This is a genomic window from Streptomyces sp. NPDC059785 (assembly GCF_042732375.1).
Lineage (GTDB): Bacteria > Actinomycetota > Actinomycetes > Streptomycetales > Streptomycetaceae > Streptomyces.
This window is the reverse complement of sequence record NZ_JBHWHV010000020.1, coordinates 57,672-141,662: the sequence shown is the minus strand read 5'-3', so window position 1 is coordinate 141,662 and position 83,991 is coordinate 57,672. Positions and strand designations below refer to the sequence as shown.

Here is an 83,991-nt window from a genome sequence, read left to right as displayed (position 1 = left end):
CCACCGCGCGGTCGCCACCCGCTACGACAAACTCGCCGTCCGCTACGAGGCAACCGTGCTGGTCGCGGCCATCAACGAGTGGCTATGAGCGGCACATTGAAAACACTCCCTAGCTCTGCGAGCAGGGGGGACCCCCAGCCGCGTTGCCGAAACGCCCTGGTAGCTCCTCCCCCAAGGTCTTAAGGACCAGGGGGGACCCCCACCGAGGACGCTCCGGCGCCTTGCGATCGCACGCACCAGACGCCGCACGCTGCTCCGACCGGGATTTAGACACAGGCTCTCAGCCGGTCAGGTGTTGTGTGCCGATGACGGTCAGGAGGGCCAGGCGGTCGGCGTCCTCGGTGCCGGGCTGGGCCGTGTAGACCATGATGCGCAGGTCGCTGCCGGCGACGGTCAGGACGTCGCAGTCCAGGGTCAGGGCACCGACGTCAGGGTGGTCGACGGTCTTGCGGGCGGCCTTCTGCTCGCCGACGGTGTTCGACTCCCACAGCTCGTCGAAGTGGCCGCTGCGGCGGCGCAGTTCGGCGATGAGCGACCGCAACTCCGCATCGTGCGGGTAACGCCCCGCCGTGCGGCGCAGGTCGGCGACGTGGGCCGCCCGCAGCGCGCCCTGCGACTCGGGGGTGTGCCGCACTCGGCCGTGCGGGCTCAGGAAGTTGCGCCACACCGCGTTGAGGTCGGGGCCGTGCCACTCACCCATGAGCGCCGTGTAGAGGGGGTTGGCGAGCAACTGGGTCCAGGTGGCGTCGAAGACGGCGACGGGAGTGCCGGTCAGCCGGTCCAGCATGCGGTGGACGCCGGGCGTGATGTGCCGCGGGACCGAGCCCGGTCCGGGCGGGGCGAGACCGGCCAGCCGGTACAGGTGGTCCCGTTCGTCCTGGGTGAGCCGCAGGGCGCGGGCCAGGGCCTCGACGATCTGGGCCGAGGGGTTGGCGGCGCGTCCCTGTTCGAGCCGGACGATGTAGTCGGCGGAGATGCCCGCGAGCTGTGACAGCTCCTCGCGGCGCAGTCCGGCGGCGCGCCTGCGGCCGCCCGCGGGCAGGCCGACGGCCTGGGGCGCGACGCGGTCGCGCCAGCGGCGCAGGGCCGCGCCGAGTTCTGTGCCGGTCATGCCCCCGATTGTGGCAAGGGAAGCAGTTACGTGTCCTGGTACTGCGCGTCCCATGACCGCGCGTCTACTGGCTGACCTGGCGTTTCCCGCCGAACCTGGAGGCACGGCAGCCGAACCTGGAGGCAGGCAGCCGAACCCGGAGGCACGGCACAAGCACCGACGGCACATCGGCACCCCCCATTAACTTTCGCGACCCCTCATGAACCCCCGGTCACACCGGCCGGCATCCGGAAGGAACCGCACCCATGAACAAGCTCGCCCTCGTCACCGGCGCCACCTCCGGCATCGGCGAGGCCTTCGCCGAACGCCTCGCCACTGACGGCTACGACCTGATCCTCGTGGGCCGCCGCAAGGACCGCCTGGAGGAGTTCGCGGCCGCCCACCCAGGTGTCTTTGTCCGCTCCGTCGTCGCCGACCTGTCCACCGACACCGGCGTGGACACCGTCGCAGAGATCTGCGCCGCCGAGCCGCTGACCATGCTCGTCAACAACGCCGGCGTCGCCCACTACATGCCGCTGGCCGAACTGCCCGCCGACAAGGCCCGCGAACTCGTCCACGTCAAGGTCGTCGCGCCGACCCTGCTCGCCCGCGCCGCCGTCGCCGGCATGCAGGAGCGCGGCGAGGGCCAGATCGTCAACGTGGCCGGGATGATCGCCTTCAGCGGTCCCGCCGACAAGTCCGTCATGCCCCGCCGCGCCGTCTACGCCGGCACCCTGGCCCACCTCGTCGCGCTGTCCCAGACCCTCGGCGCGGAGCTGGCGGACACCGGTGTCCAGGTGCAGGTGCTGTGCCCGGGCGTCGTCGCCACCGAGTTCCACTCCCGCCAGGGCCTCGACCTGAGCGCCGTGCCCCGGATGACCCCCGAGGACGTCGTCACGGCAAGCCTGCGCGGCCTGGAACTCGGCGAGGTCGTGTGCGCCCCTGGTGTCGAGGACGCCGGCCTGCTCGACGCCGTCTTCCGCGCCGGCCTCGCCGCCTTCGGCGGACAGAGCCCCCGGCTCGCCTCCCGCTACCGGGACGCCTGAAACAGCAGCGGTACGAGCACCGCCACGCCCGTCGCGTCCGTCGGCACCGGCGGCCGGCCGGGAAGGTGACGCGAACGGGGACCGGGGGCGGCCGGTACTACCTCGGCGAATACCACGGGGGGCCGCCCACCGGCAGGACCGTCACCTACGGCGAGATCTTCGTCTTCCGTTTCGCCGGCGGGGGACCGTCACTCCGGCGGTTCCAGCGCGCTCAGGTCCAGGGGCAGGGTGCCCGTGGGCTCGAAGGGCGAGTCGACGGACTGGCGGAAGCGGAAGAAGCCGTCCGGGTCGAACCGCCGCTTGATGTCGAGCAGACGGTCGGCGTGCGCGCCGTAGTACATGGACCGCCAGTGGGTCTGCAACGGATCCAGCTGGCAGACGAACGCACCCGTGACGTACGGCCGCAGCGCCTCGCCGAAGTCGTACGCCCAGGAGACGTTGCTCCTGGTGGCGCTCTCCTCCCGCCAGATGGCCTTCATGACGTACTGAAGACGGCTGTCCCGGTGGGCGCAGGCGCCCGCCTCCACGGGGGCCCGGGAGACGGCCCCGCCGACGTGGCTCCACATCATGACGCTCTCGCGGGAGGGCGAACGGGCCATGAAGTGCAGGAGGATGTCCACGACGGCGGGGGTCAGCGAGTGCGGCGGCAGGTGCCCGGAGCGGATGTAGCCGTGCCGCCCGGCGATGGCGGTCAGGGCGCCGACCTCCCGTTCCCACGCGGGCAGGGACGTCTGGCGCCATTTGGTCCGCAGCGGGGACAGGCGCAGCAGCGGCTGGAGCAGTTCGGCGGCCTCGTCCCGGTCGCCGTTGTAGGTGTTGGTGAAGGTCAGCGTCCACTGCGGCCGGGCGGGTTCGGCGGGGTCGGGGTGGGAGCTCAGATGGCAGTAGACCGTGAGGCCGTCGGGGACGGTCTCGATCCAGTCGTCGTACAGGGCGAGGATCTCGTGGGCGCGGGCCAGGGGGTAGACGAACTGACTGCCGCAGACCGTGCCCGCGGGCAGCCGGTGCAGGCGCAGGTCCAGCGCGGTGACGATGCCGAAGTTGCCCCCGCCGCCGCCCCGGCAGGCCCAGAACAGCTCCCGGTCGCCGGGGTCGGCGGAGTGCGTGCCGACCGACCGGCGGGTGCCCTCCGGCGTGATCAGGTCGAGCCCTTCGAGGCTGTCGCTGCCCAGGCCGTAGGAGCGTGACACGAAGCTGTACGCGCCGCCGAGCAGGGCGCCCGGCACACCCACGGCGGTCGTGCTCGCGCCGACGGCGACGAGCGGGCCGGGATCGAGGGCCGGAAAGGCGTGCAGGTCGGCCCAGCGGGCCCCGGCGCCGACGCGCGCGGTCCGCCGGTCGGCGTCCAGGCGCACCTGCCTCATCAGGTGGGTGTCCAGGACGATGCCGCGGCGGTTCAGGCACTGCCCGGCCGCGCCGTGGCCGCCTCCGCGTACGGTCAGCGGCAGCTCCTGGTCGCGGGCGAAGCGGACGGCCGCGCCGATGTCGCCGGCCGTCCGGGGCCAGATCACGAGCGCGGGCTGCACTCGTACCCGGCCGTTGTCGAGCGCCAGGGTCCGGGCGCGGCGCGGGTCCTGGGGGGCGAGGACGGGGCCGGAGAGGTCGCGCCGCAGCGCGCCCAGCAGGGCGGGCGGCAGCGGCCGGTCCCCGGTCATCCGTTCTTCGTCAGGTCGAACACCTTCCGCAGCGCCTTGGCCGTCCGTACGGGATCGGCGACGGTCCAGTAGTGGCAGAAGAACAGGCGGGGTTCCTCGGCGAGGGAGTGGTTGTGCAGGGAGACCACGGTGATCCGGGCGGCGCGCAGGGCCCTGATCACCGGCTGGATCTCGTCGGCGGTCATGGCGATGTCGCCGTTGACGACCGCGCGCCGGGCGGAGACCGGCTGGATGTGCACCTCCGACAGGGCGCCGAGCCCTGCCGGGACGACGCGGCCGTGCTCGACCACGCGGTCGGTGCGCGGCGGGCGCACCCAGTAGGACCCGTACACGGGGCTGCCTCTGAGACGCAGCGCCGCGTCGACGGCGGCGGTGTCCAGGCCGGCCGGTGGCGGCCCGTAGGGGGCCGGCTCGCGGGGTGTGCCGGTGCTCTCCACGGCGGCCCTGACCGCCTTCGCCAGCGTCCCGGCGCTGCCGAGGCCGCTGAAGTGCAGCCACCACACGGGCGGTCGCGTGGAGCGCAGGTGCTTGTGCATCGTGGTCTGCGTCAGCCCGTTCGCCTGGAGGGCGTCGACGGCGGTCGTCACCTCCCGCTCGGGCACCACGAGGTCGCCCATCAGCATCACCCGGTGGTCGCGGTAGACGGAGAACGCCGCGAACGACGTCAGATCCGTCCCGGTCGCCAGGCGCATGCCCCGGGACCTCACGTCGAGGTCGGTGCGGGGGAACGCCACCAGGTAGGTCAGCCCGTCCGGGGTGAGCTGTCCCGGCCGCCCCAGGAGGTCCCCGACCGGGGCCCAGTCCTTCGGCGTGGCCTTGAGCGGCAGCATCGCGTCGGAAGGCACGTGCCCGGTGCCGCTCCCACCGGGTGCGCGGCCCCCGTGATCCCCGTGTGCCGGGGACGGATCCGGCGGACCGGCCTCGTCCCGTGCGACGGGCCGGCCGGCGGACGGTGCCCGCTGCGACCAGCCGGCCCCTTCCACGCGCTCACCGGCGCCGGCTCGGGCGACCGCCGAGCGGTCCCCCTCGAGGCCGCCGCCGGCCCACAGGGCGCAGAGCACGAGGATGACCCCGAGCGCGAGGGAGTTGCCGCGCAGCAGCCGTGAGCCGTTCACCGGGCACCGCCGGTCGCTTCACGGACGCGGGCGACGCGGATGATGCCGGCGTTGCGGTCCCGCACCGCCATCCGCAGATAGGAAAGCCAGCCGAGAGGAACCATGACCAGTCCATTGACGAGGGAATAGAGCGGATAGAGCAGCAGGGTCCAGTCCCGCTGGCGGCGTCCGGTGAGGAGCAGATAGACCGTGTAGATCACATAGCTCGACAGCAGGGGCCAGACGGGGGTGGTCAGCGTGTACCAGCGCAGGGGCGCCAGCAGGAGGGTGATGACGAGGCCGTAGAAGAAGAAGCTCGGGTGCCGGGCCAGGACGGGCGCGTTGACGGCCATCAGGCGGAACTCGCCGCCGGCCCAGGCCAGCCGCTGGCGCAGCCAGCCGCGCGGCCGGTGCGGGACGGTCGTCAGGACCTCGGTGTGCAGGTACGCCGCCTTGTAGCCGAGGGCGTCCCCGAGCAGGCCCATCTCGACGTCGTTGCCCTGGAAGAAGAGGGAGTGCCGGTCCATGATGGCGCGGTGCACCTCCGTACGGGCGATGTGGCAGGCGCCCGACACCATCCACGGGTAGGTGTGGCGCCGCTGTATGGCCAGCCGGTACTCGTGCGTCTGGAGCTTGAGCAGCAGCCCTGGTACGCCCACCGGCACCAGCCGGACGGAGGCGAAGTCGCGGCCGCTCTCCTGGAACACCCCCATCAGCCGGTCGAGCGGCTCGACGGTGACGGTGTCGGCGTCCAGACAGATCTCGTACGGGGCCCGTACGACGTGCAGCGCCTCACGGATCAGCCGGTCCCGTACGGTGCCCGAGACCCGGCGCCGTCCGCCGGCCGGCCCGGCTCCCGGGATGTGCCGGTACAGCACGCGGAAGCCGTGGGCGTCGGCCAGGGCGTGCAGGGCGGCGCGGAAGTCCTCCGTCTCGGAGTCGGTCGTGCACAGCAGCACGCGGTTCCCGTACGGGCGCAGGAACTCGGCGTTCTCCAGGTAGGCGATGTCGCCGTAGATCGGGACGAGCACTTCGAAGTCCTGGCACGGCGGCGTGCGGCTGCCCACCTCGTAGGTGTGGCGGCGGCCCGTCAGGGCCAGGGCCGTCAGGTCGACGGTGGACACGAGCAGGGGGACGAGTACCAGGGCCGTCAGCACCTGGGTGGACACGGCCCCTCACCTGCCCACGGCGCCCGAAAGCTCACCGGAGGCGATGCTCTCGTCACCCCGCGCGGGGTGGTAGCTGCCCAGCAGGCCGGCCAGCGCCCGGGGTACGAGGTCGTCCCGCCCGGCCTCGGCCAGGCCGCGCAGCTCGCGCAGCCGGTCCTGGAGATCACGGCGTACCGGTTTCAGCCCGAGGTTCCAGATCAGCGGGTGATCGGTGGGCTCGCGCCGCTCGTCCGACGCGCACAGGACCTCCTGCAGTTTCTCGCCCGGCTGGAGGCCGGTGAAGCGCAGTTCGGGCACCGGCAGGTTCAGCAGCCGGGCGTAGCGCTCGACGAGGTGCACGACGCGGACCGGGGCGCCCATCTCCAGCATGTAGACCTCGCCGTGCGCGGCCTCGGCGCAGACCCGGACGACCAGTTCGACGGCCTCGGTGACCGTCATGAAGAAGCGGGTCACCTCGGGGTGGGTCACGGTGACCGGCAGCCCGCGGCGCAGCTGGTGCGCCAGGACGCTGAGCAGGGAGCCACGGCTGCCCAGGACGTTGCCGAAGCGCACCGAGGCGAACCGGGTCAGGTCCTCGGCCGCCGCCGCCCGGACGACGTCCTCGGCCAGCCGTTTGGTCGCCCCCAGGACCGACACCGGGTCGGCGGCCTTGTCGGTGGAGACGAAGACGAACTGGCCGACCGCGGATTCGAGGGCGGCGTTGACGAGGTTCTCCGTGCCCAGGACGTTGGTCCGCACCGCGTCACCGGCGTGCCGCTCCAGCAGCGGCAGGTGTTTGAGCGCGGCGGCGTGGAAGACGATGTCCGGGCGGGTCCGCCGGAACGCCCGGTGCACCTGGGCGCTGTCCCGGATGTCCACGAGGAGCACGTGGTCGTTCCGGGTGAAGCCGTGGTCGCAGAGGCTGAGCTGCACCGCGTGCAGGGCCGACTCGTCCTGGTCGAGCAGGAAGACCGGGTCCGCGCCGAGCGCGGCGACACGGTGGGCCAGAACGCTCCCGATGGAGCCTCCCGCCCCCGTCACCAGCACCTTCCTGCCGCGCAGCGACTGCGCGCCGTCGTCCGTCAGTCGCTGCGCACGAGCGAGCAGCCGTTCGGCCCACAACGGACCGCACTGTTCCGAGCAGTCGCAGAGGGAAGTCATCCGGTCCATGGCCAGGCCTTCGCATGACGAACTTCGCCCGTCCGTCCCGAAGAGGAAAGGAACCAGCGGACGGCACCGGGGTCTGGGGCACCGACAGCTCCTTCTTAACCCCCTGATCCGCATTCCAAACGATCAATACGTTCATATGGTTGTTTCGGTGCTTCCGTGCGGTACCGGACGGTGCGACCCCGCCCCGAGCCGCCCGATGTTCTGTCCTGACCGATTGTGTTGACAACTGTCGTGGTGCGTGTGACGGTTGCGAAGCTCTGCCCTGACCTGGATGTGCAGTGTTCGTTCTGTTCGTTCCGTTCGTTCCGTGATGGACAACGAAAGCGAGAACGCGTGAGCTCAGGAATACGCCGCCGAAGCATCCTGTCCGCCGCAGCTCTGGGGGGCGCGGCCGGTTGTCTGGGCATCCCGGGGCAGGCGTCCGCCCGGTCGGAGTCCCAGTCGCAGTCCCAGCCGCGGCTCCCGTCCCAGTCGGGATCCAGTGAGCGGGCGTCGCCTTTGACATCGTTGTCGGCCGAGGATGGGTACGAGCTGTGGCTGCGCTACCGGCGGGTCGGGGACCCGGGTCTGCTCAAGCGCTACCGTTCCGCCCTCGGGACCCTGGTCCGGCAGGGCGGCGGCCCGCTCCAGCAGTCGGCGGCGGACGAACTGGTCCGCGGACTCGGCGGGCTGCTCGGCACCCGGGTGAGAGCGCGGGCGAGCGCCCCGTCGGGACCGGCCCTCGTGGTGGGCACCCGGACGAGTTCCCCGCTGATCCGCGAGCTCGTCCCGGAGTCCGACCTGGCCGGTCTCGGCGACGAGGGCTACGTCGTCCGGCGCGTCACCCACCGCGGCACGACCCGCACCGTCGTGGCGGCCCGCGCCGACCGCGGTGTGCTCTACGGCGCGTTCCACCTGCTCCGGCTCGTGCAGACCCGGCAGCCGCTGGAGCGCGTCGACCTCACCGAGCGGCCCGCCGCCTCCTTACGCGTCGCCGACCACTGGGACAACAGGGACGGCTCGATCGAGCGCGGCTACGCGGGCCGCTCCTTCTTCGACTGGGAGGAACTGCCGCGGCTCGACGACCGCTACACGGACTACGCGCGCGTCCTGGCCTCGCTCGGCATCAACGGCGCGGTGATCAACAACGTCAACACCCCCGCGGACTACCTCGCGGAGCCCTTCCTGACCAAGCTGGCCGCCCTGGCCTCGGTCCTGCGCCGCTACGGGATCACGCTCTACGTCACCGCGAACTTCGCCGCCCCCATCGACCTGGGCCGCTTGACCACGGCAGACCCCTTCGACGCGGGGGTGCGCGACTGGTGGCAGCGGAAGGCCGCGGAGATCTACGCCAGGATCGAGGACTTCGGCGGCTTCCTGGTGAAGGCCAACTCCGAGGGCCGCCCCGGTCCGCTGGACTACGGGCGCACCCACGCCGACGGGGCCAACCTGCTGGCGGGCGCCCTCGAACCGTACGGCGGGATCGTCATGTGGCGGGCGTTCGTCCACGACAGCGACGCGGGATGGGACCGGCAGGGCTACCGGGACTTCACGCCGCTGGACGGGAAGTTCGCGGACAACGCCGTCGTGCAGATCAAGAACGGGCCGATCGACTTCCAGGTCCGCGAGCCCGCCCACCCCCTCTTCGGCGCGCTGCCGAACACCAACTCGATGATCGAGCTCCAGGTGACCCAGGAGTACACCGGGCACTCCACCCACCTGTGCTATCTGGTGCCGCAGTGGAAGGAGGTCCTGGACTTCGACACGCTGAAGCCGGCCGAGGGCAGCACCGTCGCCGGTGTCGTGACCGGTCAGGTGTACTCCTACGCGCACAGCGGCTTCGCCGGCGTCATGAACTTCGGCGACGACCGCGACTGGACCGGCTCCCACCTGGCCGCCGCCAACACCCACGGTTACGGCCGCCTCGCCTGGAACCCGGAGCTGTCCGCCGAGGACCTGGCCGCCGAGTGGACCCGCATGACGTTCGGCAACGACCCCGAGGTGGTCGACACGGTCTCCGCCCTGCTGCTGGGCTCGTGGCACACGTACGAGGACTACACGGCACCTCTCGGCGTCGGCTACCTCACCCACCCGCCGGACGGCTCGGTGACGGGACACTTCGACCCCAGCCCGTTCACCACCACCCAGTTCCACAAGTCGGACCGGCAGGGCCTCGGCTTCGACCGTACGGCCGCCACCGGCGACGGCTACACCGAGCTGTACGCGCCGGCGATCCGCGACATCTACGAGTCACCGGCGGACTGCCCCGAGGAGCTGCTGCTCTTCCTGCACCACGTCCCTTACACCCACCGGCTGGCCGACGGCACGACCGTGATCCAGCACATCTACGACACCCACTTCGACGGCGCGGACCGGGTGACCGGCATGCGGGCGGACTGGGACGCGCTGCGCGGCCGTGTCGACCACCGGCGCCTCGCCGACGTGCACCGCCGGTTCGACCGGCAGGCGAGCGAGGCGGTGATCTGGCGGGACACCCTGGTCGCCTACTGGTTCGAGCTGAGCCGGATCCGCGACGAGCGGCGCGAGTGGCTCCAGGCGATCGTCGCCCCGGCCGACACGGCGCTGCTGGCCGGGGAACGCAACGAACTGCCGGTACAGGTGGTCAACGCGACCGGCTCGGGGCTGCGCACGAACGTCTCGCTGGACGTACCGGACGGCTGGCGGTCCGAGGAGACGGTCACGTACGTGGACTCCCGGGGGGACGTGACGGTGAAGCCCGCCGTCGTACCGCCGCCGGTCCCCGCGCTCGCCACCCTGCACGCCCGCCCGGTATCGGGCGCGGTGCGGGTTCTCGACGGCTCGGTGCGCAGCCTGGCCAGGACCGTCGTCGTGCCGCCCGCCGCGAGGTGCGTGCACGCCCTGGACGCCGGGCCGGGATCCGCGCCGGTGTTCAAGGATTACACCCGCCTGTCGCCCGACAGCACCTGGCACGACGGCGCCGGGTTCGGCTGGGTCGGCAACACGCCGGACGCGACCGACACCGGACTCCTCGACGTCGTGCGCCGCGACTACGTACGCGACAGCGCCGCGGCCGTACTGCGCCTGAGACTGCCCGTCGGACCCTGCACCGCGCATCTGCTCACCGGCGACCCCAACACCTTCACCAAATCGCTGATCGTCCGCGTGGACGGCGTCGAGCGGGCCCGCAGCGAGCAGCTCGACGGCCGGGAGTTCACCTGGCTCCGCGTTCCGCTCGACGGCGGTGGATCGGGGCGCGAGGTGGACCTGGAGCTGTCCGCGAAGGAGAAGGAGACCTGGCACTTGAGCGCCTGCGCGGTACTGGCCGACGGGCAGGGGTGAGCGCCGCCGGTGGCGGTCAGCCGGCCGGTGTCACCGCGCTCGCCTCCAGCGCCGGGCGCAGCGCCCTGGCCAGGGTCACTCCGTCGCCGGTGGACCAGAAGTGCAGGAAGAACAGCCGGGGGTGTTCGTCCTGGCTGTGGTTGTGCAGTTCGACGAGGTCGATGCGGCCCCGGCGCAGTGCCCGGATCACCGGCTGGGTCTCGTCGGCGGTCAGTACGAAGTCGCCGTTGACGGCGGCTCTCCCGTGGCCGAGCGGCTGGAAGGCGATCGCGGTGCTGAGCCCGAGGGTGTGGGGCAGCAGGTGCCGGCCGTCGGTGACCGGTCCGCTGCGGCCGAAGACGAAGCGGTGGACGCCGTCGGCGGTGATGCCCTCGGCGCCGAGCGCGTGGTCGATCCGGTCCGTGTCCAGAGGGAGGGGCCGCGGGGTGGCGGGGGTCCGCGGGGCCGGCGGGGTGCCGGTCGCGGCCAGGACCGCCTTCACGCCTCTGGCCAGGGCGACCGGACGGCCCATGGCGTGGAGGTGGGTCCACCAGACGTCCGGGTGCTGGGCGAGGAGGTGTTTGTGCAGTGCGGTCTGGGCGATGCCGGCCTTCTGCAACGCGTCGGTGACGCGGGGCAGTTCGCGTTCGGTGACGACCAGGTCGCCCATGAGCATGGTTCCGTCGTGGTACCGGGCGAAGTTGGCGGAGCCGCCGAGGGCCAGGGCCGGTTCGATGCCGACGCCGTGCGAGGTGACCTCGAGGTCGGTGCGGGGCAGCGGAACGCGGTAGACGCTGCCGTCGGACAGGGTGCCGGTGCGGCCGAGGGCTTCGGCCACGCCCCGCCAGTCGCCGGTGGTCGTGGTCACCGGCGGGTGCGCGGGCGGCCGTCGGTCGTCGTGCGAGCCGGTGCGGCCGGTGCCGCAGGCCACCAGTACGAGCATGCAGGCCGCGGCGGCACCGGCCAGCCGCAGGCCCACCAGGCGTGACGGACGGGACATGGTTCTCCTCGGAGCGGGGCGGGGGAGGGGCGGCCGCACGTGATCCGCGCGGCCCACTGCGAGGCAACCAGCCGACGGCACGACCGGACCGGGGACGCGCCCGGTCGGCCAGGTCTTCATACCGGACCTTCCCACCGGCCATGAGCCGACGGCCCGTTCCGCTCGCCCTGCCGCCCCAGCCGTCGCAGCGGACGCGAAGAGCGGGGCCATGGGCGCCGACCGGTCCGGCGATGGGTATGACGACGGTGGCGCTCCGTCATGCCACTTCACCGTGCGTGGCGGACGGGGTGCGATGACGCATGCGGGACGAGGCTTAGCGGCGCGTGCAGATGGAAACGACTATGGCGGAATGGTTGTCGTAATCATGAGCGACGGCCGATCGACGTGGGGAGAGAACTCCGTGAAGGACGCGCCCTTGTACCTGAGACCGCGGGTCGATCCACCGCTGGCCTCGCTGCTCGGGGACGTGCCGTTCCTGCACTCGCTGGTCGACGCGCTCGGCTCGCCGCTCAACGTGCTGCTCCCGGAGGTCGTCGCCGAGAACGCCGAGCGCTTCCGGGCCGTCTTCCGCCGTCACCATCTCGCGGGCCGGGTGTACTTCGCACACAAGGCGAATCGTTCCTGCGCGCTGCTGCGCCGACTGGCCGCCTGCGACCCTGCCGCCGTCGGCGTCGACGTGGCCTCCCTGGCGGAGTTACGGCACGCGCTGAGCTCCGGATTCACCGGGGACCGGGTGATGGCGACCGGACCGAAGGACCGGGAGTTCCTGTGGCTGGCCGCCCGGGTGGGCGCGACGGTCAACCTGGACTCGGCCGGTGAACTGGAGCGACTGGCGCGGCTCGTCCGCACGTACGGGCTGGGCAGGGTGGACGTGCTGGCGCGGCTGTCGGGGTTCGAGTCGGACACCGGGAACGGCGGCGCGGGCACCCGGGTGCTGTCCCGCCGCAGCCGCTTCGGCACCCCCGTCGCCGAACTCGGTGAACTGCTGACGGCACTGGAGCGGCACGAGGACTCCGTTCGACTCGTCGGCCTGGCCTACCACTTGGACACCACTGGGCTGGAGGAGAAGGCGCGGGCGCTGGAGCGGTGCGTGCTGGCCATGGACGAGTGCCGGGCCCGGGGCCTGGCGCCGCGCGCCGTCGACATCGGCGGCGGCTTCGGCGTCGGGTACGTCGCCGACGCGGGCGAGTGGGAGCGGTGGACCACCGCGCTGAGCGAGTCGGTGCTCGGGCTCCGGCCGCCCCTGGCCTGGCGCGGTCACGGCTACGGCCTGCGCAACGAGGGCGGCACGATCCGCGGCACCGCGGCCCTCTACCCCGCCCACCGGCCCGTCGCCGGACCGGCCTACCTGGAGGAGCTGCTCGCGCGTCCCGCCCCGGCCCTGGGCCGCCCGCCCGCGACGCTGCTGCTGGAGCACCTGAACGATCTGTACGTGGAACCGGGGCGCGCCCTGGTCGACCAGTGCGGCCTGTCGCTGGCCCGGGTGCTGGACGTACGGCTCACGGGCGACGGCATTCCTCTGGTGCGGCTCGGGATGAACGCCGGTGACGTGAGCCTGGAGGAGCACGGGGTGCTCGTCGATCCCGTGCTGATCCCCCGCGGCGACGCGGCCGGTGCGCCGGCCGCGGACGGACGGGAGGGGGGCGGACCGGACGGGTACGGGCCGAACGGGTACGGGCCGGGCGGGGACGGACCCGTCGGGGTGCATCTCGTCGGGAACCTCTGCCTGGAGGCCGATCTGATCACCCGCCGGGTGGTGCACCTGCCCCGGCTGCCGCGCGCCGGGGACCTGCTGGCCTTCGTCAACACCGCCGGATACGTCATGGACTTCCACGCCCACCACGCGCAGCGGCAGCCGGTCGCGCGGACGGTGGCGGTCACGGAGGAAGGCGGCGCCCGGCGCTGGTGCCCGGACGAGGACTACTGGCCGCTCACACACCCGCAGGGAGTGCCGTCATGAGGTACGACACCATCACCGAGGCCATCGGCAACACCCCCATGGTCCGCATCGACCCGTCCGTCCACGGACTGCGCCACATCGACCTGTACGCCAAGCTGGAGATGCTCAACCCGTTCGGATCCGTCAAGGACCGGCCCGCCTGGCACATGGCCCGCCCGCACCTCGAAGAGGCCGCCGAAGGCGACGGCACCGTCGTGGAACTCTCCAGCGGCAACACGGCCAAGGCCCTCGCCCTGCTCGCCGGGATGCACGGACTGAAGTTCAAAAGCGTGACCAACCGGATGCGCGTCCCCGAGATCAAGGAACTGCTGCTGCTCCTCGGCGCGGAGATCGAGGAGCTGCCCGGGCAGAGCGAGTGCCTCGACCCGACGGACACCGATGACCCGCTGACCCGTTTCCACCAGGCGCTCTCCGAGCCCGGCAGCACCTACCTCCACACCGACCAGTACTTCAACCCGCGCAACGTCGAGGCACACGCGGCCGGTACCGGGCCCGAGATCGTCAAGGACCTGGACGGCCGGGCACCGGACTGGTTCATCGCCTGCGTGGGCACGGCCGGGTCCTCGACCGGGGTCGCCAGAGCGCTGCGCGAGCACGATCCGCGGGTACGCGTCCTCGGCCTGGTCGCCGCCAAGGCCGACTTCGTCCCCGGCATCCGCACCATCGACGAGGTGCACCAGGTCGGCCTCTTCGACCCGGCCACCTACGACTCCATCGAGTCCGTCACCTCCCAGGAGGCCATCGACGGGATGGTCACCCTCATCCGCCGCTGCGGGCTGTTGTCGGGGCCGACCGGCGGCGCCGCCTACGAGGGCGCCGTCCGTCATCTGGCGTCCGTGGACGCCGAGTTGGCGGGCACGGGCCGCCGGGAGACCGCCGTGTTCATCGTCTGCGACCGGGCCGAGAGCTATCTGAGCTACGTACGGCAGCGCCGCCCGGAGCTGCTGGGCCGGACGCGGCGAGGCCACTCGGCGGCGTCGCTCACCGACGGCGAGATACGGGAGCGGGCCCGGGCCGTGGACGTCGCCGAGGCCCGGCGCCTGCTGGCGGACGGCGACCCGCGTCCGCTGGTGGTCGACCTGCGCGGGCCACACGCGTACGCCGCCCTGCACATCGAAGGCTCGGTCAACATCGTCGACGAGGTCTTCGAGGAACTGGTGCGGACCGGGCTGCCGTTCAGCAAGCGGACACCGGTGCTGCTGGCCTGTCCGGTGGGGGAGAAGTCGCTGCGGTACGCCGCGCTGCTGACCGGTATGGGACACCCGGACGTGCGCAGCCTGGCGGGCGGCATCGTCGCCTGGCGGGACGCGGGCGCCCCGCTGGTGAGGGAGTGACCCGCCGATGACCCATGAGACACCTGACGCGGCGCACGCTCCGGCACCTGACGCGGCGCACGCTCCGGCACCTGACGCGGCGAGCGGCCTGTCACCTGGTGCGGCTGGTGCGGCGCACGCCCCGGCGCCTGACGCGGACGCGTCCTGGCAGCGGGAGGCGAGAGCGCAGTTCCCGATCATCAGCGCGCACACCGGACTGACCTACCTGGACAGCGCGGCGACCTCGCAGAAACCGCGGGCCGTCCTGGAGGCCGTGCAGACCTACCTCACGACCTGCAACGCCAACGCGGGCCGCGGCACCTACCCTTGGGCCAACCGGACCACGGAGGTGATCGAGCGGGCGCGTGAACGGGTCAAGGAGTTCCTCGGCGACCCGGGGCCCGGCCGCTCCACCGTCCACTTCACCGGCGGCACCACCGAGGGCCTGCGCACCGTCGCCCGTGACTGGCTGGTGGAACACCTCACCGACGGCGACGAGATCCTGGTCCCGTTCGCCGACCACCGGGCCAACCTCGAACCCTGGCTGGAGGCCCGGCGGCTGCTCGCCGAACGCGGCACCGAGGTACGCGTGCGCGCCCTGCCGTACCAGGAGGTCTCCGGCGACTACGACCACCGCGCCCTCGCCGCGGCCGTCGGCCCGCGTACCCGCTTCGTCGCCGCCACGCATGTCCACCACGTCTACGGCGGCGACATGAACGTCCACCGGCTGCGCGCCGCCGTCGGCCCCGACGTGCCCATCTGCCTGGACGCCGCGCAGAGCGTCGGCCACGTGCCCGTCCGGGTCGGCGATCCGGAACTCGACGTCGACTTCGTCGTGTTCTCCGGGCACAAGGCGCTCGCGCTGCCCGGCACCGGAGCCGTGTGGGCCCGCAACACCCGCGGCCCCGCCCTGCGGCCCGGCGGGTGGCAGGGCACCCCCAACACGGTGGGCGTGGTGTCGCTGCTGGCCGCGCTCGACTGGCTGGACGCGGTCGGCGTCGACCGCATCACGGCCCACGTCACCCGGCTCGCCACCCGCCTGACCGACCGGCTGCGCCGCCTGCCCGCCTACGAGGTCATCGGCTGTCCCGCCAGCCTGGCCGCCGACTCCGAACTGCCCGCGGCCCAGCGGCGGCACGGCATCGTGACCTTCCGGCACCGCGAGATCCCGTCGGACGACCTGGGCTTCATCCTCTACAGCCACGGCTTCATGGTCCGGGCCGACAGCCTCTGCCAGGCGGGCGCGGACGACGCGGACGGATCGGTCCGGGTGAGCCTGCACGTCTACAACACCGAGGAGGAGATCGACCGCCTGCTCGCGGTTCTCGGCTCGCTGATCTGAGTCCGTTGATCCGAGTCCGCTGATCCGATGGCCTGAAAAGCAAGTGAAAACCGTTTCCACCTGTAGATTGCGCGGTAGTCGCGACAGATGAGAGACGGAAGAGGTGGCGCGGCCAGATGGGCGTGAGCATGGAGACGGCCGGCAGGTGGGTGGAGCGCTGGGAGCGGCAGCAGCAGCGCTACGCGGTGGACCGGGAGGAGCGCTTCACGGTGATGTCCGACGTGGTGGAGCACGTCTGCGCGGGCCGCGACCGGCCGCTCCTGCTCGACCTGGGCTGCGGCCCCGGCTCCCTGTCCGCCAGACTCGCCCGCCGGCTGCCGGACGCGGAGATCGTCGCGGTCGACATGGACCCCGTACTGCTGGAGCTGGGGCGGACCCACCACGCGGACGCCGCACGGTACTTGCACGCGGTGATCGGTGCGGAGGGCTGGACCGACGCCCTGGAGCTGCCGCGCAGCCTGGACGCCGCCGTCTCCACGACGGCCCTGCACTACCTTGCGGCCCCCGTCCTGCTGGAGGCCTACCGCAGTCTCGCGGCCCTGCTGCGCCCCGGCGGGGCGCTGGTCAACGGCGACCACTTCCCGCCGGACCCGGAGTCCTGCTCCGCCCTGACCGCCCTCGTGGGGCGCCGCCGTACCGAGCGGGCGGGCGGGCACGGTCAGGAGGACTGGGAGTCCTGGTGGCGGGCGGCGGCCCAGGATCCCGAACTGGCCGATCTGTTCGAGCGGCGAGAACAGGGCCGACCGGCGTCCGGCGGCGGTGACGGCAACCGGCACCTGTCCGTGCGCCGCCACGCCGAACTGCTGCGCCGGGCGGGGTTCGGGCAGGTCACGCCGGTGTGGCAGGTGGGGGACAGCCGCGTGCTCGTGGCGTTGAAGGACTGACGGGGACGGCCGGTCGCTCGCGGTCCCGCGGCGCCGGCCTCACAGTGCGAGGGCCATGAGGATCTCGTCGCGGTCGTCGCCGGGCGCCACCCGCAGCGCGCCCGGCCACCGGCCGACCTCGGTCCAGCCGGCCCCGCGGTAGAAGTCCTCGAGCCCCAGGCCCGCGCGCGCAGCGAGCTTGAGCCGTTCCAGGCCCATCTCCTCCCGCGCGACCTCGCGGACGCGGTGCATGAGCGCGAACCCGACGCCCCGGCCCCTGAGGTGTACCTGTGTCTGTACGTGGTTCACCACGCCGCAGTGCGCCTCGAACGGGTGCGCCTCGCGGCGGACGAGCAGCCAGCCCGCGAGGGCGCCGTCGAGTTCCGCGGTCAGCAGCCGGCAGTCCCCGGGTGCCAGGCCCGCCGCGATGCGGTCCACGGCGGGCGCCAGGTCCGCCGCTGTCACGGGCGGGGTCGGGCAGTCCGCCGGGACGACCGCCCCGCCGCCGTCGACCACCGCGGCCCAGCAGGCGGCGAGTTCCCGCCGGAGGCCGGCGGAGAGCTCGGACGGCCGGGTGAACTGGGCGAACACGGGCGCGGCGACTTCGGATGCTGTCACGGGGCCAGCTTGTCACGGTGACCGGCTTGTCATGAACTCGGTCCGAGACCCCGTACCCCTTAGCGTTTGCGAAGGGCGAGGAAAACTGCGCATAGATATACCGAACAGCCCCGGAAACCGTCCTGGCCGCGGGCCGCAAGGGAGGAGTCTGGCCTTCGTCCGGCGAAAGCACGGGCCGGTCACGGCCGTCCCGGCCGACCGGTTCCCGAGGGAAGACATGGCATGGGACGAAGCAGGCAGAAGGCGGAACGCATCGGAGGTGCCCTACTTCACCGACTACGTCAAACGCTTCACCGACCTGCCGTTCCCCGTCGCCCTGGACGAGCGCGGGAGCGGCACCCATGTGCCGGGGCAGTTCGTCAACGCGCGGGACCTGGACCTGGCCCGGGAGGCGGACGCGGCGGCCCGGCGCTGGATGCCGGTCCTGTACGACACGGTGACCGAGCGGCCCGCCGTACCGAACGGCACCCCGGGGCGACCGCTGGGGCAAGGCGAGCGAGGGCCGCTGGAACCTCGACCTCGGCGGCCCCGACCCGCTGCTGACGCTGTACGGCCGGCCCGGCACGACGACGGCCGAGGTGCTGCTGCCCCGCTTCGACGGGGACGGCGGCCGGGACACGGGAACAGCGCGGCGCGCGGTACCCGCCCTCCAACTCGGCGACCGCCCGGTCACCACCGTCTTCGATCTGATGCCGGCCCCAGTACGGGGTCGGGCGCGACGGCCTCGTACGACTACCGTCTCGGCGTCTCGGTGTGGTTCCGCTCCCTGCTCACCCTCGATCCGAACGTGCCCGCCATGGCCGGCGCGCCGCTCGCGTACCGAGTCCACGCCCTGCTCGGCATGGCCCTGTTCACGCTGTGGCCCTTCAGCCGCCTCGTCCACGCCTTCACCGCACCGCTCGGCTATCCGACCCGCCCGTACATCGTCCACCGCTCCCGGGGCACCCGGCGCGTACCCGGTGCCCAGGGCGCGGGCCGGTGAGGCGGCCGACGGTGCGCGAGCGACGAAGCCGGTGGCCATGACGGGAGCGAAACACGCGGGCGGCAGGTCCCGGCACCTCGGCCACTTCACCCCGGTGGCGGCGAGCGCGGTCCTGGCCACCGGACTCGGCCACGGTGCCGCCGGGCTCGTCGCCGCTGCCCTTACCGCCCTCGCGGCCGCGGCATGTACGCCACCGCCACCGGCCAACTGGCCACCGACCGGGACATCGACACCCCGACCTTCCTCCAACACCCGCCGGCCTGGACGGCGCTGACGGCGTGGCTGACCGTGGGGGCGGGTCTGGCGGGCGAGAGGTCACCGTGTCCGGCAGTCATGACCGGCAGACAACTGGCCGTCAAGACTGCTGAGTTCGGGCAATGATCCTCGGTGCGGTCAGGGACAGGATCGGTGACATCCCGTTCCGGGCGTTTCCCAGGAAGGCTCTGCCATGAGACTGACCCGTAGTGCACTGACCGTCGCGGCCACCGCCCTCACGTCGGCGGTGCTGTTCGCCGCTCCGGCGTTCGCCGCCGACACGGCCGGCACCTCGTCCACCGGCGTGACGGCGGCGGCGTCGGACACCGACGGCTCGGGCACGCCGGTGGACGAGATGTCCGACGAGGACATGCGGGTCGAGATCTTCCGCATCCTCGCCGTCGCCGAGCAGAACAACGACACGGCGGTCCACGCGGCGGCCACCGCGGCCCTCAGGGACGGTTCGACGGACGCCCTGCGCGCCTTCCTCGAGACCGGCTACCCCCGCGCCCAGGCCGAGGACGACAGCGTCTGGGTCTTCCGCGTCCTCGCCGTTGCCGCGCAGAACGACGACCAGGCGGTCCACGCGGCGGCCGTCGCGGCCCTCGAGGACGGCTCGCCGCAAGCACTGCGCGCCTTCCGGGAGACCGGCTACCGCCTCGCCCAGGCCGAGGACGACAGCGTCGCGATCTTCCGCATCCTCGCCGACCCGGACATCAGCAGCGCCCTCCGCGCGGCGGCCGAGGCCGCCCTCGACGACGGCTCGCCGGAAGCGCTGCGGTACTTCATCGAGCACGGCCAGTACGAGGTCGCCGCCTGACGGACCGGCGTCCGGACGCCCGGGCCGACGCCCGGGTGTCAGTCGGTCTCCACGGCGTCGTCCATGCTCTTCAGCGCCTCGGCCACGGTCGCGTCACCCGAGAACAGCTTCTGCACGGCGGTGAAGTGGGCCTGCTGCACCTCCGGGTTCGGCCAGCGCTGGTCCATGAACGGCACGGTCATGCCGTCCTGTTGCAGATCGGTCAGGACGTCCAGGGCCGGGTCCGCCTCAAAGGAGTCGTTGGGCAGGGCGGGCAGCGTGCCGCCCTCCTCGGCGTAGATCTTCTGGCCCTCGGGCGAGGCCAGGTACTCGATGAACTTCCTGCCCTCGGCGGTGTGCTTGCTCGCGGCGTTGAGGCCGTAGGCGGCGGAGACGGCACCAGGGATACGGGTCGCGTCCGCGTCGTCCGACGCCGGCAGCGCGAACATGCCCGGCTCGGTGTCCGCACCGGCCTCCTTCCGCACCTGCGGGATGCTGGTGGTGACCTGGACGACGCCGACGGCCTTGCCCTGCGCGACATCGGTGATCGACGTCTCGTAACTGGTGCCGTTGGAGTTCTTGGTGAAGCAGCCCGCCTTGTTCAGGTCCAGGTACTGCTGGAGGGTGTCCTTCCACGCCGAGCCGGCGAACGTGGCCCTGCCCGCGCTCAGCCGCTCGTCGAAGTCGGCGTCCCCGGTGTAGACGGTCGTGGCGGCGAGCGCGTAGTCGACGAGCTGGGTCACCCACGGGGTCCGGTTGCCGAGGGCCGGCAGGACCTTGCCGTGGTCCTTGGCCTTCTCGCACAGGCCCAGGACGTCGTCCCAGGTCTTCGGCTCGGTGCCGCCGATCTCCGTCAGCGTCGCCTTGTCGTAGATGGCGCCGATGCCGTTGAAGGTGACGGGGACGATGTACGTCTTGCCGTCGACCTGGGTGACGCTCCTGTCGCCCGCGGCGATCTTCGACACGAAGCCGTAGCCGCTCAGGTCGGCGAGACAGCCGCCCTTCTGGAGCACCTGGACCGCCGCCGGGTTGCCGTTGCCGGGCCACACGGTGCCGACAGCTATCCCGACGTCTGCTCCGTCGCCGTCGACGACGTGGCGGGCGCCGACGCGGCGATCACCCACCTCCTGGCGCGCGGACACCAGCGGATCGCCTTCGTCACCGGGCCGATGAACATGCGGCAGTCGCAGGACCGGCTCACCGGCAGCCGCCAGGCCCCGGAGCGCGCCGGACGGCCCGCCGACACCCTCCGCGCGGTCGAGACCGCCGCGTTCACCGTCGACCAGGGCCGGCGCGCCGGGGAGCAGCTGCTGACCGCGAGCGAGCGGGTCACGGCCGTGTTCTGCGCCAACGACCTCCTCGCGCTCGGCGTCATGCAGACCGCGTTCCGGGCCAAGCTGCGCGTCCCCGACGACCTCGCGATCGTCGGCTACGACGACATCCACTCGGCCGCGACCGCCGGGGTGCCGCTCACCTCGGTCCACGTCGGCGGCTACGACCTCGGCAAGGCCGCCGCGGAGATGCTCCTGGACGAGGACCGCCCCGGCCACACCCACCGGCGGCTGGTCTTCCCGCCCCGGCTGGTCGAGCGCAACTCCTCCTGACCCACGGGCACTCGACCGCCCCGCCGTCGGGCCAGCCGTCGGCGGGCGGCCCGCTGGAGCCGCGCACGGTCAGCGAGGGCGTCACGACATGGTGCTGCGGCTCGCCGCGACCGCCCTCGACGCGCTCGAGGAGCAGGGCGACCGCGCGCCGCCCCATCTCGGGGCCCTGCTGGTCCACCGAGGTCAGCGAGATGGCCGGGTGCGCGGCCCGGTCGGTGTCGTCGTAGCCCGCCAAAGAGATCTCGCGGTGGGCGTCGTGCTCCACCAGGGCGGCCGGCGCGCCCAGGGCGAGCCGGCCGTGCGCGGCGAACACGGCCGTCGGCCAGGGGCGTTCAGTCAGCAATTCCTCCATGGCGGCCCGGGCGCTGCGCTCCGTCCGCCCCTGCCACATCCTGGATCGTGACCGACCGGCGCCGGCTGCCGGCCTGCGACATGCAGCCTCCCGCGTGATCACCGTCAGCGCGCAGCGTCCCGTACCGGCCCGACCGTCCGCAAGGGATGCCGCCGCACCGTCCGGTGCGGCGAGGGCGGCGTCGGCACGGTGGCGGCGAGGGCGGCGTCGGCACGGTGAAGGCCGGCATCGACGCATGGGCCCCGAGGTCCGGCACCGTCCTGGACCGGATGCGCCAATGGGCCCCGCACACCGAGGTCTCCGTCATCGGCTGCGGCGACTACGTCCGCCCCGGCGGCTGCTTCCCGGCCCGGCCGTCCGGGCCGTCGACGCCGACTGCACCCAGGGCGCGGTGGAACCACCTCGGCGCCGCACCGGAGCAGGCCGCGCGGGCTTATGGCGCGACCTTCGTGGACACCTACCCCCTCGGCGTCGGCCACGACGCGTGCGCGGCACCCGCCGACCGGTACACCGAAGGACCGCTCCCCACCCACATCGCCATCCCGCCGCACCCGAACGCGTAGGGTTCACGGGCCATCGGCGAGGCACCGGACGACGCGGTCCGCGCCGCGACGAACGGCGGGTGACGCCCGGCCGGGTGCCTCAGTTCGCGTGGCCCGCGCGCAGCCACGCGAGGTAGTCGGCGGCGGCCCGCTCGGTGTCGTACTCGGCCCGGTAGCCGGTGTCCTCCCGCAGCCGGCCGATGTCGAGGACCAGGTGCGGGCCCCTGCCGCCGTCGGGCAGGCCGACCCGGGCGCCGGGCACCACCTTCCTGAGCGCCTCGCCGACCTCGGCGTTCGTGGTGAGCCGGCCGGAACCGACGTTGTACGTGCGGTGGTTCAGCCGGTCCGCGAGCTGTAGGAGGGCGATCGCCCGTCCGGTGTCCTTCACGTAGTTCAGGTCGAGCCCGTCCCCGGCGAAGGCCGGTGCCATGAGGTGGGAGAGGTCCGGGGCGGTGCCGCGGGCAGCGGCGTGGACGAGCGCGGGCGCGGCGAAGAAGGGATCGGCGTGGCCGAGCGGGCCCCAGGTGCCGGAGATGCGGTAGTCGACGATGTCGAGGCCCGTCGTGTCCGCGAGGAAGCCACCCAGCAGTTCGCCGACCTTCTTGAAGGTGGGGATGGTGGCGGACGCGTTCATCGACAGCGGCACGTCCTCACGCAGCGGTCCGTCGTCGCTCCGGGCGCCGAAGTAGACCCCGATCGTGCTGGCCACGCCCAGCCGCCGGACGCCCCACTCCTGAGCCGCCTGCGCGATGTTGAGCAGTCCGCCAAGGGCCTGCCGCGTCGCCTCGACCGGTGCGGCGGGGACGGGGGGCCACGGGTAGGACCCTGCCAGATGCACGATGCCCGTGATGGTGTGACGGCGGCCGATCGCGAGCAGGGCGTCGAGGTCGGTGATGTCCGCCTGCTCCACCGTCAGGCGGGCTCCGGCGAGGACGGCCGGTAGTTCACGGGCACTGCGCCGGACCACGACGCAGTCTTCGCCCAGGTCGAGCAGGGCCCGCACGGTGTGGGACCCGATAAAGCCAAAACCTCCGGTCACGAGGATCATTGCCTGGCCTTCCTGGAGTGTGTGCGGTGCGCGGCGTGCCGACGCCGGTAAGGGCGGTCCGCAAGCGTCGCCGGCGAGACGGCGAAACGGAACGCCGCTCCGATTACGATACGGAACGCTGTTCCGTATTGCAAGGCCGGTCAGGAGCAGCGCCGGAACCGCCGCGCGCTGTCCTCGTCCAGGCGCTCCAGGAAGTCGTGCAGGGTGTCGGTGACCTCTTCGAGGCTGCGGGCGCCGAACAGCACCGGCTGGTAGCCGTGGATGTCGTAGGGCGTGGTGAGCATGGCGTCGACGGTCAGCGGGCGGACGTCCGACCGGTGCAGCCGGCGGATCTCGCCGTAGGAGGACAGCAGCGCGGCCCCGTACGCCTTGGGTGTCCCGCCCTCCGCGAGGACGCCGTACTCCAGGGTGAACCAGTACACGTCGCTGATCATTTGCAGGACGTCCGCGTCGTCGACGCGCATGGCCGCCCGCCCGATCATGCGGTAGATGTCGGCGAAGGCGGGTGCCGTCAGATGGATGCCGTGGCCGAAGACGTCGTGGAGCACGTCGGGCTCGGGGGTGAACAGGGGTACCGCCGGGTGGCGGACGAACTGCACGGCGTGGAACCAGCCCTCGGCCATCGACCCCAGGAACCGCTTGTTCGCCACCACGCCTCCGGCCACGGTGAAGTCGAAGCCCGTCAGCTCCCGCAGCCGCGAACCGACCTCGGCGTGCTGCGGGATGTGGTCCGCCGGAATGGGCGCGTCCTGCCTGGCGTCGAGGGCGGCGCGGCAGGCGTGCTCGGCCTGCGCGGCCCACAGCTCCCGGTGGACGGTGCGCCAGGTCCGCTGCTCGGCCTCCGTGTACGCCACCGGTACGGACGGGTCGCCGACGCGGTGGCCGCGGGCGCGCGCGGCGATGGCGTGGCGCCGCCGCAGGTAGCCGGCGTCGCTGAGCCCGGGATGCTCGTCGGCCGGACCGAGGCGGCCGTCGGCGGCGACCGGTGTACGGATCGGCGGACCGACCGGGGTGCGCGCTCGAGAATCGTCCATGCGGCAATGGATCACCGTCGACGCGGGACGCCACACCCGCCATGAGCGTTACCCGGCCGCGGCAGCGCGGTGACCGCGAGCAGGGTGAGCGCGACGAGCAGGCCGCCGGTCAGCAGCGGCCCGCGGTTCCCGGCCGGGGTGCCCGGCCGCGGTGTCGGCGCCCGCGCCACGGTCACTGCCGCGCTGACCGGTACGAGGACCGACGTCACCGTCGAGGTCGTCGAGGCCGAGCCGCCACGGCGCATCGTCGAACGGAACGTCAGCGCGGCGGGCCGGCGCCTGGCCCACGGCACCTGTACCGTCGCACCGCTGCCGCCCGGCGGGAGTCGCGTGCCGTTCACGTACGCGTGGACGCGCGCCCCGCTCGGCGACCGTCTGCCGGGCCCCGTGGTCCGGGCCGCGATGCGCCGCGCCAACCGCACGGTCATGCGCCGCCTGACCGCCGAACCGGCCCGCCGGACAAGGGCGGACTGAGCTTGCCGGTGCGGCTCACCTGTCCATGGCGTTCAGATGGCGGCGGAGGACGTCGCGTGCCGCCGCGGTCGCCTCCTTGTGCGCCCGCCGGGCCGCCTGGTACTCCGGCGTCGGCACGGTGGCCCCGGCCGCGAGCACCTCGCGGATGGTGCGGAGCGAGGTGTACGACGCGTCTATCGCGGCCGTCACCTCGTCGTTCGCCGTCAGGATCAGCCGTTCCCGCGCCTCGTCGCAGCCCGACGCCTGGTACACCTGCCGGAGTCTGGCCGCCCTGGCCTGGGCGTTCGGATGGTCCTCGTCGGCGGCCACGCGCATCGCCTCGTGGGCCTTCCGGAAGGAGACGAGGCAGTCGGCGTACAGGTCCCGGCGGTCGCGCAGCCTGCTGTCCCTGGCGGTACGCCGCCAGCGCACCTGCTCGCCGACCAAGGTGGCCCCCACCCCCAGTACGGCTCCCAGTCCCGTCCCGACCAGACTCGACCACTCCACGCCAACGGATGGTGCCACGCGGGCCCGAGAGGCAGAACCCCGCGTCTGTGGTCCCGGGTGCGTGAGTCACGGCTCGCGGCAATGCTGAAGCGGGGGACATAGGTGCGCGTGACCGCCAAACGTACTCGATTGATCACTTGTCGTGACATACCTGTGGACCGGTCGGGGCAGGACAGGACTTGGGCCGCGGGCAGGAGCGGGCCGGGGTGACCCGCGGCGGGGAGAGGGGAGCGGGCGTATGGACGGGTATGCGCGGCGGGCGGTCGTGATCGGAGCGGGCATGGCCGGTCTCGCGGCCGCCCGGGTCCTGGCCGACGGTTTCGAGTCCGTCACCGTCGTCGAGCGCGACCGGCTCCCGGACTCGGCGGTGATCAGGGCGGGGGCGCCGCAGGGACATCATGTCCACGGTCTCCTCGCGCGCGGTGCCGAGGTGTTCGAGGGTTATTTCCCCGGGCTGCGCGCCGAGCTCGAGCGGGCGGGCGCGCCGGTGTGGGACTGGGGGGAGGGGCTGTGCGCCGTTCTGCCCAACGGCACCCCGCCGCCCGTGTCGATGGGCATGCCGATCCAGACCTTCTCCCGTCCGCTCCTGGAGCACGTGCTGCGCCGGCGGGTGGCGGCGCTGGCGGGCGTCACCCTGCGGGACGGACTGGCCGTCACGGGCCTGTGCGCGGCCGGTCCCGGCAAGGTGACCGGGGTGCGCGTGCGCGGCGCGGACGGCGAGGAACGGATCGGCGCGGACCTCGTGGTGGACGCCTCGGGCCGCTCCTCCCACCTGCCGCGGTGGCTGGCGGCGCTCGGCCTGGCGGAGCCCCGCGTGACGACCGTGGACGCCCAGGTCGGATACGCCTCGCGGATCTACACCTACGGCGAGGGGTGGCAGACCCCGCCCCCGTGGATGGGACTGCTGCAACCGCTGCGGGCCCCCGGCTTCCAGCGGGGCTGCTACGCCATCCGGATCGAGAACGACCTGCTCCACGTCACCCTGCACGGCGCGGGCGGCATCCAGCTCCCGCGCGGCGACGAGGACTTCCTCGCCTACGCGAAGACCCTGCGCGGCCCCGCCGCCGACACCATCGCCCCGCTCACCCCGGTCACCCCCGTGCGCCGGTACGCCCGTACGCTCAACCGCAAGCTCGCCTGCCACCGCCTCGCCCGCTGGCCCGACGGGCTGATCGCGATGGGGGACTCGGTGTGCGCCTTCAACCCCGCCTACGGCCAGGGAATGACGGTCGCGGCCCTCGAAGCCCGCCTCCTGGAACGGATGCTCCGGGGGCGGCGCGCCCGCGCTCCGTTCGACGGACGGGCCTTCCAGAAGGGGCTGGCGCGCCTCACCGCCTCCCCGTGGCTGATGGCCACCGTTCCCGACCGGGCCTGGGAGGGCCCGCGGTCCGCGTGGCCGGTCGCGGCCGGCAACTGGTTCATGAACCGCCTGATCGACACCGTCCCCCACGACCCGAGGGTGTACACGACGTTCTCCGGCCTCTTCCACATGACCGCGGGACCGCTGGCACTGACCGACCCGCGCCTGCTCCTGAGCGTCATGTCCGGTACTCGCCGTCCCGCGAAGCCTCACGCGTGAGAACGGCGTCGCCGACCGTCGCGGGCCGGTGGCCGGGGCGTCAGCCGCGCCGCCGGACGTAGGCGTCCAGCTCCGCGGCACCGGCCGGCAGAGCCCGGCCGCGCGCGGACAGCCGGGCGTGCCGGTCGCGCAGCGCGTCCTCCAGCGGCGCCGGTCCACCGGCGGCCCGCACCTGCTCGGCCAACGGGGCGATCCGCTCCAGCAGACAGCCGCCCCGCCGGAGTCGACGGACCGGCCGGGCGTCCCGCACATCGGCCTCGGCGTAGACGCGGTACCCGGTCAGCGCCCCGCGAGTCCCCCCAAGTTCGGCTACGTCCCGCTCGGCCCGGCCCGACTGACGGTCAGCGACGGCATCCTGTTCGTCAGGGACGTCGCGCAGGGCCAGGGCCGCCGCCCGGCCTGAGCGGTCCGCCCGGCGGACCGGAGCGGCTTGCTCCGTGAGTCTTTACATCGATGTAATCGGTGTGGTGCCATGGGCAGCCGAGTCACTGCGCAAGCGAGATCAGGTTTTTCCGACCGATGTGGGGAGCCGCCGATGCGCGCCCGGTCCTTCACCGCCTGGGTGACCGCCCTGTTCGCCCTGCTCGCCGGCCTCGTCGGGGTGCCGCAGGCCACCGCCGCGGCCTCGGCCGTGGACGCCGGCACCGCGGCGCAGGCCGCGTCGGGCACCTTCCGCAACCCGCTGAACACCGGGCCCGATCCGTATATGACGTACGCGAACGGGGCCTACCGCCTGACGACCACGCAGGGCGACAGCATCAAGATGTGGAGTTCGCCCTCCCTGAGCACCCTGCTCGACGCCGAACCGGTCACCGTGTGGAAGGACACCGACGCCTCGCGCAACCAGCACATCTGGGCGGCCGAGTTCTACCGCTTCGACAGCCGCTGGTACATGTACTACACCGCCGACGACGGCACGGACGACCACCACCGGCTGTACGTCCTGGAGTCGGACGCGGACAACCCGGCCGGGCCGTACCACTTCAAGGCGAAGCTCACCCCGCCCAACCACACGAACGACTTCGCCATCGACCCGGGCATCCTCCAGCACAACGGCAAGCTCTACCTCGCCTACAGCGGCATCAACGCCTACCAGCACAACGGCCTGAACATCGCGCCCATGTCGAACCCCTACACCGTCTCGGGCAACGCCGTCGCGCTGAACGGGGCCGGGGGCTGCTCCGAGGTCCGTGAGGGTCCCGAGTTCCTGAACCGCAACGGCCGTACCTGGATGACGTACTCGACCTGCGACACCGGCAAGCCCGACTACCAGGTGTGGATGATGTCCCTGGCCGACGGCGCCGACCCGCTGGTGCCCGGCAACTGGACCCAGCACAGCGGAGCGGTCTTCTCGCGGCAGGACGCCCGCGGCGTGTACGGACCCGGCCACCACGCGTTCTTCCGCTCGCCCGACGGAACGCAGGACTGGATCATCTACCACGCGAAGACCACCTCGGACTTCACCTACACCAACCGCACGACCCGCGCCCAGAAGATCGGCTGGAACGCCGACGGCAGCCCGGACCTCGGCACCCCGCTCGCCCTCGGCGCCACCCAGGACCTGCCCTCCGGCGACCCCGGATCGGGCAACTACTGGATCAACGACGACGGCCGTTCCAGCGGCGGCGGCACGGTGACCTACTCGGGCACGTGGAACTCGGGCACGGGCTGCGCCGCCCAGTGCTTCTGGAGCGACGACCACTGGAGCGACCGGGCGGGCAACACCGCGACGTTCACGTTCACCGGCACCCGGATCGCGCTGCTGTCCGTCAAGGACACCGGCAACGGCATCGCGGCCGTCAGCATCGACGGGGGCGCCGAACAACGCGTCGACTTCTACGGCGCCCTCCGCACCGGCGAGACGCTCCAGTACCTCAGCCCGCGCCTGTCCGACGGCGCGCACACCCTGAAGGTCCGCGTCACCGGGGAGCGCGACTCCTCCTCCGGAGCGGCGTTCGTGAGCGTGGACCGCGCCGAGGTCTACACCGACTGACCTCACCGCGGACCGGGGACCACCACCTCGGCGTCGGTGGCCGCGCGCACCTGCTCCAGGGTGACGCCGGGCGCGAGCTCGGCCACCCTGAGCCGGGGCGGGGCGATGTCGAAGACGCCGAGGTCGGTGATGACCCGGTCCACGCACGCCGCCCCGGTCAGCGGCAGCGTGCAGGACCGTACGAGCTTCGGGCTGCCGTCCTTGGCGGTGTGGTCCATCAGCACGATCACCGTACGGGCGCCGTGCACCAGGTCCATCGCCCCGCCCATGCCCTTGATCATCTTGCCGGGCACGGTCCAGTTGGCCAGATCGCCGCCGGCGGAGACCTGGAGGCCACCGAGGATCGCGGTGTCCAGATGGCCGCCGCGGATCATGCCGAAGGAGAGCGCCGAGTCGAAGAACGACGCGCCCGGAGCGAGCGTGACCGTCTCCTTCCCCGCGTTGATCAGATCCGGGTCGACCTCGTCCGGCCGGGGGTAGGGGCCGACACCGAGGACGCCGTTCTCGGAGTGCAGCACGACGTCGACGCCGGCCGGGAGGTGGTTCGGCACCAGCGTGGGCAGGCCGATACCGAGATTCACGTACGAGCCGTCGGTCAGCTCGGCCGCCGCGCGGGCGGCCATCTCGTCACGGGTCCAGGGCATCAGCGCACCGTCGCCTTCTCGATGGACTTGCCCGCGGCCTGTTCGGGGGTGAGGGCCAGCACCCGCTGCACGAAGACACCCGGCAGGTGCACCTCGTCCGGGTGCAGCGCGCCGTCCACCAACTCCTCGACCTCGGCGACGGTGACCGCGCCCGCCATGGCGGCCAGCGGGTTGAAGTTGCGGGCCGAGCGGTGGAAGACGAGATTGCCGTAGCGGTCGCCGCGCGCCGCCCTGACCAGCGCGAAGTCGGTGGTCACCGACTCCTCCAGGACGTAGGTACGACCCCGGAACGCGCGCCGCTCCCGCGCCGGTGACGCCACCTCCACCGCGCCGTCGGCGGTGTACTTCCACGGCAGCCCGCCGTCCGCGACCTGCGTGCCGACCCCGGCCGGGGTGTAGAACGCCGGTATCCCGCAGCCCCCGGCGCGCAGCCGCTCCGAGAGCGTGCCCTGCGGAATCAGCTCCACCTCCAGTTCGCCGCCCAGGTACTGCCGGGCGAACTCCTTGTTCTCCCCGACGTACGACGCCGTCACCCGGCCGATCCGCCCGGCGGCCAGCAGCACGCCCAGGCCGTGGCCGTCGGTGCCGCAGTTGTTGGACACCACCTCCAGGCCGCCGACGCCCCGCTCGTGCAGGGCCTCGATCAGCACCGTCGGGATGCCGCACAGGCCGAAGCCGCCGACCGCGAGCGAGGCGCCGTCACCGATGCCGGCCACGGCCTCCCGCGCGCTCGTGATCACCTTGTTCACGCGTCCCGCCCCCCGGCGACGATCCGGCCGCGCACCTCGCCGAAGCCGATGCGGGTGCCGTCCGGGCCGGGCGCGGTCGCCGTGATGGTGACCTCGTCGCCGTCCTCCAGGAAGGCACGGGTGGAGCCGTCGGCCAGCTTCACCGGGTGCTGTCCGTTCCAGGTGAGCTCCATCAGACAGCCGCGCTCCCGCGGGCCGGGGCCGCTGACCGTGCCGGAGGCGTAGAAGTCCCCGGTGCGCAGCGAGGCGCCGTTGACGGTCAGATGGGCCAGCATCTGGGCCGGGGTCCAGTACATCGACGTGAACGACGGGCGGGAGATCACCTCGCCGTTCAGCCGCACCTCGAGATCCAGGTCGAGGCCCCAGTCCTCGGTCTCGCGCAGGTAGTCCCGCAGTCCCTCGGTGCGCTCGGGCGGGGCGGTGCGCGCGGCGGCCAGCGCGTCCAGGGGCACGATCCACGGGGAGACGGATGTCGCGAACGACTTTGCGAGGAACGGGCCGAGCGGCACGTACTCCCACGCCTGGAGGTCGCGCGCGCTCCAGTCGTTGACCAGGCACACGCCGAAGACGTGGTCGGCGAAGTCGTCCACGCCGACCCGGGTGCCCCGCGGGGAGGGGGTGCCGACGACGAAGCCGACCTCGGCCTCGATGTCCAGCCGCCGGGACGGGCCGAACGGCGGTGCGCCGCCGTCGGAGGGCCGGGTCTGGCCCCACGGGCGGACCACGTCCGTGCCGGAGACGACCAGCGTGCCGGACCGGCCGTGGTAGCCGATCGGCAGGTGCTTCCACTGCGGGGTCAGCGGGTCCTGCCCCGGGCGCAGCATCCGGCCGATGTTCGCGGCGTGGTGCTCGGAGGCGTAGAAGTCGGCGTAGTCGGCCGGCTCGAACGGCAGCAGCAGCCGCACCCGGTCGGCACGGTGCAGCGCCGGTTCCACCGCCTCCCGGTGCGCGGGGTCGGTGAGCAGTTCCGTGACCCGGGCGCGGACCGCCTGCCAGCGGGCGCGGCCCTGCGCGAGGAACGCGTTGAGCGAGGGCCGCGCGAAGGTGTCGTCGCCGAGGACCCGGGCCAGGTCCAGGACGTGGTCGCCGATGGCGACACCGACCCGGGGCGCGCCGCCCTCGGGGACGAACACACCGTAGGGCAGCGTGTGGACGGTGAACGGGGAGCCCTCGGGCACCGGGAGCCAGCTGGGGGCAGTCATCGGGGAAGCAGTCCTTTCAGGCGGCGTCGAGGAGGGTGCGGGCCTCGGACACCGGTGTACGGGTGGAGCAGGAGCCGTAGGAGACGAGCAGGGTCCGGGCGGCGGCCACGGCCGGTCCGGACAGCGCGGCCAGTTCGCGGGCGAGAGTTTCGGCGTCGGTGGTCTCCAGCGCGCGCAGCACGGGGGCCGGATCGCCGGGGCCGGCGGCGGCGAGCGCGGCGGCCAGCAGGAGATTCAGATAGCCGTGGTGCGTGAACCCGGTGTCCGGGTCGCGGTGCCGTACGGCGTGGTGGAGCCCCGCCGTCGCCTTGAACGGCACGCCCGCCCGCGCGCACGCGGTGACGAAGTACGCGGCCTCGGCGGGGGAGGGGAACAGTTCGGCCCGTACGCCGCCGCAGCGCAGCTTGGCGCCCACGCCCAAAGTCCCCCGCACCGCCGCGAGCAGGGCGCCGATGCCGGACGGGGCGGCCGGTTCCAGGAACACCGGGGCCCCGGCTCCGGCCGTGGCGGCCAGCACGGCGGGGACGGCGGTCGCCGGGTCGCCGCCGAAAGCGGCGAGCGGCGCCTCGATCAGGGCCGTCTCCAGCCGGTCGTCGGCCGCGACCGTCGCCAGCGCCGCCCGCAGCCGCTCACCCGGGTCGCCGGGTCCGGCCGCGTCCGCGATCAGGCCCAGCGCCAGCCGGTCGTCGGGGCGCAGTTCGGCGCGGATCTCCGCCAGCCGGGCGACCGGGACGAGGAGGCGCAGGGTGTGCATCGGGTGCGCGGTGGCCCGGTCCCGGCGGTGCCGGGCCACCGCCCCGGCGGGCGGCAGCGCGGTCGGCGGGAACAGACCGGCGTCGTCGACGAGCCCGGCGAGCAGCGCGCTCACGCGGCCGGTCCCCGGCCCGCCCAGGTCCAGGCGTACCCCGGGTCCTCGGCGGCGAGCCCGCCCTCGCCCAGCTCCAGCGGCCGGAACGTGTCGACCATGACGGCGAGTTCGTCGAAGAACTCGGCGCCGACGGACCGCTCGTAAGCACCCGGCTGCGGCCCGTGCGCGTGGCCGCCCGGGTGCAGTGACACCGAGCCCTGCCCGATGCCGGAGCCCTTGCGGGCCTCGTAGTCGCCACCGCAGTAGAACATCACCTCGTCGCTGTCGACGTTGGAGTGGTAGTACGGCACCGGGATGGCCAGCGGGTGGTAGTCGACCTTGCGGGGCACGAAGTTGCAGATGACGAAGTTGTCGCCCTCGAAGACCTGGTGCGCGGGCGGCGGCTGGTGCACCCGCCCGGTGATCGGCTCGAAGTCGTGCACGCTGAACGTGTACGGGTACAGGCAGCCGTCCCAGCCGACCACGTCGAAGGGGTGGGTGGCCTGCGTGAACACGGTGCCCAGGACCTCGCCGCGCGGGCCGCGGTGCTTGACGTGCACCTCCACGTCGGTGCCGGTGGCCAGCAGCGGCTCGGCGGGTCCGTGCAGGTCGCGTTCGCAGTACGGGGCGTGCTCCAGGAGCTGCCCGTTGCGCGAGAGGTAGCGGCGGGCGGGGGAGATGTGCGAGTTGGCCTCCACGCAGTACAGGCGCAGCGGTTCGTCGCCCCCGGGGAGCCAGCGGTGGGTGGTGGCGCGGGGCAGCAGCACGTAGTCGCCGGCGCGCGCGGTCAGCGCCCCGAACACCGTCTCCACGGTGGCCGTGCCGGCCTCCACGTACACGCACTCGTCGCCGATGCTGTTGCGGTAGAACGGCGAGACGGCGCCGACGACGGCGTAGGAGATCCGCACGTCGCCGTTGCCGAGCAGCAGCCGCCGGCCGGTGACCGCGTCGGCGGTGCGCCAGCCGTCGCCGGTGAAGAGGCCGTGCGGCTTCAAGTGCCGGGGTTTGAGCGGGTGGTTGGCGACCGTCTCCTGCCCGGTCAGGTCCCAGGGGCGGGAGTCGGTGATCGCCGAGGGGATCTCGCGGTGGTAGAGCAGCGAGGAGTCGGAGGAGAAGCCCTCCTCGCCCATGAGTTCCTCGAAGCGCAGACGGCCGTCCGCGTCCCGGTGCTGGGTGTGCCGCTTGGGCGGGATGTCACCCACGCTGCGGTAGTAAGGCATGACGTAGTCCTTGAGGGGTTGTTCAGACGCCCGCGGTGGTGGGCAGGGCGGGGGCGTCGGCGGGCTGCCGGTCCCGGGGCACCTTCAGGAAGGCGAGCATCGCGGCGCACACCACGAGACAGGCGATGGGGAAGTACAGGCCGACGGTGACGTCGTCGGCGGTGGCGTTCTTGCCGATGATGTACGGGCTGAAGAAACCGCCCAGCGCGGCGATGGAGTTGATGCCGGCCAGCCCCACCGCGGTCTGCTCGCGCGGCAGGATCCGCTGCGCCAGCGCCCAGTACGGCGCCATGTAGCCGAGCACGCCGACCGCGACCAGCGACAGGCAGACCATCGCGGGCACCGGATCGTGCCGGAAGACGATGGTGCCGAGCAGCCCGGCCGCGCCGAGCAGCATCAGGCCGATGACGTGGAAGCGGCGCTCGCCGGTGCGGTCGGAGTTCCGCGCCACCAGCAGCATGCCGACCGCGCCCACCAGGTAGGGGATGGTGCCGAGCAGACCGATGTTGGTGGCCGAGTAGGACGGGTCGAGCTGCTGGACGATCTTCGGCAGGAAGAAGGAGAAGCCGTACAGGCCGCACGCGGCGAAGAAGTTGGCCACCGCGAGGTAGAGCACCCGTCGGTTCTTCATCGCCCGGAGCTGGTCGCGGACGGTCTCCTTGTGGGCGCCGCCGCCCGCGTACTCCTTGTCGATCTGCGCCTGGAGCCAGCGGCTCTCGGCGGCGGTGAGGAACCCCGCGTCGGCCGGCCGGTCGGGCAGCCAGACGAGCGTGACCAGGCCGATGAGGATCGCGGGCGCGCCCTGGAGGATGAACACCCAGCGCCAGCCGCTCAGCCCGAACCACTCGACGTGGTCGAGGATCCAGCCGCCGGTCATGGAGCCGAGGATCATCGCGACCGGCTGCGCGAGGGCCAGCATCGCGATGGCCCGGCCGCGCTCCCTGCCCCGGTACCAGAACGTCAGGTACAGCAGCAGTCCGGGGAAGAGACCGGCCTCGGCGACGCCCAGCGCGATCCGCGCGACGTAGAGGTGGGTGACGGTGCTGACGAACCCGGTGACCGCGGTCACCAGACCCCAGCTGATGGCGATCCGGGCCAGCCACAGCCGGGCCCCGACCTTCTTCAGCATCATGTTGCTGGGGATCTCCAGCACCACGTACGCCAGGAAGAAGATCGCGGCGACGGCGCCGAACGTGGCCGTCGTGATGCCCAGTTCGTCCTCCATGCCGAGCTGGGCATAGCTGATGTTGGACCGGTCCATGTAGTTGAACACATACAGCAGACCCACGATCGGGAAGATCCGGTACGAGACTTTCCGGGTGACTCTGCTGCCCAGGGCGGCGGTGTCCTCGGCGTTGAGGTGCGCTCCCATGACGGCTCCTAGAGGAGTGGGAAGAGGTACGGGAAGGGGGAAGGTCAGTGACCGCGGGCCGCGGTGCGGCCGGCGACGCGCCCCATGGTGAGGGCGTTGGCGACGGCGTTGCCGCCGCCGACGTACCGCATGCCGAGCACCCCGCCACCGGCCTCACCGGCGGCGAACAGCCCGGGTACGGCACTGCCGGTGCGGTCCAGGACGGCGGCGTCCCGGTCGATCTCCAGACCGGTGTGGGTGCACACCAGCTCGGCGGGGAGCACCCGGGCCGCGTAGAACGGCGCGGCGGCGATCGGATCCGGGGTCTCGGGCGAACCCTTCGCCGCGAGGGACTCCTCGCGCAGGAACTCCGGGTCCGCGCCGGTCGCGGCGAGCCGCGCGTTCCACCGGTCGAGGGTGGCGGTCAGCGCGTGCGCCGGTACGTCCATGGCGGCGGCCAGGGCGGTCACGGTGTCCGCGCTCAGCAGCCGGCCGGCGGCCACCTCCCCGGCGATCCGCTCGGGCGTCCAGTCCGCGTACCCGGGCTCCAGTCCAAGCCTGGCCTTCTCGTCGAACACCGCCCACACCGGCCCTTCCTGGGCGAGGATGATGCCGCCCGAGACGGCGTACGAGGCGTCCTCGTCCATGAAGCGCCGCCCGGCGCCGTTCACGTACACCCGGGACTTGGGCGGGAATCCGGCCTGCCAGTGGTGGTAGCGCTGGAAGTAGGCGGTCGGCAGCATCAGGCCCCAGCCGTGCCCGGTGAGCGCGCTCCCGGTCTGCTCGGCGAAGGCGAAGTGGTCGCCGCGGCTGCCGGGCGCCGCCACCACGAACAGCGAGTCGCCCGCCGCCTTCGCCTCCGGGTAGTACCGGTCGAGCAGATCAGGGTGCTGGGCGAAGCCGCCGCTGGCGACGACCACCGCACCGGCCCGGACCTCGATGCCGTCGGCGACCACGCCCACGACCCGGCCCTCCTCGAACAGCAGCCGTTCGACCCGGGTGTTGAGGACCGCCTCGACGCCGCGTTCGCGGCGGGCCCGGTCGAGCACCTGCACCAAACCGTAGCCCTGGTCGCGCGGGACGTGGCCGCGCCAGACGTCCTCCACCCCGGCCCGGCACAGGCCCGGCGTGTGCGCGTCGGGCGACACGGCGGCCGGGACGTCCAGGCCCAGGCCGAGCAGCCATTCCAGGGTCGGACCGGCGGCGGCGCAGAACGCCCGTATCAGACCGGGCGCGAGCCGCCACTGGTTGAGGTCCATGTAGTGCTGGAAGTGGCGCTCGGCGGTGTCCTCGACGCCGAGGCCGCGCTGCACGCTGGTGCCGGCCGCGGTGAACAGGCCCGCGGAGAGTTGCGTGGAGCCGCCCAGTTCGCGTTCGGACTCGAAGAGCAGCACCTGGGCGCCCTGTTCGGCGGCGCTGACCGCGGCGGCGAGACCGGCCCCGCCGCCGCCCACCACGATCACGTCGAGCGCGTCGAAGTCGGTCATCACAGGGCTCCTTCGGCGTCGTCGAGAATGCGGTGGTAGAGCCCGTTGGAGACCAGGCCGCCGTCGAGGGTGACCTCGCTGCCGGTCATGTACGAGCTGCGGTCGGAGAGCAGGAACAGCACGGCGTCGGTCACCTCGCGCACCTCGCCGAGCCGTCCGGCGGGGATGGAGCGCCGGGCCGACTCCACGAACGCGTCCGAACCGGCGAGCAGACCGGTGCCGACCAGGCCCGGGTGCAGGGAGTTGACCCGGATGCCCCAGGCGGCCAGCTCACCGGCCGCCGACTTGGACAGCCCGGTCAGACCCCACTTGCTCGCCGAGTAGGAGGGCGAGAAGTAGCCGATCTGCCCGCTGATGGAGGAGATGTTGACGACGGCGCCCCCGCCGCTGTCCCGCATCAGCGGCGCGCACGCCCGGATGCCGTGGAACGGGCCGTACAGATTGACCCGCAGGACCCGGTCCCACACCTCCTCGGTGGTGTCCATGAACCGCAGCCGGCGCGAGATCCCGGCGTTGTTGACCAGCCCGTCCAGGCGGCCGTCCGTCTCCCGTACGGCGTCGACGACCGTGCGCCAGCCGGCGGGGTCTGTGACGTCCAGCCTGTGCCCGGTGGCCCGGCCGCCCGCGGCGGTGATCTCCTCGACCACGGGCGCGCAGTCGGCGACGTCGGCCAGGTGGACATGGCTGCCGCGGCGGGCCATCGCACGGGCGTGCGCGGCACCCATCCCGGCGGCGGCACCGGTGACGAGGACGACCGACGGGTAGCGCACGGTCTCCTCGTGTCCGTCAGACATGGCGCGAGCCGCCGTCGACGGCGATGCTGTGCCCGGTCACGTAGCGGGCGCTGTCGGAGAGCAGGAACAGCAGCACGCCCAGGACTTCCTGCGGGGAGCCGAGGCGGTGCAGCGGCACGCTGTCCAGCGCGTGCTTCAGGGCGGCGGGGTCCTCCCGCACCCAGCGGGTCATCTCGGTGTCGATGTAGCCCGGCGCGATCGAGTTGACGCGCAGTCCCCGGTCGCCGAGCTCCACGGCCAGCGACTCGGTGAGGTGGGCGACCGACGCCTTGGAGGCGCAGTACGCGCCACGCCCCTTGCGGACCCGGACCGCGGACACCGAGGACATGTTGACGACGGCGCCGCCGGGTGCCATGTGCCGGGCGGCGGCCTGCGAACCGAACAGCACACCCTGCACATTGACCTTCAGCACCGCGTCGATCTGCTCCGGCGAGATGTCCTGCACGAAGGCGTGCGGGAATATGCCCGCGTTGTTGACCCAGTGGTCCAGGCGGCCGAACTCGCCATGCGCGAGCCGGGCCAGCTCCTCGTGCCCGGCCGGGTCCACGACGTCGACGGCGGCGGGCACGACCCGGCCCCGGGTGCCGCCCTCGGGCAGAACGTCCTGCTGGGCATTGACCGCCTCCGCGGTCGCCTTCATCGCGTCGAGGTCGATGTCGGCGGCGATCACGTTCACCCCGCGCAGCGCCAGGCCCTCGGTGAAGACGGCGCCCATGCCGCGGGCGGCGCCGGTGACGACGGCGGTGGTCCCGGCCAGTTCGGGGTGGACGGCGGTGGGGCGCCGGCCGACGACCCGGCCGGGGCCTTCGGCGCCGGGGGCCTGCGGGTATGCGGTGTCGCTCATCGGTGGTTCCGTTCCTTCGTCGTTGAAGTGCCGTTGCGCCGGGGCCCGGCTCAGCTCTCGGGGGCGTCGTCCCGGCGTACGGCGCGGGCGGCGATCCGCCAGCCGTCGCCGTCGCGGACGAGCCGGTCGGTGAGGGTGGTGAACCGCTCGGTGCGCGGTGTCCCGCCCCGTGGGGTCGCGACGATCTGGAGATACGCCACGACGCGCAGCGCCCCGTCGTCGTCCGCGCCGGTCACGGCCACGTTGGTGACCACATGCCGGCGCACCACGCCCTCGGCCGCGCAGCCCGCGGCGAACCGCTCGGCGAACGCGGTCAGGGCGGCCGTGCCGGCCACCGGCCGCGGATAGGTGGGTGAGCCGAAGGTGCCGTCCGCGGTGAAGGTCGCGGCCCACTCCGCGGCTCGGCCACCGTCGATGAGATGGCTCTGCACGTGGTAGAGCTGGTGTATTTCGGCCAACGGGGCATCGGCCGGAAACGCGGGCGCGCTGGGGTTCATTCGGGCGTCCCTTCGGCTCGTGGTCCCGCTCCGGCGGCCGTCCCGGGCGGCCTGAGCGGGGAGCTTGCTGCGCACTCAACTGCTGTGCGATAATCGCACTCACTGTGCGAATAATGGGAGCATAGGCAGCGTGGCTGAAACCCGTCAAGGGATGGATCCGTGAACCCACCGTCAACGACCCCGTCGGCCCCCGAGCTGGACGCGGGTATGTCCAAGACGCTCCACCACGGACTGCTGATCCTCAGAGTCCTCTCGGAGCACCCGCAGGGCCTGACCGTCAGCGAACTGGCGGACGCCGTCGGCGTGCACCGCACGGTCGCGCACCGCCTGGTCCGCACCCTGGAGGCGCACCAGCTCTGCCGCCGCGACCACCGGCGCCGCATCGTCCTGGGCACCGGCCTGGTCACCCTCGCCGAACCCGTCCAGCAGGACCTGCGCGCCCTGGCCCGCCCGATCCTGGACGAGCTGGCGGAGACCACCCGCGCCACCGCGCACCTGCTGGTCCGGGAGGGCGCCGCCGAGATGCGGGCGCTGATGGTGGTGGAACCGCGCGGCGCCCTCGTCCACGTCTCCTTCCGGCCGGGCCAGACCCACCCCATCGAGCAGGGCTCGGGCGGCCTCGCCCAGCTCGCCCACGGCCCGCACCGCGAGGGCGAACGCCCCGAGGTCACCGAGGCCCGCGCCAGGGGGTACGCCGTCACCATGGGCGAGGTCATCCCCGCCGTCACCGGCATCTCCGCCGCGGTGACCACGCGCGGCGGCGAGGCGACCGCCAGCATCGGCATCTCCGTCTTCGAGCGCACCGGCCTCGACGCCCTGGGCGCCACCGTCGTCCGCGCCGCGGCCGAACTGGGGGAACTGCTCGACTGACCGGAGTCCCGTTCGCGCGTCTCCCCGGCGCTGTCGGGGGTTGTTCAGCATGTGTTCGTTCAGTTCCGGCCCGCCGATCGTGAACAACGGCAGGCGGCTACAAAGGGTGCAATTCCTCACCGGCCCGCCGTAGCAGCGCGACTCCGTCCACCGGAGGAGCGCGGAAAAGGATCGGACACCATGCGCATTTCACGAAGGATCACCTCGGCCGCCGTCACACCGGTGCTGCTGGCCGCCGTACTGCTCACCGGCGGCCAGCCCGCCGCGCACGCCGCTCCGTACGACGGCAGCGACCCCGTCGGCACCGGGTGCGACGCGTCCGCCCGCACGGTCGGCCGCGCCGACATCGGCGGCGGTGACGCGCTGCTGGAGCTGCGCTACAGCTCCGGCTGCAAGACGGCCTGGGCCAGAATCACCATCACCAACGGCCGCCCCTGCGAGCCGGGCAACGACAACTGTGCCCGCGCGATCGTCCACCGCGACAGCGACGGCCTGGAGTACGGCTGCCAGACCGAGGACGACCCGGCACGTCACTCCTGCTACACGGCGCAGGTGAACGACGACGGCGTCACCTCGTACGCTCACGGCAGCATCGACGTCGGGCCCTACACCCACACTGGGGAGACCGGCCACCACTGACCGGCGCCCGCGGCGGCGCGCCGGGCGCCGCCGCGGGGCAGGTCCGTCCCTGGTACCGGCACACCGTGGAGCTTCGAGTCGCTGCGCATGCGTCCCTTCCGCCGACATGGTGCCGTTCTTCGCGGAGGCGAACCCGTACGTACGCGGCATCGTGCCGAACATCGCCCGCCTCGCCGAGGCACTGCGCACCGCGGGCGGCCCGGTCGCATGGGTGCTGCCGGCGAACGAGGCGCCCCTCGGGAGCGTCAGTGCCGAGTTCTACGGACCGGAGGTCAGCGCGACGTTCGCGGCGACCGGCGGCTCGGGGCCCCCGCGTTCGCGCCTGTGGCCCGCCTTCGACGTCGGACCGGACGACCTGGTGGTGGAGAAGAGCGCGTACAGCGCCTTCTTCCCCAACCGTTCGCCCCTGCCGGGACTGCTGGCGGAGCGCGCCGTCGACACCGTGCTCGTCACGGGCGCCCTCGCCGACGTCTGCTGCGAGTCCTCCGCGCGCGACGCGGCCACCACCGGCCTGCGCGTGCTGATGGTCGCCGACGCGAACGCGGCCCGGCGCGACCAGGACCACAACGCCGCGCTGCACACGGTCTACCGGTCGTTCGGCGACGTACGGAGCACGGACGAGGTACTGGCCCTGATCGCGGCGGCCCCGGCGGACCGAGCCCGCCGGGGCGGTCCGGCCGCTACGCGGCGATGTCCGCCTCACGTCCCCGGCGGGTGAGGGCGACCTTCGCGACCCACCACCAGTCCAGCGGCGGATCCTGCGGCGCGGCGCCCGGCCGGTCGCGGGGGACCAGGACCCGCAGGGCGCGCGGCCGGACGGTGCACACCACGGGCGTGGGCAGCGTCAGCGCCTCGCCGTCGACGGCCACCGGGATGCTCGGGGCGGCGGCGGTGACCTCGACCCTGCGGGCCGTCAGGATGGTCAGCGCCGGGGAGAACGCGCCGCGCACGGCGAGGTCGGCCGCCTGCGCGGCACCGTCCACGCGGACGCCGAGCACGCCGAGTTCGCCCCGGTCGAGGCGGGGCCTGCGCCCGACGTCGAGCGGATCGGCCCCGGCGTAGGGGTTGTTGCTGACGAGCAGGGCCTGCTGCCCGTCGACGGTCTGGCGGTCGGCGACGGCGTCCAGGCGCTCACCGGCGCCGCCCGCCAGCAGATCGGGCAGCGCGTCGAGCGCCGTACCGGCCTTGGCGTCGCGGTACTCGGGACGCTGCACGATCTCCGCGTACACCCCGAACGAGACCGTGTTGACGAACGCCCGGCCCGCCACGTCACCCAGGTCCACCCTGAGCTCCACCCCGTCGGTCAGGGCGTCCAGGCACCGGGACGGGTCGGTGCGGTCCAGGCCGAGGTCCATGGCGAAGTGGTTGCGGGTACCGGCGGAGATCACCAGGAACGGCAGGCCGTGCTCCGCGGCGACCGCGGCGACCAGCGCCTGGGTGCCGTCGCCGCCCGCCACGCCGAGCAGATCGGCGCCCTCGGCGACGGCGTCGCGGGCGAGCTGTGCGACGTCCGTGTGGCTGCCCGGCTCCAGCAGGTGCACCCGGGCACCGAGCGCCTCGGCCCGCTCCACGAGCCCGAACCGCGCCACCTTCCCGCCGCCGGAGGCCGGGTTCATGATGAGGACCGCCCGCCGGGGCGGACGGTCCGGTCCGGCGGCTGCCGGCGCCGGACCCGGCTCTGCCCGGCGCTCCGTCCGCAGGGCCGCGCGGGCGCAGGCCAGGGCCGCCGCCCACAGGGCCGTCGCGGCCAGCGCCGTGAACCACATGCCGCCGGTCAGGAACAGCACCAGGACGGCCACCGGCGCCGCCACGGCGAGCACCGCGCCCCACACCCGCAACGCGCCCCGGTGGGCCAGGAACCACCAGGCGCCGACCGCGCACAGCGCCAGCCCCGCGAGTCCGCCCAGGATGACGAGGGAACCGCCGTCGCCGAGCGACAACAGGACGACGAGGACGGCCGCCCCGGCCGCCAGCAATGCGTAACGGGCCAGTGTCCTGGCCCTGTCCGACGGATCGACCTTGCTCACCTGCGCGCTCCCGAGTTCACCGAAGACCCCCGGCGACCGGGAGCCGCCCGCAGCCTACGGCCTTCCGGCAGGCCCTCGCCGACAGCGGGCCGTCAGCCGCCCGACGCTGCCCCGGCGGCCACCCCGTCCGGACCGCCGCGGCTGCCCCTTCGGCCGACTCCTGTACGGGCACCGGGAGTTGGCGTCTTTGCGCCTGCTGTCGGCGGGCGGCGTCGTCGGCCCGGAGTCCCTGGCGCAGATGCGGCGCACCGTCCCGGTCGTCTCCCAGGAGGGCAAGGTGATCGACTACGGCCTCGGCCTGCACCCGATGGACCTGCCCGGCACGGAGGCGACCGGTCGGGGCACCTTCCGGGGACACGGCGGCACCGTCTGGGGCGGCGGAGCGCTCCTCCTCACCCCTTGACCGGGTCGGCGCCCGGCCGTTTCACGATCCGGTCGCCGACCGCGAGCGACTTCCACAGCCGGCGGCCGATACGTACCCGGACCGGTTCCCCGGTATCGGGGCGGACCTCGACGAAGTGGTACATGTTCGAGCCGTCGAGCATGCCCCGGGACTTGTCGGTGACGGTTCCTTCCCAGGAGTCGTCCTGTCCTGCTTTGTGAGACTTGAACATGGTGTGGAGTCTACGGAGAGTGACGGCCGGCCCGGCAGTGCCTCGGGGCACCTGTCGGGCATGACACCTGTCATGCCCGAGCCGGTACACATGTGGTGGGCGGAGCGGCCGCCGTGAACCTCCCGGCGCTCCCGGCCGTCCCCGCCCTTCACCCGTTCGCCCTCCGCGCCCTCCGCGCCCTTCACCCGTTCGCCGGTGGCGGGGCCCGCCACGGCCGCCGACCGGGTCACCGCGACAGGTGCGGCCGGGCGAGTGCGGTCATGATCGGGGGGCGGGGCCGTACCCGATCGCTGACTCACCCCCGCCCGCTGAGAAACCTCCACCCCCGCCCCACCCACCCCGGCTGCGACTGAGGAGACCCCTGACATGCACTGGCTCTTCGGCGACCAGCTCGGTCCCCACTTCCTCACCCCGGGCGAGGACGGCCCCGGCCGTGACACCCCGCTGCTCCTGATCGAGGCGCGCTCGGTGTTCCGGCGGCGCCGCTTCCACCGGGCCAAGGCCCACCTCGTGCTGTCCGCGATGCGCCACCGCGCGGCGGAACTCGGCGACCGTCTCACCTACGTACGCGCCGCCACCTACCGGGAGGGCCTGGACCGGGCCACCCGCGGACGTCCGGTCACCGTGCACCACCCCACCTCGCACGCGGCCCTGCGCTTCGTGTGCTCCCTGCCGCAGGTGACGGTCGGGCCCGCACGCGGGTTCCTGATGCCGATGGCGGACTTCCGGGACTGGGCGGACGGCCACCACGGCAAGCACCTGCGGCAGGAGGACTTCTACCACTGGGTCCGGCACGGGCACGGCCTGCTCATGGACGGCGACCACCCCGCGGGGGACCACTGGAACCTCGACCACGACAACCGCGAACCGCCGCCGCACGACGCGGACACCCTGCCGGTCGGCCGTCCGTACCGGCCCCGCGAGGACGAGATCGACGACGAGGTACGGCACGACCTCGACCGCTGGGAGCGCGACGGCGACGTGTCCTTCGTGGGCCGGGACGGCCCCCGCCGTTTCCCCGCCACCCGCCGCGAGGCCCGCGCGGCGCTGCGGCGCTTCGTCGAGCACCGCCTCAAGACGTTCGGGCCCTACGAGGACGCCATGCTCACCGAGGACCCGGTGATGAGCCACAGCCTGCTGTCCTCCTCGCTGAACCTGGGGCTGCTCGACCCCGCCGAGTGCGTCGAACGGGCGGAGGCGGCCTGGCGCGCCGGGAAGGCGCCGCTGAACAGCGTGGAGGGTTTCGTCCGGCAGATCGCGGGCTGGCGCGAGTACGTGTGGCAGCTCTACTGGTACTTCGGCGACGACTACCGGCGCTCCAACGAGCTGCGGCACACCGCCCCGCTGCCCGACTGGTGGAAAGACCTGGACGCGGACGCCGTCCGCGCCCACTGCCTGCACACCGTCCTGAGCCAGGTACGGGACACGGGCTGGACCCACCACATCCCGCGGCTGATGATCCTCGGCAGCTACGCGCTCCAGCGGGGCTGGGACCCCGCCGCGCTCACGGACTGGTTCCACCGCTGCTTCGTGGACGGGTACGACTGGGTCATGCTGCCCAACGTCGTCGGGATGTCCCAGTACGCCGACGGCGGCCGGATGACGACCAAGCCGTACACGTCCGGCGGCAGCTACGTGCACCGCATGAGCGATCTGTGCGGCCCCTGCGCCTACCGGCCGGGCGACCGGACCGGCGAGCACGCCTGCCCCTACACCGCGGGCTACTGGACGTTCTTCGACCGGCACCGGGGGCGCCTGGCCGGCAACCCGCGCGTCGCCCGGCCGGTACGGCAGCTCGACCGGCTGTCCGATCTCGCCGACGTCCGCAAGCAGGAGCGCGCGCGGGGCGACGCACCGCCGTAGGACGTACTCAGGGCTGGTCGCGGGCCTGCTCGGCGGCCTGTCCCGCGGCGCCGGTCTCGGTGGTCGCGCCGCGCGTGCTGAGCCGGCCGCCGCTGGACTCCAGGTGGGCCCGCACGAACCACTGGAAGAGCTCCAAACCGCGCAGCTGCTCGATCAGCATGTCCTGGGTGACGGGGTCGGACGTCTCGGTGGCCTCCATGGCCTCGCGGTGGTCCTCGATCACGGAGGTGTACACCAGGTCGAGCGCGCCGAGGTGCTCGATGGCCTCGGCGCGGCCGATCGAGTAGTCGTTCCAGGTCCGCTCGTTCACCAGCGCGCCGGGGGTGCCGTTCGGCTCGCCGCCGAGCGTGGAGATCCGCTCGGCGAGGTCGTCGGTCATGTCCCGGACCTTGTCGACCTGGGGGTCGAGCATCTCGTGCACCGCGATGAAGTGCGGTCCGACGACGTTCCAGTGGATGTGCTTGAGGGTGAGGTGGAGGTCATTGAGGGAGTGCAGGCGCATTTGCAGCATCCCGATGATCTGCCGGCTGTTCTGTGTGCTCATCCCGGGCACGGTGTAGGAGAGGTCCGAACGCTCTGACGGCACGGTGGTGCTCCTTGCGGTGTCTGCGGGGTGTGGTGCTGGCGCATGCAGACAATCAGCTTCCGGGCGTTCTCCCGTCGTCCGACGGCACCCGTCGCCCGGTTCCCACCGCTGTATCACCGGTGTGGAGCAAGCCGCGGCGGTCCCGCGGGCGGGTACCGGCACCGCACGCCACCCGTGCGCCGACCAGGAGATGCGCCGACCGCCCGCCGCCGCGATCGTGGCGGCACAGGCTCTTCTCCTTCGACCGCGGGCAGGACACATGGACAGGACCAGGCTGATCGAGGCGACCACGCAGACCTCGGCGCACCACGACGACGACCGGCGCCTCACCCCCGACGACGTCGGGCAGGTGCTCGACTCGGTCTTCGGCACCGTGGAGCACCCGGGTTCGATCGCGCAGGCGCTGGACCGCGGGGAGACCGTCCTCCTGGGCAGCTTCGGCAGCTTCCACCCGGACGGCCGGACGGCCACGTTCCGTCCGGGCAAGGCGCTCACCGAGTTCCTGCACGGCACGACCCGGTGAACGCGCCCGCGGCACCCCGCTGACGGAACCGGCGGAACCGGCGATACCGGCGGAACCGGCGGAACCGGCGGAGCCGAGTGTCGCTCGCCGCCGACGATCGAGACCGGCGACCCCGCGCCCGCGCCGGCGCGGGCCCTCGCCGGCGCACCGGCCCCGCGGGGCGGACCCGGTGACGCGCGTCACGCCGCGGCATGTCACGTCCCGGCCGCCGGCGGTGTCCTGAGGGCATGACTGAACACAACAACCCCGTCAGGGTCGTGGTCATCGGCGGCGGTTACGCCGGAACGCTCGCGGCCAACCGGCTGCGGCAGCGGGCCGACCTCGACATCACGCTGGTCAACCCCCGCCCGCACTTCGTCGAGCGCATCCGGCTGCACCAGTTCGCGGCCCGTACCGGCGACGCCACGATCGACTACGGCACACTGCTCGGCGACGGCATCCGGCTGGCCGTCGACAGTGCCACGCGCATCGACACCGCCACCCGCACCGTGCGGCTGGCGTCGGGCCGCGCCCTGGACTACGACTACGTCGTCCACGCGGTCGGCAGCACGGCGCCGCCACCGCCGTCCGTGCCAGACGCCGCCGGACTCGCTCTGCCCATAGGTGAGTTCGAGTCCGCGCGACGGCTGCGCGCCAGACTGGACGACCTGCCCGCCGACGCCCCGGTCACCGTGGTCGGCGGCGGGCTGACCGGCATCGAGACGGCCGCCGAACTGGCCGAGCGGGGACGCCGCGTCACGCTGGTGTGCGGCCGGGGCCTGGCACCCACCCTGAGCGCGCCGGGCCGCCGCTACGTCGCCAAGTGGCTGGCCCGGCACGGCGTCACCGTGCTCGGAACCGGCGTCGTGACCGAGGTCCGGCCGGACGCGGTGGTCCTCGCGGCCGGAACCGCCGACGATCCCGCCGGCGGGACGGTGCGTCCGAGCGCGCTGACCGTCTGGGCGGCGGGCTTCGGCGTACCGGACCTGGCGGCGGCGAGCGGGCTGCGTACCGACACACTCGGCCGGCTGCTCACCGACGAGACGCTGACCAGCGTGGACGACGACCGCATCGTCGGGGCCGGTGACTCCGCCGCACCGTCGGGCCGGCCGCTGCGGATGAGCGGCTACGCCGCGGGGCCGCTCGGAGCACAGGCCGCCGACACCGTGCTGAGCCGCATCGCGGGCACCGAACCCGCCCCGCTCGACCTCGCCTTCGCGGGAGTCTGCGTCAGCCTCGGCAGGCGCGCCGCCGTCCGCCAGCTCGCCCGCAAGGACGACACCCCGGTGAACGCGTACATCGGAGGCCGCCCGGGCGCGGTGATCAAGGAGATGACCTGCAAGTACGTGGTGGCCAAACGGATTCGCCGGGAGGCCCGCGAGCCGGGTTCCATGAGCTGGCTCAAGGGCGGCCCGCCCCGCGTGCGACCGGCGTCCGGCGCACGGGAGGCCACCTCCCCGTGACCACCGCCGGACAGGACGACCACGCCGACCACGCCGAGCGGTTCACCCTGCTGCGGCCGCTGCTCTTCACGATCGTCTACGAGATACTCGGCTCGGCGACCGAGTCCGACGACGTGCTCCAGGACAGCTACCTGCGCTGGGCCGGCGTCGACCTCACGACGGTACGGGACACCAGGTCGTACCTGGCGCGACTGGTGACCCGGCAGGCGCTCAACGCGCTGCGGGCCGGCGCCCGCCGCCGCGAGGACTACGTCGGTCCCTGGCTGCCGGAACCGCTGCTGCTCGACGAGCACGACGCGTCGGCCGACGTGGTGCTCGCCGAGTCGGTGTCGATGGCGATGCTCGTGCTGCTCGAAACACTGAGCCCCGACGAGCGCGCGGTGTTCGTGCTGCGCGAGGTGTTCGGCTTCGGCTACGCCGACATCGGCGCGGCGGTGGGCAAGTCCGCGGCGACGGCGCGCCAGGTGGCGCACCGCGCCCGCGAGCACGTAGGGGCCCGGCGCAGGCGTTTCGTGCCCGTGGACGCGGCGCGGACCGCGCGGATCACCGAGCGCTTCATGACCGCCGCGGCCACCGGTGACCTGCGCGGGCTGCTGTCGCTGCTCGCGCCGGACGTCACCTGGACCGCGGACAGCGGCGGCAGGACCACCGCGGCGCGCCGGCCGGTGGTGGGGGCGGAGAGGGTGGCCGCGGTCGTCATGAGGGTCTTCCGCACGGGCCGCGGAGGCCGCACGGACCGCACGGGAGGGACGGGACGGACGGCGGGGACGGGACGGACGGTGGGGACGGGACGGGCGGCGGGGCCGTGGGTCGAAGTGGTCAACTGCAACCACACGCCCGCGATCGTGGTCCACGGCGGCGACCGTGGTGACCACGGTGATCGCGGTGACCGCGGCGACCGCGGCGACCACGACCATCCTCTGGGTGTCTTCCTGGTCGAGAGCGCCGACGGGCGGATCACCGGCATCTACGCCGTCCGCAACCCCGACAAGCTCGCCGCGGTGGCGGCCCCGCGTCGGATCAGCCGGTGAGGAGACCGGGATCCGCGGGAGCCGCCCCCACGGCACATGACCGGCTCAGGGGCGTACCGCCGCCACCAGCAGGCAGCCGAACTCGTCCACGCCCAGCATGTCGGACGGGCGGAACAGGTCCGGCAGGTTGGTCTGGCCCAGGGCCTCGGGGCGGTCCTCGCCCTCGGTCGGGCGGGACAGCTCCTGGAAGGTGCGCTGCTGGGTGTGCTCGGTGATGTCGAGGAGCCCGCGCAGCCGCAGGCCCGAGCGGTGCAGCAGGGCGACGTAGTCGTCGGCGTCGGCCAGCGTCACCATGAAGTTGCGGCAGAACTTCTCGATCGACGGGTGCAGCGTCTCCTTGCGCGGCGCCCGCTCGAAGACGTCGGTCAGCACCAGCCGGCCGCCCGGCTGCAGCACCCGCGCCGCCTCGGTGAGCACCTGCTGCCGGTCCGGCATGTGGATGATCGACTCCAGGGCCATCACGGCGTCGAACGAGGCGTCCTCGAAGGGGAGCTTCATCGCGTCGGCGTGCCGGAACACGGCCCGGTCGGCGAGCCCCGCCTCCTCGGCGAGCCGGTTGGCGGTCTTCACCTGCTCCTGGCTGATGCTGACCCCGGTGACCCTGGCCCCCGTCTCCCGTGCCACCCGCAGCCCGGGACCGCCGACCCCGCAGCCCAGATCGAGGACATGGGCGGAGTCGTCCACCAGCAGCCGCTCGATGAGTACGTCGGTGAGCCGGTCGACCGCCTCCTCCAGCGTGGCCGTGGAGTCCGGGGTGTCCCAGAACCCGATGTGGATGTTCGGGTTGAACGTGCCGTCGCCCAGCGCGGTGAGCGTGAGCCGGTCGTACAGCTTGCCGACGGCCTCCGGCTCGGGCAGGGCCTGTGTGGAGTCGGTCATGTGAGGGTCCTTTCGACAGCGGAACATGGTGGACAGCCGGGCGTGGTCGGTAAGAGCGGTGGATCAGAGAGCCGCGGTGGTCGGGTGGGCCGCGAACTCCCGCAGCGGGTTGAGGGCCTTCTCGCCGATACGGGCGCGCAGTTCGGGTGCGGTGACACCGAGGCCGGGCCTGGGGGCGAGGCAGAGCACACCGACCTTGCCGATGTGCCGGTTGAGCTGTACGAGCCGGGTCGCCTCGCCGACCTCGTCCAGCGGGAACAGGGAGGACAGCGCGGGCGCGACACCGCCGAGCGTGAACAGCCGGGCGCACTCGACCTGTTCCTGGAGGTTGGCGACATGACTGCCGATGACCCGCTTGAGCCGCATCCACAGATAGCGGTTGTCGAACTGGTGGACGTAGCCCGTGCTGGACCCGCAGGTGACGACCGTGCCGCCGCGCTTGACCACGAACACCGAGATGCCGAACGTCGACCGGCCCACGTGCTCGAAGACGATGTCGGGGTCCGCGCCCGTCGCCTCCCGGACGATCCGGCCGAGCCGCCGCCCGGCCTGGAGCGTCAGCTCGGGGTCGTCGCCCGCGTCGTCGCCGACGCCGATCTCCTGCCGGTTCACGACCACATGGCAGCCCAGCTTCCGGGCGGCCTCGACCTTCTCCTCCGAGCCGACCACGCCCACCGCGGTCCCGCCGCCGTTGCGGACGAGCTGGACCGCGTACGCGCCGAGCCCGCCGGAGGCGCCCCAGATCAGCACGGTGTCGCCCTGCTTCATCCGCGCCCCGCGGTCACTGACCAGCATGCGGTACGCGGTGCCCGCGCACGCCGGGACGGTCGCGGCCTCCTCCCACGTGAGGTGCGGCGGCTTCGGGATGAGCTGACTGGCCCGCGCGACCGCGTAGTGGGCGAGGCCGCCGAAGTTCGTCTCGTAGCCCCAGGCCAACTGGTGCTCGCCCAGCATGCCGTCCGCCTGGTTGGCGGCCTCCTGGTCGTCCACTCGTGCCGCGTTCACCAGCACGTGGTCGCCGAGCTGCCAGCGCCGTACGCCGGAGCCCATTCGGACGACGACACCGGCCGCGTCCGAACCGAGGACGTGGAACGGCTGGTCGTGCCGGGCCGCCCAGCCGCCCTCACGGCCGTAGGCGCGCAGGAAGCGGAAGGTGGACAGCGGCTCGAACTTCGCCGACCAGACGGTGTTGTAGTTCACCGAGCTGGCCATCACGGCGACCAGCACCTCGTCCGGGGCGAGTTCGGGCATCGGAACCTCACCCACCCGCAGCGTGCGGCGTACGTCCTTGTCCTCGGCGTCACCGAAGACCCCCTCGTCCTCGACGCGCAGGTGCGCGGCGGTGAAGTGCGAGGGCAGTGCGGCGCGTGCGAGGTCGTCGGGGGAGGCCCCGGACAGCACGGCGTCGGTCAACGACATGGTGGTTCACCTCTGTTCGGGGGAGCGTACGGGGGAGCTTGCGGCGGCGGATCCGAGTGCGGAGCCGGGTGTGGAGGGGGGAGCCGGCGGCAGCCACCAGTGGTGGGCTCCGGCGAACGCGTAGGTCGGCAGCGGGACCGGCCGTACGCCGGGCCCGCCGAAGGCCGCCTCCCGGTCCAGACGGACACCGGAGACGAAGGCGGCACCCAACTGACGGGCGAAGGAAGGCGACTTGGCATCGGGCGCGGCCGGCAACTCGATCACCACCGGGCCTGGTCCGGCCGGGCCGGGACTCACCGGGCCCGGTCCCGCCGAACTGGGTCCTGCCGGGCCCGGTCCCGTCGAGCCGGGTCCTGCCGAGCCGGGTCCTGCCGAGCCGGGTCCCGTCGAGCCGGGTCCCGTCGAGCCGGGTCCTGCCGAGCCGGGTCCCGTCGAGCCGGGTCCTGCCGAGCCGGGTCCTGCCGGGCCCGGTCCCGTCGAGCTGGGTCCTGCCGAGCCCGCTCCCGCTGAGCCCGCTCCCGCCCTGGCGGGTTCGGGCGGCGGTTCGTCGCCGCCCGTGAGCCCGGCGAGTGCCGCCTCCAGGGTGCGGTCGCCGCGCAGATGGGCGGCGGCCCAGCGCCCGGCCCGGCCCTCGCCCACCACGGTCGTGGGCCGGACCCCGCACGCCTGCCACAGCCAGGCGTGCGCCACGACCACGGCGAACCCGGCGAGCGCCGCGTCCTCGTCCGTGGCCCGCCCGTCCGCCGGACCGAGCAACTCCGCGAGCGACCGCCCGTCCGCGTACGGGGCCAGCGCCTCGTCGAGGTCGGCGACGGCGTCCCGGAAGGGGGTCCACTCCCACGGCAGGCTGCCGTGCGAGGGCAGGGCGTCGGCGGAGGGGGCCGCGCAGACGAGTACGGTCCGGCCGGTGCGCGCGAGCCCCGACTCCACCCACGGCGAGGTCTCCCCGCCGCCCACTCCGGGCTCCCCGTCGGCCAGCGCCCGCAGCCCCGCCAGGTACTGCCCCCGGTCGGCGCCGACCACGGCGGCCCGGTGCGTGAACGCGCTCCGCGTCACGGCCAGCGAGTACGCGATCTCCGCGTCGCACCACCGCCCCGGGTGCGCGTCGAGGTGACCGAGCAGCTTGCGGGCCTGCCTCCGCAGAGCGGCCGGATCCTTCGCGGACAGCAGCCACGGCAACGGCCGTACGTCACGGGCGGGTCCGGACCGCTCCCGAGACGGGGCCCCGGACCGCTCCCGAGCCGGACTCCCGGACCGGTTCCGAGCCGGGTTCCCGGACCGGTTCCGAGCCGGGTTCCCGGACCACTGCTGTGACGGGTTCCCGGGCCGTCCCCACGACGAGTCTTCGGGCCGTCCCCACGACGAGTCTTCGGACCGCCCCCACGACGAGTCGTGGGGCCGCCCCGACGACCAGTCCTCGGACCGCTCCCGCGACGGGCTCCCGGACCGCTCCCACGGCGGATGCGCGGGCCGTTCCAGGATCACGTGCCCGTTGGTGCCGCCCGCGCCGAGCGCCGTCACGGCGGCCCGCTCGGGCCGGCCCGTCCCCGGCCACGGCACGGACGCCGGAACGGGCCGCAGCACGCCGCCGGACCGTTCCACCGTCTCCAGCGGCGGTACGCAGTTCAGGGTCGCGGGCACGGTGCCGTGGCCGAGCGCGAGCACCGCCTTCATGACGCCCGCCATCCCGGCCGCCGACTGCGGATGCCCCATGTTGGACTTGACCGAGCCGAACAGCAGCGGGCGCTCAGGGTGCCGCTCCCGGCCGTAGACCGCGAGCATCGCCTCCGCCTCCATCGAGTCGCCCAGCGGGGTGCCCGTACCGTGCGCCTCCACGTAGTCGACGTCCGCGGCGGACAGCCCGGCGTCCGCCAGCGCCCGCTTCATCACCCGCCGCTGCCCCGGACCGTTGGGCACGGCCAGCCCGTTGCTGGTGCCGTTCTGGCCCACCGCGGAGCCGCGCACCACCGCCAGGACGGGATGCCCGTGCCGCTCGGCGTCCGACAGCCGCTCCAGCAGCAGCACCCCCGCGCCCTCGGCCCAGTTGCCGCCGTCGGCCTTCGCCGAGAACGGTTTCGTACGGCCGTCCTCCGCCAGCGCGCTGAACCTGCTGTGCTCCAGGAACACATCGGGTACGGCCATCACGGTGACCCCCGCCGCCAGCGCGAGCGAGCACTCGCCCGACAGCAGCGAACGGCGGGCCAGGTGCAGCGCGGACAGCGAGGAGGAACAAGCGGTGTCGACGGTCAGCGCGGGCCCGTGCAGCCCCAGGACGTAGGCGATACGACCGGACGCCGCGCTCGGCAGCGTGCCGACGGCGAGGAAGTCCGTACCCTCCTCGGGCCGTTCCCGTCCGCCGTCCGTCCCCGCGTACCCCTGCGGGGTCAGCCCCACGAAGACGCCCGTCGGCGAACCGGCCAGCGTCGACGGATCGATGCCGGCGCTCTCCACGGCCTCCCACGCCGTCTCCAGGAGCACCCGCTGCTGCGGGTCGGTCCCGGCGGCCTCCTCGGGCGTGTAACCGAAGAACTCCGCGTCGAACGACCCCGCGCCCGCGAGGAACCCGCCCTCGCGCACACTGCACCGGCCCGCGATCCCCGGCTCCGGGTCGTACAGGCCCGCCACGTCCCAGCCCCGGTCGGCGGGGAACGGGGACAGACAGTCCCGCTCCTCCGCCAGGGCCCGCCACAGTCCGTCCGGGGTGTCGATGCCCCCGGGCCAGCGGCAGCCCATACCGATGACCGCCACCGGGTCGTCGCCGCGCGCACGCTCTGCCTCGGCGAGCCGGTCGGAGAGTTCACCCACCTTCCGCCGCTCCTCCTGGAGCGCGGCGGTGGCCTTGCGCAGGTACTCCCGCAGCTTGGCCTCGTCGCTCATCGCGCCCCCTCCGTGCCGTCGGCGTCGATCAGCGCGAACAGCTCGTCGTCCGTCGCGTCCACCAGCTCCGTACCGCCCTCGAACGCCTCGACCGCCGCAGACTCGTCCGCCGACTCCTGCGCCGCGAACAGGTCGGCGAGGTGCTGCGCCAGCAGCGCGGGCGTCGGATGGTCGAAGGCCACGCTCACCGGCAGTTCGAGACCGGTCTCCGCGACCAGCCGCCGACGCAGGCTGACCGCCGTCAGGGACTCGAAGCCCAGCTCCTGGAAGGTGCGCTCGGACACGATCGGTTCCGGCGAGTCGTGCCCGAGCGCCACGGCGGCATGGACACGGACGTGCGCCAGCAACTCGTCGAACAGATCGTCCCCGGAGAGCCCGGAAAAGCGGTCCCGCGCCTCCGGGGCCGCGTCCGGTACGGCAACCGGGGCCGCGGGGACGGAGGCGCGGGCGGACACCGGGCTCGCCTCCAGCCAGTAGCGCTGGTGCTGGAAGGGATAGGTGGGGAGGGGGACGGGGCGGTCGGGGGTGTGTGTGGTCCAGGTGGGGGTGGTGCCGGTGACGTGGGCGTGGGCGAGGGCGGCGGTGAAGTCGGCGTGGGCGCCGTGGTCGCGGCGCAGCGTGAAGAGGGCCGTGGTGATGGGACTTTCCTCGATGGCGGGGGTGAGGACGGGGTGGGGGCTCATCTCGACGGTGGTGCGGTGGCCGGTGTCGACCAGGTGGGTCAGTGCTTCGTGGAAGAGGACGGGTCGGCGGAGGTTGGCGTACCAGTAGGTGGCGTCGAGTTCCGGGCCCTGGACGGGCAGTCCGGTCACGGTCGAGACCATGGGGATCGTGGCCGGTCGCGGGCGGACGGCGGCGAGAGCGGTGGTGATCTCCTGCTCGTATGCGTCGACCTGGGCGGAGTGGGAGGCGTAGTCGACGTGGATGCGACGCACGCGGGTGCCCTGTGCGGTAAGGACGGCGGTCAGTTCGTCCAGGGCTTCCGGGGTGCCGGATATGACGGTGGTGGTGGGTGAGTTGTGGGCGGCGATGGTGGCGTCGTGGCCTTCGAGCCATTGCTGTATCTGGTGGGCGGGGGCGTTGATGGTGGCCATGCCGCCGTGGCCGGAGAGGTGGCGCATGGCGGTGGAGCGGGTGGCGACGATGCGGGCGGCGTCTTGGAGGGTGAGGATGCCGGCGAGGTGGGCGGCGGCTATTTCGCCTTGGGAGTGGCCGATGACGGCGGCGGGTTGGATGCCGTGGGTGATCCAGAGGCGGGCGAGGCTGGTCATGACGGCGAAGAGGGCGGGTTGGACCTTGTCGACCCGTTCCAGCCAGTCCGTGTCCGTCCCGGTGAGGGTGTTGATGAGGGACCAGCCGGTGAGGGGGTCGAGGGCGTCGGCGCAGGCGTCCAGGGAGTGGTGGAAGTCGGGGTCGTCGGCGTAGAGGGCTTGGGCCATGCCGGCCCATTGGGAGCCCTGGCCGGGGAAGACGAAGATGGGTCCGCGGTTGGTGGTGGCGTGTCCGGTGATGACGTGGGGGGTGGGTCGGTCCTCGGCGAGGGCGTGCAGGCCGGTGAGGGCGTGGTCGCGGTCGGCGGCGAGTACGGCCGCGCGGTGGGGGAGTGAGGCCCGGGTGGTGGCCAGGGCGTGAGCCACGGTGGGCAGCGGGAGGTCGGGTTCCGACTCCAGGTGTTCCGCGAGGCGCCCGCCCAGCGCAGCCAGTGCCTCCGGGGAGGCGGCGGAGAGGAGCAGGGGCAGCCCGTGAGGGGTGTTTTCGGCCGCGGACTGCTCGGTGCCCTCCGGCTGTTCCAGGATGACGTGCGCGTTCGTGCCGCTGATGCCGAAGGAGGAGACCCCGGCACGGCGGGGTCGGCCCGTCTCCGGCCAGGGCAGGGCGCGGTCGAGGGGGCGGACGGCGCCCTCGCTCCAGTCGACCTGGGTGGTGGGGCGGCCGAGGTGGAGACTGCGGGGGAGGCGGCCCTCGCGCATGGCCCAGATCGTCTTGAGGATGCCCGCGACGCCCGCGGCGGCCTGGGTGTGGCCGATGTTGGTCTTCACCGAGCCGAGGTGCAGGGGCGTGGTGCGGTTCTGGCCGTAGGTGGCCAGGAGGGCCTGGGCCTCGATGGGGTCGCCGAGGCGGGTGCCGGTGCCGTGTGCTTCCACGAGGTCGACGTCGGCGGGGCCGAGGTGGGCGTTGTCGAGCGCGGTGCGGATGAGGCGGGCCTGGGAGCGGCCGTTGGGTGCGGTGAGGCCGTTGGAGGCGCCGTCCTGGTTGACGGCCGAGCCGCGGACGACGGCGAGGACGGGGTGGCCGTTGCGGCGGGCATCGGACAGCCGCTCCACGAGCAGTGTGCCCACGCCTTCGCTCCACGAGGAGCCGTCCGCCGCGTCGTCGAACGCCTTGATCCGGGCGTCGGGGGCCAGACCCCGCTGACGGGAGAACTCGACGAAGGACTCGACCGTCGACATGACGGTGGCGCCGCCCGCCACGGCCAGGTCGCATTCGCCGGAGCGCAGTGCCTGGACGGCCAGGTGCAGGGCGACCAGCGACGAGGAGCACGCGGTGTCGATGGTCAGCGCCGGGCCTTCCAGGCCGAAGACGTACGACAGGCGGCCGGAGGCGATGCTGCCCGCGGTGCCGGCGCCGATCATGCCCTCGAAACCCTCGGGCGCCGGGGTGAGCCGGGCGCCGTGGTCGTGGGAGAGGATGCCGATGTAGACGCCGGTGCGGGAGCCGGCGAGGCCGCGCGGGTCGAGGCCCGCGCGTTCGAACGTCTCCCAGGTGGTTTCCAGGAGCAGTCGCTGCTGCGGGTCCATCGACAGCGCCTCGCGGGGCGGGATGCCGAAGAGGGCGGCGTCGAAACCGGCCGCGTCCTGAAGGAAGCCGCCCTCCTTGACGTACATGTGGCCGACGGCGTCCGGGTCGGGGTCGTACAGCTCGTCGATGTCCCAGCCCCGGTCGGCGGGCATCGCCGTGATCAGGTCGCGCTCCTCCACGACCGCGCGCCACAGGTCCTCGGGCGAGTCGATGCCGCCGGGGAAGCGGCAGGCCGCGGAGACGATGGCGACGGGCTCCTGCCGCCCCGACTCCAGCTCCAGGAGCCGGGCACGGGCACGGTGCAGATCGGCCGTGACCCGCTTCAAGTACTCGATGATCCGTGTGTCTTCCACGCGGAACGCGTCCCTTTCTGCCGGAGGAGCGGGCGGCTCGGCAAGCCGCCCGGACCGACGCCGTCGGAGGCTTTTAGAAGCTGCCCATGTCGTCGATGAAGTCCAGGAGTTGGTCGACCGATGCGTCCTTCAGGCCGAGGTCGTCGGCCGGGTCGGCCGCCGGGCCGGACGCCGCCGGGGGCGCGTCGGCGCCGCTCCACCGGGTCACGAGGGAGTGCAGCCGCATGGTGATCTTGGCCCGCAGGGCCGGATCGGCCGTGTCGGCGCCGAGCAGGGCCAGTTCCAGGCGGTCCAGGTCGGTCAGGACCGGCGGCACGGCCTCGACCGGGGTGCCGAACAATTTCTCGTCGAGGAAGGCGGCGATGGCGCGCGGGGTGGGATGGTCGAAGGCGAGGGTGGCCGGGAGTTTCAGGCCGCTGAGGGCGGAGAGCCGGTTGCGCAGGTCCACCGCGGTCAGTGAGTCCAGGCCCAGTTCGCGGAAGGCGCGGGTGTCGTCGACCTGTTCGGCGGAGCCGTGCCCGAGGACGACGGCGACGGTGGTGCGGACGGCGGTCAGGAGCGCGGCGGCGCGTTCGGCGGGGCCGAGCGCGGCGAGCCGGTCGCGCAGGCCCGCCTGGTCGGCGGCGCCCGCGCGGCGCCGTCCCGCCCGTACCAGGCCGCGCAGCAGTGCGGGGAGCGTTCCGTCGCCCGCCTGGGCCCGCAGCGTGGGGAAGTCGAAGCGGGCGGCGACCAGGTGGGCGTCGGCGGAGCCGAGGGCCGTGTCCAGCAGGGCCATGCCCTGCTCGGCGGTCAGGGCGCGGGTGCCGGAGCGGGCCATCCGGCGGGCCAGGTCCTGCTCGGAGAGTCCGGCGCCCATTTCGGAGCGGTCCTGCCACAGGCCCCAGGAGACGGAGAGGCCGGGCAGGCCCGCGGCCCGCCGGTGCTCGGCGAGGGCGTCGAGGAACGCGTTCGCCGCACCGTAGTTGGCCTGTCCGGCGCCGCCGAAGGTGCCGGCCATCGAGGAGTACACGACGAACGCGGCCAGGTCGGCGTCCCGGGTGAGCCGGTGCAGGTGCCAGGCGGCGTCGGCCTTCGTCCGGAGCACGGTGTCGACGTGCTCCTCGGTGAGCGAGCCGAGCGCGCCGTCGGCGAGCACGCCGGCCAGGTGGAACACCCCGGTGAGCGGATGCCGTCCGGGGATCCCGGCCAGCAGCCGGGCCAGCGCCTCGGGGTCGGCCGCGTCGCAGGCGGTCACCGTGACCGTCGCGCCGGCCTCCGCCAGCTCCGCCCGCAGCCGCGCGGCGCCCGGCGCATCGGCTCCCCGGCGGCCGGTCAGCAGCAGGTGCCGTACGCCGTGCCGGGCCACCAGATGGCGGGCGAGGATGGAGCCGAGGGTGCCGGTGCCGCCGGTGATCAGGACCGTGCCCTCGGGGTCGAGGGGGCGGTGGACGGCCGGGCTGCCCTCGGAGGCGAGGGGCCGGTGGACGGCCGGGGCTGCGGCGGTCGCCCGCGCGAGCCGCGGCACGCGCAGTACCCCGTCGCGCAGCGCGAGTTGGTCCTCGCCCGAGCCGAGCGCCGCCGTCAGCACGACCGGCGGGACCGCCGCCGTGTCGCTGTCGAGCAGCACGAAGCGGTCCGGCTGCTCCTGCTGCGCCGAGCGGACCAGACCCCACAGCGGGGCGTGCGCGAGGTCGGTGTCCTGCGCGGTGTACGCGAGGTCGTCCCGCGTGTCGTACGAGGCGAACGCCGGACCGTCCGGCGTGTCGTGCGGGGCGTGCGCGAGGCCGCCGGGCGTGTCGTGCGCGGCGTCTCCTTGACGACCTGTCGTGACCGCCCGCCGGGTCAGAAACACCAGCCGCGCCTGCGCCCACCGCTCGTCCGCCGTCCACGCCCGGCACAGTTCCAGCGCGTCCAGCAGCACCCGGCGGTCGCCCGGCTCGCCGCCCGCGCCCGCCACCACCACCGCGTCCGGCACGGGAGCGCCCGCGTCCACGGCGGCGGCCAGCGCGGCCAGGTCGGGGTAGTGGTGGCGGGCGTCCACCTCGGCGGGCCACACCGCCGCGCACCGCTCGCCCAGGACCGCCCAGCGGACGGCGGCGGTCTCGGCGGGCGGCAGGGGCGTCCAGTCGAGGCGGAACAGCGCGTTCTCCGTCCCGGTGTGCGTCGCCGTCAGTTCGGCGGCGGCCATCGGGCGTACGGCGACGGACTCGGCGGTGAGCACCGGCTGCCCGGCGCCGTCGTACAGGTGGAAGGCGAAGGAGCCGTCGCCGAGCCGTACCACCCGCACGCGCAGCTCGGTGGCGCCCTGGGCGTGCAGGGTGACGTCGCTCCAGCTGAAGGCGAGCTGCCCGCTGTTCTCCGGACCGTCCAGGCTGCTGAGGACGACGACGTGCAGGGCCGCGTCCAGCAGGGCGGGGTGGATGCCGTACTGCGCGGCGTCCTTCGCCTCCGGCTGCGGCAGGCGTACCTCGGCGAACAGTTCGTCGCCGTGGCGCCAGGCGGCGGTCAGGCCGCGGAAGGCGGGACCGTACTCGATGCCGGCGGCGGCGATGCGCTCGTAGGCGTCGTCGGCGGGGAGGGGATCGGCGTCGCGCGGCGGCCAGACGGCGAGGGGTCCGGGGTCCGTTCCGGCGGGGGCCAGGAAGCCTTCGGCGTGCTGGGTCCAGGGGGACTCCTCGTCGGCGTCGGGGCGTGCGTGGACGCGTACCGCGCGCCGCCCCGCGCCGTCCGGCGCGTCGACCGTCACCTGGACGACCGTCGCGCCGCTCGCCGGGATTACCAGCGGCTGCTGGAGCGCCAGGTCCTCCACGGCGCCGCAGCCGACCGTGTCGCCCGCCCGCACCGCCAGTTCCAGGAAGGCCGCGCCCGGCAGGAGCGCCGTCCCGGCCACCGCGTGGTCGTCCAGCCAGGGCAGTGAGCGGCGGACCAGGCGGCCGGTCAGGACGGCGCCGCCGTCCGCGAGTGAGACGCTCGCGTCGGCCAGCGGGTGCCCGGTGCCGCGCACCCCCGCGCCCACCGGCCCGTTCACCGGCGTCAGCCAGTAGTTCTCCCGCTGGAAGGCGTACGTCGGCAGGTCCACGCGGCGCGCGCCGACCCCGTCGAAGACGGCCGCCGCCCAGTCCACGTGCACCCCGTGCGCCCACGCGTCGGCCAGCGCCCGCGCGGTGCGCTCCGGGCCGCCGTCGTCGCGGCGCAGGGTGCCCAGGGCGGCCACCCGCACGTCCTGCGACGCGGCGATGTCGGTGACCCCGCCGAGCAGCAGCGGGTGCGGGCTCATCTCCAGGAACACCCGGTGCCCCCGGTCCAGCAGATGCCGTACGGCCGCCTCGAACTGCACGGGTTCGCGCGCGTTGCGGTACCAGTACCCGGCGGACATCGACGCGGTGTCCAGCAGTTCCCCGGTGACGGTCGAGCACAGCGGGACCGTGCCCTCGTGCGGCGTCAACTCGGCCAGAGAGTTGAGGAGTTGGTCGCGCAGTCGCTCCATCTGCGGGGCGTGGCCCGGTGCCACGGCGCCGCGCACCCGGCGCACCTGCGCGCCCTCCGCCTCGGCCACCGCCAGGAACTCCTCCAGGGCCGTCACGTCGCCGGTGACCACCACCGACTCCGGCCCGTTGATCACACCGACGCTCAGCTCCTTCTCCCACGGGCGCAGCCGCTCGGCCACCCAGTCACGGGACTTGGACACCCCGGCCATCGCGCCCAGGCCCACCACGTCCACGATCAGCCGGCTGCGCAGCGCCACCACGCGGGCCGCGTCCGCCAGCGACAGGGCGCCCGCCACATGCGCGGCGGCGATCTCGCCCTGCGAGTGGCCCACGACGGCCGCCGGGCGCACCCCGGCCGCCTGCCAGGTGCGGGCGAGGGAGACCATCACGGAGAACAGCACCGGCTGCACCACGTCGAGACGGTCGAGGGACGGCGCGTCCGGCGCCCCGGCCATCGCGCCGGTCACCGACCAGCCGACCAGGTCGGCGAAGACCCGCTCGCAGTCGGCGAAGGTGTCCCGGAAGACGTCCGAACGCTCCAGCAGCTCCGACGCCATGCCCACCCACTGCGAGCCCTGCCCGGGGAAGACGAACACCGCCTCCGATCCGGTGGGCGCCCCGGTGACCACCTGCGGCGACTCCTCGCCCGCCGCCAGCGCCCGGAGTCCGGCGAGCGCGTCGTCCACGCCGGAGGAGAGCACCACCGCCCGGTGGGCGAGCGCCGTGCGCGTGGTCGCCAGCGACCAGGCGGCATCAGCCGGCTCCGGGGCGTCGGCGCGCTCCAGCAGTCCGGCCAGCCGGGCCGCCTGGCCGCGCAGCGCCGCCGGGGTGTGCCCGGACAGCACCAGCGGGGTGACCGGCAGCGGCAGCCGCTCCTCGTCCGCCACGGGTACGGGCGGGGCCTGTTCGAGGATCACGTGCGCGTTGGTGCCGCTCGCGCCGAACGCCGACACGCCCGCCCGGCGCGGCCGGTCCACCGCCGGCCACACCTCGGCCTCGGTCAGCAGCCGCACCGCGCCCCGCGACCAGTCGATCCGCGTCGAGGGCTCGTCCACGTGCAGCGACCGGGGCAGCAGCCCGTGGCGCAGCGCCATCACGGTCTTGATGACCCCGGCGACGCCCGCCGCGCCCTGCGTGTGCCCGATGTTCGACTTGATCGAGCCGAGCCGCAGCGGCTGCCCGCCGTCGCGGTCCCGGCCGTACGTCGCCATCAGGGCGTGCGCCTCGATGGGGTCGCCGAGCCGGGTGCCGGTGCCGTGCGCCTCGACGGCGTCCACGTCGGCCGGGGCGAGCCCGGCGTCGGCGAGCGCCTCGCGGATGACGCGCTGCTGGGCGGTGCCGTTGGGCGCGGTCAGCCCGTTGGAGGCGCCGTCCTGGTTGATCGCCGTACCGCGGACCACGGCCAGCACCCGGTGTCCGTTGCGCACCGCGTCCGACAGCCGCTCCACCAGGAGCATGCCCACTCCCTCCGACCACATCGTGCCGTCGGCCGCCTCCGCGAAGGACTTGCTGCGCGCGTCGGGCGCCATCAGCCCCTGCCCGGAGAACCCGACGAACGCGCCCGGCGAGGCCATCACCGTCGCGGCCCCGGCCAGCGCCATGTCGCACTCGCCCGCGCGCAGCGCCCCCACCGCCTGGTGCAGCGCGACCAGCGCCGACGAGCACGCCGTGTCCACGGTGACCGCCGGGCCCTCGAAGCCGAAGGTGTAGGAGATGCGCCCGGTGGCGATGGACCCGCCGATGCCGGTCGCGAAGTACGGCACCAGGTCGTCCGGCATCCGCTCGGGGCCCGGCAGGTAGTCGTGGCCGACCAGGCCCGCGAAGACGCCGGTGCGGCTGCCGCGCAGCGCGCCCGGGTCCACACCGGCCCGCTCCATCGCCTCCCAGGCCGTCTCCAGGAGCAGCCGGTGCTGCGGGTCCATGGCCAGCGCCTCGCGCGGGGAGATCCCGAAGAACGCCGGGTCGAACTCGCCCGCGTCGTGCAGGAACCCGCTCTCCCGCGCCTCCGTCGACGTACCCCGGTCGCCGTCCGGGCTGAACAGCGCCTCCAGGTCCCAGCCCCGGTTGTCGGGGAAGGCGCCGAGCACGTCGCGTTCGTCGGCCACCACCCGCCACAGGTCCTCGGGGCTCGTCACTCCGCCGGGGAAGCGGCAGCCCATGCCGATGATCGCGACGGGCTCGTCGCAGGCGCCGCGCCGGACCGGGTCCGGACCGGCCGCCGGTACGGCCTCGCCCCGGCGCTCCTGGTCCAGGTGGGCGGCGAGCGCCTGCGGGGTGGGGTGGTCGAAGACGGCCGACGCGGGCACGGCCAGGTCCGTCGCCGCGCGCAGTTCGGCGCACAGCTCGACGGCGCCGACGGAGGTCACGCCCAGTTCGGAGAAGGGACGGTCGGCGGCGACGGCCTCCTTCGAGGGGTGGCCGAGGACGGCGGCGGTGGCGGAGCGGACGAGCTCCAGCGTCTTTGCCGGGGCCACCGGGCGGGCGGCCGGGGCGGGGGCGGCCGGCCCGGCGGGGGAGGCGGCTCCGTCGAAGGCGCGGCCCGCCGTGATCCAGTACCGCTCGTGCTCGAAGGCGTACGTCGGCAGCGGCGCGCGCTTCGCGCCCGTACCGGCGAACACCGCGCTCCAGTCGACGTCCACCCCGGCCGCGTACGCCTGGCCGAGCCCGGTGAGCAGGGACCGTACCTCGGGGCGGCCCTCGCGCAGGGTCGGGGCGAGGACGGACGCCGCGCGGTCGGCCAGGCAGTCCGCCGCCATCGACGCGAGCACCCCGTCCGGGCCCAGCTCCAGGAAGACCCGCCCGCCGTCGGCCTCGGCGGCGCGTACCGCGTCGAGGAAGCGGACCGGTTCACGCAGGTGCCGCACCCAGTACTCGGGGTCGGTGACCTCGCCGGGCCCGACGAGGGCGCCGGTGAGCGCGGAGACCAGCGGGATGCGCGGCTCGTGGTAGGTCATCCGGGCGGCGACCTCGCGGAACTGAGCCATGGCCGGTTCCATCAGCGCCGAGTGGAAGGCGTGACTGACCGTCAGGGCGCGGGTCTTGTGCCCGCGCCCGGCGAGCGCACGGGCCACCGCGCCGGTCGCCTCCGCCTCGCCCGACAGCACGACGGACTCGGGGCCGTTGACGGCGGCGATGCCGACGCCGGGTGTCAGCAGCGCGGCCACCTCGGCCTCGCCCGCCCGCACCGAGATCATCACCCCGCCCGCGGGCAGCCGGTCCATGACCCGGCCGCGCGCGGCGACCAGCGCGCACGCGTCGGCCAGGGACAGCACCCCGGCCACGTGCGCGGCGGTCAGCTCACCGATCGAGTGCCCGATCAGCCGCTCCGGTACGACGCCCCAGGACTGAACGAGCCGGAACAGCGCCGTCTCGACGGCGAACAGCGCGGGCTGGGTGAACGCCGTGCGGTCCAAGGCCGCCGGGTCACCGGACAGCACGGCGCGCAACGGGTGGTCGAGCAGCGGGTCGAGGTGCGCGCACACCTCGTCCAGGGCCGCCGCGAACACGGGGAACGCGTCGGCCAGTTCGCCCGCCATGCCCGCGTACTGCGCGCCCTGGCCGGTGAACAGGAGCGTAGGCGAGGGCCGTTCGCCCGCCTCGCCGCGTACGACGCCCGCGCCCGGTGTGCCGTCGGCGAGGGCGCCGAGGCCGGCGAGCAGTTCGTCGCCGTCCGCCGCGACGACCACCGCGCGGTGCCGCAGCCGGGCCCGGGTGGTGGCCGCCGACCACGCCAGGTCCAGCGGGCGCAGCCCGGGGTGCGCGCGCACGTGCGCGGCCAGCCGGGCCGCCTGCCCGCGCAGGGCGGCGGGGGTACGGGCGGAGAGCAGCCAGGGGAGGGCGGCGGGGGCCTCGCTCTGGGCGGGGGCCGGGTCGGTCACGGGTTCCCGGCCGGCCTCCTCCAGCACCACGTGCGCGTTGGTCCCGCTGATCCCGAAGGACGACACCGCCGCCCGGCGCGGCCGGTCCGCGCGCGGCCACGGCCGCTCGTCGTGCAGCAGCCGGACACCGGCCGTGTCCCAGTCCACGTGGGTGGTCGGCGGGTCCGCGTGCAGGGTGCGGGGGAGCACGCCGTGCCGCAGGGCGAGGACGGACTTGATGACGCCGGCGACCCCGGCGGCGGCCTGGGTGTGACCCAGGTTGGACTTGACCGAGCCGAGCCACAGCGGCCGCTCCGCGTCACGTCCCTGCCCGTACGTGGCGAGCAGCGCGTCGGCCTCGATGGGGTCGCCGAGCCGGGTGCCGGTGCCGTGCGCCTCGACGGCGTCCACGTCGGCCGGGGCCAGGCCCGCGTCCTTCAGGGCCGCCCGGATCACCCGCTGCTGGGCGGTGCCGCTGGGCGCGGTCAGGCCGTTGGAGGCGCCGTCCTGGTTGACGGCCGAGCCGCGCACCACCGCGAGCACCCGGTGCCCGTTGCGCCGGGCGTCCGAAAGCCGCTCCAGGAGCAGCAGGCCCACACCCTCCGACACGGCGGTGCCGTCGGCCGCCTCCGAGAACGTCTTGCAGCGGCCGTCCGGCGCGAGCCCCCGCTGCCGGGAGAACTCCACCAGCGTCCACGGGGTCGACATCACCGTGGCGCCGCCCGCGAGCGCCAGGTCGCACTCGCCGCCGCGCAGCGCCCGCACCGCCTGGTGCAGCGCGACCAGGGACGCCGAGCACGCGGTGTCCACGGTGACCGCGGGACCCTCCAGACCGAGGGTGTAGGCGAGCCGCCCGGACAGCACGCTCTGGGTGGAGCCGGTGCCGAGGTAGCCGCCGAGGTCGGCGACGCCGTCCATCATGGGCGGCACGTAGTCCTGGCCGTTGGTGCCCACGAACACGCCGGTGCCGCTGCCGCGCAGCGTGACGGGGTCGACCGCCGCGTCCTCCAGCGTCTCCCAGGCGACTTCCAGCAGCAGCCGCTGCTGCGGGTCCATGGCGAGGGCCTCGCGCGGCGAGATCTCGAAGAAGCCCGCGTCGAAGTCGCCCGCCGTGGCGAGGAACCCGCCCTCGCGCACGTACGCCGTGCCGGGCGCCGCCGGGTCCGCGTCGTACAGGGACTCCAGCTGCCAGCCGCGGTCGGCGGGCAGCGGGCCGATCGCGTCACCGCCCTCGGACAGCAGCCGCCACAGGTCGCCGGGGGAGGCGACGTCCCCGGGGAAGCGGCAGCCCATGCCGACGATCGCGACCGGCTCGGACCGCTCGGCCTCCAGCCGCGCCATCTCCCGCTTGGTGGCGTCGAGTTCGTTCGCCATCCACTTCAGGGTCTCGAGGACCTTGTCGCCGCCGGCCGCCGGGGCGCTGTCGCTGCTCGTCACTGCACGCATCTCCTGTGCTGCCTGGGGCTGGACTCGGGACCGGGCGGGGCGGCCCGTCACCTGCCGAACCGTTCCTGGATGAAGCCGAGGACCTCCTCGGCGGTCGTCGCCGCCGCCAGCGTCCCGTCGGCGACCACCTCCGCCGGGGTGTCCGGGAGCCGGGCCAGCAGCGCCCGCAGACGGGCCGCCACCGCCGCCGAGGCCGGGGCGTCGAGCCGGTCCACGGCCGCCTCCAGCCGGTCGAGGTCGACGTCCGGCGCGATGTCGTCGCCGGTGGCGGGCCCGTCGTCCACGGCGAGTTCGGCGAGGACATGGGCCGCCAGCGCTTCCGGGGTGGGGTGGTCGAAGACGACCCCGACCGGCAGCCGCAGCCCGGTGGCCGCGCCGAGCCGGTTGCGGAACTCCACCGCCGTGAGCGAGTCGATGCCCAGTTCGCGGAAGAGCCGGGTGGCCGAGATCTCGCCGGGGTCGGCGTGGCCGAGCACCGCGGCGAGCTGACGCAGCACCAGGTCCCGCACCAGCGCCGTACGGTCACCGGCCGGGGTCTTAGCCAGCCGGTCGCGGAAGCCGGACCCGGCCTCCGCCGCCCGCTCGGCCTCCGCCGGTGCGCCGCCCGGTACACCCGCGGGCCGGACGGCCTCGCGGTAACCGGGCAGGCCGAGGAAGAGCCGGGTCGGCCGCGCACTCACCGAACCGGCGTCGAAGCGGGTGAAGTCCACGTCCGCGACCACCAGATGACCGCTGTCGCCGGCCACCGCCCGCTCCAGCGCGCGCACCGCACGGCGCGGGTCCATCGATTCCATCGCGAACCGGTGCAGCCGGTTGGCGACCACCTCGCCGCCCTCCAGGCCGCTGCCGCCCGCCCAGTGTCCCCAGCCGACGGACAGCGCGGGCAGGCCGAGTGCCCGGCGGCGCAGCGCGAGGGCGTCGAGGTAGGCGTTGCCGGGGGCGTAGCCGCCCTGCCCCGCGTCCGCCGTGACACCCGCGAGCGACGAGAACAGCACGAACTGCTCGATCGGCAGGTCCCGCGTCAGCTCGTCCAGATGGTGCGCCGCCCGTGCCTTCACCCGCAGCGACCCCTGGAGCTGGTCGACCGTCAGGGAGGCCAGCAGCGCGTCGTCCACGGCCGCCGCCGTGTGCACCACGGCGGTGAGCGGATCCTCGGCCGGTATCCCCGCCAGCAGCTCCGCGAGCGCCGTACGGTCCCCGAGATCGCAGGCCGCGACGGTCACGCGGGCGCCGAGCGCGGTGAGTTCGTCCACCAGCTCCCGCGCGCCCGGCGCGTCCTGGCCGCGCCGCCCGGTCAGCAGCAGATGAGGCGCCCCGAGCGCGGCCAGATGCCGGGCCACGTGCCCGCCGAGCGCACCCGTACCACCGGTGACCAGCACCGTCCCCGTGGGCTTCCAACTGCCGGGCCGCTCGTCCAGCGGTGCGGGCACCAGGCGCCGGGTCAGCGCCGCCGAGGCCCTGACCGCCACTTCGTCCTCGCCGGTGGCCCCGGACACCACGGCCACCAGCCGGGTCAGCGCGCGCTCCGACAGATCGCCGGGCAGGTCGATCACCCCGCCCCAGCGCTCGGGATGCTCCTGTCGGGCGGTCGCCCCGAGCCCCCACACCATCGCCTGCTCCGGCGCGGCCACCGCGTCCGCGGGATCCGCCGCGACCGCACCCCGGGTCAGCACCCACAGCGGCGCCGCCCAGTCCACGTCACCGAGCGCCTGCACGACGGCCAGCGTCGCCGCCAGCGCCGCCGGTACGGCGTCGTGCCCGGGGTGCGGGCCGTCGAGCAGCCCGGTCAGCGCCAGCACACCGGCCGGGGCCTCGACCCCGTCCAGCGCCCGCGCCACGGCGGCCCGGCCCGCCCCGGCCGGCAGCCCGAGCCGGGTCACCGCCGCCCCGTGCGCGCCGAGCGCCGCCTCGACCTGCGCGGCCACCGAACGGGCCGCCGGGTCGTCCGGTACGAGGAGCAGCAGGCCGCCGGTGAGCGCGGGCCGCGCGGCCGTGGCCACCGGCTCCCAGACCACCCGGTGCCGCCACCGGTCGAGCACCGCGTCCTCGCGTGACGTCTCCCGCCAGTCGGCGAGCGCGGGCAGCAGGTCGCGGAGCGACGCCACCTGCCCGTTCACCAGCGGCAGTTCACCGAGGAGCGCGTCGACGTCCCCGCTCTCCACCGCGTCCCAGAAGCGCCGCTGGGCCGAGTCGTCGTCCGCGACCGGCGCCGGTGCGGCGGCCGGAGCGGCGAAGTAGGCCGACTGGCGCGGCGCGTCCAGCCAGTACCGCTGCCGCTGGAAGGCGTAGGTCGGCAGCTCCACGAAGGCAGGCGGGGTGTGCGCGTACACCGCGCGCGGCCAGTCCACGTCCACCCCGGCGACGTACGCCGCGCCCAGGGAGAGCGCGAGCCGGTCGGGACCGCCCTCGTCTCGGCGCAGCGTGCCCAGCGCGGTCGCCGACGCGCCCGCGTCCTCCACGGTCTCCTGAAGCCCCGTCAGCAGCACCGGATGCGGACTCACCTCAAGGAACACCCGGTGGCCGCGGCCGAGCAACTCCCGTACGGCCGCGTCGAAGCGGACCGGCTCACGCATGTTGCGGTACCAGTAGTCGGCGTCCATGCCCGCGCCGTCGAGCACGGCACCCGTGACCGTGGAGACGAGCGGGACCTCGCCCGCCCGGGGCGCGACGGGGGCCAGCTCGGTGAGGACCCGCTCGCGCACCAGCTCCACCTGGGCCGAGTGCCCGGCGGCGATCGCGCCCTTGACCCGGCGGGCCCGGACGCCCGCCGACTCGGCGTCCGCCAGGAACTCCTCCACCGCGGCCGCCTCGCCCGACACCACCACCGAACCGGGCCCGTTGACCGCGGCCACGCTCAGCCGGCCGCTCCAGCGTGCGAGCCGGTCGGTGACCCACTCCCGCGACCCGGCCACCGACGCCATCGCGCCGAGCCCTGACAGCTCCTCCTGCATGGCCCTGCTGCGCAGGCAGATGATCCGCGCCGCGTCCGGCAGGGACAGCGCGCCCGCGACGCAGGCCGCGGCCACCTCGCCCTGCGAGTGCCCGACGACCGCCGCCGGCACCACCCCGGCCGCCCGCCAGGTGCGGGCCAGCGCCACCATCACCGCGAACAGCAGCGGCTGCACCACGTCGAGCCCCTGCATCGAGGGCGCGCCCGGCCGGTCGTACAGCACGTCGAGGACCGACCAGTCGACGAACTCGCCCAGCGCCGCGTCGCACTCGGCGAGTGCCTCGGCGAACACCGGTGAGGAATCGAGGAGTCCGAGCGCCATGCCGGGCCACTGCGAGCCCTGGCCCGGGAAGACCAGTACCGGCCCCGCGCCCGGCGCGGCGGCACCGGCGACCAGCCGGGCGTGCGCTTCCCCGTCGGCCAGCGCCGCGAGCGCGGCCAGCGCCTCGTCCCGGTCACCGGCGACGACGGCCGCGCGGTGTTCGAGGTCCGTCACCCGGGTGGTCGCCAGGGCCCGCCCCAGCGCGGCGGGTTCCAGCTCGGGCCGGTCGGCGAGCGAGTCGCGCAGCCTGCGGGCCTGGTCACGCAGCCCGGCCGCGGTGGCGGCGGAGAGGGGGAGGACGGCGGGGGTGGAGGCGAGGGGTACGGGGGTGGAGGCGGGGGCGGACGGCTGTCGCGGGTCCTGGTCCTGGTCCTGGTCCTGGTCCTGGTCCTTCGGTTGTTCCCTCTGCTCGGTGAGCGGGTGCTCCTCCAGGATCACGTGCGCGTTCGTCCCGCTGATGCCGAACGCCGAGACCGCCGCCCGCCGGGCCCGTTCCACCCGCGGCCATTCCCGTGTCTCGGTGAGCAGTTCGAGGCCGCCGGAGGACCAGTCCACGTGGGAGGAGGGGGCGGAGAGGTGCAGGGTGCGGGGCAGTACGCCGTGCCGCAGGGCGTGCACCGTCTTCATCACGCCCGCGATGCCCGCCGCGGCCTGCGTGTGGCCGATGTTGGACTTCAGCGAGCCGAGGTACAGCGGCCGTTCGGCCGGCCGGTCCTGCCCGTAGGTGGCGAGCAGCGCCTCCGCCTCGATGGGGTCGCCGAGCGGCGTACCGGTGCCGTGGCCCTCGACGGCGTCCACGTCGGCCGGGGACAGCCCCGCGTCGGCGAGCGCCTGCCGGATCACCCGCTGCTGGGACCGCCCGCTGGGCGCGCTCAGCCCGTTGGAGGCGCCGTCCTGGTTGACCGCCGTACCGCGGATCACGGCCAGCACCGGGTGCCCGTTGCGCCGGGCGTCCGACAGCCGCTCGACGACCAGGGTGCCGATGCCCTCGGAGAAGGCGGAGCCGTCCGCGTCGTCGGAGTACGAGCGGCAGCGCCCGGTCCTGCCGAGCACCTGCTGCCGGCTGAACTCCACGAAACCGCCCGGCGTCGACATCACCGTCGCACCGCCCGCCACCGCGAGGTCGCACTCCCCGCCGCGCAGCGCCCGCACCGCGAGGTGCAGGGCGACCAGACCGGCCGAGCAGGCCGTGTCGAGGGTGAGGGTGGGACCTTCGAGGCCGAAGACGTAGGCGACCCGGCCGGACAGGACGCTGGCGGTGTGCCCGAGGAGCAGGTGGTTGGCGACGCCCTCGGGGGCGTCCGTCACCCCGGCCGCGTAGTCCTGTTCACCCGCGCCGACGAACACGCCCGTGCTGCTGCCGCGCAGTGAGGTCGGCGGGATTCCGGCCCGCTCGAACGCCTCCCAGGTTGTCTCGAGCAGCAGCCGCTGATGCGGGTCCATGGCCAGCGCCTCGCGCGGCGAGATCCCGAACAGTCCCGGGTCGAAGCCGGAGATGTCGTCCAGGAAACCGCCCTCGCGGGAGTACGAGGTGCCGGTCGCGGCCGGGTCCGGGTCGTACACCGCGGCCAGGTCCCAGCCGCGGTCGGCGGGGAAGTCCACGACGGCGTCCCGCTCCTCGGCGACCAGCCGCCACAGGTCCTCGGGGCTGACCGCGCCGCCGGGGTAGCGGCAGGCCATGCCGACGATGGCCACGGGCTCGTCCGCCGCCGCGGTCGCGGCCGGCGCGGACTCGCTCGCCACGCCCGTCACCCGGTCGCGGACCGCGGCGGCCAGGTCGCGCGGGGTGGGGTGGTCGAAGACGACGGTGGCGGGCAGGGCGAGGCCGGTCGCCCTGGTCAGCCGGTCGCGGACCTCCACGGCGGTCAGCGAGTCCAGGCCCAGGCTCTTGAAGGTCCGTGTGACGTCGAGGTCGTGCGGTGCGTCGTGGCCGAGGGCGGCCGCCACCTCGTCCCGCACCAGCGCCAGGACCGCCCGCTCCTGCTCGACGGGCGGCAGCCCGCCCACCCGGCGTGCGAAGTCACCGACGGCGCCGGCCTCCGTGGCCGTTTCCGCGTCGTCGTGCGCCGCGACCAGGGCGAACAGCGGGCCGGGCCGTACGGCCGCGAACATCGCCGTCAGCCGCGGCCAGTCCACGTCGGCGACGACCCGGGAGGCCTGTCCCGATGCCAGCACCTGTTCCAGCGCGGCCAGGGCGTCCGCCGGGTCCAGCGGGCGCAGACCGCTGCGGACCAGCAGCCCCGTCAGTTCGTCGTCGGCCGCCATGCCGGCGCCCGCCCACGGCCCCCACGCGACGGACGTCGCGGGCAGTCCGTCGGCCCGGCGCCGCTCGGCGAGGGCGTCGAGCACCGCGTTGCCCGCGGCGTACGCGGCCTGACCGGCGCTGCCCCACACCCCCGCGATCGAGGAGAACAGCACGAAGGCGTCCAGCTCCAGGCCCGCCTCCCGGGTGAGCTCGTCCAGGTGGCGCGCGCCGTCGGCCTTGCCCGCGAGCACCGTGGCCCACTCCTCGGCCGACAGCTCGCTCACCGGGCGGGCCTCGAAGACACCGGCCGCGTGGAAGACGGCGGTGGGCCGGTGGCGGGCGAGCAGGTCGGCGAGGGCGGCACGGTCGGCGGTGTCGCAGGCCTCCACCGCCACCTCGGCCCCGAGCGCCCGCAGGGCGGACGCGAGTTCGGCCGCACCCGGGGCGGCCTCGCCCCGGCGCCCGGTGAGCACGAGCCGCCGGGCACCGTTCGCGGCGAGCCACCGGGCGACGTGAGCCCCGAGCGCCCCGGTCCCACCGGTGACGAGAACGACACCGGCGGCGCTGGGACGCCATGCCCGACCGGGACCCGCACCCGCGTCGGCTGTACGGGCGGGCACGGTACCGGCCGCTTCCGGACCGGCGTCGGCCGTACGGGCGGCCATGGCATCTGCCGCTTCCGGACCCGCGTCGGCTGTACGGGCGGGCGCGGCGCTCGCCGTTCCGGGACCGGCGTCGGCTGTACGGGCGGGCACGGTACCCGCCGCTTCCGGACCGGCGTCGGCCGTACGGGCGGCCATGGCATCTGCCGCTCCCGCACCCGCGTCGGCTGTACGGGCGGGCGCGGCGCTCGCCGTTCCGGGACCGGCGTCGGCTGTACGGGCGGGCACGGTACCGGCCGCTTCCGGACCCGTGTCGGCTGTACGGGCGGGCGCGGCGCTCGCCGTTCCGGGACCGGCGTCGGCTGTACGGGCGGGCACGGTACCGGCCGCTTCCGGACCGGCGTCGGCCGTACGGGCGGACGCGGTACTCACGGCCTCCGCCCCGGCCGCCCCGTCGGCGGCCGGTACGACGCGGCGGCCCAGCAGGCGTCCGTCGCGCAGGGCGAGTTGGTCCTCCCGGCCGGGTCGGCCGCCGGAGGCGAGTGCGGCGCACAGGGCGTCCAGGTCGCGGTCGCCGAAGGTGCCGACGTCCGCCAATCCGCCCCACAGGGCGGGGAGGTCCAGCGAGACCACCTGGCCGAGCCCCCACACCGCGGCCTGCGCCACCTCCCGCACCGGATCCTGGGCCCCGGTGGAGACGGCACCTTCGGTGAGGAACCACAGCGGGGCGTCCGGACCGGCCTCACGGGCGGCCTCCAGGGCGAACAGCCCGGGGTCGGCAGCCAGCGCGGCGGCGACCACCACACCCGCCACATCACCGTCCCCGGCCGGTCCCGTGACAGCCTCCGCACTGGCCCGTTCCAGCGCGGCGAGCAGGGCCGTCACGCGCGGGTCGGCCGCATCCGTACCGTCCGGCAGCGCCACCCGCCACCGTCCGCGCAGCCGCGCCCCGTCAGCTGCCACCGGCACCCACGCCACCCGGTGGGCGCAGCGGCGCAGCCGGTCGGCGCGGTCCCGGGAGCCGAGCAGCGCGTCCAGGGTCCGCGTCTGCTCCTCGGTGAGGTCCAGCTCGCCGAGCAGGTCGGCGAACCCGTCGGGTGCCGTCGTACGAGCGGGCGGGGTCAGCCAGAAGCGGCGGTGCCGGAAGGGGTAGCCGGGCAGCTCGACGGTGCGGGCGCCCGTGCCCTCGAACGCCTTCGACCAGTCCACCCGCAGACCCGACAGGTGCAGGGCCGACAGCGCCTCCATGAAGGCCGCGGCCTCCGGCCGGTCGGACCGCAGCGCCGCGACGACGGTGGGCGAGACGTCCGCGACGACCGTGGGCGCGGCGGCTTCGGCGACCCTGGCCGGGGCGGCTTCGGTGACCGTGGCCGGGGTGGCGGCCCCGGGCAGGCTGTCGCGCACGGCACCGGTGAGCACGGCGGTGGGCCCCAGTTCCAGGTACGCCGTGGCGCCCGCCGCGTGCAGCGCGCGGACACCGTCGGCGAAGCGGACCGTCTCGCGCACGTGCCGCACCCAGTAGGCGGGTGAGCACAGCTCCTCCGGGGCGGCCGGCGCGCCGGTCACGTTCGAGATGACGGGCAGCACCGGCGGCCGGAACGCGACACCGGCCAGGACGTCCGCGAAGGCGTCGAGCAGCGTGTCCATGTGCGCCGAGTGGAAGGCGTGGCTGACCCGCAGCCGCCGTACCCGCCGCCCCTGTGCCCGGAACCGCTCCACGACCTCCTCGACGGCCTCCCGGTCGCCGGAGACCACCGTGGCGGACGGGCCGTTGACCGCGGCCAGGCTCACCCGGCCGCCGTGTCCGGCGAGCACGCGCCGGGCCTCGTCCTCGGTGGCCTCCACGGCGGCCATCGCACCGTCCGCCGTCACGTCCCGCATCAGCCGCCCGCGCGCGGCCACCAGCGCGCAGGCGTCGGCGAGGGACCACACCCCGGCGACATGGGCCGCCGCGAACTCGCCGATGGAGTGCCCGACGAGCAGTCCGGGCCGTACACCGAAGTGTTCCAGCAGCCGGTACAGCGCCACCTCGACGGCGAAGATCGCGGCCTGCGCGTGGTCGGTGCGGTCCAGCAGCCCGGCGTCCCCGGCGTCCCCGGAGCCCTCGCCGAACACGATGGCACGCAGGGGACGGCCGAGATGCGGGGCGAAGTGCGCGCACACCTCGTCGAAGGCGGCGGCGAACACCGGCTGGGCGTCGTACAGTTCCCGGCCCGTGCCGAGCCGCTGGCTGCCCTGGCCGCTGAAGACGACCGCGAGCAGCGCGTCCTCCCGGGCCCGGCCGGTGAGCGTACCGGCGGCGGAGCGCCCCTCGGCCACCGCCCGCAGCCGCTCGACCGCCTGCTCCCGCCCGTCGGCCACGACGGCGGCCCGCCAGGGCAGCGCGCTGCGCGTGGCCGTCAACGACCAGGCCACGTCCGCCAGTTCCGTGCCGCCGCCGTCCAGGGTCGCCGCGACGCGTCCGGCCTGGGCGCGCAGCGCCTCCTGGTCGGCCGCCGACAGCAGCAGCGGGACGACGGCCGGGTCCGGGCCGCGCTCGGGCGGCGCGGCGGGCGGCGGCGCCTGCTCCAGGATGACGTGCGCGTTGGTGCCGCTGATCCCGAACGACGACACGGCGGCCCGCCGCGGCCGGCCCACCTCGGGCCAGTTGCGGGTACGTGCCAGCAGCTCCACCCCGCCGGACGCCCAGTCCACGTGCGACGAGGGCGCGTCCGCGTGCAGGCTGCGCGGCAGCACACCCTCGTGCAGCGCCGTGATCATCTTGATGACGCCCGCGACACCGGCCGCGGCCTGGGTGTGGCCGAGGTTGGACTTCACCGAGCCGAGGTAGAGCGGCCGTTCGGCGGGCCGCTTCCGGCCGTAGGTCTCCAGCAGGGCCCCGGCCTCGATCGGGTCGCCCAGGACGGTGCCGGTGCCGTGTCCCTCGACCGCGTCCACGTCGGCCGGGTCCAGCCCGGCGTCGGCGAGCGCCTGCCGGATGACGCGCTGCTGCGCGGTGCCGCTCGGCGCGGTCAGGCCGTTGGAGGCGCCGTCCTGGTTGACGGCCGAGCCGCGCAGCACGGCCAGCACCCGGTGCCCGTTGCGGCGCGCGTCCGACAGCCGCTCCACCAGCAGCATGCCCACGCCCTCGGACCAGCCGGTGCCGTCGGCGCCCTCGGCGAACGACTTGCAGCGGCCGTCGCGCGCCAGCCCGCCCTGCCGGGAGAACTCCACGAACGTGTCGGGCGCGACCATCACCGTCACCCCGCCCGCCAGCGCGATATCGCACTCGCCGCGCCGCAGCGACTGCGCGGCCAGGTGCAGCGCCACCAGCGACGACGAGCACGCCGTGTCCACCGTCAGCGCGGGCCCCTCGAGGCCCAGCGCGTAGGCGATCCGGCCCGAGGCGACACTGCCCGCGCCGCCCGTCAGCAGATACCCCTCCACGCCTTCCGGCACCTCGCCCCGACCGGTGGCGTAGTCGTGGTACATCAGCCCGGCGAACACCCCGCCGCGCGAGCCGTGCACGCTCTCCGCCGGAATGCCCGCGTCCTCCAGCGCCTCCCAGGAGACCTCGAGGAGCAGCCGCTGCTGCGGGTCCATGGCCAGCGCCTCGCGCGGCGAGATCCCGAACAGCGCCGGGTCGAAACCGGCGGCGTCGTCCAGGAACCCGCCGTGCCGCGTGGCACTCGTACCGCGCGCACCGGCCGCCCGGTCGAACAGCGCGCCCAGGTCCCAGCCGCGGTCCACGGGGAACTCGCCCACCGCGTCCCGCTCCTGGAGCACGAGCCGCCACAGATCGGCGGGTCCCGCCACGCCGCCCGGGTAGCGGCAGGCCATCCCGACGATCGCGACGGGCTCGTCCTGCCCATCGCGTACGGCGCTGACCTCCGCACCGCCGGGCACGGCGTCCGCGCCACCGGCCAGCCGCCCGTCCAGGAACCGCGCCAGCGCGCGGGGCGTGGGATGGTCGAAGACCACCGTGGACGGCAGGGGCAGACCGGTGACCGCCGCCAGCCGGTTGCGCACCTCGACCGCCATCAGCGAGTCGAGACCCAGCTCCCGGAACTCCCGGCCCACGTCGAGACCGTCCCCGCTCGCGTGCCCCAGCACCAGCGCCGTCTCGTCACGCACCACCCCGAGCAGCAGCCGCTCCCGCTCCTCGGCCGAAAGACCGGCGAGCCGCTGGGCGAGCCCGGACCGGGAAGCCCCCGACACGGCCTGACCGTCCTGCGCGGCCGTCCGCCGTACGACGCGCGGCGCGAGCTTCGACAGCAGCGGCGGTACGGGCCGCCCGGCCCGCACCAGCGACGCCGTGTCGATCAGCGCCGGCACCAGAGCGGCCGGGCCGCCCTCCCGCACCGACCCGGCGAGGGCGGCGTCCAGCAGGGCCAGCCCCTCCCGGGCTGGCAGCGGCAACAGCCCCGCCCGCCGCATCCGGGCCAGATCCCGCCCGTCCAGCCGCCCGGTCATCCCGGACGGCTGCTCCCACAGTCCCCACGCCAGCGACAGCGCGGGCAGCCCGAGCCGCGCCCGCCGCACGGCGAGGGCGTCGAGGAAGGCGTTGGCCGCCGCGTAGTTGGCCTGGCCCGGGTTGCCGAGCACACCGGCCACCGACGAGAACAGCACAAAAGCCGACAGGTCGAGACCGGCGGTCAGCTCGTGCAGATGCAGTGCGGCCAGGGCCTTCGGCCCCAGCACCGCCGCCACGGCCTCGTCGCTCAGCCCTTCGACGGTCGCGTCCTCCAGGACACCCGCCAGGTGCAGCACGGCGCCCAGCGGATGCCCGGACCCCTGCACCTCCGCCACGACACCGGCCAGCGCCTCCCGGTCCGCGATGTCACAGGTCCGTACGTCGACCACGGCGCCGGACCCGGCCAGCGTCCGGACGAGCTCGGCCGCCCCGTCCGCGTCCGCCCCCGAACGGCTGAGCAGCATCAACCGCCGCACCCCGTGCACCCCGACGAGATGCCGCGCCACGAGCGAACCGAGCCCGCCCGTGCCACCGGTCAGCAGGACCGTACGGTCGGGATCGAAGACGGGGGCCGTGGCGTCGTCGTCGGCGAGCGGATGCCTTACGAGACGCGGCACGTACGTCGTGCCGTCGCGCAGCGCGAGCTGGGACTCTTCACCAACGGCGACTGGCTCGATCTCAGCGTCCGAGTTGTCCGTGTCGACCAGTACGAACCGTCCGGGGTGCTCGCTCTGCGCCGACCGGACCAGCCCCCATACGGCGGCCGCCGCCGGATCGATGACCCGGTCGTCGTCGCCCACCGCGACCGCGCCCCGGGTCCGCACCACGAGCACTCGGTCCCGAAGGCCCGGTTCGGTCACGAAGCGGCGGACGACGCCGAGCACGGAGACGACCAGCTCGCCGACGTCAGCGACGTCCGCACGGTCCACGGCCTCCGCGCGGTTCGTGGCCAGGTCCAGCAGTACGGGCGCAGGCGCGCCGGACTGGACCGGGCCGTCCGACGTACTGAGCGCGTCGAGCCCATCCGTTCCCGGCCCGGAGACCACGGCAGCCCACTCGGTCGGCGCCGCCGCGTCCACCGCACCGGCCTCCTCCCACCGGACCGCGAACAGCGCCTCGGACCGGGAGGCCGCGCGCAGCGCCTCCACAGCGACCGGCAACAGCGCCAGCGACGCCACGGACACCACCGGCGCACCGGCGCCGTCCACGGCGGTCAGCTCCACGGACTCCGGCCCCGTACGCCGCACCAGTACGCGAAGCGCCCGCGCACCGGAGGCGTGCACCTGCACCCCGGACCAGGCGAACGGCAGCCGGATGCCGGCCACTTGAGGCAGCAGGCCACTCGCCGCCACGGCGTGTAGGGCGGCGTCGAGGAGCGCCGGGTGCAACAGGAACCCGTCGGACGCGCCCGCCTCCGCCGGCAGTTCGACCTCCGCGAACACATCGTCGTCGCGGCGCCACAGGGCACGTACGCCCTGGAACGCGGGGCCGTAGTCGTACCCCTGGGCGGCCAGCTCGTCGTACAGCGCGCCGGTCGGCAGCGGGCGGGCGCCGGGCGGCGGCCAGGCGGCGAGACCGTCGGCCGGGCCGTCGGCACCGTCCGGGGCGGCCTCGGTCAGCAGGCCCTCGGCGTGCAGCGTCCACGCGGCGTCCGCGCGGGCCGATCCCGGCCGGGAGTGCACGGTCACCGGACGGCGCCCGGACCCGTCCGGCTCGCCCACCGCGACCTGTACGGTCACCGGCCCGGTGAGCGCCAGCGGCGCCCGCAGCGTCAGCTCCTCGACCGACCCGCACCCGACCTCGTCACCGGCCCGCACCGCCATCTCCACGAAGGCGGTACCCGGCAGCAGCACCGTCCCGGCGACCGCGTGATCGCCGCACCACTGGGGAGAGTCCGGGCCCAGCGTGCCCGTCAGCACCATGCCCGCGCCCGCCAGCGACACGGCCGCGCTGAGCAGCGGGTGGTCGCGCACGTCGACGCCCGGCTGAGCGGCGGTGGCCACGGTGCGGTCCAGCCAGTAGCGCTGGTGCTGGAAGGGATAGGTGGGGAGGGGGACGGGGCGGTCGGGGGTGTGTGTGGTCCAGGTGGGGGTGGTGCCGGTGACATGGGCGTGGGCGAGTGCGGTGGTGAAGTCGGTGGGTGTGCCGTGGTCGCGGCGCAGGGTGTAGAGGGTGGTGAGGTCGGCGGTGTCCTGGATGGCGGGGGTGAGGACGGGGTGGGGGCTGGTTTCGACGGTGGTGCGGTGGCCGGTGTCGACCAGGTGGGTCAGTGCTTCGTGGAAGAGGACGGGTCGGCGGAGGTTGGCGTACCAGTAGGCGGCGTCGAGTTCCGGGCCCTGGACGGGCAGTCCGGTCACGGTCGAGACCATGGGGATCGTGGCCGGTCGCGGGCGGACGGCGGCGAGAGCGGTGGTGATCTCCCGCTCGTATGCGTCGACCTGGGCGGAGTGGGAGGCGTAGTCGACGTGGATGCGACGCACGCGGGTGCCCTGTGCGGTCAGGACGGCGGTCAGTTCGTCCAGGGCTTCCGGGGTGCCGGAGATGACCGTCGTCGTGGGTGAGTTGTGGGCGGCGATGGTGGCGTCGTGACCTTCGAGCCATTGCTTTACCTGGTGGGCGGGGGCGTTGATGGTGGCCATGCCGCCGTGGCCGGAGAGGTGGCGCATGGCGGTGGAGCGGATGGCGACGATGCGGGCGGCGTCTTGGAGGGTGAGGATGCCGGCGAGGTGGGCGGCGGCTATTTCGCCTTGGGAGTGGCCGATGACGGCGGCGGGTTGGATGCCGTGGGTGATCCAGAGGCGGGCGAGGCTGGTCATGACGGCGAAGAGGGCGGGTTGGACCTTGTCGACCCGTTCCAGCCAGTGGTCGTCGTCGCCGGTGAGGGTGTTGATGAGGGACCAGCCGGTGAGGGGGTCGAGGGCGTCGGCGCAGGCGTCCAGGGAGTGGCGGAAGTCGGGGTCGTCGGCGTAGAGGGCTTGGGCCATGCCGGCCCATTGGGAGCCCTGGCCGGGGAAGACGAAGACGGGTCCGCGGTTGGTGGTGGCGTGTCCGGTGATGACGTGGGGGGCGGGTCGGTCCTCGGCGAGGGCGTGCAGGCCGGTGAGGGCGTGGTCGCGGTCGTCGGCGAGTACGGCCGCGCGGTGGGGGAGTGAGGCCCGGGTGGTGGCCAGGGCGTGAGCCACGGTGGGCAGCGGGAGGTCGGGTTCCGACTCCAGGTGTTCCGCGAGGCGCCCGCCCAGTGCCGCCAGTGCCTCCGGGGAGGCGGCGGAGAGGAGCAGGGGCAACCCGTGAGGAGCTTCTTCGGCCGCGGACTGCTCGGCGTCCTCCGGCTGTTCCAGGATGACGTGCGCGTTCGTGCCGCTGATGCCGAAGGCCGAGACGGCGGCCCGGCGGACTCTCTCCACCTCCGGCCATGCGCGGCTCTGCGTCAGCAGCTCGACCGCGCCGGACGACCAGTCGACGTGCGAGGTCGGCTCGGTGACGTGCAGGGTGCGCGGCAGCAGCCCGTGGTGGAGGGCGAGGACCATCTTGATGACGCCGGCGACGCCCGCGGCGGCCTGGGTGTGGCCGACGTTGGACTTCGCCGAGCCGAGGTACAGCGGATGGGTGCGCTCCTGGCCGTAGGTGGCCAGGAGGGCCTGGGCCTCGATGGGGTCGCCGAGCCGGGTGCCGGTGCCGTGGGCTTCGACGGCGTCGACGTCGGCGGGTACCAGTCCCGCGTCGTCGAGGGCCGTGCGGATCAGGCGGGCCTGGGAGCGGCCGTTGGGTGCGGTGAGGCCGTTGGAGGCGCCGTCCTGGTTGACGGCCGAGCCGCGTACGACGGCGAGGACGGGGTGGCCGTTGCGGCGGGCATCGGACAGCCGCTCCACCAGCAGTGTGCCCACGCCCTCCGACCAGCCGGTGCCGTCCGCCGACTCGTCGAACGCCTTGCAGCGGCCGTCCGCCGACAGTCCCTTCTGCCGGGAGAATTCGAGGAACATGCCCGGCGTCGACATGACGGTGGCGCCGCCCGCCACGGCCAGGTCGCACTCACCGGCCCGCAGCGACTGGACGGCCAAGTGCAGGGCGACCAGCGACGAGGAGCACGCGGTGTCGACGGTCAGGGCCGGGCCTTCGAGACCGAAGACGTACGCCAGCCGCCCGGACGCCACGCTCGCCGCGTGCCCGGTGAGCAGGAAGCCCTCGCTGCCCTGCGCCGGACCGCCGCTCGCCGGGCCGCCCTGGGCCGGAGCGGGGGTGGTGTAGGTGGCGTAGTCCTGTTCGTTCGTGCCCACGAACACGCCCGTGCGGCTGCCGCGCAGCGAACCGGGCTCGATGCCGGCCCGCTCGAACACCTCCCAGGCGGTCTCCAGCAGGAGCCGCTGATGCGGGTCCATCGCCAGCGCCTCGCGCGGCGCGATACCGAAGAGGGCGGCGTCGAACCCGGCGACGTCGTCGAGGAACCCGCCCCGACGGACGTACGAGGTACCGGGGTTGGCCGGATCGGGGTCGTACAGCTCGTCGGTGTTCCAGCCACGGTCGGAGGGGAAGTCGCTGATGGCGTCCCGCTCCTCGGCCAGCAGCCGCCACAGGTCCTCGGGGCCCTGCACGCCCCCGGGGAAGCGGCACGCCATCCCGACGATCACGATCGGGTCGTCGTCCTCCGCCGCCACCGTGCCGCCGTGCGTGACGGAACTCGCCGTCTCCTCCCGCTCGTCCTCCAGGAACGCCGCCAGCTCGGCCGGACTCGGGTGGTCGTACGTCGAGTTGACCAGCACCCGGCGCCCCAGCAGCGCCGAGAGCCGCTTGCACAGCTCCACGCCGGCGAACGAGTCGAACCCGAGATCCTTGAAGGTGGCCTGCGGCGGTACGTCGGCCGCGGAGGCGTGCCCGAGCACCCGCGCGCATTCATTGAGAACGACGTCCAGCACCCGTCCGGCCGACGGCGTACCGGACGGACCCGCGACCTCGTCCTCCTCGCGCGGTGCGGGATCAGTGGGATCGACGGCAGCCGTCGCGAGCGCAGCGACCGCCGCGTCCGTCGTGGTCGCGGCAGTCGGTTTCGGCCAGTAGGAACGGCGCTGGAAGGGATATGTGGGCAGGGCCACCCGCCGGGCCGGAGCGGACAGTTGTGCCGTCCAGGTGGGGGTGCTGCCGGTGACATGGGCGTGGGCGAGTGCGGTGGTGAAGTCGGTCGTTGTGCCGTGGTCGCGGCGCAGGGTGTGGAGAGTGGTGAGGTCGGCGGTGTCCTGGATGGCGGGGGTGAGGACGGGGTGGGGGCTCATCTCGACGGTGGTGCGGTGGCCGGTGTCGACCAGGTGGGTCAGTGCTTCGTGGAAGAGGACGGGTCGGCGGAGGTTGGCGTACCAGTAGGCGGCGTCGAGTTCCGGGCCCTGGACGGGCAGTCCGGTCACGGTCGAGACCATGGGGATCAGCGCCGGACGCGGTGCGACACCGGCCAGGGCGCTGGTGATCTCCTGCTCGTACGCCTCTACCTGGGCGGAGTGGGAGGCGTAGTCGACGTGGATGCGGCGTACGCGGAGGCCGTCGGCCTCCCACCGGGCGGTCAGTTCGTCCAGGGCTTCCGGGGTGCCGGAGATGACGGTGGTGGTGGGTGAGTTGTGGGCGGCGATGGTGGCGTCGTGACCGTCGAGCCATTGCTGTACCTGGTGGGCGGGGGCGTTGATGGTGGCCATGCCGCCGTGGCCGGAGAGGTGGCGCATGGCGGTGGAGCGGGTGGCGACGATGCGGGCGGCGTCTTGGAGGGTGAGGATGCCGGCGAGGTGGGCGGCGGCTATTTCGCCTTGGGAGTGGCCGATGACGGCGGCGGGTTGGATGCCGTGGGTGATCCAGAGGCGGGCGAGGCTGGTCATGACGGCGAAGAGGGCGGGTTGGACCTTGTCGACCCGTTCCAGCCAGTCCGTGTCCGTCCCGGTGAGGGTGTTGATGAGGGACCAGCCGGTGAGGGGGTCGAGGGCGTCGGCGCAGGCGTCCAGGGAGTGGCGGAAGTCGGGGTCGTCGGCGTACAGCGCCTGCGCCATGCCCGCCCACTGCGAGCCCTGGCCCGGGAAGACGAACACCGGGCCGGGTCCGGACGCACCGGTGGCCGTCCCGCTGACCACCTGCGGCGCGTTGACGCCGTCGGCGAGGGCGCGCAGGCCGTTCAGGGCGCTCTCACGACCGTCGGCGACCACGACCGCGCGGTACGGCAGCGACGCCCGTGTCGTGACCAGCGCATGAGCGAACTCGGCGAGCCGCAGACCGGGCTCCGACTCCAGGTGTTCCGCGAGGCGTCCGCCCAGTGCCGCCAGTGCCTTCGCGCTCGCCGCCGAGACGACCAACGGCACCGCCCCATCCGGCTCCGCGCCATCCGTGTCCGGGCGCTCCGGCTCCGTACGGGGTGCCTCCCGCAGGATCGCGTGGGCGTTGGTGCCGCCCACGCCGAACGCCGACACGCCGGCCACGAGTGGCCGGTCGGGGTGGGGCCAGGCGCCCGTGGCCGTCTGGACGCGCAGGCGCAGGTCGTCGAAGGGGATGGCCGGGTTGGGCGTCTCGAAGTTGAGGCTGGCGGGGAGTGTGCGGTGGTGCAGGGCGAGGACGGTCTTCAGCAGGCCCACCGCGCCGGCCGCGCCTTCGAGGTGGCCGACGTTGGTCTTGGCCGAGCCGACCGCCAGCGGGGCCGTCCGGCCGGGTGCCGTGCCCAGCGCGGCGCCGAGCGCGGCGGCCTCGACGGGGTCGCCGACCGGGGTTCCGGTGCCGTGCAGTTCGACGTACTGCACGTCGGCCGCGCGTGCCTGCGCGGCGGTGAGCGCGGCGGTGACGACCTCCCGCTGGGCCTCGGGGTTCGGTACGGCCAGGCCCTCGCCTGCGCCGTCGTGGTTGACGGCGGAGCCGCTGAGCACGCAGTAGACGCGGTCCCCGTCGGCGAGGGCGCGGGACAGCGGTTTGAGGACGACCAGGGCGCCGCCCTCGCCGCGTACGAACCCGTTGGCGCGGGCGTCGAAGGTGTGGCAGCGGTCGTCGGGGGAGAGCGCGCCGAAGCGGTCGGCGGCGGTGGTGCTGTCGGGCACCAGGTTCAGGTGGACGCCGCCCGCCAGGGCGAGCGCCGACTCGCCGCGGCGCAGGGCCTCGGCGGCCAGGTGGACTGCGACCAGTGACGAGGACTGGCCGCAGTCGACCGTCAGACTGGGCCCCCGCAGCCCCAGCGAGTAGGAAAGCCGGTTGGCGATCACACCTCGCTGGACGCCGGTGAAGACGTGCCGCGTGATGCCTTGTGGGCCGCCGCGGCGCAGCAGGGAGGCGTAGTCGTCGGCGATCGCGCCCACGTACACGCCCGCGGGTGTGCCGCTGAGCGAGTCGGGGGCGAGGCCGGCGTCCTCCAGCGCTTCCCAGCCCAGTTCCAGGGCGAGTCGCTGCTGGGGGTCGATGGCCGGCGCCTCGCGGGGCGAGACGCCGAAGAAGGCCGCGTCGAAGCCGTCGACGCGGTCGAGGTAGCCGCCCCGGCGGGGCGCCGGGGCGGCGTCGGTGCCCGCCGGGTGGCGGCCGGGCGGCGGTTCGGCGATCGCGTCGCGGCCGTCGTGCAGCAGCCGCCAGAACGCGGCCGGATCGGGGGCGCCAGGGAGGCGGCAGGCGACGCCGATCACCGCGATCGGCTCGTCACCGCCCGGGTCCGTGTCGGCGCCGGTACCCGTGGGGGTGCCGGTGCCCGTGGCCGCGTCGTGAACCGCACCCATCACGCACATCCCTTTCGCCGTGCCGCCGTACGAGGAACCACCCGGTAACGCAGTGCCGTGAGTGCCGGGGTCTCAGCCGTTGCCGTGCGGCCGGACCGGCAGCTTCTCCAGGCCATGGGTGACCGTGCTGAGCCGCCACCGCAGCTCGTTCGGGTCGCAGGCGAGGGCGAGGTCGGGGAAGCGGTCGAGGAGCATGCTGATGGCGATCTCGGCCTCCAGGCGGGCCAGCGGGGCGCCCATGCAGTAGTGGATGCCGTGCCCGAAGGTCATCTGGCCGCCGATCGGGCGGGTGATGTCGAACAGCTCGGGCTGGTCGAAGCGGCCGGGGTCGCGGTTGGCGGCCATCAGCGACACCATGACCACCTCGCCGACCGGGATGGTGACGTCGCCGAGCGCCACCGGCTCGACCGTGTACCGGAAGGTGGCGAGGTTCACCGGGCCGTCGAAGCGCAGGAACTCCTCCACGGCCTGCGGCAGCAGCGAGCGGTCGCTGCGCAGCTTGTCGAGCTCGCCGGGGTGGGTGAGCAGGGCCAGCACACCGTTGCCGATGAGGTTGACCGCCGTCTCCGTGCCGGCCGAGAACATCAGGTAGATGGTGGCGAGCAGTTCGCCCTCGGTGAGCTTGTCGTCCTCGTCGCGGGCCGCGATCAGCGC

At 74.0% G+C, this 83,991-nt stretch carries 51 protein-coding genes and 4 pseudogenes (1 of these 55 cut by a window edge); 22 read left to right on the top strand and 33 right to left on the bottom strand.

Features of this window, described 5'->3' with window-relative positions; all coding sequences use genetic code 11:
- Positions 1-280 precede the first annotated feature (280 nt).
- Positions 281-1,111 carry a helix-turn-helix transcriptional regulator gene (locus ACFV6E_RS17655; RefSeq protein ID WP_385175708.1) on the bottom strand — a complete coding sequence of 277 codons (831 nt, stop codon included), beginning with the start codon at positions 1,109-1,111 and terminating at the stop codon, positions 281-283.
- Between the two features lie 245 nt (positions 1,112-1,356).
- On the opposite strand from ACFV6E_RS17655, the gene ACFV6E_RS17650 reads away from it, so the two are divergent.
- A complete protein-coding gene (locus tag ACFV6E_RS17650) occupies positions 1,357-2,136 on the top strand; it encodes an SDR family NAD(P)-dependent oxidoreductase (protein ID WP_385462572.1) in 780 nt (259 codons plus the stop codon).
- Between the two features lie 188 nt (positions 2,137-2,324).
- Here ACFV6E_RS17650 and ACFV6E_RS17645 read toward each other — a convergent pair whose 3' ends face one another.
- Genes ACFV6E_RS17645 through ACFV6E_RS17630 form a run of 4 tightly spaced genes read right to left on the bottom strand, consistent with a single transcriptional unit; the run spans position 2,325 to position 7,203 of the window.
- A complete protein-coding gene (locus ACFV6E_RS17645) occupies positions 2,325-3,791 on the bottom strand; it encodes an FAD-binding oxidoreductase (RefSeq protein WP_385462570.1) in 1,467 nt (488 codons plus the stop codon).
- Positions 3,788-4,906 carry a DUF1259 domain-containing protein gene (locus ACFV6E_RS17640; protein ID WP_385462567.1) on the bottom strand — a complete coding sequence of 373 codons (1,119 nt, stop codon included), beginning with the start codon at positions 4,904-4,906 and terminating at the stop codon, positions 3,788-3,790. The genes ACFV6E_RS17645 and ACFV6E_RS17640 overlap by 4 nt, the downstream gene beginning before the upstream one ends.
- Positions 4,903-6,054, bottom strand: a complete 1,152-nt coding sequence (locus tag ACFV6E_RS17635) for a glycosyltransferase (RefSeq protein ID WP_385167058.1) — start codon at positions 6,052-6,054, stop codon at positions 4,903-4,905. The genes ACFV6E_RS17640 and ACFV6E_RS17635 overlap by 4 nt, the downstream gene beginning before the upstream one ends.
- Positions 6,055-6,060: 6 nt before the next feature.
- Complete coding sequence (locus ACFV6E_RS17630; protein ID WP_385167060.1) at positions 6,061-7,203, bottom strand: SDR family NAD(P)-dependent oxidoreductase; 1,143 nt, start codon at positions 7,201-7,203, stop codon at positions 6,061-6,063.
- 507 nt (positions 7,204-7,710) lie between these two features.
- Between ACFV6E_RS17630 and ACFV6E_RS17625 the strand changes: the two genes are divergently transcribed.
- Positions 7,711-10,503, top strand: a complete 2,793-nt coding sequence (locus ACFV6E_RS17625; RefSeq protein ID WP_385462564.1) for an alpha-glucuronidase family glycosyl hydrolase — start codon at positions 7,711-7,713, stop codon at positions 10,501-10,503.
- Between the two features lie 16 nt (positions 10,504-10,519).
- Here the strand turns inward: ACFV6E_RS17625 and ACFV6E_RS17620 are convergent, their stop codons facing one another.
- Positions 10,520-11,482, bottom strand: coding sequence for a DUF1259 domain-containing protein (locus ACFV6E_RS17620; RefSeq protein WP_385462561.1), 963 nt, complete (start codon positions 11,480-11,482; stop codon positions 10,520-10,522).
- A gap of 364 nt (positions 11,483-11,846) precedes the next feature.
- Here ACFV6E_RS17620 and ACFV6E_RS17615 point away from each other — a divergent pair, with 364 nt between their 5' ends.
- The 4 genes from ACFV6E_RS17615 to ACFV6E_RS17600 all read left to right on the top strand — a co-directional run bounded on the left by ACFV6E_RS17615 (position 11,847) and on the right by ACFV6E_RS17600 (position 16,981).
- Positions 11,847-13,442 carry a Y4yA family PLP-dependent enzyme gene (locus tag ACFV6E_RS17615; protein WP_385462558.1) on the top strand — a complete coding sequence of 532 codons (1,596 nt, stop codon included), beginning with the start codon at positions 11,847-11,849 and terminating at the stop codon, positions 13,440-13,442.
- Positions 13,439-14,776, top strand: a complete 1,338-nt coding sequence (locus tag ACFV6E_RS17610; RefSeq protein WP_385462555.1) for a pyridoxal-phosphate dependent enzyme — start codon at positions 13,439-13,441, stop codon at positions 14,774-14,776. The genes ACFV6E_RS17615 and ACFV6E_RS17610 overlap by 4 nt, the downstream gene beginning before the upstream one ends.
- A gap of 7 nt (positions 14,777-14,783) precedes the next feature.
- Positions 14,784-16,097 (top strand): aminotransferase class V-fold PLP-dependent enzyme, encoded by a 1,314-nt coding sequence (locus ACFV6E_RS17605; RefSeq protein ID WP_385462552.1) that lies wholly within the window; start codon positions 14,784-14,786, stop codon positions 16,095-16,097.
- Positions 16,098-16,213: 116 nt separating this feature from the next.
- Positions 16,214-16,981, top strand: a complete 768-nt coding sequence (locus tag ACFV6E_RS17600; RefSeq protein ID WP_385167071.1) for a class I SAM-dependent methyltransferase — start codon at positions 16,214-16,216, stop codon at positions 16,979-16,981.
- A gap of 39 nt (positions 16,982-17,020) precedes the next feature.
- On the opposite strand, the gene ACFV6E_RS17595 is transcribed toward ACFV6E_RS17600, so the two are convergent.
- Positions 17,021-17,578 (bottom strand): GNAT family N-acetyltransferase, encoded by a 558-nt coding sequence (locus ACFV6E_RS17595; protein ID WP_385167073.1) that lies wholly within the window; start codon positions 17,576-17,578, stop codon positions 17,021-17,023.
- A gap of 259 nt (positions 17,579-17,837) precedes the next feature.
- Between ACFV6E_RS17595 and ACFV6E_RS17590 the strand changes: the two genes are divergently transcribed.
- The 3 genes from ACFV6E_RS17590 (at position 17,838) to ACFV6E_RS17580 (ending at position 19,635) form a co-directional block, all read left to right on the top strand.
- Positions 17,838-18,560 (top strand): respiratory nitrate reductase subunit gamma, encoded by a 723-nt coding sequence (locus ACFV6E_RS17590; RefSeq protein WP_385462549.1) that lies wholly within the window; start codon positions 17,838-17,840, stop codon positions 18,558-18,560.
- 183 nt (positions 18,561-18,743) lie between these two features.
- Complete coding sequence (locus ACFV6E_RS17585; protein WP_385462546.1) at positions 18,744-18,941, top strand: hypothetical protein; 198 nt, start codon at positions 18,744-18,746, stop codon at positions 18,939-18,941.
- Between the two features lie 67 nt (positions 18,942-19,008).
- Positions 19,009-19,635: a hypothetical protein gene (locus ACFV6E_RS17580; protein WP_385167077.1), complete on the top strand. Its 627-nt coding sequence runs from the start codon at positions 19,009-19,011 to the stop codon at positions 19,633-19,635.
- Positions 19,636-19,673: 38 nt separating this feature from the next.
- Here ACFV6E_RS17580 and ACFV6E_RS17575 read toward each other — a convergent pair whose 3' ends face one another.
- Positions 19,674-20,738 (bottom strand): extracellular solute-binding protein, encoded by a 1,065-nt coding sequence (locus ACFV6E_RS17575; protein WP_385462543.1) that lies wholly within the window; start codon positions 20,736-20,738, stop codon positions 19,674-19,676.
- Between ACFV6E_RS17575 and ACFV6E_RS17570 the strand changes: the two genes are divergently transcribed.
- Positions 20,709-21,218 carry a substrate-binding domain-containing protein gene (locus ACFV6E_RS17570; protein ID WP_385462540.1) on the top strand — a complete coding sequence of 170 codons (510 nt, stop codon included), beginning with the start codon at positions 20,709-20,711 and terminating at the stop codon, positions 21,216-21,218. The two genes, ACFV6E_RS17575 and ACFV6E_RS17570, sit on opposite strands and share 30 nt — an antisense overlap.
- Positions 21,219-21,282: 64 nt before the next feature.
- Here the strand turns inward: ACFV6E_RS17570 and ACFV6E_RS17565 are convergent.
- A pseudogene (locus tag ACFV6E_RS17565) lies at positions 21,283-21,807 on the bottom strand (substrate-binding domain-containing protein); the annotation flags it as partial.
- Here ACFV6E_RS17565 and ACFV6E_RS17560 point away from each other — a divergent pair.
- Positions 21,717-22,133 (top strand): hypothetical protein, encoded by a 417-nt coding sequence (locus ACFV6E_RS17560; RefSeq protein WP_385167126.1) that lies wholly within the window; start codon positions 21,717-21,719, stop codon positions 22,131-22,133. The pseudogene ACFV6E_RS17565 and the gene ACFV6E_RS17560 sit on opposite strands and share 91 nt — an antisense overlap.
- Positions 22,134-22,212: 79 nt before the next feature.
- Here ACFV6E_RS17560 and ACFV6E_RS17555 read toward each other — a convergent pair whose 3' ends face one another.
- Together ACFV6E_RS17555 and ACFV6E_RS17550 are read right to left on the bottom strand one after the other, a co-directional pair.
- Positions 22,213-23,160 (bottom strand): NAD-dependent epimerase/dehydratase family protein, encoded by a 948-nt coding sequence (locus ACFV6E_RS17555; RefSeq protein WP_385167084.1) that lies wholly within the window; start codon positions 23,158-23,160, stop codon positions 22,213-22,215.
- 140 nt (positions 23,161-23,300) lie between these two features.
- Positions 23,301-24,194 carry a phenylalanine 4-monooxygenase gene (locus ACFV6E_RS17550; protein WP_385462537.1) on the bottom strand — a complete coding sequence of 298 codons (894 nt, stop codon included), beginning with the start codon at positions 24,192-24,194 and terminating at the stop codon, positions 23,301-23,303.
- Between the two features lie 84 nt (positions 24,195-24,278).
- Between ACFV6E_RS17550 and ACFV6E_RS17545 the strand changes: the two genes are divergently transcribed.
- The gene (locus tag ACFV6E_RS17545; protein ID WP_385462534.1) at positions 24,279-24,668 is read left to right on the top strand and encodes an SRPBCC family protein; all 390 of its coding nucleotides are present in this window, start codon (positions 24,279-24,281) and stop codon (positions 24,666-24,668) included.
- Positions 24,669-24,683: 15 nt separating this feature from the next.
- Here the strand turns inward: ACFV6E_RS17545 and ACFV6E_RS17540 are convergent, their stop codons facing one another.
- Positions 24,684-25,154: a hypothetical protein gene (locus tag ACFV6E_RS17540; RefSeq protein ID WP_385167090.1), complete on the bottom strand. Its 471-nt coding sequence runs from the start codon at positions 25,152-25,154 to the stop codon at positions 24,684-24,686.
- Positions 25,155-25,392: 238 nt separating this feature from the next.
- Here ACFV6E_RS17540 and ACFV6E_RS17535 point away from each other — a divergent pair, with 238 nt between their 5' ends.
- Positions 25,393-26,733, top strand: a complete 1,341-nt coding sequence (locus ACFV6E_RS17535; RefSeq protein WP_385462531.1) for an NAD(P)/FAD-dependent oxidoreductase — start codon at positions 25,393-25,395, stop codon at positions 26,731-26,733.
- Positions 26,734-26,773: 40 nt separating this feature from the next.
- On the opposite strand, the pseudogene ACFV6E_RS17530 reads toward ACFV6E_RS17535, so the two are convergent.
- Positions 26,774-27,025, bottom strand: a pseudogene (locus tag ACFV6E_RS17530) (MerR family transcriptional regulator); the annotation flags it as partial.
- Positions 27,026-27,268: 243 nt separating this feature from the next.
- Here ACFV6E_RS17530 and ACFV6E_RS17525 point away from each other — a divergent pair.
- Positions 27,269-28,726 carry a family 43 glycosylhydrolase gene (locus tag ACFV6E_RS17525; protein ID WP_385462529.1) on the top strand — a complete coding sequence of 486 codons (1,458 nt, stop codon included), beginning with the start codon at positions 27,269-27,271 and terminating at the stop codon, positions 28,724-28,726.
- Between the two features lie 2 nt (positions 28,727-28,728).
- On the opposite strand, the gene ACFV6E_RS17520 is transcribed toward ACFV6E_RS17525, so the two are convergent.
- From ACFV6E_RS17520 to ACFV6E_RS17475, 10 genes are read right to left on the bottom strand one after another with little or no spacing between them, the layout of a single operon-like run.
- Positions 28,729-29,370, bottom strand: a complete 642-nt coding sequence (locus ACFV6E_RS17520; protein WP_385462526.1) for a CoA transferase subunit B — start codon at positions 29,368-29,370, stop codon at positions 28,729-28,731.
- On the bottom strand, positions 29,370-30,119 hold the full coding sequence (locus ACFV6E_RS17515; RefSeq protein ID WP_385462523.1) for a CoA transferase subunit A: 750 nt from the start codon (positions 30,117-30,119) through the stop codon (positions 29,370-29,372). Before ACFV6E_RS17515 ends, ACFV6E_RS17520 begins: the two co-directional genes overlap by 1 nt.
- The gene (gene fahA / locus ACFV6E_RS17510; protein ID WP_385462520.1) at positions 30,116-31,321 is read right to left on the bottom strand and encodes a fumarylacetoacetase; all 1,206 of its coding nucleotides are present in this window, start codon (positions 31,319-31,321) and stop codon (positions 30,116-30,118) included. Before fahA ends, ACFV6E_RS17515 begins: the two co-directional genes overlap by 4 nt.
- A gap of 16 nt (positions 31,322-31,337) precedes the next feature.
- Positions 31,338-32,189 carry a hypothetical protein gene (locus tag ACFV6E_RS17505; protein ID WP_385462517.1) on the bottom strand — a complete coding sequence of 284 codons (852 nt, stop codon included), beginning with the start codon at positions 32,187-32,189 and terminating at the stop codon, positions 31,338-31,340.
- Positions 32,186-33,388, bottom strand: coding sequence for a homogentisate 1,2-dioxygenase (locus tag ACFV6E_RS17500; RefSeq protein WP_385167102.1), 1,203 nt, complete (start codon positions 33,386-33,388; stop codon positions 32,186-32,188). The genes ACFV6E_RS17505 and ACFV6E_RS17500 overlap by 4 nt, the downstream gene beginning before the upstream one ends.
- A 22-nt stretch (positions 33,389-33,410) precedes the next feature.
- On the bottom strand, positions 33,411-34,760 hold the full coding sequence (locus ACFV6E_RS17495) for an MFS transporter (protein WP_385167104.1): 1,350 nt from the start codon (positions 34,758-34,760) through the stop codon (positions 33,411-33,413).
- A 44-nt stretch (positions 34,761-34,804) separates the two neighbouring features.
- Positions 34,805-36,226, bottom strand: a complete 1,422-nt coding sequence (locus tag ACFV6E_RS17490; protein WP_385167105.1) for an FAD-dependent oxidoreductase — start codon at positions 36,224-36,226, stop codon at positions 34,805-34,807.
- Positions 36,226-37,020 (bottom strand): SDR family NAD(P)-dependent oxidoreductase, encoded by a 795-nt coding sequence (locus ACFV6E_RS17485; protein WP_385462514.1) that lies wholly within the window; start codon positions 37,018-37,020, stop codon positions 36,226-36,228. Before ACFV6E_RS17485 ends, ACFV6E_RS17490 begins: the two co-directional genes overlap by 1 nt.
- Entirely contained in the window at positions 37,013-37,864 is an 852-nt protein-coding gene (locus ACFV6E_RS17480; protein ID WP_385167109.1) for an SDR family NAD(P)-dependent oxidoreductase, read from the bottom strand. Before ACFV6E_RS17480 ends, ACFV6E_RS17485 begins: the two co-directional genes overlap by 8 nt.
- Positions 37,865-37,914: 50 nt before the next feature.
- The gene (locus ACFV6E_RS17475; RefSeq protein ID WP_385462511.1) at positions 37,915-38,361 is read right to left on the bottom strand and encodes a nuclear transport factor 2 family protein; all 447 of its coding nucleotides are present in this window, start codon (positions 38,359-38,361) and stop codon (positions 37,915-37,917) included.
- Between the two features lie 207 nt (positions 38,362-38,568).
- On the opposite strand from ACFV6E_RS17475, the gene ACFV6E_RS17470 reads away from it, so the two are divergent.
- The 3 genes from ACFV6E_RS17470 (at position 38,569) to ACFV6E_RS17460 (ending at position 40,588) form a co-directional block, all read left to right on the top strand.
- A complete protein-coding gene (locus tag ACFV6E_RS17470; RefSeq protein ID WP_385462581.1) occupies positions 38,569-39,231 on the top strand; it encodes an IclR family transcriptional regulator in 663 nt (220 codons plus the stop codon).
- Between the two features lie 180 nt (positions 39,232-39,411).
- Positions 39,412-39,870 carry a DUF2690 domain-containing protein gene (locus ACFV6E_RS17465; RefSeq protein ID WP_385167113.1) on the top strand — a complete coding sequence of 153 codons (459 nt, stop codon included), beginning with the start codon at positions 39,412-39,414 and terminating at the stop codon, positions 39,868-39,870.
- 106 nt (positions 39,871-39,976) lie between these two features.
- Complete coding sequence (locus ACFV6E_RS17460; RefSeq protein WP_385462508.1) at positions 39,977-40,588, top strand: isochorismatase family protein; 612 nt, start codon at positions 39,977-39,979, stop codon at positions 40,586-40,588.
- Here the strand turns inward: ACFV6E_RS17460 and ACFV6E_RS17455 are convergent.
- Positions 40,551-41,897 carry a diacylglycerol/lipid kinase family protein gene (locus ACFV6E_RS17455; protein ID WP_385462505.1) on the bottom strand — a complete coding sequence of 449 codons (1,347 nt, stop codon included), beginning with the start codon at positions 41,895-41,897 and terminating at the stop codon, positions 40,551-40,553. The two genes, ACFV6E_RS17460 and ACFV6E_RS17455, sit on opposite strands and share 38 nt — an antisense overlap.
- Before the next feature lie 193 nt (positions 41,898-42,090).
- On the opposite strand from ACFV6E_RS17455, the pseudogene ACFV6E_RS17450 reads away from it, so the two are divergent.
- Positions 42,091-42,294, top strand: a pseudogene (locus ACFV6E_RS17450) (hydrolase); the annotation flags it as partial.
- Here ACFV6E_RS17450 and ACFV6E_RS17445 read toward each other — a convergent pair.
- Positions 42,290-42,511 carry a hypothetical protein gene (locus ACFV6E_RS17445; RefSeq protein ID WP_385167117.1) on the bottom strand — a complete coding sequence of 74 codons (222 nt, stop codon included), beginning with the start codon at positions 42,509-42,511 and terminating at the stop codon, positions 42,290-42,292. The pseudogene ACFV6E_RS17450 and the gene ACFV6E_RS17445 sit on opposite strands and share 5 nt — an antisense overlap.
- Before the next feature lie 366 nt (positions 42,512-42,877).
- Here ACFV6E_RS17445 and ACFV6E_RS17440 point away from each other — a divergent pair, with 366 nt between their 5' ends.
- Complete coding sequence (locus ACFV6E_RS17440) at positions 42,878-44,374, top strand: cryptochrome/photolyase family protein (protein WP_385167119.1); 1,497 nt, start codon at positions 42,878-42,880, stop codon at positions 44,372-44,374.
- Positions 44,375-44,381: 7 nt separating this feature from the next.
- Here ACFV6E_RS17440 and ACFV6E_RS17435 read toward each other — a convergent pair whose 3' ends face one another.
- Positions 44,382-44,960: a Dps family protein gene (locus tag ACFV6E_RS17435; RefSeq protein ID WP_385167121.1), complete on the bottom strand. Its 579-nt coding sequence runs from the start codon at positions 44,958-44,960 to the stop codon at positions 44,382-44,384.
- A gap of 259 nt (positions 44,961-45,219) precedes the next feature.
- Between ACFV6E_RS17435 and ACFV6E_RS17430 the strand changes: the two genes are divergently transcribed.
- The 3 genes from ACFV6E_RS17430 (at position 45,220) to ACFV6E_RS17420 (ending at position 47,956) form a co-directional block, all read left to right on the top strand.
- The gene (locus ACFV6E_RS17430; protein WP_385167122.1) at positions 45,220-45,483 is read left to right on the top strand and encodes an HU family DNA-binding protein; all 264 of its coding nucleotides are present in this window, start codon (positions 45,220-45,222) and stop codon (positions 45,481-45,483) included.
- A 227-nt stretch (positions 45,484-45,710) separates the two neighbouring features.
- On the top strand, positions 45,711-46,925 hold the full coding sequence (locus tag ACFV6E_RS17425; protein WP_385462503.1) for an NAD(P)/FAD-dependent oxidoreductase: 1,215 nt from the start codon (positions 45,711-45,713) through the stop codon (positions 46,923-46,925).
- Positions 46,922-47,956, top strand: coding sequence for a sigma-70 family RNA polymerase sigma factor (locus ACFV6E_RS17420; RefSeq protein WP_385462501.1), 1,035 nt, complete (start codon positions 46,922-46,924; stop codon positions 47,954-47,956). Before ACFV6E_RS17425 ends, ACFV6E_RS17420 begins: the two co-directional genes overlap by 4 nt.
- A gap of 45 nt (positions 47,957-48,001) precedes the next feature.
- On the opposite strand, the gene ACFV6E_RS17415 is transcribed toward ACFV6E_RS17420, so the two are convergent.
- The 7 genes and pseudogenes from ACFV6E_RS17415 to ACFV6E_RS17385 all read right to left on the bottom strand — a co-directional run.
- Positions 48,002-48,835 carry an SAM-dependent methyltransferase gene (locus ACFV6E_RS17415; RefSeq protein ID WP_385462498.1) on the bottom strand — a complete coding sequence of 278 codons (834 nt, stop codon included), beginning with the start codon at positions 48,833-48,835 and terminating at the stop codon, positions 48,002-48,004.
- A gap of 63 nt (positions 48,836-48,898) precedes the next feature.
- On the bottom strand, positions 48,899-50,254 hold the full coding sequence (gene ccrA, locus ACFV6E_RS17410; RefSeq protein ID WP_385462495.1) for a crotonyl-CoA carboxylase/reductase: 1,356 nt from the start codon (positions 50,252-50,254) through the stop codon (positions 48,899-48,901).
- A gap of 6 nt (positions 50,255-50,260) precedes the next feature.
- Positions 50,261-53,131, bottom strand: a complete 2,871-nt coding sequence (locus tag ACFV6E_RS17405; RefSeq protein WP_385462492.1) for a beta-ketoacyl synthase N-terminal-like domain-containing protein — start codon at positions 53,129-53,131, stop codon at positions 50,261-50,263.
- Positions 53,128-56,244: pseudogene (locus ACFV6E_RS17400) on the bottom strand (type I polyketide synthase); the annotation flags it as partial. The gene ACFV6E_RS17405 and the pseudogene ACFV6E_RS17400, both read right to left, overlap by 4 nt.
- Before the next feature lie 112 nt (positions 56,245-56,356).
- Entirely contained in the window at positions 56,357-65,044 is an 8,688-nt protein-coding gene (locus ACFV6E_RS17395) for a type I polyketide synthase (protein ID WP_385462489.1), read from the bottom strand.
- Positions 65,045-65,100: 56 nt separating this feature from the next.
- A complete protein-coding gene (locus tag ACFV6E_RS17390; protein ID WP_385462486.1) occupies positions 65,101-83,337 on the bottom strand; it encodes a type I polyketide synthase in 18,237 nt (6,078 codons plus the stop codon).
- A 72-nt stretch (positions 83,338-83,409) separates the two neighbouring features.
- On the bottom strand, positions 83,410-83,991 hold the 3' end of the coding sequence (locus ACFV6E_RS17385; RefSeq protein ID WP_385462578.1) for a cytochrome P450. Its footprint extends 633 nt past the window's final position; only the last 582 of its 1,215 coding nucleotides appear in the window; its start codon lies off the right edge, out of view; its stop codon occupies positions 83,410-83,412.

What these genes read in the sequence shown, in the direction of transcription:
- ACFV6E_RS17655 (WP_385175708.1), bottom strand. Translation starts at nt 1,111, where the DNA reads ATGACCGGCACAGAACTCGGCGCGGCCCTGCGCCGCTGGCGCGACCGC.
- ACFV6E_RS17650 (WP_385462572.1), top strand. Translation starts at nt 1,357, where the DNA reads ATGAACAAGCTCGCCCTCGTCACCGGCGCCACCTCCGGCATCGGCGAG.
- ACFV6E_RS17645 (WP_385462570.1), bottom strand. Translation starts at nt 3,791, where the DNA reads ATGACCGGGGACCGGCCGCTGCCGCCCGCCCTGCTGGGCGCGCTGCGG.
- ACFV6E_RS17630 (WP_385167060.1), bottom strand. Translation starts at nt 7,203, where the DNA reads ATGGACCGGATGACTTCCCTCTGCGACTGCTCGGAACAGTGCGGTCCG.
- ACFV6E_RS17620 (WP_385462561.1), bottom strand. Translation starts at nt 11,482, where the DNA reads ATGTCCCGTCCGTCACGCCTGGTGGGCCTGCGGCTGGCCGGTGCCGCC.
- ACFV6E_RS17615 (WP_385462558.1), top strand. Translation starts at nt 11,847, where the DNA reads ATGAGCGACGGCCGATCGACGTGGGGAGAGAACTCCGTGAAGGACGCG.
- ACFV6E_RS17610 (WP_385462555.1), top strand. Translation starts at nt 13,439, where the DNA reads ATGAGGTACGACACCATCACCGAGGCCATCGGCAACACCCCCATGGTC.
- ACFV6E_RS17605 (WP_385462552.1), top strand. Translation starts at nt 14,784, where the DNA reads ATGACCCATGAGACACCTGACGCGGCGCACGCTCCGGCACCTGACGCG.
- ACFV6E_RS17600 (WP_385167071.1), top strand. Translation starts at nt 16,214, where the DNA reads ATGGGCGTGAGCATGGAGACGGCCGGCAGGTGGGTGGAGCGCTGGGAG.
- ACFV6E_RS17585 (WP_385462546.1), top strand. Translation starts at nt 18,744, where the DNA reads ATGTACGCCACCGCCACCGGCCAACTGGCCACCGACCGGGACATCGAC.
- ACFV6E_RS17580 (WP_385167077.1), top strand. Translation starts at nt 19,009, where the DNA reads ATGAGACTGACCCGTAGTGCACTGACCGTCGCGGCCACCGCCCTCACG.
- ACFV6E_RS17560 (WP_385167126.1), top strand. Translation starts at nt 21,717, where the DNA reads ATGCCGCCGCACCGTCCGGTGCGGCGAGGGCGGCGTCGGCACGGTGGC.
- ACFV6E_RS17555 (WP_385167084.1), bottom strand. Translation starts at nt 23,160, where the DNA reads ATGATCCTCGTGACCGGAGGTTTTGGCTTTATCGGGTCCCACACCGTG.
- ACFV6E_RS17550 (WP_385462537.1), bottom strand. Translation starts at nt 24,194, where the DNA reads ATGGACGATTCTCGAGCGCGCACCCCGGTCGGTCCGCCGATCCGTACA.
- ACFV6E_RS17535 (WP_385462531.1), top strand. Translation starts at nt 25,393, where the DNA reads ATGGACGGGTATGCGCGGCGGGCGGTCGTGATCGGAGCGGGCATGGCC.
- ACFV6E_RS17525 (WP_385462529.1), top strand. Translation starts at nt 27,269, where the DNA reads ATGCGCGCCCGGTCCTTCACCGCCTGGGTGACCGCCCTGTTCGCCCTG.
- ACFV6E_RS17520 (WP_385462526.1), bottom strand. Translation starts at nt 29,370, where the DNA reads ATGCCCTGGACCCGTGACGAGATGGCCGCCCGCGCGGCGGCCGAGCTG.
- fahA (WP_385462520.1), bottom strand. Translation starts at nt 31,321, where the DNA reads ATGACTGCCCCCAGCTGGCTCCCGGTGCCCGAGGGCTCCCCGTTCACC.
- ACFV6E_RS17500 (WP_385167102.1), bottom strand. Translation starts at nt 33,388, where the DNA reads ATGCCTTACTACCGCAGCGTGGGTGACATCCCGCCCAAGCGGCACACC.
- ACFV6E_RS17495 (WP_385167104.1), bottom strand. Translation starts at nt 34,760, where the DNA reads ATGGGAGCGCACCTCAACGCCGAGGACACCGCCGCCCTGGGCAGCAGA.
- ACFV6E_RS17490 (WP_385167105.1), bottom strand. Translation starts at nt 36,226, where the DNA reads ATGACCGACTTCGACGCGCTCGACGTGATCGTGGTGGGCGGCGGCGGG.
- ACFV6E_RS17485 (WP_385462514.1), bottom strand. Translation starts at nt 37,020, where the DNA reads ATGTCTGACGGACACGAGGAGACCGTGCGCTACCCGTCGGTCGTCCTC.
- ACFV6E_RS17480 (WP_385167109.1), bottom strand. Translation starts at nt 37,864, where the DNA reads ATGAGCGACACCGCATACCCGCAGGCCCCCGGCGCCGAAGGCCCCGGC.
- ACFV6E_RS17475 (WP_385462511.1), bottom strand. Translation starts at nt 38,361, where the DNA reads ATGAACCCCAGCGCGCCCGCGTTTCCGGCCGATGCCCCGTTGGCCGAA.
- ACFV6E_RS17470 (WP_385462581.1), top strand. Translation starts at nt 38,569, where the DNA reads ATGTCCAAGACGCTCCACCACGGACTGCTGATCCTCAGAGTCCTCTCG.
- ACFV6E_RS17465 (WP_385167113.1), top strand. Translation starts at nt 39,412, where the DNA reads ATGCGCATTTCACGAAGGATCACCTCGGCCGCCGTCACACCGGTGCTG.
- ACFV6E_RS17460 (WP_385462508.1), top strand. Translation starts at nt 39,977, where the DNA reads ATGGTGCCGTTCTTCGCGGAGGCGAACCCGTACGTACGCGGCATCGTG.
- ACFV6E_RS17445 (WP_385167117.1), bottom strand. Translation starts at nt 42,511, where the DNA reads ATGTTCAAGTCTCACAAAGCAGGACAGGACGACTCCTGGGAAGGAACC.
- ACFV6E_RS17440 (WP_385167119.1), top strand. Translation starts at nt 42,878, where the DNA reads ATGCACTGGCTCTTCGGCGACCAGCTCGGTCCCCACTTCCTCACCCCG.
- ACFV6E_RS17430 (WP_385167122.1), top strand. Translation starts at nt 45,220, where the DNA reads ATGGACAGGACCAGGCTGATCGAGGCGACCACGCAGACCTCGGCGCAC.
- ACFV6E_RS17425 (WP_385462503.1), top strand. Translation starts at nt 45,711, where the DNA reads ATGACTGAACACAACAACCCCGTCAGGGTCGTGGTCATCGGCGGCGGT.
- ACFV6E_RS17415 (WP_385462498.1), bottom strand. Translation starts at nt 48,835, where the DNA reads ATGACCGACTCCACACAGGCCCTGCCCGAGCCGGAGGCCGTCGGCAAG.
- ccrA (WP_385462495.1), bottom strand. Translation starts at nt 50,254, where the DNA reads ATGTCGTTGACCGACGCCGTGCTGTCCGGGGCCTCCCCCGACGACCTC.
- ACFV6E_RS17405 (WP_385462492.1), bottom strand. Translation starts at nt 53,131, where the DNA reads ATGAGCGACGAGGCCAAGCTGCGGGAGTACCTGCGCAAGGCCACCGCC.
- ACFV6E_RS17390 (WP_385462486.1), bottom strand. Translation starts at nt 83,337, where the DNA reads ATGGGTGCGGTTCACGACGCGGCCACGGGCACCGGCACCCCCACGGGT.